The sequence below is a fragment of the Chryseobacterium indologenes genome, assembly GCF_018362995.1.
GTDB classification, from domain to species: Bacteria; Bacteroidota; Bacteroidia; order Flavobacteriales; family Weeksellaceae; genus Chryseobacterium; species Chryseobacterium indologenes_G.
Window position 1 is genome coordinate 4,553,859 of the sequence record NZ_CP074372.1, and the last position, 115,343, is coordinate 4,669,201.

General features: G+C 35.6%; 101 protein-coding genes and 5 tRNA genes (2 of these 106 cut by a window edge). 74 read left to right on the forward strand and 32 right to left on the reverse strand.

Going from position 1 to position 115,343, the window contains the following annotated elements:
* Positions 1-352 carry the 3' portion of a hypothetical protein gene (locus tag DYR29_RS20725; protein ID WP_213278340.1) on the forward strand. 689 nt of this gene lie to the left of the window's left edge, so 352 of the gene's 1,041 nt are visible here — the last part of the coding sequence; its start codon lies beyond the left edge, outside the window; it ends in the stop codon at positions 350-352.
* A gap of 39 nt (positions 353-391) precedes the next feature.
* Here the strand turns inward: DYR29_RS20725 and DYR29_RS20730 are convergent, their stop codons facing one another.
* From DYR29_RS20730 to DYR29_RS20740, 3 genes are all read right to left on the reverse strand, one after another.
* On the reverse strand, positions 392-1,891 hold the full coding sequence (locus DYR29_RS20730) for a lipopolysaccharide biosynthesis protein (protein ID WP_213278341.1): 1,500 nt from the start codon (positions 1,889-1,891) through the stop codon (positions 392-394).
* 9 nt (positions 1,892-1,900) lie between these two features.
* On the reverse strand, positions 1,901-2,695 hold the full coding sequence (locus DYR29_RS20735; RefSeq protein ID WP_047420627.1) for an FkbM family methyltransferase: 795 nt from the start codon (positions 2,693-2,695) through the stop codon (positions 1,901-1,903).
* A gap of 226 nt (positions 2,696-2,921) precedes the next feature.
* The gene (locus DYR29_RS20740; RefSeq protein WP_213278342.1) at positions 2,922-3,587 is read right to left on the reverse strand and encodes a DUF2461 domain-containing protein; all 666 of its coding nucleotides are present in this window, start codon (positions 3,585-3,587) and stop codon (positions 2,922-2,924) included.
* Between the two features lie 569 nt (positions 3,588-4,156).
* Here DYR29_RS20740 and DYR29_RS20745 point away from each other — a divergent pair.
* From DYR29_RS20745 to DYR29_RS20780, 8 genes are all read left to right on the forward strand, one after another.
* The gene (locus tag DYR29_RS20745; RefSeq protein WP_047420633.1) at positions 4,157-5,863 is read left to right on the forward strand and encodes a DEAD/DEAH box helicase; all 1,707 of its coding nucleotides are present in this window, start codon (positions 4,157-4,159) and stop codon (positions 5,861-5,863) included.
* A 152-nt stretch (positions 5,864-6,015) separates the two neighbouring features.
* Positions 6,016-6,654 carry a DUF47 domain-containing protein gene (locus tag DYR29_RS20750; RefSeq protein ID WP_027374906.1) on the forward strand — a complete coding sequence of 213 codons (639 nt, stop codon included), beginning with the start codon at positions 6,016-6,018 and terminating at the stop codon, positions 6,652-6,654.
* 13 nt (positions 6,655-6,667) lie between these two features.
* Entirely contained in the window at positions 6,668-7,810 is a 1,143-nt protein-coding gene (locus DYR29_RS20755; protein WP_213278343.1) for an inorganic phosphate transporter, read from the forward strand.
* A gap of 100 nt (positions 7,811-7,910) precedes the next feature.
* Positions 7,911-8,882: a polyprenyl synthetase family protein gene (locus tag DYR29_RS20760; RefSeq protein ID WP_047420635.1), complete on the forward strand. Its 972-nt coding sequence runs from the start codon at positions 7,911-7,913 to the stop codon at positions 8,880-8,882.
* 76 nt (positions 8,883-8,958) lie between these two features.
* Positions 8,959-9,909 carry a GSCFA domain-containing protein gene (locus DYR29_RS20765; RefSeq protein WP_213278344.1) on the forward strand — a complete coding sequence of 317 codons (951 nt, stop codon included), beginning with the start codon at positions 8,959-8,961 and terminating at the stop codon, positions 9,907-9,909.
* Positions 9,910-10,431 carry a DUF4269 domain-containing protein gene (locus DYR29_RS20770; RefSeq protein ID WP_213278345.1) on the forward strand — a complete coding sequence of 174 codons (522 nt, stop codon included), beginning with the start codon at positions 9,910-9,912 and terminating at the stop codon, positions 10,429-10,431. It begins immediately after the preceding gene.
* A 5-nt stretch (positions 10,432-10,436) separates the two neighbouring features.
* Complete coding sequence (locus tag DYR29_RS20775) at positions 10,437-11,204, forward strand: TatD family hydrolase (RefSeq protein ID WP_213278346.1); 768 nt, start codon at positions 10,437-10,439, stop codon at positions 11,202-11,204.
* A gap of 3 nt (positions 11,205-11,207) precedes the next feature.
* The gene (locus DYR29_RS20780; protein ID WP_213278347.1) at positions 11,208-12,353 is read left to right on the forward strand and encodes a hypothetical protein; all 1,146 of its coding nucleotides are present in this window, start codon (positions 11,208-11,210) and stop codon (positions 12,351-12,353) included.
* 47 nt (positions 12,354-12,400) lie between these two features.
* Here the strand turns inward: DYR29_RS20780 and DYR29_RS20785 are convergent, their stop codons facing one another.
* The 6 genes from DYR29_RS20785 to DYR29_RS20810 form a co-directional block, all read right to left on the reverse strand.
* Positions 12,401-13,705, reverse strand: a complete 1,305-nt coding sequence (locus tag DYR29_RS20785) for a DEAD/DEAH box helicase (RefSeq protein WP_213278348.1) — start codon at positions 13,703-13,705, stop codon at positions 12,401-12,403.
* Positions 13,706-13,883: 178 nt separating this feature from the next.
* Positions 13,884-14,522: a porin family protein gene (locus tag DYR29_RS20790; RefSeq protein ID WP_213278349.1), complete on the reverse strand. Its 639-nt coding sequence runs from the start codon at positions 14,520-14,522 to the stop codon at positions 13,884-13,886.
* 94 nt (positions 14,523-14,616) lie between these two features.
* Positions 14,617-15,105 carry a DUF6438 domain-containing protein gene (locus DYR29_RS20795; protein WP_213278350.1) on the reverse strand — a complete coding sequence of 163 codons (489 nt, stop codon included), beginning with the start codon at positions 15,103-15,105 and terminating at the stop codon, positions 14,617-14,619.
* A gap of 340 nt (positions 15,106-15,445) precedes the next feature.
* Entirely contained in the window at positions 15,446-16,429 is a 984-nt protein-coding gene (obgE, locus tag DYR29_RS20800; RefSeq protein ID WP_047374141.1) for a GTPase ObgE, read from the reverse strand.
* Between the two features lie 63 nt (positions 16,430-16,492).
* Entirely contained in the window at positions 16,493-17,071 is a 579-nt protein-coding gene (locus tag DYR29_RS20805) for an adenylate kinase (RefSeq protein ID WP_047374143.1), read from the reverse strand.
* Between the two features lie 152 nt (positions 17,072-17,223).
* Positions 17,224-17,778 carry a phosphoribosyltransferase gene (locus DYR29_RS20810; RefSeq protein ID WP_047420642.1) on the reverse strand — a complete coding sequence of 185 codons (555 nt, stop codon included), beginning with the start codon at positions 17,776-17,778 and terminating at the stop codon, positions 17,224-17,226.
* A gap of 398 nt (positions 17,779-18,176) precedes the next feature.
* Between DYR29_RS20810 and abc-f the strand changes: the two genes are divergently transcribed.
* Positions 18,177-19,766, forward strand: a complete 1,590-nt coding sequence (gene abc-f, locus DYR29_RS20815; protein WP_213278351.1) for a ribosomal protection-like ABC-F family protein — start codon at positions 18,177-18,179, stop codon at positions 19,764-19,766.
* 148 nt (positions 19,767-19,914) lie between these two features.
* Here the strand turns inward: abc-f and DYR29_RS20820 are convergent, their stop codons facing one another.
* Genes DYR29_RS20820 through DYR29_RS20830 form a run of 3 tightly spaced genes read right to left on the reverse strand, consistent with a single transcriptional unit; the run spans position 19,915 to position 22,041 of the window.
* Positions 19,915-20,469 (reverse strand): AAA family ATPase, encoded by a 555-nt coding sequence (locus DYR29_RS20820; protein ID WP_213278352.1) that lies wholly within the window; start codon positions 20,467-20,469, stop codon positions 19,915-19,917.
* A gap of 41 nt (positions 20,470-20,510) precedes the next feature.
* Complete coding sequence (locus DYR29_RS20825; RefSeq protein ID WP_213278353.1) at positions 20,511-21,437, reverse strand: alpha/beta fold hydrolase; 927 nt, start codon at positions 21,435-21,437, stop codon at positions 20,511-20,513.
* Between the two features lie 13 nt (positions 21,438-21,450).
* Positions 21,451-22,041 (reverse strand): hypothetical protein, encoded by a 591-nt coding sequence (locus tag DYR29_RS20830; RefSeq protein ID WP_213278354.1) that lies wholly within the window; start codon positions 22,039-22,041, stop codon positions 21,451-21,453.
* 176 nt (positions 22,042-22,217) lie between these two features.
* On the opposite strand from DYR29_RS20830, the gene DYR29_RS20835 reads away from it, so the two are divergent.
* From DYR29_RS20835 to DYR29_RS21010, 36 genes are all read left to right on the forward strand, one after another.
* Entirely contained in the window at positions 22,218-23,504 is a 1,287-nt protein-coding gene (locus tag DYR29_RS20835; RefSeq protein WP_213278355.1) for an adenylosuccinate synthase, read from the forward strand.
* Positions 23,505-24,258: 754 nt separating this feature from the next.
* Complete coding sequence (locus tag DYR29_RS20840) at positions 24,259-25,107, forward strand: energy transducer TonB (protein ID WP_213278356.1); 849 nt, start codon at positions 24,259-24,261, stop codon at positions 25,105-25,107.
* A 164-nt stretch (positions 25,108-25,271) separates the two neighbouring features.
* The gene (locus DYR29_RS20845; protein WP_047374161.1) at positions 25,272-26,045 is read left to right on the forward strand and encodes a ParA family protein; all 774 of its coding nucleotides are present in this window, start codon (positions 25,272-25,274) and stop codon (positions 26,043-26,045) included.
* Between the two features lie 69 nt (positions 26,046-26,114).
* Positions 26,115-27,005, forward strand: coding sequence for a ParB/RepB/Spo0J family partition protein (locus tag DYR29_RS20850; protein WP_047374163.1), 891 nt, complete (start codon positions 26,115-26,117; stop codon positions 27,003-27,005).
* Positions 27,005-27,643, forward strand: coding sequence for a DUF5683 domain-containing protein (locus tag DYR29_RS20855; protein WP_213278357.1), 639 nt, complete (start codon positions 27,005-27,007; stop codon positions 27,641-27,643). Before DYR29_RS20850 ends, DYR29_RS20855 begins: the two co-directional genes overlap by 1 nt.
* A gap of 61 nt (positions 27,644-27,704) precedes the next feature.
* Entirely contained in the window at positions 27,705-28,406 is a 702-nt protein-coding gene (gene dapB / locus DYR29_RS20860; protein ID WP_047374207.1) for a 4-hydroxy-tetrahydrodipicolinate reductase, read from the forward strand.
* A 126-nt stretch (positions 28,407-28,532) separates the two neighbouring features.
* A complete protein-coding gene (lepB, locus tag DYR29_RS20865) occupies positions 28,533-30,176 on the forward strand; it encodes a signal peptidase I (protein ID WP_213278358.1) in 1,644 nt (547 codons plus the stop codon).
* The gene (lepB, locus tag DYR29_RS20870) at positions 30,176-30,850 is read left to right on the forward strand and encodes a signal peptidase I (RefSeq protein ID WP_213278359.1); all 675 of its coding nucleotides are present in this window, start codon (positions 30,176-30,178) and stop codon (positions 30,848-30,850) included. The genes lepB (DYR29_RS20865) and lepB (DYR29_RS20870) overlap by 1 nt, the downstream gene beginning before the upstream one ends.
* A gap of 11 nt (positions 30,851-30,861) precedes the next feature.
* The gene (locus DYR29_RS20875) at positions 30,862-31,479 is read left to right on the forward strand and encodes a WbqC family protein (RefSeq protein ID WP_213278360.1); all 618 of its coding nucleotides are present in this window, start codon (positions 30,862-30,864) and stop codon (positions 31,477-31,479) included.
* A gap of 88 nt (positions 31,480-31,567) precedes the next feature.
* The gene (locus DYR29_RS20880; RefSeq protein WP_213278361.1) at positions 31,568-33,250 is read left to right on the forward strand and encodes a S8 family serine peptidase; all 1,683 of its coding nucleotides are present in this window, start codon (positions 31,568-31,570) and stop codon (positions 33,248-33,250) included.
* 124 nt (positions 33,251-33,374) lie between these two features.
* Positions 33,375-33,866 (forward strand): lipocalin family protein, encoded by a 492-nt coding sequence (locus DYR29_RS20885; RefSeq protein ID WP_213278362.1) that lies wholly within the window; start codon positions 33,375-33,377, stop codon positions 33,864-33,866.
* A 25-nt stretch (positions 33,867-33,891) separates the two neighbouring features.
* On the forward strand, positions 33,892-34,581 hold the full coding sequence (locus DYR29_RS20890) for an OmpA family protein (protein ID WP_142719029.1): 690 nt from the start codon (positions 33,892-33,894) through the stop codon (positions 34,579-34,581).
* A 107-nt stretch (positions 34,582-34,688) separates the two neighbouring features.
* Complete coding sequence (locus DYR29_RS20895) at positions 34,689-35,576, forward strand: decaprenyl-phosphate phosphoribosyltransferase (RefSeq protein WP_142719028.1); 888 nt, start codon at positions 34,689-34,691, stop codon at positions 35,574-35,576.
* Positions 35,573-36,892, forward strand: coding sequence for an FAD-binding oxidoreductase (locus tag DYR29_RS20900; RefSeq protein ID WP_213278363.1), 1,320 nt, complete (start codon positions 35,573-35,575; stop codon positions 36,890-36,892). The genes DYR29_RS20895 and DYR29_RS20900 overlap by 4 nt, the downstream gene beginning before the upstream one ends.
* Positions 36,892-37,617: an SDR family NAD(P)-dependent oxidoreductase gene (locus DYR29_RS20905; RefSeq protein ID WP_213278364.1), complete on the forward strand. Its 726-nt coding sequence runs from the start codon at positions 36,892-36,894 to the stop codon at positions 37,615-37,617. Before DYR29_RS20900 ends, DYR29_RS20905 begins: the two co-directional genes overlap by 1 nt.
* A gap of 6 nt (positions 37,618-37,623) precedes the next feature.
* A complete protein-coding gene (locus DYR29_RS20910; RefSeq protein WP_047420658.1) occupies positions 37,624-38,211 on the forward strand; it encodes an HAD family hydrolase in 588 nt (195 codons plus the stop codon).
* A gap of 24 nt (positions 38,212-38,235) precedes the next feature.
* Positions 38,236-38,703: a hypothetical protein gene (locus DYR29_RS20915; RefSeq protein ID WP_213278365.1), complete on the forward strand. Its 468-nt coding sequence runs from the start codon at positions 38,236-38,238 to the stop codon at positions 38,701-38,703.
* 2 nt (positions 38,704-38,705) lie between these two features.
* Positions 38,706-39,881 (forward strand): cysteine desulfurase family protein, encoded by a 1,176-nt coding sequence (locus DYR29_RS20920; RefSeq protein WP_213278366.1) that lies wholly within the window; start codon positions 38,706-38,708, stop codon positions 39,879-39,881.
* Positions 39,882-39,965: 84 nt separating this feature from the next.
* A complete protein-coding gene (gene trxA, locus DYR29_RS20925) occupies positions 39,966-40,283 on the forward strand; it encodes a thioredoxin (RefSeq protein WP_047380983.1) in 318 nt (105 codons plus the stop codon).
* 125 nt (positions 40,284-40,408) lie between these two features.
* Positions 40,409-40,482: transfer RNA gene (locus DYR29_RS20930), tRNA-Asp, on the forward strand.
* 32 nt (positions 40,483-40,514) lie between these two features.
* Positions 40,515-40,588: transfer RNA gene (locus tag DYR29_RS20935), tRNA-Asp, on the forward strand.
* Between the two features lie 33 nt (positions 40,589-40,621).
* Positions 40,622-40,695 (forward strand) — tRNA-Asp (locus DYR29_RS20940).
* Positions 40,696-40,728: 33 nt separating this feature from the next.
* Positions 40,729-40,802, forward strand: a tRNA-Asp gene (locus DYR29_RS20945).
* A gap of 320 nt (positions 40,803-41,122) precedes the next feature.
* The gene (locus tag DYR29_RS20950; protein WP_213278367.1) at positions 41,123-43,036 is read left to right on the forward strand and encodes a polysaccharide biosynthesis protein; all 1,914 of its coding nucleotides are present in this window, start codon (positions 41,123-41,125) and stop codon (positions 43,034-43,036) included.
* A gap of 271 nt (positions 43,037-43,307) precedes the next feature.
* Positions 43,308-44,027 (forward strand): polysaccharide biosynthesis/export family protein, encoded by a 720-nt coding sequence (locus DYR29_RS20955; protein ID WP_249413553.1) that lies wholly within the window; start codon positions 43,308-43,310, stop codon positions 44,025-44,027.
* Positions 44,028-44,030: 3 nt separating this feature from the next.
* The gene (locus tag DYR29_RS20960) at positions 44,031-46,370 is read left to right on the forward strand and encodes a GumC family protein (RefSeq protein ID WP_213278369.1); all 2,340 of its coding nucleotides are present in this window, start codon (positions 44,031-44,033) and stop codon (positions 46,368-46,370) included.
* Between the two features lie 2 nt (positions 46,371-46,372).
* Positions 46,373-47,341, forward strand: a complete 969-nt coding sequence (locus DYR29_RS20965; protein WP_213278370.1) for an SDR family oxidoreductase — start codon at positions 46,373-46,375, stop codon at positions 47,339-47,341.
* Between the two features lie 21 nt (positions 47,342-47,362).
* Positions 47,363-48,655, forward strand: a complete 1,293-nt coding sequence (locus DYR29_RS20970; RefSeq protein ID WP_274608394.1) for a nucleotide sugar dehydrogenase — start codon at positions 47,363-47,365, stop codon at positions 48,653-48,655.
* A 38-nt stretch (positions 48,656-48,693) separates the two neighbouring features.
* Positions 48,694-50,103 carry a lipopolysaccharide biosynthesis protein gene (locus DYR29_RS20975; RefSeq protein ID WP_213278371.1) on the forward strand — a complete coding sequence of 470 codons (1,410 nt, stop codon included), beginning with the start codon at positions 48,694-48,696 and terminating at the stop codon, positions 50,101-50,103.
* A gap of 2 nt (positions 50,104-50,105) precedes the next feature.
* Complete coding sequence (locus tag DYR29_RS20980; protein WP_213278372.1) at positions 50,106-51,101, forward strand: polysaccharide pyruvyl transferase family protein; 996 nt, start codon at positions 50,106-50,108, stop codon at positions 51,099-51,101.
* A complete protein-coding gene (locus DYR29_RS20985; RefSeq protein WP_213278373.1) occupies positions 51,091-52,107 on the forward strand; it encodes a glycosyltransferase family 2 protein in 1,017 nt (338 codons plus the stop codon). The genes DYR29_RS20980 and DYR29_RS20985 overlap by 11 nt, the downstream gene beginning before the upstream one ends.
* Positions 52,088-53,353: a hypothetical protein gene (locus DYR29_RS20990; RefSeq protein ID WP_213278374.1), complete on the forward strand. Its 1,266-nt coding sequence runs from the start codon at positions 52,088-52,090 to the stop codon at positions 53,351-53,353. The genes DYR29_RS20985 and DYR29_RS20990 overlap by 20 nt, the downstream gene beginning before the upstream one ends.
* Positions 53,328-54,410: a glycosyltransferase gene (locus tag DYR29_RS20995; RefSeq protein WP_213278375.1), complete on the forward strand. Its 1,083-nt coding sequence runs from the start codon at positions 53,328-53,330 to the stop codon at positions 54,408-54,410. The genes DYR29_RS20990 and DYR29_RS20995 overlap by 26 nt, the downstream gene beginning before the upstream one ends.
* A gap of 110 nt (positions 54,411-54,520) precedes the next feature.
* Positions 54,521-55,531: a right-handed parallel beta-helix repeat-containing protein gene (locus DYR29_RS21000; RefSeq protein WP_213278376.1), complete on the forward strand. Its 1,011-nt coding sequence runs from the start codon at positions 54,521-54,523 to the stop codon at positions 55,529-55,531.
* A 586-nt stretch (positions 55,532-56,117) separates the two neighbouring features.
* Entirely contained in the window at positions 56,118-57,302 is a 1,185-nt protein-coding gene (locus tag DYR29_RS21005) for a glycosyltransferase family 4 protein (protein WP_213278377.1), read from the forward strand.
* Positions 57,303-57,684: 382 nt separating this feature from the next.
* Positions 57,685-57,758 (forward strand) — tRNA-Asp (locus tag DYR29_RS21010).
* Positions 57,759-57,922: 164 nt separating this feature from the next.
* Here DYR29_RS21010 and DYR29_RS21015 read toward each other — a convergent pair.
* Entirely contained in the window at positions 57,923-63,091 is a 5,169-nt protein-coding gene (locus tag DYR29_RS21015; RefSeq protein ID WP_213278378.1) for a T9SS type A sorting domain-containing protein, read from the reverse strand.
* A 711-nt stretch (positions 63,092-63,802) separates the two neighbouring features.
* Here DYR29_RS21015 and DYR29_RS21020 point away from each other — a divergent pair.
* The gene (locus DYR29_RS21020) at positions 63,803-64,129 is read left to right on the forward strand and encodes a winged helix-turn-helix transcriptional regulator (protein WP_213278379.1); all 327 of its coding nucleotides are present in this window, start codon (positions 63,803-63,805) and stop codon (positions 64,127-64,129) included.
* 71 nt (positions 64,130-64,200) lie between these two features.
* Here the strand turns inward: DYR29_RS21020 and DYR29_RS21025 are convergent, their stop codons facing one another.
* The 3 genes from DYR29_RS21025 to DYR29_RS21035 form a co-directional block, all read right to left on the reverse strand.
* Positions 64,201-65,382 carry a phosphatidylinositol-specific phospholipase C domain-containing protein gene (locus DYR29_RS21025; RefSeq protein WP_213278380.1) on the reverse strand — a complete coding sequence of 394 codons (1,182 nt, stop codon included), beginning with the start codon at positions 65,380-65,382 and terminating at the stop codon, positions 64,201-64,203.
* Between the two features lie 17 nt (positions 65,383-65,399).
* Positions 65,400-68,246, reverse strand: a complete 2,847-nt coding sequence (locus DYR29_RS21030; RefSeq protein ID WP_213278381.1) for a TonB-dependent receptor — start codon at positions 68,244-68,246, stop codon at positions 65,400-65,402.
* A gap of 135 nt (positions 68,247-68,381) precedes the next feature.
* The gene (locus tag DYR29_RS21035; protein ID WP_213278382.1) at positions 68,382-69,431 is read right to left on the reverse strand and encodes an AraC family transcriptional regulator; all 1,050 of its coding nucleotides are present in this window, start codon (positions 69,429-69,431) and stop codon (positions 68,382-68,384) included.
* 251 nt (positions 69,432-69,682) lie between these two features.
* On the opposite strand from DYR29_RS21035, the gene DYR29_RS21040 reads away from it, so the two are divergent.
* From DYR29_RS21040 to DYR29_RS21050, 3 genes are all read left to right on the forward strand, one after another.
* The gene (locus DYR29_RS21040; RefSeq protein ID WP_213278383.1) at positions 69,683-69,970 is read left to right on the forward strand and encodes a hypothetical protein; all 288 of its coding nucleotides are present in this window, start codon (positions 69,683-69,685) and stop codon (positions 69,968-69,970) included.
* A gap of 9 nt (positions 69,971-69,979) precedes the next feature.
* On the forward strand, positions 69,980-70,816 hold the full coding sequence (locus DYR29_RS21045; RefSeq protein ID WP_213278384.1) for an XAC2610-related protein: 837 nt from the start codon (positions 69,980-69,982) through the stop codon (positions 70,814-70,816).
* A 184-nt stretch (positions 70,817-71,000) separates the two neighbouring features.
* Positions 71,001-72,044: a L,D-transpeptidase gene (locus tag DYR29_RS21050; RefSeq protein ID WP_213278385.1), complete on the forward strand. Its 1,044-nt coding sequence runs from the start codon at positions 71,001-71,003 to the stop codon at positions 72,042-72,044.
* On the opposite strand, the gene DYR29_RS21055 is transcribed toward DYR29_RS21050, so the two are convergent.
* The 3 genes from DYR29_RS21055 to DYR29_RS21065 form a co-directional block, all read right to left on the reverse strand.
* A complete protein-coding gene (locus DYR29_RS21055) occupies positions 72,037-72,564 on the reverse strand; it encodes a hypothetical protein (protein WP_047420395.1) in 528 nt (175 codons plus the stop codon). The two genes, DYR29_RS21050 and DYR29_RS21055, sit on opposite strands and share 8 nt — an antisense overlap.
* 4 nt (positions 72,565-72,568) lie before the next feature.
* Positions 72,569-73,888: a PDZ domain-containing protein gene (locus DYR29_RS21060; protein ID WP_213278386.1), complete on the reverse strand. Its 1,320-nt coding sequence runs from the start codon at positions 73,886-73,888 to the stop codon at positions 72,569-72,571.
* Positions 73,889-74,008: 120 nt separating this feature from the next.
* Entirely contained in the window at positions 74,009-74,647 is a 639-nt protein-coding gene (locus DYR29_RS21065) for an alpha/beta hydrolase (protein WP_047381019.1), read from the reverse strand.
* Between the two features lie 246 nt (positions 74,648-74,893).
* Here DYR29_RS21065 and DYR29_RS21070 point away from each other — a divergent pair, with 246 nt between their 5' ends.
* Positions 74,894-75,325, forward strand: coding sequence for a hypothetical protein (locus DYR29_RS21070; protein WP_249413554.1), 432 nt, complete (start codon positions 74,894-74,896; stop codon positions 75,323-75,325).
* A gap of 49 nt (positions 75,326-75,374) precedes the next feature.
* On the opposite strand, the gene DYR29_RS21075 is transcribed toward DYR29_RS21070, so the two are convergent.
* Together DYR29_RS21075 and DYR29_RS21080 are read right to left on the reverse strand one after the other, a co-directional pair.
* A complete protein-coding gene (locus tag DYR29_RS21075) occupies positions 75,375-76,013 on the reverse strand; it encodes a response regulator transcription factor (RefSeq protein ID WP_213278388.1) in 639 nt (212 codons plus the stop codon).
* On the reverse strand, positions 76,003-78,024 hold the full coding sequence (locus DYR29_RS21080; protein ID WP_213278389.1) for a sensor histidine kinase: 2,022 nt from the start codon (positions 78,022-78,024) through the stop codon (positions 76,003-76,005). The genes DYR29_RS21075 and DYR29_RS21080 overlap by 11 nt, the downstream gene beginning before the upstream one ends.
* A gap of 255 nt (positions 78,025-78,279) precedes the next feature.
* Here DYR29_RS21080 and DYR29_RS21085 point away from each other — a divergent pair, with 255 nt between their 5' ends.
* The gene (locus DYR29_RS21085) at positions 78,280-78,786 is read left to right on the forward strand and encodes an outer membrane protein (protein ID WP_213278390.1); all 507 of its coding nucleotides are present in this window, start codon (positions 78,280-78,282) and stop codon (positions 78,784-78,786) included.
* 190 nt (positions 78,787-78,976) lie between these two features.
* On the opposite strand, the gene tyrS is transcribed toward DYR29_RS21085, so the two are convergent.
* On the reverse strand, positions 78,977-80,272 hold the full coding sequence (tyrS, locus tag DYR29_RS21090) for a tyrosine--tRNA ligase (protein WP_213278391.1): 1,296 nt from the start codon (positions 80,270-80,272) through the stop codon (positions 78,977-78,979).
* Between the two features lie 187 nt (positions 80,273-80,459).
* Here tyrS and DYR29_RS21095 point away from each other — a divergent pair, with 187 nt between their 5' ends.
* Positions 80,460-81,020, forward strand: a complete 561-nt coding sequence (locus DYR29_RS21095) for an RNA polymerase sigma factor (protein ID WP_213278392.1) — start codon at positions 80,460-80,462, stop codon at positions 81,018-81,020.
* A gap of 108 nt (positions 81,021-81,128) precedes the next feature.
* On the opposite strand, the gene DYR29_RS21100 is transcribed toward DYR29_RS21095, so the two are convergent.
* Positions 81,129-81,761 (reverse strand): hypothetical protein, encoded by a 633-nt coding sequence (locus DYR29_RS21100; protein WP_213278393.1) that lies wholly within the window; start codon positions 81,759-81,761, stop codon positions 81,129-81,131.
* Between the two features lie 114 nt (positions 81,762-81,875).
* Between DYR29_RS21100 and lipA the strand changes: the two genes are divergently transcribed.
* Positions 81,876-82,742 (forward strand): lipoyl synthase, encoded by an 867-nt coding sequence (lipA, locus tag DYR29_RS21105; RefSeq protein WP_076596790.1) that lies wholly within the window; start codon positions 81,876-81,878, stop codon positions 82,740-82,742.
* A gap of 224 nt (positions 82,743-82,966) precedes the next feature.
* Here the strand turns inward: lipA and DYR29_RS21110 are convergent, their stop codons facing one another.
* The gene (locus DYR29_RS21110) at positions 82,967-83,866 is read right to left on the reverse strand and encodes an AraC family transcriptional regulator (RefSeq protein WP_213278394.1); all 900 of its coding nucleotides are present in this window, start codon (positions 83,864-83,866) and stop codon (positions 82,967-82,969) included.
* A gap of 182 nt (positions 83,867-84,048) precedes the next feature.
* Between DYR29_RS21110 and DYR29_RS21115 the strand changes: the two genes are divergently transcribed.
* On the forward strand, positions 84,049-85,245 hold the full coding sequence (locus DYR29_RS21115) for an MFS transporter (RefSeq protein ID WP_213278395.1): 1,197 nt from the start codon (positions 84,049-84,051) through the stop codon (positions 85,243-85,245).
* A gap of 69 nt (positions 85,246-85,314) precedes the next feature.
* Here DYR29_RS21115 and DYR29_RS21120 read toward each other — a convergent pair whose 3' ends face one another.
* Positions 85,315-85,695 (reverse strand): STAS/SEC14 domain-containing protein, encoded by a 381-nt coding sequence (locus DYR29_RS21120; protein ID WP_047377160.1) that lies wholly within the window; start codon positions 85,693-85,695, stop codon positions 85,315-85,317.
* A 115-nt stretch (positions 85,696-85,810) separates the two neighbouring features.
* On the opposite strand from DYR29_RS21120, the gene DYR29_RS21125 reads away from it, so the two are divergent.
* Positions 85,811-87,016, forward strand: coding sequence for an NAD(P)/FAD-dependent oxidoreductase (locus tag DYR29_RS21125; protein ID WP_213278396.1), 1,206 nt, complete (start codon positions 85,811-85,813; stop codon positions 87,014-87,016).
* 285 nt (positions 87,017-87,301) lie between these two features.
* Here DYR29_RS21125 and DYR29_RS21130 read toward each other — a convergent pair whose 3' ends face one another.
* The 3 genes from DYR29_RS21130 to DYR29_RS21140 all read right to left on the reverse strand — a co-directional run bounded on the left by DYR29_RS21130 (position 87,302) and on the right by DYR29_RS21140 (position 90,565).
* Positions 87,302-88,492, reverse strand: a complete 1,191-nt coding sequence (locus DYR29_RS21130; protein WP_213278397.1) for a VWA domain-containing protein — start codon at positions 88,490-88,492, stop codon at positions 87,302-87,304.
* A 362-nt stretch (positions 88,493-88,854) separates the two neighbouring features.
* Entirely contained in the window at positions 88,855-89,535 is a 681-nt protein-coding gene (locus DYR29_RS21135) for an SIMPL domain-containing protein (protein ID WP_213278398.1), read from the reverse strand.
* A 112-nt stretch (positions 89,536-89,647) separates the two neighbouring features.
* Complete coding sequence (locus DYR29_RS21140; RefSeq protein WP_213278399.1) at positions 89,648-90,565, reverse strand: SIMPL domain-containing protein; 918 nt, start codon at positions 90,563-90,565, stop codon at positions 89,648-89,650.
* Between the two features lie 134 nt (positions 90,566-90,699).
* Between DYR29_RS21140 and DYR29_RS21145 the strand changes: the two genes are divergently transcribed.
* The 3 genes from DYR29_RS21145 to DYR29_RS21155 all read left to right on the forward strand — a co-directional run bounded on the left by DYR29_RS21145 (position 90,700) and on the right by DYR29_RS21155 (position 93,991).
* On the forward strand, positions 90,700-92,493 hold the full coding sequence (locus DYR29_RS21145; RefSeq protein WP_213278400.1) for a tetratricopeptide repeat-containing sensor histidine kinase: 1,794 nt from the start codon (positions 90,700-90,702) through the stop codon (positions 92,491-92,493).
* Between the two features lie 148 nt (positions 92,494-92,641).
* A complete protein-coding gene (locus tag DYR29_RS21150) occupies positions 92,642-93,376 on the forward strand; it encodes a LytR/AlgR family response regulator transcription factor (protein ID WP_213278401.1) in 735 nt (244 codons plus the stop codon).
* Between the two features lie 72 nt (positions 93,377-93,448).
* The gene (locus tag DYR29_RS21155; protein WP_213278402.1) at positions 93,449-93,991 is read left to right on the forward strand and encodes a lipocalin family protein; all 543 of its coding nucleotides are present in this window, start codon (positions 93,449-93,451) and stop codon (positions 93,989-93,991) included.
* A gap of 70 nt (positions 93,992-94,061) precedes the next feature.
* Here the strand turns inward: DYR29_RS21155 and DYR29_RS21160 are convergent, their stop codons facing one another.
* On the reverse strand, positions 94,062-94,535 hold the full coding sequence (locus DYR29_RS21160; RefSeq protein WP_213278403.1) for a hypothetical protein: 474 nt from the start codon (positions 94,533-94,535) through the stop codon (positions 94,062-94,064).
* Between the two features lie 115 nt (positions 94,536-94,650).
* Here DYR29_RS21160 and DYR29_RS21165 point away from each other — a divergent pair, with 115 nt between their 5' ends.
* The 4 genes from DYR29_RS21165 to DYR29_RS21180 all read left to right on the forward strand — a co-directional run bounded on the left by DYR29_RS21165 (position 94,651) and on the right by DYR29_RS21180 (position 104,064).
* Complete coding sequence (locus DYR29_RS21165; protein ID WP_213278404.1) at positions 94,651-95,901, forward strand: CinA family nicotinamide mononucleotide deamidase-related protein; 1,251 nt, start codon at positions 94,651-94,653, stop codon at positions 95,899-95,901.
* An 88-nt stretch (positions 95,902-95,989) separates the two neighbouring features.
* Positions 95,990-99,388 carry a polysaccharide deacetylase family protein gene (locus tag DYR29_RS21170; RefSeq protein ID WP_213278405.1) on the forward strand — a complete coding sequence of 1,133 codons (3,399 nt, stop codon included), beginning with the start codon at positions 95,990-95,992 and terminating at the stop codon, positions 99,386-99,388.
* A 186-nt stretch (positions 99,389-99,574) separates the two neighbouring features.
* Positions 99,575-101,632: a M13 family metallopeptidase gene (locus DYR29_RS21175; protein ID WP_213278406.1), complete on the forward strand. Its 2,058-nt coding sequence runs from the start codon at positions 99,575-99,577 to the stop codon at positions 101,630-101,632.
* A 335-nt stretch (positions 101,633-101,967) separates the two neighbouring features.
* Positions 101,968-104,064 (forward strand): M13 family metallopeptidase, encoded by a 2,097-nt coding sequence (locus DYR29_RS21180; RefSeq protein ID WP_213278407.1) that lies wholly within the window; start codon positions 101,968-101,970, stop codon positions 104,062-104,064.
* Positions 104,065-104,126: 62 nt separating this feature from the next.
* On the opposite strand, the gene DYR29_RS21185 is transcribed toward DYR29_RS21180, so the two are convergent.
* Positions 104,127-105,173 (reverse strand): hypothetical protein, encoded by a 1,047-nt coding sequence (locus DYR29_RS21185; RefSeq protein WP_047420436.1) that lies wholly within the window; start codon positions 105,171-105,173, stop codon positions 104,127-104,129.
* Positions 105,174-105,526: 353 nt separating this feature from the next.
* Here DYR29_RS21185 and DYR29_RS21190 point away from each other — a divergent pair, with 353 nt between their 5' ends.
* The 11 genes from DYR29_RS21190 to DYR29_RS21240 all read left to right on the forward strand — a co-directional run bounded on the left by DYR29_RS21190 (position 105,527) and on the right by DYR29_RS21240 (position 114,515).
* Positions 105,527-105,973, forward strand: coding sequence for a type VI secretion system contractile sheath small subunit (locus tag DYR29_RS21190; RefSeq protein ID WP_047420541.1), 447 nt, complete (start codon positions 105,527-105,529; stop codon positions 105,971-105,973).
* Between the two features lie 20 nt (positions 105,974-105,993).
* Positions 105,994-107,355 carry a DUF5458 family protein gene (locus tag DYR29_RS21195; RefSeq protein ID WP_047420438.1) on the forward strand — a complete coding sequence of 454 codons (1,362 nt, stop codon included), beginning with the start codon at positions 105,994-105,996 and terminating at the stop codon, positions 107,353-107,355.
* A 78-nt stretch (positions 107,356-107,433) separates the two neighbouring features.
* A complete protein-coding gene (locus tag DYR29_RS21200) occupies positions 107,434-107,895 on the forward strand; it encodes a hypothetical protein (protein ID WP_249413555.1) in 462 nt (153 codons plus the stop codon).
* 141 nt (positions 107,896-108,036) lie between these two features.
* Positions 108,037-109,071 carry an A/G-specific adenine glycosylase gene (mutY, locus tag DYR29_RS21205; protein ID WP_213278409.1) on the forward strand — a complete coding sequence of 345 codons (1,035 nt, stop codon included), beginning with the start codon at positions 108,037-108,039 and terminating at the stop codon, positions 109,069-109,071.
* Between the two features lie 44 nt (positions 109,072-109,115).
* Complete coding sequence (gene gldD / locus DYR29_RS21210) at positions 109,116-109,673, forward strand: gliding motility lipoprotein GldD (protein WP_213278410.1); 558 nt, start codon at positions 109,116-109,118, stop codon at positions 109,671-109,673.
* Between the two features lie 27 nt (positions 109,674-109,700).
* Complete coding sequence (locus DYR29_RS21215; protein WP_142718965.1) at positions 109,701-110,624, forward strand: PfkB family carbohydrate kinase; 924 nt, start codon at positions 109,701-109,703, stop codon at positions 110,622-110,624.
* An 86-nt stretch (positions 110,625-110,710) separates the two neighbouring features.
* Positions 110,711-112,078, forward strand: coding sequence for a peptidylprolyl isomerase (locus DYR29_RS21220; RefSeq protein ID WP_213278411.1), 1,368 nt, complete (start codon positions 110,711-110,713; stop codon positions 112,076-112,078).
* A 120-nt stretch (positions 112,079-112,198) separates the two neighbouring features.
* On the forward strand, positions 112,199-112,405 hold the full coding sequence (locus tag DYR29_RS21225) for a hypothetical protein (protein ID WP_213278412.1): 207 nt from the start codon (positions 112,199-112,201) through the stop codon (positions 112,403-112,405).
* A gap of 58 nt (positions 112,406-112,463) precedes the next feature.
* Positions 112,464-112,697 (forward strand): hypothetical protein, encoded by a 234-nt coding sequence (locus DYR29_RS21230; protein ID WP_213278413.1) that lies wholly within the window; start codon positions 112,464-112,466, stop codon positions 112,695-112,697.
* Between the two features lie 43 nt (positions 112,698-112,740).
* Positions 112,741-113,730 (forward strand): NAD(P)H-dependent flavin oxidoreductase, encoded by a 990-nt coding sequence (locus tag DYR29_RS21235; protein ID WP_249413556.1) that lies wholly within the window; start codon positions 112,741-112,743, stop codon positions 113,728-113,730.
* A gap of 14 nt (positions 113,731-113,744) precedes the next feature.
* Positions 113,745-114,515: an alpha/beta fold hydrolase gene (locus DYR29_RS21240; RefSeq protein ID WP_213278414.1), complete on the forward strand. Its 771-nt coding sequence runs from the start codon at positions 113,745-113,747 to the stop codon at positions 114,513-114,515.
* Between the two features lie 92 nt (positions 114,516-114,607).
* Here DYR29_RS21240 and DYR29_RS21245 read toward each other — a convergent pair whose 3' ends face one another.
* Positions 114,608-115,225 (reverse strand): HD domain-containing protein, encoded by a 618-nt coding sequence (locus DYR29_RS21245; RefSeq protein WP_213278415.1) that lies wholly within the window; start codon positions 115,223-115,225, stop codon positions 114,608-114,610.
* A 28-nt stretch (positions 115,226-115,253) separates the two neighbouring features.
* On the reverse strand, positions 115,254-115,343 hold the 3' end of the coding sequence (locus tag DYR29_RS21250; RefSeq protein ID WP_213278416.1) for a rhodanese-like domain-containing protein. It continues 210 nt past the right edge of the window; only the last 90 of its 300 coding nucleotides appear in the window; the start codon falls outside the window, past its right edge; its stop codon occupies positions 115,254-115,256.

The window sequence follows — 115,343 nt, forward strand, 5'->3', positions numbered from 1 at the left end:
TATCTATATTACTTATTTCTCCGAAAGAGTTTCCTCTGAAAATTTTGAAAAATGGATGCAGAAAGCAGATGTTTTATGGTGTCCGATTCAGCAGGATACAGAATTTTTCAGCATGAAAGAAACGTATGGAGTGACTAAAATGACGGGAAATCTTGGTGATGCTGTTGCTTACGGAAAATGGGCTGTTTTTCCGGGAAATTATCCTTCAAAACTAGATTTTATCATTCCTGAGAAAGGAAATGTTCTTGACCAGTTGAAGACCTTATCAGAAACTCCATTTGATTTTTATAAAACTTACAGCAAAGAAGTAGTGCAGAAAAAACTGGAACAATTCTTAATCAGTCTGATATAAGCCTTTAAAGTAAATGTCTTCGTTTTCTTGGTTAAAAACCTATTTAATCTTAAATACACTCTTAATAAACTTCATATTCAGATAGTCTTCAATCGGAAAAATCTTGGTGAAGTAATTTCCGATGTAGATCAGGATCAGAACAACTGCCGGTTTATAAACCAGATTAATCAGATTGCTGTTGAAGTTGGGAAGAACAATAGCCACGGTAATAGCCAAAGTACAGATGATGGAAACAAAAATCATTTCAATACTCAACGGTGAAACTTTAAATACAAAATAGTTGAAAATAATCTTCACTACATTGTAAATGGAAAGAGAAATAGCCGTAGATAAAGCAATTCCGATCAGTTTAAGGTCTGTATTTTTAATGAAATAATAGTTAAGCCCAATAGTCAGTCCGGCCAGTAAAAGCATCACCAGAATATTGAATCTGTAATATTTTGAAAGTGAAATAATATTTCCGTTGAAACCTGTTGCCAGATCTATCAGCACAGCAGAACCCCAGATCCAGACTACAGGCTCATATTCTCTGAGCATCGTTCCGTTCTTGGGCATGAATTGTGTCAGATACGGGAATCCAACCATGATGCATGAGAATAGAACAGCACCAAGGAAATATAACGTTAAAGATGTTTTCTTGTGAAACCTGTCCAGCTCTACCATATCTCCGTCTGCCAGAGTTTTGTTGATGATAGGAGCGGAAATATTAAATAATCCAAGCTGTGGAATAGAGATTAATGAGATCAGCGCATACAAAACAGAATAGATTCCTACCTCTTCCATCCCCATAAATTCCCCGATCATAAAGCTGTTGATGGCCAGATAATTTCCAAAAGTTCCCAGAAATCCGAAGAAACTGTAATTGAAGAACTCTTTCCAGAAATTATTTTTCTTAAAATAATCCGTATTAAAATCAAGCTTGATTTTCTCCAGTTTGTTGGTGTAATAAATGTACCCCAAAAGCATTAAAAAGAATATTCCAAAAAAGAATGCAAAAGCAATTTTCTGTGACGTTGCAGCAGTGATATTCTGTGATAAGGCAAAGAAAAACAGGCAGAAAGCTCCCAGATTTGCAATTTTTGGAAACAGATTGTCGAAAATATTAGAAACTACAATTCTTTTATAATTGGAGGTGTATTTATTGAAAATAGCACAAAACGAAAGGATTAAAATCAGAGGAAGAATCATTTCTTTGATCTTCCAAGCTTCCGAGTGCCTGAATTTTGGATAAAAATAGGGAAGTATAAAAAATACAACCGTGAAAATAAGAAAGTTGATAAAAACAGTGAGCAAAGACAATGACAGCATATTCTGTTTTTTGCCGTCTCTTTCCACCGTATGAAAAAACTTCACGTTGGAATAGGAAATTCCCAGGACCACAAAAGGAACCAGCATCTCTGCGGTAGGAAGAATGTAGCGAAGCTTTCCGTAAAATTCAAAATCATTCGGAAATATGAATATTGCGGAAACTGTGCCCAGCAAAAAACCAATATAACCGATAATGGAATATTTGAAGCCTTGTCTCGCTACTACACTCATAAAGTCGTTTTAAATGTTTTTAGGTATAAAAATAATATTGTTGATGTACTGGGTTTTATTTTTTTCGTCGTTTGTATTTTGTGTTATGATATCCTCTGTAAGATTTTCCAGGGTAAAGCTGTTTCTGTTCAGATATTTTGCTTCATATCCCCAGCTCATCACTTCAGATATTTCATTCCATATCGGAGTCTGGTGGTGTCTCTGTTCCATTTCAACCATCAAAGTTGGTTTGAACTGACGGATGGTTTCTCTCGCTCCGGAAAGGGTTTTTATTTCGTTTCCTTCAACGTCTATTTTGATGAAATCAAGCCTTTTGAAATGTTCCAGTGCAGCCCATTCATCCAGTTTGATTACTTTTACTTTTTCCGTATAGCTTTTTTCTTCTCCTTTTTCTTTGTAAGAAGTGTTTAAAGTACCGCGGGAAGCAACTGTTTTTCCGTTAATAATGGGTACCTTGAACTCGGCAATACTGTTTTCATCAGAAAGAGCCAGAGGAAAGACGTGCATGGCTGGAAACAGCCTTTTCAGTCGTCTGCAAAGCTTTTTATTAGGTTCAAAACCATAAATATTATCATGGTTTAAGGAGTTTTCCAGTTGGTACAGGAAAGTTCCTACATTCGCACCAATGTCCAATATAACAGCATTTTTAGGAAGGTATTCTTTGATCCATACCAGCTCCGGTTCTACATTGCGTTCCGAAAAATTATTTTTATTAAGATTATTTAACGTTTTAAAATATCTTTTTTTGTAGAAATTCGGACTTATATATTGTAGTTTCTCTGCGATTTTTTGGTATAAAGACATCGTATGCGTTTTGACGAACAGCAAAGATAAGCAAAAATGTAAAACTTTTCTTAAAAAATGTTAAATATAATAAGTTGATTTTCAATAATTATCTTTGGTTTCTGTTTTTTTAATCCGTTGCTTTTAATGGATTTTAAATTTGTCACAGAGGCATTTTTATCCCCCGAACTTTTGTAAAATATTCAGAAACAGAAGGCTTAATTGTCTTTGAAATATGTGTTGCATATTAAAGAAAAGGAGTGTTCAGGAAATCATTGAATGGCTTCATCAGCTTGAAAACTTTAGTCATATTTTTCACTGCATTTTTATCCAGTACCTCCTCGTCTTTTAAAGAATATACTACAATAAAGTTTTTAAGTTTCAGGTATTCTCCCATAGGATCTTCTTTTTCGAAACCTTGCGGGATTTTTTTCAGTTTGTCGTCCTGGTCAAGTTCCGGGAAGTGCTTTTTAAAATCCTTATTATTGAGAATTTTAAGGAAATCACCACCATATAACGATATTTCTTTACGTACTTCTTTCAGAACTGAAGATTCAGGCATGTAAATACCTCCGGCTAAAAAGGATTTTCCCGGTTCCATATGAAGATAGTAACCTCCTTTCTGATTGCCTTTTCCCATTCCCAGAGAGGCTCCGAAATTGGTTTTATAAGGTGATTTATCTTTTGAAAACCTCGTGTCTCTGTAAATTCTGAACAGGGCCTTTTTACTGTCAATTTTAGCAAGTTCTTCATCAAAACCAGACATCTCTTTAATCAGTTCATCAAGAAATGAAACAACATTTTGCTGAGATTCAGTGTACAGTTTTTTATTTTCGTTAAACCATTCGCGGTTATTGTTTTTATTTAATTTGTTTAAAAAATCAAATGTTTTGGAAGAAATGCTTGCAGACATATTGTGTGAGGTGTTTTTAGTATTGTTGCTAAGTCAGATTGGGCAGGCTTTTCAATCCCGGAATTTAGAATTGAAAATTCGTACCACAATTCAAATGTACAAAATCTATTCAGGTTTTAAAACTTTCAGTATGGGTAATATCTGGATATTAGTTGATAAAGGAATCGGCAGTGGCGGATTGATAATTAAAATAGGTTGATAAGTAAGTCGCTGTCAAGTGTCGAATGCCTGAAGTTCTCCTTATTCGTTTGACGATATTTTTTATGTTATTTTAAAGTGGTCTTTTATAATAGATGCAATGTTTCGCATAAGAATATAAAAAGAGAAAAATTTACGTTCTATGGTTTTATTTTTGAAAATTCATAAATATCACAGAAAAAATCAATCCAATTTAATAAAAAAAAATAATGTTTAACAAGTCCTTAGTTTAAGGCTGTTTTTTTTACATTTAATTTTCAAAAAATCAAAGAAATATTAAAAGATTCTGAATTTAAGATTGTATATTTAAAACTTTATTCAAAAACAAGTCAAATATTTGTTGTATCTTTGCAAAAATTTTAAAATAGTTAATGAATTTATTTACGGAAACCAATTTAAGTCCTGATATCCTTAAGGCAATTGGCGAACTGGGCTACGAAAGCCCAACAGAAATCCAAAAACAGACTATCCCTTTTATTCTTTCAGATATTCGCGACTTGATCGCACTTGCGCAAACAGGGACAGGCAAGACAGCAGCGTTTTCGCTTCCGATTTTGGATATGATTGACGATACGAGTCGCAAAATCCAATTATTGGTGCTTTGTCCGACACGGGAATTATGTCTTCAGATTTCGAAGGACATAAAGAATTACTCTAAGTACATGAAAGACATCAAAACTACTGCAGTTTATGGTGGAAGTAGTATTGTAGATCAGATGAGATCTTTGAAGGATAAACCACAGATTATCGTGGGAACTCCGGGAAGAGTAATTGATCTTATCAACAGAAAAGCACTTGACTTTTCTGCGATTCATTGGTTGGTATTAGACGAAGCCGATGAAATGCTTTCTATGGGATTCAAAGACGAATTGGAAACCATTCTAAGCGAAACTCCGGAAACTAAGCAAACTTTCTTATTCTCTGCAACGATGAATAAAGAGGTGGAAAGAATTTCCAAAAATTACCTTACAAAACCACACCGTATTTCAGTAGGTTCTATCAACGAAGTGAAGAAGAACATTACGCATGAATACTATGTAGTAGGGTACCGTCAGAAAAAAGAAGCATTGAAGAGATTAATTGATGCTAACCCTAATCAGTACTCCATTATCTTCTGTAGAACGAGAATGGAAACTCAGGAGGTAGCAGATTTCCTGATGCAGAACGGGTATGCAGCTGATGCTCTTCATGGTGATCTTTCTCAGGCGCAGAGAGATACGGTAATGAAGAAATTCAGATTGAAAAACATTGATATTCTTGTAGCAACAGACGTTGCAGCAAGAGGATTGGATGTAAACTCTCTTACACACGTTATTCACTTCTCTTTACCGGATGATCCTGAAGTATTCGTTCACAGAAGCGGAAGAACAGGTAGAGCTGGAAAAGACGGTATTTCTATGGCCTTAATAAAGCCTGAAGAAAGCAGAAAACTGAAGCAGATCAAATCTGCAACAAAAATTGAAATTAACGAAAAATTCATTCCAACGGGTGATGATATTATCAAAGCTCAGGTAGGAGGTGTATTCGAAAAATTATTGACGGAGCACGAGGATCTTTTCGAATTTGATGATAGCTTAATCCCGGATCTAAGCAAATTTACAAAAGAAGAATTGGTGCACCAGCTGTTACAGTTCCAATTGAAGGATCTTGCTTTATATTACAAAGATAAACACGATCTTGTTGAGCAGAAATTAAGCAGCAGAGATGATGATTACTCAAGAAGAGACCGTGGACGTGATAGAGACAGAGACCGCGGACGTGACAGAGACAGCAGAGACAGAGATCGCGGAAGAGACAGAGATCGTGGTGGAAAGCCAAGAAGAAGAGATGAGAGTATGGTAAGATTCTTCTTTAATCTTGGAAAAAAAGACCACTTGAAGAAGCTTGATGTTTTAGATATTATCAATAAGGCTACTGGTGATGGAAAATCCAAAAAAAGAGCTGAAATCGGAGATATCGAAATCTTAGAGAAATTCTCTTTCTTCGAAGTTGAAAAATCGTTTAAAGACAACGTCTTGAGCAATATTCAATCTATGAAGTTCAAAGGAAAAGATATGAGAGCTGAAGTAGCAAACTAAATCTTACAAATTACTATATAAAACCGGCATTAATGCCGGTTTTTTTATTTGATAATCAAGGGGTAAGCTAATGTTAACAAAACTTAATGTCATATAGTTTCACGTACAATCCTTTTTTAAGAAATTTGCACTCGAATTATAAATACTAAAAAATGGGAATTGGTAATATTTTCCACGCTTTTCAACCAAAAGATAAAATCTTCTTTGTACTTTTCGAAAAAGTAACTGAAAATCTAGTTGCAATGTCAGAAGAATTCAACACAGGAATCAAGGATTTCGATCTTAACGACGATTCAATGTTGAAAAAAATGAGTGATTTCGAACACAAGAATGATGAACTTACTCACGAAATTTTCGTAGAACTAGGGAAAAACTTCATTACACCTTTTGACCGTGAGGATATCCATACACTGGCAACAGGACTGGATGATATCGCTGATTATATCTACGCTTCCACAAAATATATTTTCCTTTACAAATCACCTGAGATGAAGGCTTATTCAGACTTCTCTTTACTGATCCATAAAGCATGTCTTGAAATTCAGAATGCAATGAAAAACCTTAAAGGGTTCAAAAACATGGAGCAGGTGAAAGAAGCTTGTATTAAAGTGAACTCTATTGAGAATATTGCTGACGATTTGCTTTCCAATTCAATGGTAGAATTATTTGAAACCAATGATGCAATCAACATTATTAAAGTTTCATCTGTATTAAATTACCTTGAAATTGTAACGGATAAAGCAGAAGATGTTGCCAATACAATTGAGAACATCATGATTAAATACGCCTAATACATAGCAAAAAATGGAATTTCCGATTTTACTTGTAGTTATTATTGCGTTGGCCCTGATCTTCGATTATATCAATGGTTTTCATGATGCAGCCAACTCAATTGCGACTATTGTTTCTACAAAAGTTTTAACTCCATTCCAGGCTGTACTTTGGGCAGCGCTTTGGAACTTTGCAGCGTTCTTTTTAGCTGCTTATGTTATTGGAGAATTTAAAATTGGTAATACAATTGCCAAAACAGTTAATGAGAATTTTATCAATCTAGAAGTTATATTTTCAGGTTTGGTTGCGGCCATTGCCTGGAATCTTTTGACATGGTGGTTTGGAATTCCTTCTTCGTCTTCACATACGTTGATTGGAGGGTTTTTAGGAGCGGCTTTAATGCATGCTTTTATGATGGATTATCATGATGTAGCAGCAGTACAGCCAAATCTAGGGTTTTGGGAGACTATAAAAGAAGCTTTCATACAGGTTACCCATCAAAGTGTTGTAAAGTTTGATAAAGTAATCCCTATTTTCTTGTTTATTTTCTTAGCTCCTTTTATCGGGATGTTGATTTCAATAATCATTACACTTATTATTGTCCACCTTTATAAGAGATCAAACCCTCACAAAGCAGATCAATCATTCAAAAGATTACAGCTGGCATCTTCAGCATTATTTAGTTTGACTCACGGGTTGAATGATGCTCAAAAAGTTATGGGTATTATTGGAGCTGCAATCATTTTCTATCATGTAGATATGATTCATGATCCTTTATATTTGAACATCGCTTCCGGTGAACGTTTTAATTATTTTGCTCAGCATTACTTATGGGTTCCGTTAGTATCCTTTTTAGCAATTGCTTTAGGTACTATGAGCGGAGGATGGAAGATCATCAAGACTATGGGTACAAAAATTACGAAAGTAACACCATTAGAAGGGGTAAGTGCAGAAACTGCAGGAGCTATTACATTATTTATTACAGAACACCTTTCTATTCCTGTGTCTACAACACATACGATTACAGGATCCATCATTGGGGTAGGATTAACAAAAAGAATATCAGCTGTAAGATGGGGAATAACGGTAAGCTTACTTTGGGCTTGGATTTTAACCATTCCAATCTCTGCAATTGTAGCTGGAGTTACTTATCTTCTAGTCTCTTTGTTTTCTTAAGAAAAATTAAAATATTTATATAAACTTTGTCCGTTTGGGCAAAGTTTTTTGTTTTATAAAGCCTCGAAAAATCGTATTTTTGTTCAAATTAAAAGATTTTATGGAATTTTTAGACAGATACCAGCAGATTGTTGCGGACGCCATCACTAAATATACTTTTAAAGATAAACCTTCGGAGCTTTATGAGCCGATGAACTATATTATTTCCCATGGTGGAAAGCGTCTTCGTCCTATTATGGTGCTGATGGCTTGCGAGATGTTCGGAGGAGATCTTAAGCAGGCAATTAAGCCGGCATTGGCTATCGAGTTTTTCCATAACTTCACGCTGATCCATGATGATATTATGGATGAAGCTCCTTTAAGAAGAAATAAGCCTACCATTCATACTTTACACGGTCTTAATGTGGGAATTCTTTCCGGAGACGGACTGATGCTTAAAGCCTACAAGTTTTTTGAGGATCTGGAGCCGGAAATCTTTAAGGCATGTATCAGAATATTTACCCACACCGGACTTCTGCTTTGTGAAGGACAGCAGTATGATATCAATTTTGAAACTCAGGAAGATGTTACTTTTGATGACTATATCAGAATGATTACCTATAAAACAGGAGTTTTGAGCGCTTCATCATTTGAGATCGGAGCTTTGATTGCAAAAGCTGATTTTAAAGATGCCAAAGCTATTTTTAATTTCGGAAAACATATCGGAATTGCGTTCCAGATTATGGATGATTATCTTGATGTATTTGGTGATCAGGCACAGTTTGGAAAAAAACATGCCGGAGATATTTACGAAAACAAGAAAACCGTTCTTTATTTGTTAGCAAGAGAGCACGCTACCGATGAAGAAAGAAAAGAACTGGATTACTGGTATTCTAAAAAGACTGAAAACGTTGATAAAGTATACGGAGTAGAAAAGATATTCAGAAGAACAAAAGTAGACGAAAAAGCATTACGTCTGATTGAAAAGCATAATGAAATCGGACAAAGCTATCTTCAGAAAATAGATGTTCCTGAGGAAAAGAAAAAACCTTTTATCGAACTGGCAAATTATTTGTTGAGAAGAGAAAGTTAATAGAGGTTGTAGAGGGTAGGTAGCAGGTAACAGCAATTTACCAGCTACCTATTTCCTGCTGACTAATACCTATACGATGAAATTCAGAACAGAAGTTGATATTCCTGCATCAGATAAGAAGATTGAGATTGAAGATAAAATATTTTCAATTGGCTCATGTTTTGCCACTGAAATGACAGATTTACTGCAAAATGGTCAACTTCAGACACTCAATAACCCTTTCGGGACGATATTTAATCCTTTTTCAATCAATCATGCAATCAATAGATTACATGATTCTGCATTTTATGAAGAAGAAGAACTGATTACCTATAATGAAGAATATATTTCTCTGGATCACCACACTAGTTTTGATACCCGGTATATTCATCAGACCCTAGACAAAATAAACGGAGCTATTGAAGCCGGAAATGCCTTTCTCCAGGAAGCTGACTGGATCATTATCACCTACGGCTCCTCATTTATTTACGAGTTTCTTCCCAAGAAAAAGCTTGTGGCCAACTGTCATAAAATCCCGCAAAAGTTTTTTGAAAAAAGACTGCTTTCCCATCAGGAGCTTACAAGTTCTATTTACCAGACGATTCTGGATCTTAAAGATATTTGCAAAGAAGGAGTACAGATCCTGTTTACCGTTTCACCTGTAAGACACACTAAAGACGGAATGGTAGAAAATCAGCTAAGTAAATCCAAATTAATCACCGCTATTCACGAGTCCATTTCTCTTTTTGAAGACTGTCATTACCTTCCGGTTTATGAGATTTTGATGGATGATCTGCGGGACTACCGTTTCTATAAAGAAGATATGATTCATCCCAGTACACAGGCGGTTAATTATATTTTTGAGAAATTTGGAAATGCCTATTTTTCAGGAGAGACGCAGAATTTTATCAAAGAAAATTTTAAGATTATCAAGGCGCTGGAGCATAAAACCAGTGACAAGAAAGACCCTAAGTTTATAGAATTCAGGGAGAAATTAGATCAGAGAATTGAAATTCAGCGTAAAAAGGTAAAACATAAAATATTTTAAATGCTTGACTTTACCAGAATTGACTATCTGAAAAACGGCAATGAAAGACAGAAAAGAGCGTATGATGTTCTTGCAAAATATCAGATTCTTGAAAAATTAAAGGCTTATTCACCCATTTTGGCAGGAACAGTTCCTATTGAAATTGATATCGAAGGAAGTGATCTGGATATTATTTTTGAGGTTGATTTAAGATTTGAAGAAGACTTTCTGGATGATTTAATGCTCACCAGATGTATTCCTCACGATGTAGCCGTCGAACATCCTATCATAAATGGTGAAAAATGCATTACATTGAATTTTATACTGGAAGGATTCCCCATTGAGATTTTCGGGCAAAATAAGCCCACAAAACAGCAAAATGCTTACCTCCATATGATTGCTGAATACAAAATATTGCAGGAAGAAGGAGAAGAATTTAAACAAAAAATAATAGAACTGAAAAAACAAGGAATAAAAACCGAGCCGGCTTTCGGAATATTGCTCGGGCTTGAAAACCCTTATGAAGATCTGTTAAAATACTAAGAAAAATGATTGATACACATACACATTTATACGCAGAAGAATTTGATGAAGACAGAAAAGAAGCCATTCAGAGAGCTTTAGGTAAAGGAATTACAGAATTCTATCTTCCTGCAATTGATTCCGAATCCCACGAGAAAATGCTGCAGCTGGAAACGGAATATCCGGGACAGATTTTTTCAATGATGGGATTACATCCTTGTTATGTAAAACCTGAATCCTGGGAAAAAGAACTCGAAATCGTAAAAAATTACCTCGACCAGCGACATTTTCCTGCAATTGGGGAAATCGGGATTGATCTGTATTGGGATAAAACAACACTGGACATTCAGGTGAAAGCTTTTGAACAGCAGATTGATTGGGCCATAGAAAAAGACCTTCCGATTGTAATTCATACAAGAGAAAGCTTTGATGAGACCTTTGAAGTGTTAGAAAGAAAAAAACATCCGAAACTAAGAGGAATTTTTCACTGTTTTTCTGGAAATCTGGAACAGGCACACCACGCTGTTGATCTTAATTTCATTTTAGGGATCGGTGGAGTAGTAACGTTCAAAAACGGGAAAATAGATCAGTTTCTGAGTGAAGTTCCATTGGATAAAATTGTTCTGGAAACAGACTCTCCTTACCTTGCTCCGGTACCTCACAGAGGAAAAAGAAATGAAAGCTCGTATCTTGACCTGGTTGCTGGAAGACTGGTAGATATCTACGGAAAAGATTTCTCTGAGATAGACCGTATTACCACAGAAAATGCTAAAAATATTTTTAAAATAGCATAATTAATGAATGCCCTTTTAAATTTTACAAGGAACAATCGGTTGAATGGTATATTGCTGTTTGCTGTTTATTTCATAATTAACCTTTTATTTCTGACAAAATATGGAATCAGGCAGTCTTTTGTTCCTCTTAATATTTTAATTATTCTTTTTTCAGGAGGCAATTTGTTATTATTTTCTTTAGGAAAATGGTCCTGGCTGAAAAAGATATGGACTGAGAAATCAGTATATCTCCTTATAGCCGCTATTGCTGTTGTTTACATTGCTATGTGCCATGTAATGAAAGATCCTTACAAAATGAATATCGATAGATGGGCAACTTTAGAATTTTCTGTGCAGCATTGGACAAAAGGAGAATACATTTATGATACTCCAAATTTCATGGGAAATTTATCATCTTATCTTCCCGGACAATTGCTTTTATCAAGTGTTTTTTATTTTTTAGGGAATGTTGGCTACCTTCAGGTTTCAGCTTTTTTATTGTTTTCCTATGTTATTTTTTTAGAATTTAAGGGCAATTTTCATAGATTTCTCGCGATAGTAATGCTTGGGATTTCCCTGGCTTATATTTATGAAGTGGTTTGTAAGAGTGATTTTATCTCTTCCTTTATTGCCGTTGCAGCCTTCATTCTTTTTTGGAACAGAAAGTTTAAAGACAATTATTTTAAAAAACCTGTTCTGTTGGGAATATGTATAGGGATTTTATGTCTTACAAGAAGTGCAGCGATCATTCCTTTGATTATTTTTTTATTAAATCCTTTTTTTAAAACCAGCTGGAAAAATAAAATACAATTTGGAATAAGCTTTTTATTGACAGCTGCAATACTAATAGCATCCGTTCTGCTGCCTGGTAAAAGTATTGAACATGTACTGCAGTACAATCCTCTTAATCTTCAGGGACAAAGCAATAAATTTGTTATGCTGTCCTTTATTATACTGTCGATCATGCTTTCCTTTTATGTAAAGAAGATAGAAACAGTATTTTACTATTCAGCGTATATTCTTTTTTTCGTGATGTTGAGTTTTATAAGTGAGCAGTATATGACCTTAGGATTTTCTTATCAGAATAATTTCTTTTCTACAACCTATCTGGCCGCCTGTTTACCTTTTTGTATTATCGGGTATTGTTATACAAAACAAAAAACAGAATAATAATAAACAATCAATAAAAAAGTCCTTTTCAAAAAAGGACTTTTATTTTATTTTTTTCTGGTGAAATTCTTGTTCTTAGGCTTTTTAAAACCTACTGAAGCTCCGGCAGAAGGCTTTTTACGGTTGTTATTCGGCCTTGAATTATTACTGTTACCTGTTTTAGGTTTCTCGCCACCTGCATGAACAGGTTTGTTGTTAGAATCTCTTTTCTGGGCAACCAGATCATCCGTGTGGAACGGATGGTCTTTGATGACAGGAATTTTCTTTCCAATCAATTTTTCAGTATTCTTTAAATTCAAAAGATCAAGCCCGTCTACAAAAGAAATGGAAGTTCCTTCAGCTCCGGCTCTCCCTGTTCTTCCGATTCGGTGTACATACGTTTCAGAAACATCAGAGAGCTCAAAATTGATCACGAATTTCAATTCATCAATATCAATTCCTCTTGCTGCAATATCAGTTGCTACAAGAACTCTTGTTTTTCCGGATTTAAAGTTATTCAGCGCATTTTGTCTCGCATTCTGAGACTTGTTACCATGTATCGCTTCTGCAGAAATACTATCTTTCTGAAGTTTTCTCGCAATCTTATCTGCTCCGTGCTTTGTTCTTGCAAATACCAATACAGAATCTGAAATGTCATTTTTCAGAATGTGAGAAAGCAAATCCAGTTTGTTATCTTTTTCTACAAAATATACAGATTGTTTAATGGTGTCTGCTGTAGAAGAAACCGGAGTTACCTCTACTTTTATTGGATTATTCAGGATAGAATTGGCTAGTTTCTGAATTTCAGTCGGCATTGTTGCAGAAAAGAATAAAGTTTGTCTTCTCTGAGGCAGAAGTTTGATGATTCTTTTTACATCGTGTACAAACCCCATATCCAGCATTCTGTCTGCTTCATCAAGAACAAAGATCTCAAGATTTTTCAAGCTGATGATGCCCTGAGCAATAAAGTCAAGAAGTCTTCCCGGGGTAGCTACCAGAATATCAACTCCTTTTCTCAAAGCAGCTTCCTGGTTTCCTTGTTTTACCCCTCCAAAAATGACAAGTTGTTTTAATGGAAGATATTTACCGTAAGCATTAATGTTTTCCTCAATCTGAATGGCCAGTTCTCTGGTTGGAGTAAGGATTAACGCTTTTATATATTTGTTGGGAATTTTATTTTTGGATAAATTCTGTAGAATAGGAATAGAAAAAGCAGCTGTTTTACCAGTTCCTGTCTGCGCGCAGCCTAAAAAGTCTCTGCCGTCTAATATATCAGGAATAGATCTTTCCTGGATAGGAGTAGGAGTCGTGTATCCCTGCTCCTGGATTGCTTTTGCAATAGGTTCTATTAAGTTTAAGTCTGTAAAATTCAAATGAATTATTTTAAAATTTAAATAAAAATTCCTTCAGTCTGAAAGAATTACATTCTGCAAAGGTAGTCTAAATATTTTTAAGTATCTTATTCCACTTTTTTAGACTTATTAGCTATTGAAAAACAAAAATGGCCACCCGAATGTGAGCCGCCATTTTTTTCTGTTAAATATCTGAAGTTTATTTAAATCTGTATCCTACACCAGCCTGCAGAAATCCGATTTTAACAGGAACTGCATTGCTTTTATTCATTTCTATAAAATTGAAATTGTATCTGGCGTCAACAAAAAACTTTTGATTAATCTTATATTCTGCCCCTACAAATGGAAATAAATTCAGGGTTTTTAAAGATTCGTAATTGTGGGTTTCAGCCTCATCAAAAACAGTACTCATTTTTACTTTGGATGATATGTTGAATCCTAAGTTCATCCCTACAGAAGCTGAAAGCTCCGGAACAATATAATATTTTACTGAAATAGGAACCTGTATCTGGTTGAACTTGTAATTAAAGTTCATATTACCCATGCTTACTACCTCATTGCCTACCAGTTCATACCAGGGATAAGCGTCTTTACCACCTAATTGAGTATACAGTAATTCAGCCTGTAAGCCAAATTTAGGAGATATGGGCTGCTCTGCTACGATACCTACATAAAAATAAGATTTTGAATCCAGTCCGGTTCCAAAAAACTTCATATTGGATAAGGAATATCCTCCCTTTATCCCAAAGCTCACAGATGCCGGATCTTTTGTAGTTTCTTGTGCATTAAATATTGCTGAGAAAGCAAATGCTGCAATGAAAAAAATGTTCTTCTTCATATTTATTTTAATGGTTAATAGTTTTACAAAAAAATAATTCCTCCAAATGAAGGAATTACTGTTACAAAGATAAATTAAATATTTTTTAGTGAAGCTATTTCACTTTATTCCATTGTTGATTCTTTCTTAAGTTTTCAAAAAATTGATAGACTTCTGAAAGTTTTTCACTTCCATGTTTTCCGTAATCTTCCACATTTTTTGAAGTGCTGTCAGCGAATTTGATTCTTAAATAAGAGGTTGGAAGATCGGTGATATTTTTCTCACCATACTTGTCGTTTAAGCTTTTTACATTGAGCCCATCCAGTAAGCTGATTAATTTATTGTAATCCTCTTCCTTGATTGTTCCTTTGAAAGTTCCTTCACGCGGCTTTGAAAACTCATCTTTTGATGGCTTATCATTAAAATTAAAATGTTCTGCTTCAAAAACTGCTGTTCTGTCCGGGCTGATCGTCATTTTAAAAACAGGACAGAATCCGAAACACGGAGTAGCCTCATATTCAATAGTAGAATATTTGGAGTTTACTTTCTGAGACGTACAGGAAAATAAAAATACAAATGCACAAAGGGTCAATAAATATTTCATAGTTTAAAATTTCAGATGGTCTCCCAATAATTGTTCCAAAAACTTCATCTTGGTGTATTTGTATGTTAAATATAAAATAATAAATCTACTTAATCTTTTATTTAAACCATTAAGATAAGATGAAGATGTTAAGGAAATTAAGATAAGCTTCGCTTTAAGCTTAAGAATCAGAATGATTGATCTTAACTCTACTTTATCTCTTAAATTCTTCTTAATGGTTTAAAATATTATATAGAGAAATAAGTGAATTGTAAACATAAAAAAACAGCCTCAGAAAATCTGAGGTTGTTTTTATGTTGAAGTTCTATTTTAAAAATAAAACTTGTGAATTATGCATTTTTTATCCGTGTAGTTGTTTCCAGATAGCATCTTTCAGTTCCATAAGACCTTCCCCGGTAACTCCTGAAAAGAATAAAGGCTGCTTGTTTTCAGGAAACTCTGCTGCAATTTCTTTTTTCAGTTCATCATCCAAAAGGTCAGATTTTGAAACGGAAATAATGAAATCCTTATCCAAAAGTTCAGGATTGTACTCCTTCAGCTCATTTTCAAGAATTTTAAACTCCTGGAAGTGATCTTCAGAATCCGAAGGAATTAAAAACAATAGGATAGAGTTTCTTTCAATATGTCTCAGGAATCTGTGTCCTAATCCTTTTCCTTCCGCGGCTCCTTCAATAATTCCGGGAATATCAGCCATTACAAAAGATTTGTAATTTCTGTAGTCCACAATTCCAAGGTTAGGAGTCAGGGTTGTAAAGGCGTAATTGGCAATTTTTGGTTTTGCTGCAGAAACAGATGCTAAAAGTGTAGATTTTCCGGCATTTGGAAACCCAACAAGTCCTACATCAGCCAAAATTTTAAGCTCGAAGACCACATAGCCTTCTTCGCCATCCATTCCAGGCTGCGCATATCTTGGGGTCTGATTGGTAGAAGATTTGAAATGCTCGTTTCCTTTTCCACCTTTTCCTCCCTGCATCAAAATGATTTCCTGCTTGTCATCAAGGATTTCTCCGATAATTTCACCTTCTTCATTTTTAGCGATTGTTCCAATGGGAACATCAATATAAATATCAGAACCGTCAGCTCCTGTAAGCTGGTTTTTCGCTCCGTTTTCACCGCGTTCTGCTTTTATGTGACGGGTGTATCGAAGTGGAAGTAAAGTCCATTCATTAGCATTTCCTCTCATGATGACGTGTCCGCCACGACCTCCGTCGCCACCGTCAGGACCACCTTTAGGAATATACTTTTCACGGCGAAGGTGGGCAGAACCAGCACCTCCGTGTCCGCTTTTACAATGGATCTTTACGTAATCTACAAAGTTAGACATATAGTTTGTGTTGCGAGTTGTGAGCTACGGGAGGAAATTTCTTATCCCGTACCCGTATCCCGATTATTTAATTTTCTCTACTTCAGCGAAAAGTTTTTGGGAAATCTCGTCAATTTCTCCAACACCGTTTACCTCTACATATTTACCCTGCTGCTTATAAAGCTCGGCAACTTCTGCTGTTTTAGTATAATATTCTTTAATTCTGTTTTCGATGATCTCTACATTGCTGTCATCTGATCTTCCGCTAGTTTCTCCTCTTTTCAGAAGTCTTTCAACCAAAATTTTGTCCTCTACTACCAATGAAAGACAGATATCAATATCGTCGTTCAGTACTTCCTTAACGATGGTTTCCAGAGCTTCTGTCTGCGCAGTTGTTCTTGGATATCCGTCAAAAATGAAACCGTTAGTATCAGTAGGTTTTTTGATCTCATCGATCAGCATATCTGTTGTTACCTGATCCGGAACCAATTCTCCCTTATCGATGTATGACTTAGCCAGTTTTCCAAGTTCAGTGTCATTTTTCATATTGTATCTGAAAAGATCACCTGTTGAAACCTGTTTTAAATTGAATTTCTCGATTAGATTCTGAGCTTGTGTTCCTTTTCCACTTCCTGGAGGGCCGAACAGAACAATGTTTATCATAATGTTGATACGCTTTCAGCAATTGGCATTCGCTTCTGGCTCCTGGCTTTTGGCAGTTTGCTTTTTGCTTTCAGCTTTTTTAAGTTATTATTAAATTTATTTCTTTATATAATGTTTTAAGCTAAAAGCTATCAGCTAATAGCCAACAGCGTTTAATGGTTGATTTGTCCGTCTTCCAATTGATATAAATTAGGTAGGTTTCTTCCCAATTCATCATAATCAAGTCCGTATCCAAGTACAAATTTGTTTGGAATTTCTCTTCCGATATAATCCAGCTTGAAATCTTTCTTGTAAATCTCAGGTTTCAGTAAGAAACTTGCCAGCTTTACAGATTTAGGACGTTGTGTTTCCTTAAAATATTTGAAAAGACTCTCAACAGTGTTTCCTGTATCTACGATATCTTCTACAAGAATGATGTGACGGTCTCTTACATCTTTGGTAAGTTCCATTTTCTGATAAACAATCCCTGTAGATTCAGTTCCTACGTAAGAACTCATTTGAATGAAGGCAATTTCACATTCCCCCGGGTAATATTTTAAAAGATCTGAGAAGAACATCACCACCCCATTTAAAACGCCAATGAATACGGGTACTTCATCTTTGTAATCTTCATAAATTCTTAACGCTGTCTCTTTTACAATTTCCTGAATTTCGGCATCCTTTAAATAAGGAACGAAAGTTTTGTCGTGAACTTTAATGCTTTCCATAAAATTTTTAGTAGGAGGCAAAGTTACGGATTTTTGATTAAAATACTTTCCTGTTTTTATGAGTTTGAAAGTTTGACGGTTTCGGCACAACAAAGTGGGGGATTATGATGAAGGCTGTTTAAATCAGAATAAGTATAAGTCATTGAACGACATAGAAAGGTATAGCCTTAGAAAAATAGATTCTTCAGAAGGGAATAAATGCCCGGTGTTTAAGAGTGGAAGAAAAAAGAGCTGATAAATATCTTGATAATTTATGGAAAAATGGATATTGTAAAAAATGACTACCTTTGTTCTTTCAAAACCCAAAATACGGACATGTAGGATATCATTTCTTTCAGATTCAATAAAACAGTAACGATGATGTTACTGGTGCTCAACTATTTTTTAAGAAAGAAATCATGATTTTACTACAACATATATCCTTTGGGTTTCCGGGAGGAGATCTTCTATTTAATAATACTAACTTAACAATACCATCTCACACTAAATCTGCTTTGGTGGGAAGCAACGGCATGGGAAAATCAACCCTGCTGAAAATTATCTCGGGGGAAATACAGCCTTTAAACGGAAATATTACTATTTCGGATTCTGTTTTTTATGTTCCTCAGATGTTTGGAAACTTTAATCATCTTACCATTGCTGAATGTCTGAAAATAGATCAGAAACTGGATGCACTCCAAAAAATCACCAATGGAGAGGTGGATGAAATCTATTTTGAAATTCTCAATGACGACTGGGACATTGAAGAGCGTTGCCAGCAGGCATTGGAACCTTGGGGACTTGATAATTTTGATTTAAATCAGACACTGGAAAGTTTAAGTGGCGGCCAGAAAACAAAAGTCTTTCTTGCAGGAATTCAGATCAGTCAGCCTGACATCATTATATTGGATGAACCCACCAATCATCTGGATCTTGAGGGAAGAAAATTACTCTATGACCTTATTGATAAAACAGATGCAACAGTAGTTATAGTAAGCCACGACCGGACTTTACTGAATCTGGTTGATACCATATTTGAATTAAGTAACCAGGGAATTGCCACATATGGAGGAAACTATGATTTCTATGCGGAACAAAAAGAAGTGGAGGAGGAAGCCTTGCATAATGATATTCATGCTAAAGAACGGGCGCTGAAAAAAGCAAAAGAGAAAGAAAGGGAAACGCTGGAACGAAAACAGAAGCTTGATGCAAAAGGAAAGCAAAAGCAGGAAAAATCGGGCGTTGCAAGAATTATGATGAACACCCTTCGGAATAACGCTGAAAAAAACAGTTCAAAGCTGAAAAGTGTGCATGCAGAGAAAATCAGTGGAATTTCAGATGGCTTGAGAGATCTTCGTTCCTCCTTAAAGAATTCTGAGCAGATGAAAGTGAATTTTAATGATTCCAATCTGCATTCGGGGAAAATTTTAATTGCGGCTGAAGATATTAACTTCAGTTATGGAAAAGGAAATCTATGGAAAGAAAATCTCAGCTTTGAGATCCGAAGCGGAGAAAGAATTTCAATCAAAGGCCCCAATGGCTCAGGAAAAACGACTCTGATACAACTTCTGCTGGGAAATCCTGAACCTTCTGAAGGAAAAATAGACAGGGCAGAGTTTAACAGCATTTATATTGATCAGGAATATTCACTGATTGATCATGACTCTACTCTTTATGATTTTGTCCAGACCTTTAATGATAATGCACTGCAGGAATCTGAGGTGAAAACATTACTTTCCAGATTTTTATTCGGTAAAGATACCTGGGACAAAAAATGTGGTGTATTGAGTGGAGGGGAGCGTTTACGGTTACTTCTCTGCGGGCTTTCCATCAGCAACAAAGCTCCGGATATGATCATCCTTGATGAACCCACGAATAACCTCGATCTTCAGAATGTAGAAATTCTCACCAATTCCATTAAAGATTATCATGGAACATTGATGGTGATTTCCCACGATGAAGTTTTTTTGAAGGAGATTGGAATTGATCGGGAATTGATGCTTGGCTAAGTGTTTTTTTTGTATAATGTGGGAAATATTCAATAGAGGCGGGCTTTAGCCCGTCTTTCAAAAACCAATAAAATTCCATTGGCTTTAGCCAAAACTTATCATAATAAAACCTGGAAATTGATTTTCAGGTTTTTATTTTCTATAAACTTTAAAAACTCTTTATTTGTTTATTTATTGTATTCAGAATAATCTCCATCTTTTTAGGCAGGTCATAATCTCCTGAAATCTCAATCAAAGGAGTATTCATCTCAGACAGCCATTCCAAATGGGCTTTTAATGTTCTGTTGGCAATACCTGTATGGTGATCATAATCTTTAGCCCAATCCATAAACTCCTGAAATTTTTTTGCTCTTTCCTGATTGGTGATAATTTCTTGGCCATATCTTTCTTGCTCTCTTTTTCGGAGCCTTTCCAGTCGTACATCTGGAGGAAGATAGAGAAAAATAATCAGGTCAAATGCAGGAAATACATTTTCACCCCAATGAATGATTGAGCCGCCAAAAATCCAGTTTCTGGCAGTATGAAGTTTGTCTGAAACAATTGAATTTCTCGTTTCAGGGTTTTGTCTTTCTGTAAAAGGAATTGGTGTTGGAAGCCAGAAAAAATCATCACTGTCGAAGTATTCAAGATTGAGTTCTTCAGACAATGCTTTTCCTAAAGTAGTAACCCCGGAACCTGAAGCTCCGAAAATATGTATTCTCATGACTTTATCCGTTTATAAATCCTCAAATCTGTGAAAGCATTTTAATTTTTTTCTATCCAACGGGTGATTTCATTCAGTACTTCTTCCCGTATTTCTTCGTTAAGAATTTCGTGGCGCATCTCCGGATAAATTTTCACATCCACATGCTGGAAACCGTCAGCTTTTAAATGGTCAACAGTATGCATAACTCCTTTTCCAAAATCCCCGATCGGGTCATTCTGTCCGCTTACAAACAGGAAAGTAAATGACTTGGAAATAGTTGCAGCCCAGTTTCTCGCTGTAGCTTTTTTATAAATGGTAAATAAAGTATAAAACGCATTATGACTAAACGGAATTCCACAAAGTTCATCCTGTTCAAAAGCTTTTCTGTTGTTGCGATTTACACTTAACCAGCTGGTATCACTGAAATCTTTGTCCTTTTTAAAATGTTTGTTATTGACACTCGTAAAAACAGAATTCAAAAAAGTACGGTGACGGGGAGCGATGGCTGTGGCTAATGACAAATAACCTCTCAATATATCGATTCCCGGTAAAGGTCCGCCGGTTCCTGTAATGATAGCCCCTGAAAATTTATTGCTAGCCTTTTGAAGAAGACAACGAGTAATAAAAGATCCCATAGAATGCCCTAAAATAAAATGCGGAACATCCGGATATTGCTCTGCAATATAATCAGCCATCATTTCTGTGTCTGCAACAAGCCTTTCATCCGGTTTTTCAAGCTGGAAGAAACCAATGTCTTTTTTCTCTTTTATAGATTTTCCATGTCCCAGATGATCATAAGTCAATACAGCAATTCCATGAGAAGCAAAATATTCTGCAATCTCAGCATATCTTCCGCTGTGTTCCTGCATGCCGTGAACAATGAGAAGGGTGGCTTTTGCTGTTTCCGGAGAAAACAGGGTGTGGAAAAGCTGAGAGTTGTTGTTTATTTTCGATGGTAAGTATGATGATGTTTGGGAAAAGGTCATAGCAATTGGAATATTATTTTATTTCAACGTCTGGAAGTTTATAATTTCCAACAGTTTCAATTAATTTTGAAGTGTTGGTTTTTAAATTATTAAAGAACGAATCCATATTTTCAGGGTATCCTCTTTCACTCATAGCAAAAAGAAGAACACCTTTATTTTTGTCATTGTTAACAGTTTTATAGCGATAAATATTTCTTTCTGCGATTAGTATCTCCTTGCCATCCTTTGAATTTTCACTGATAAGAAAATCTAAAATATACTCTCCATTATTTTCAAAAATCTGATAATTAACAACCGGGTTAGTCTTTTTCATCTCCTTAAGTTCACTTACCTTTTGATCAACAATATCCTTAAGATTGAATTCACCTTTTATGAAGTCGATCAGAATCATACTACTGTATTTATTGATATTTTCATTTGAACTTATATATTCCTGTTTGAAATAGTTCTCATTAGGGTGTGAACTCCAAACGAGATTGTATTCTTTTTGATTCAAATTAATAGGACCTGGTATATTTAAATAATCATTAATCTTATTTTTATTCTGAGCCTTAAAAAAACACAGAGGAATTATTAGAAATAGAATAAGGCTTTTAAATTTCATTTTGAATATTTATAGTAAATATAGGCTATTTTACAGAGGTATGAAAGTAAAATATTATAAATAGAGTTACATTCAACCTCATGATTTTCACCCCACCAAAAATAAAATTCGCCTCAAATTTGCTCACCCAATTTTTTAAAAGTAATTTTGCACGAATCTAAAAACAAAAGTAAAATATGTCAACTTATGTAGTTGTAGGTCTTCAGTACGGAGATGAAGGCAAAGGAAAAATCACGGATGTTTTATCAGCAAAATCGGACTATGTAGTACGTTTCCAGGGTGGGGACAACGCTGGTCACACGGTTTATGTAGGTGATGAAAAATTCGTTCTACACCTTCTTCCTTCAGGAGTTCTTCAATGCAAAGGGAAATGTATCATTGCGAATGGAGTAGTGGTAAACCCTAAGTCTTTTATTAGAGAAGTTGGTCAGATCGAGAGCAAAGGCTTGAGAACAGATCATATCTTTATCAGCAGAAGAGCGCATGTGATCATGCCTTACCACATCCTTTTGGATACTTACCGTGAAGAGGAACACGGAGGAACTCAGATCGGAACTACCAAAAAAGGAATCGGGCCTTGTTATGAAGATAAAATTGCAAGAGTCGGGATCAGAATGGTAGACCTTTTAAATCCTGAAATTTTAAGAGATAAAATTGAGAAAAACTTAAAAGTTAAAAATTCTCTTTTTGAAAAATATTACGGAAAACCAACTTTAGACGTTGAAGAAATCTACAACGAATATTTAGAGATCGGGAAACAGCTTCAAGACAGAATCGTTGATACTGAATTAGAGCTGAACGAAGCGATCAGAGATGGTAAAAATGTATTGTTCGAAGGAGCTCAGGCGCTAATGCTTGATATCGACTTCGGTACATATCCATACGTAACTTCATCTTCTCCGTCTACAGGAGGAGTTTGTACAGGAGCTGGTGTTCCGCCAACTTCACTTCAAAACCTGATCGGAGTAGCAAAAGCTTACTGTACAAGAGTAGGGAACGGTCCTTTCCCTTCTGAATTAGATAACGAACTGGGTGAAAAAATCAGACAGATTGGAGGTGAATTCGGAGCTACTACAGGAAGACCAAGAAGAACAGGCTGGTTAGACCTTGTTTCTTTAAAGCATGCTTGTATGATCAACGGAATCAATAACCTTGTGATTACGAAGCTTGACGTTCTTACAGGAATTGAAAACCTTAAAATCGTTACTCATTACAAAACAGAAGATGGAAAAATCATTGATTATTTCACTTCTTCAACAGAAAAACTATACAATTACGAACCAATCTACCAGGATTTACCAGGTTGGAACGAAGATATTACAAAAGCAAGAAGCTATGATGAACTTCCTGATAACGCTCAGAAATACATCGAGTTTATTGAGAAATATTTAGGAATCAATGTATACTTGGTTTCTGTAGGTCCTGAAAGAAGTCAGAACATTATCAGAAAAGAATTATTCTAATATTCTTAAACATCAAAATAAGAAAGAGACTATCATTGGATGGTCTCTTTTTTTGTTTAAATGACCCTTATCAAGGTTTAAAACCTTAACAAGGATTGGTGTTCAGAGATCAGGATTAATAAACTTAAACAGATTTTTAGCAGATCATTCCGGTCATGAATTTTTATATACTTTTGTCTTGGAACAAAACTATAAACAGAAAAATCAATCAGATGGAAGGAAATAAAATACCCCAGCGCTTTCTGGATAATATTGTAATAAGTTTATATTTTACAATAGCCTATGCGGCTTTGCTGATTGTTTATTTGGGGTTGCCTATAAGAGTTAGTTCAGATTTTTTGCTGTTCCTGTTTATAGTCTGCAGTTTGGTTTTTAGTATAGGTGCTATTTATTTTGCGGTTAAAAGTTATAAAAAAACGAAGATCAGTTCAATTATTCTGATAGTAATCAATTCTCTGGGATTATTGATCCCGCTTACTCTTCTTCTCCTGCTTATATAATTTTCTCTACTAAGCTATCAATCTGTTATTTGTAGTTTGTTGTTCTTATTTATTTTCATAGGAAATAGTTCTGTTTTCTTGTGTGACCTTTCCTACTTAAAAATGTTAAAATTTAAACATTATCATAAAATTTTCTAATATTATGTTGTTTTGTTAAAAAATTGGCAAATGTTTTGATATTACAACATTGCTTATCGATAAGAGCTAACAAAACTAATAATCAAAATTTTTAACAGTTTAAAAAAGTAGTAGTGATGAAACAACATAATCAAAACCAGGAATTTCGTTTTAACGAAGTTCTCTTTGAGCACCGCAATAAAGAATATGGTGCCTATGCATTAAGAAACGAATCAGATAGAATATTAACCAAAGCGCTTTTTATCGGAGCAAGTTTAATGGCAGCAGTATCTATTACGCCGTTTGTGCTTTCTGCAATGAAATCAGATGTAGTTATAGATAGAATTAAGGATGATGGTGAAAGAAGAATAATTAAAATTGTTGAACCGCCTGAAAAAGATCCTCCTGTACAGATTGTAAAAACTGTTGCACCTCCAAACACGAAAACGTTTGACAGTACAGTGCCTACGCCATCAAGTGATGCTAAAGATGATGTAAAAAAAGATCCTATACCGGATGATGCTGTAGCAGGTTTTGTAAATAACTTTAAAGGAGAGCCGGTTACACCTAATACGCCAAATGTTCCAACGGTATCAGTAGGAACAGGTCCTGTAATTACCACACCACCGCCAGTAATATCTGATCCGGTGGACAAAAATAAGATTGCAGCACCTGGAGAACTTGGTGTAGAAGCTAATTTCACAGGAGGAATAGACGCCTTCAGAAATAAAGTAATGAACAACTTTGATGGTTCAGGATTTGAATCAGAAGATGTAGTAAAAACGACAGTTACCTTTATTGTAGAAATGGACGGAACCATCTCAGGGGTAAAAGCTAATGGAACCAACGCCGACTTTAACAGTGAAGCCATGAGAACAATTAAAAACATCTCAAGCAAAGGAAAATGGATCCCAGCCAAAAACAAAAAAGGAGAATTCGTAAGAAGTTATTTCAAATTTCCTATCTCAATGAAGTTTGATAATTAATACGGAAAAGTAAATTTCAAATAGTTATCCACAAAGAATTTTTTTTGTGGATAATTTTTTTTATCGTTAAATTGCTTATTAACAATATTTTAACTCAATTTTGATTTTCCCCACTCACCGAGAGCAAAGAAAAAAGTGTATTTTTGAAACTTAAAGTTCTAATAATGGCAAAAATCATAGGTATTGCTAATCAAAAAGGAGGCGTTGGTAAAACTACCACCGCTGTAAACTTGGCGGCAGCATTAGGAGTATTGGAAAAAAGAATATTAATCATTGATGCTGATCCTCAGGCGAATGCTACATCCGGCCTGGGTGTTGAAGATGTTCAGTATTCTACATATAATCTTTTGGAGCATAGTGCAGAAACAAGGGTTTGCATCAAAAGAACTGCGACTCCGAACCTGGATATTATTCCGTCGCATATCGACCTGGTAGCTGCGGAAATTGAATTGGTAGACAAGGAGGACCGTGAGTATATGCTGAGAAAAGCACTGGCCAGTGTAAGAGACGATTATGACTATATCATTATCGACTGTGCACCGAGTTTAGGCCTTATTACAGTTAATGCTCTTACAGCAGCAGACTCTGTAATTATTCCGATCCAGTGTGAGTATTTTGCATTAGAAGGACTTGGGAAACTTTTGAATACCGTTAAAAATGTTCAGAAGATCCACAATAAAGATCTTGGAATTGAAGGTCTTCTTCTTACGATGTATGACAGCCGATTGAGGCTATCCAATCAGGTAGTGGAAGAAGTGAATCTTCACTTTCCGGAAATGGTTTTTGAAACCATTATCAGCAGAAACGTAAGGCTGAGTGAAGCACCAAGTTTTGGAGAAAGTATCCTGAATTATGATGCAGAAAGTAAAGGAGCTGTTCAGTATATTCAGTTAGCTGAAGAAGTTCTTTTGAGGAACGAAAACTTAATAAAGAATTAAATTAATAATAAATGGCCAATAGGTGGATGCTAGCCACCACTTATCAAACATCATTTATCAATTATATCTATGAAGGACAAAAAAAGAGCTATGGGACGCGGATTGGGCGCCATTTTAAGCGCAGAATCTAAAGCAACTGTCAATTCAGCTACTGATGAAGGAGCAGATAAGTTTGTTGGAAATATTGTAGAAGTTGCACTTGAAGATATCTATCCGAACCCGACGCAGCCGAGAACTTATTTTGATGAAAAAGCATTAAACGAACTTGCACAGTCAATTGAAAACCTGGGAGTAATCCAACCGATTACCCTGAGAAAAGACGGTGAAAAGTTTGAGATCATTTCCGGGGAAAGACGTTACAGAGCAACCAAAATTGCAGGATTAACGACTATTCCTGCCTATATCCGTTTAGTGAATGATCAGGAACTTCTTGAGATGGCTCTTGTTGAAAATATTCAGAGAGAAGATCTTGATGCCATCGAAATTGCACTTACTTATCATAGGCTTTTAGAGGAAATAGGTCTTACGCAGGAAAATCTGAGCCAGAGAATAGGAAAGGATAGAAGTACCATTACCAATTCTATCAGACTATTAAGATTAAACCCGGATATTCAGAATGCCATCAGAAGCGGTGAGATTTCTGCAGGACACGGAAGAGCAATCATCAGTCTTGAAAGTGAAGAAGATCAGCAGGTGTTGTTCGAGCTTATCATCAAAGAGAAATTAAACGTTCGTCAGGCAGAGCAGGCAGCTGCTGCATTGAAGAATCCAAAGTCTCCTGCTGCAAAAAAAGCAAAAGTGGAGCTTTCCAATAACTATAAAAAAGCCCAGAAGACAATCGCTGATATCTTGGAGGTAAAAGTAGAGATCAAATCTTCTGGAAATGGTAAAAAAGGTAAAATTGTCCTGGACTTCAAAAATGAAGAAGAGCTGGAATATATTTTATCCCATATTAAATAATGAAGAAAATATTTTTCACATTTTTCTTGTGTATTGCTGCATTGGCCTATTCACAAGTGAAACCTATTGATACCGTTCGGATGCAGACTCCTCCGAAAGAGGAATCCCGTGTGGTAAAACCTGGCAAAACAGAAGCAAAGATCATTGAAGATCTTGAAAAAGCCAATGGTCCCACAGTAAAAACCATAAAATTGAATCCCACCAGAGCAGGATTGTATTCTGCCGTTTTACCGGGATTGGGACAGTTTTATAACAAAAAATACTGGAAGATTCCCATTGTCTGGGGAGCGGTAGGAGCCGGAGTTGGTATTGCTGTATGGAATGATAACCAATACAAAAAATACCGTGAATACTATATCGCAAAACTTAATGGTACCCCTAATGAATTTGTGGACAGCCACCCGTTTTTAGATAAAAGAGCATTGGGGAACGCACAGGACAGAGCGAAGAGACAAAGAGATTACGCCATTGCCATTACAGGACTTATTTATATTCTGAATATTGTAGATGCCGTAGTAGATGCACACCTTTACGAAAGCCGTCATGACCCGGATTTGGTTTTTAAGCCATCGGTTATTCAGGATCAGTATGGGTACAGTGCTCCAAAAACCGGGTTCAGTTTAAGTTATAGATTTTAGAAGACAACATATCTGCAGAAAACTTCGGTTGAAAGCAGTATTTAAAAATAAAAAAGATTATATGAAAATAGCATTAGTTGGTTACGGTAAAATGGGTAAGATCATTGATGAGATCGCGCAGAAAAGAGGTCATGAAGTAGTTGCCCGTCTTAAGGAAACCCCAACTGCTGAGAATCTTAATAATCCGGATGTTGTAATTGAATTCTCATTGCCTGAAGTGGCATTTGAAAACATCAAGGCTTGTCTTGAAAATAAAATTCCGGTGATCTGTGGAACTACAGGCTGGCTGGATCAGAAAGAAGAAATAGAAAAACTGGCTGTAGAAAACGGTACTGCATTTCTATATGGTTCCAACTTTAGTTTAGGAGTCAATTTATTTTTTGCTTTAAACGAAAAGCTTGCAGATCTCATGAAAAACGTAGATGAATACTCTTGCCAGCTGGAAGAGATTCACCACATCCATAAAAAAGATGCTCCAAGCGGAACCGCTATTTCCATTGCAGAAGGAATCATTCAGAACAATCCTAAATTCGATGCCTGGAAGTTGGAAGAAACAGAAGGAAAACAATTAGGAATTTTTGCAGTACGTGAAGATGAAGTTCCGGGAACTCACAGCGTATATTACAGAAGTGAAGTAGACGAAATCGAGATCAAGCACACTGCTTTCAACAGAAACGGTTTTGCGCTGGGAGCTGTGGTAGCTGCCGAGTGGATTAAAGATAAAAAAGGAAACTTCGCAATGAAAGACGTTTTAGGACTTTAATTTGTAACAAATTCTGTAAATTGCAGACCAATAAACAGAAAATGATGAATAGTGAATTGTAAACGGCGGACTGCTTTTATCATTTATTACTCATCATTTTTATCATAAGAATAGGCACAAAAATTTATGAATTATTTTTTAACTTATACAGTATATGTCCTCATACTATCCGTATTGATGGGGATTTCATCTTGGAAACTGTTCAAGAAAATGGGCTATAGCCCTTTATTTGCTTTTATCCCTTTCTATAACTATTTCATTATTCTGAAAGAAACAAAGCATCCGAAATGGTGGGCGATCCTGTCTTATCTTCCGATTGTAGGACCAATCATGATGTCCGTTTTCCACCTTTATCTGGTGAAAAAGTTTGGAAAAACCCTTTTCAAAGATCAGATTCTTACCGTGATCCTGCCATTTATTTATTTGGCGGTAATCAACTATTCTAAAGATGTAGAGTTAGAAGATGAAAATGCAAACGACCTGTTTCTTACGGACGAAGAGAAGAATGATAAAAAGAAAGATACATTCGTAGGTTCAATTACCTTTGCGGTAGTTTTTGCAACTATTATCCACGTTTTTGTAACACAGCCTTTCGGGATTCCTACAGGATCTATGGAAAGAACATTATTAGTGGGTGACTTCCTTTTTGTAAACAAATGGAGCTACGGGTACAGACTTCCGATGCGTCCGGTAGCAATACCTTTCCTTCAGGGGACGATTATGGATACAGGAAAAAAAGGTAACCCGAAAGATGATCCAAAATCTTACGTAGATGCAGTAAAGCTTCCTTACACAAGAATTTTACAATTCAGCAAGCCACAGAAAAATGATGTGGTGGTTTTCAACTATCCTCAGGATTCTGTACATACAGCCATTGACAGAAAAGACCCTTACGTAAAACGTTGTGTTGCTACAGCAGGTGACACCTTTGAAATGAGAGCCGGAAGACTTTTCGTAAACGGAAAGCCGGAAACTGTTTTGGGAGATCAGGAAGTACAGCACAGATATATTGTAACAACCGATGCTCAATTAGATATCCCAACCTTATATAAAGCTTATGGATTTTTGCCGGTTCAGGAGTTTCAACAGGATAATGGAGGATTCATTTATGGTTTTCAGGGCCTAACAGACAAGACAGCTAAAGAAATTAAAGAACTTCCTCATGTTCTGGATATGAAAGAAGAAGTTTCGCCAAAAGGAGAAGCTGCAGTATATTACAGAGACGAAGCCAAAACTAAAATTGATACTACACAATCTATTTTCCCGATCAACAAACCTTGGAATCAGGATTGGTACGGCCCGCTTAGAATTCCTAAAAAAGGTGATGTGGTGGCAATCAATCAGGAAACACTTCCAACCTATCAGTGGATTATTTCTGAATATGAGCACAACAGCTTAGAGAAGAAGAATGGGAAGATCTTTATCAACGGAAAAGAAGCAACCCAATATACTATTCAACAGGATTATTATATGATGGTAGGAGACAACAGAGATGCTTCATTAGATGCAAGATTCTTTGGTTTTGTTCCGGAAGAAAATATTGTAGGAAAACCGATGTTTACATGGATGAGCCTTCAGGGTGCTTTTGCAGACAGCAGTTCTACTTATCAGGCACCATTCAAAATCCGTTGGGAAAGAATGTTCAAAGCAACCAATACAGGAGAAGCTAACAAAACTTCTTACTGGTGGATTGCAGCGATGATCTTGATCCTGTTCTTCGGGTGGGAGTATTTCGTGAAATTATTCAGAAAGAAAAAAACTGAAGAATAGTGTTTAAAAGTAAAATATTTAATAAAGTCCTTTTAATAGGCAGCTTTATTGTAACTCTTTTTATTATTGCAAAACTCTCCGGGGTTTTGCAATATGCTTTTGTACCAACGGCAGGCAATGAACCTACCATCAAAAAAAAGTCATTTATTGTGATGACTAACATCCTTCCTTATGCTAAGTTTGAAATGATTGCTTACAATCAGAATAATTTAGATTACCCTCAAGGTGTCTATGTGCAAAGATTAATAGGAACGGAAAATGATGAGATTTTAATTAAGAATGGAAAATTATACATTAATAACACATTGATAGATAAGTTTAATGTGAAGCATTCTTATAAAATAGACAGAGGCTATGCAAATGATCTCCTGTTTAAAGGAACTGAAGAAAATGAAATCTTTCAGATTGATGATAATTACTTCATTACCCAGTTAAGTGATAAAGAACTTAATGATAATTTCTTTCATGAAAGGTTTATAAATCCAAATACAGATCAGGATATTCGCAAAATTTATCATAAAGATTGGAATGCAGATAACTTTGGACCAATAAAAGTTCCAAGTGGAAAATTATTCTTTTTAGGAGATAATCGTAATGCAAGTTTAGATTCCCGTTATTTAGGCTTTATTGATGAGAAGGATGCTGTAGGACGAGTAATTTACCCTAGAAACTAGATTATATTATTATGCAAGATATTTTATTACCGGCATTTTATTTGCCCCCAATTTCATGGTTTTCAGTATTGTTAAATCCTGAGAATGAAATTACATTGGAACAGTTTGAAAGCTTTCCCAAGCAGACTTACAGAAACAGAGCAAACATCTATGGAGCCAACGGAAAATTGTCTTTAATAATTCCTATCCATCATAACGGGAAAAGAGAATTTAAAGATATTGAAATCTCTTACCGCGAAGATTGGAGAGCCCTTCATTGGAAATCAATAAAGACAGCATATCAGAGTTCTCCTTATTTTGAATACTATGAAGATAAGTTCAGAAAAATATTTGAGCTTCAGGAAAAATACCTTCTTGATTTTAACCTTAAAGGGATAGAAATCATCCAACAGATATTGAAAACAGAAAAGGCACACTCTTTGAATGAAGAATATATCAAAAATCCTGAAAGTATTAATTTCAGAGAAAAGTTTTCGGCAAAGCTTCCTTCAGAGTTTCAAATGGAAGAATATTACCAGACATTTTCTGATAAACTAGGCTTTTTGGAAGACCTTTCGGTTCTTGACCTTATTTGTAATAAAGGCCCGGAATCACTGATGTATATAAAAAATGTAAAACAATCATATTAGCATACCATCGCTATTAGTGAAATTTCAGTATAGAACGGAAGAAGTTGGCGATTGGTGTATCTCTTTTAAAAAAAATAAATTTCAACATATGAAAAAGGTATTATTAGCTGCAGTTTTTTTAGCAGGTTTTAGTTTCTCTTTTGCACAGGAATCTAAAGCTAAAAGTATTGATCCAAACGAAGATAAAGATCTGATGACATGGTATCATAAAGATTTTGCAACTTCAAAAGTATATGGAGTAAATACGGCAAATGCTTATAAATACTTAGAATCTAAAGGACTGAAGCCTAAAACCGTTGTGGTAGGAGTTTTGGATAGTGGAGTACAGGTAGACCATCCCGGATTGGTAAAGAACCTTTGGTCAAACCCTAATGAAATTCCCGGAAATGGTAAAGATGATGACGGAAACGGATATATTGATGATGTACACGGTTGGAACTTCATAGGAGGTAAAAACGGTGATGTTGATATCGACAATATGGAAGTGACAAGAGTCGTTGCCAAATACAAACCTGTTTTTGAAGGAACTGATTCCACTAAAAATAAAGCAAATCAGGCTCAAATGAAAGAAGAGTTTGATATGTATATGAAGGCCAAAGATATGTTCAATAAAAAAAGTATCGAGGCTCAGCAGAATTTCAAAACCTATTCTATGCTGAACGAGCTGATTCCTAATATGGTAAAATTATTAGGAGGTAAGCCTGTCACTGCTGAAACGCTTTCAACAATTAAAGCCCCTACAGACCAGAAAGATGCAATCGCATTGGAATTCCTTGGCCAGATTTCTCAAAGTCCCGAATTCAAAGGAAAATCTTCCGCTGAATTTGAAAAGAAGATGAAAGAAGAAATGAAGGAGGCAATAGACCACTTTGCTCCGGCAGCAAAACAATATGACCTTTCCTATGATACCAGAAAAGAAATTGTAGGTGATAACTATGATGACTATTCTGAAAAAAGTTATGGTAACAACCATTACGAAGGACCGGATGCAGAACATGGAACTCACGTAGCGGGAATTATTGCAGGACTGCCGCAAGGAAAAGAAATTCAGCATGGGGTGGCTTCAAAGGTTGCTAAGATCATGTCTGTAAGAACAGTTCCGAATGGTGATGAAAGAGATAAAGACGTGGCTAACGCTATCAGATATGCAGTAGATAACGGAGCAAAAGTTTTAAATATGAGCTTCGGGAAACCTGTATCTCCAGGTAAAAATGTAGTTTGGGATGCTTTTAAATATGCTGAAGATAAAGGCGTTCTTTTAGTAAAAGCTGCAGGTAACGAAAATGAAGATGTCGCAGAACATTTGGCATATCCTACCAACTTTAAAAATGTTACTGATGAAAAACCATTTGTAAGCAACGTTCTTGTAGTAGGAGCAAGTACCAATAAAAACAATGCTTTAAGAGCCGATTTCTCTAACTACAATAAAAAAATGGTGAATGTTTTCGCTCCGGGAGAAGAAATCTATTCTACTGTTCCTAAAAACGAATATAAATACCTTCAGGGAACCTCTATGGCTTCTCCTGTTGTAGCCGGAGGAGCTGCTGTTTTATTAGCATATATGCCGGATCTTAAACCTTATCAGATCATTGAAGCGCTTGTAAAAAGCAGCAATGTAAGCACAGCAAACGGATTCACAGATCAATCGCAGGCAGGAGGGGTTATCGACCTTAAAAAAGCTGCAGAATACGCCTATACTAATTTCTACAAAGGAAAGCCGGCAAGTCCTGCTAAGCCTTCGAAATCCGTAAAAAAGGCTGTTAAAAAATAATTTATCTCCCTGTCTTTAAGGAGAAACCATAAAAAGTCCGAATTTTTTCGGACTTTTTATTTTTTATTTTAAATTTTGGCACGGTTTTTTGTAACTTTATAGTAACAAAATAATAAACAACAAAATGAAAAAGTTACTACTTGCAGGGATGTTGGGAACATCACTTTTTGCAGTTTCGTGTTCCTCTGTTAACAAAGCAGCTACATCTCAAAATCAAAGAGCCGACTTCCTGAAAATGAAAGGAGACTGGCAGATTGTAAGCATAGATTATGATAAAGGTTATAAAATTAAACCTTTTGACGAAGGTGCGGACGCACAGTGTTTCGTAGGAAGCCACTGGAGACTGATTCCTAACAACTGGACAGGAGCGTATACTTTAAATGGTGGTGGAGACTGCCCGGCAATTACACAGCCTATCAAGTTTGAAGTAAAAGACGGTAACACGTTTATGTTTAAAAAAATTGCTTCAGGTACTAAAGCAAAACAAAATACTGCGGGGTATACAATGACCTTAACTAACCAGTCTACAGATCAGTTTTCACTTCAGCAAGATGTTCCTTTTGAAGGAGGCAATGTAAAAGTAGTTTACAACTTCCAGAGAACAGGAATGAAATAATTTATCAACATAAAAGATCAAAAAAATGAATTTTAATAAAACATACGTAGGAGCCCTTTTCTTGTCATCAGCATTATTATTGACAAGTTGTGAGGCGGTTCAGAATTCAAATCACCAACAAAGAGGTACAGCAGTAGGTGTTGCTTCAGGAGCAGTACTTGGAGGTATCTTGGGTAATAATGTAGGAAAAGGAGGAAACGGAGCCATTGGTGCTGTATTAGGTGGTATTATCGGTGGTGTAGCTGGTAATGTTATCGGTAACAAAATGGATAAGCAAGCCAGAGATATTAAAGAAACTTTACCAGGTGCTCAGGTAGAAAGAGTAGGAGACGGTATTAAAGTAACAATGAATGAAAGCATAGTTAACTTTGCATTTGACTCTTCAAACCTTACTTCTCTTGCACAGACTAACCTTGATAAGCTGGCTCAGGTATTAGCAAATAACCCGGATACTAATATCAATATCTACGGATATACAGACAGCGTAGGTAAAGATGCTTACAATTTGTCGCTTTCTCAAAGAAGAGCAGATGCGGTAAAAGCTTATTTAGTAGGGAAAGGAATTGCTTCAGGCAGAATGTTCACAAAAGGTGAAGGTAAAAATATGCCGGTTGCAAGCAACGATACTGATGAAGGAAGAGCTAAAAACAGAAGAGTTGAGTTTGCGATCACTGCAAATGAAAAAATGATTAATGATGCCAAGCAAGGGCAGTAATTAATTTTACATATAAATATTTTCGTAAAAGACCGCCCCGGCGGTTTTTTTTGTATTTTTATGCTAGAAATTTTGAATTTATTATTTTTGTACTTGAAATAACATAAATGAAGAAATATTTAAAGCTGCTCCGTGTAGAGCAATGGGTGAAAAACCTTTTTGTATTTGTCCCTCTTTTCTTTTCAGGTAATATTACCAACATAGATCTGCTTACCAAAAGCATTTTCGCATTTGTTATATTTTCGCTTGCGGCCAGTGTTGTGTATATCCTGAATGATTACAATGATATTGAAGCAGACAGAAAACATCCTGAAAAAAGGAGAAGACCTTTAGCCAGTGGGGCTATTTCAAAAGCAACAGCTATAGGAATCCTTATCGGTCTGGTTATTACAGATATTGTTCTTGTATTTTTCACACAGCTCTACTTCCATGAGTTGCTTTGGAAGTTTGCTATCATCATCGGTTTCTATGTGATGATGAATCTGGCATATACATTTAGACTGAAACATGTTCCGATTATCGATATCTTTATTATCGCTATAGGATTTGTACTTCGTGTATTGGCTGGAGGTTATATTACAGGTATCAGTATTTCACAATGGGCTATTCTCTTAACATTTGTACTGGCACTCGTGCTTGCAATTGGAAAAAGAAGGGGAGAGCTGATCAACGCACAGGTTTCAGGAAAAACAAGAAAGGCATTGGATGGATATAATGTTCAGTTTGCAGACATTGCATTATCCATTTCTATTACACTGGCTATTGTGTGTTACCTGATGTTTACTCTGTCACCGGAAGTTCAGGAAAGATTCCATGAAAGAGTTTTTTATACGGTAATCTTCGTGGTTTTTGCCTTATTAAGATACCTTCAGCAGACTTTGGTCTACAACAGAACAGAATCTCCCACAAAAATTGTGTACAGAGACCGCTATATACAGGTTACCCTGGTACTTTGGGTGGCTGCATTTTTAATTCAAATTTATTTTAAGAAATGAAGCCGAATTTCACACAGAAAGTTACAAACTGGGGTAATTTCCCGGTAGTGGAGAAAGAAATGAGATCAGAGGAAAGTTTCAAAAAAATAAAAGAATTTGTACTCAATCACAACGAAATTATTGCCAGAGGAAACGGAAGATGTTATGGAGATGCTTCGTTGGGAGAATCTATATTTTCAACAAAAAAATTAAATAAGTTTATCAATTTTGACCGTTTAAACGGAGTGATAGAATGTGAATCCGGAGTGCTGCTTTCAGATGTTCTGGAAATTGCTGTTCCACAGGGATATTTTCTGTATGTTACTCCGGGTACAAAATTTGTATCAGTAGGAGGCGCAATAGCTTCTGATGTTCATGGAAAAAACCATCATGCAGAAGGATGTTTCTCAGAATATGTGATTGAATTTAAACTCATGACAGAGAGCGGGGAGATCATTACCTGTTCCAGAGAAGAAAATTCAGAGAAATTCTGGGCTACCATTGGTGGAATGGGACTTACAGGGATTATTCTTACGGCAAAATTTAAGCTTAAAAATATAGAATCCGCATACATTCGTCAGGAAAGCATCAAAGCGGAAAATCTGGATGAAATATTTAAACTGTTTGATGAAAGTGAAAACTGGACTTATACCGTTGCATGGATCGATTGTCTTCAGAAAGGGAAAAACATTGGAAGAAGTATCCTGATGAGAGGTGAACATGCTTTTCAACATGAACTTCCCCAGAAATTTTCGAAAACTCCTTTGAGATTAAAGAAAAAATTATCGCCTACAGTTCCTTTTTATTTTCCGGGATTTGTGCTGAATGCCCTAACGGTAAAAGTTTTCAACTGGCTATACTATAAAAAACAGTCTAAGAAAGAAGTTAAAAACTTTATTGATTACGAAACATTTTTCTATCCTTTGGATGCTATTAATGATTGGAACAAAATCTACGGAAAATCCGGTTTTATACAATATCAGATGGTAATTCCTAAAGAAGCGGGAAAAGAAGGGATGAAAAGAATCCTTGAAACAATCGCGAAAAGTGGAAACGGATCATTCCTGGCAGTTTTAAAGCTCTTTGGAAAACACAATCCGGATGCTTACAACTCATTCCCTGTTGAAGGGTATACACTGGCACTGGATTTTAAAGTCAATTCAAAACTGAAAAAACTGGTAGACCAGCTTGATGCAATTGTTCAGGAGTTCGGAGGAAGAATTTACCTCACCAAAGACAGTATGAGCAGATCATCGCTTACCAATTATCTGAAAAATATTCAAAATCCTAAATTTGTGTCTTTACAGCACAAAAGAATCATAAACAACAACTCATAATGATAGTTCTGGGAAGTACATCTGAAGTGGCACAGGCTTTTGTGGAAAAAGCACTTCAGGAAGGAGAAAAGTTTGAAAAAATCTATCTTTTTACCTCAAATAAAGAAACTACAGAACGCTTCGCAAGACATATTGATGTGAAGTTTCTGCAGCAGGCAGAAGTTATTGAACTGGATCTGACCAAAGAAATTGATTACAACAGATTTGATAATATCAATTCAAATGTATTATTTTGTGCCGTAGGATATTTGGGGGAAGGAACGGAAGAAGGACTGTATGACAACAGGAATACGGAACGGATCATAGACATTAATTATTCAAAACTGGTTCCTGTGATGAACTATTTTGCTCATAAATTTGAAAGCAGAAGATCCGGAACGATCATTGGGCTTTCATCAGTGGCAGGAGACAGGGGAAGACAGAGTAATTTTATTTATGGAAGTGCAAAAGCAGCATTTACAGCCTATTTGAGCGGTTTGAGAAACTATCTTTTTGATAAAAAAGTACATGTTCTTACGATAAAACCTGGGTTTATGGCAACTAAAATGACAGAAGGCCTGCCTTTGAACCCGAAACTGACAGCAACACCGAAACAGGCAGCTGCCTGTATTTATAAAGCCTTCAAAAAGGAGAGAAACGTGGCATATGTTTTGCCGGTTTGGAGTATTATTATGATGATTATCAGGAATATACCTGAGTTTATATTCAAGAAATTAAAGCTTTAAGAAAAAATGAAAAAGTTGTATTGTTTTGATTTTGACGGAACTTTGACCTATAAGGATACTATGTTTATGTATCTTAAATTCTATGATTCTACAAAATACCGGATACAATTTTTAAGACATGTGCCGCTTTTTATTCTGTTGAAGTTAAAGCTTGCCGAAACAGAAAAAGTGAAAAAAAGTTTTATAGGGTCTATTTTGAAAGGACAGACCCAGGAAAAGATCGAAATGAAGTCTAAACAATTTTTTGAACTTCACTATCCTAAAATTGTAAGGGAAAATGCATTAGACTTTATAAAAAATATCGATAGGAATAATACACAAAGTTTATTGGTAACCGCGTCCTTAGATATTTGGGTAAAGCCTTTCGCTGAGGAACTTAAAATGGAGCTTGTTTCTACGCGGGCAGAGTTTAAGAACGGAATTTTCACTGGAAATTTTGTAGGAAAAAACTGCAATGGAAAAGAAAAACTGGTAAGAATTAAAGAAGAAATTAACGATTCCAGGTACGATAAAATTATTGCATTTGGAGATACTTCAGGAGATCGGCCAATGTTGAAATGGGCAAATGAGGGACATTACCAATTTTTTCATTAATTTTGGGAGATAAAATTGTAAAAAATGAAAAGCCTGTTAATTGCATGTGCGGTAATCTTCACGAGCTGTGCCAATGCACCATCTCAGAAGTCTGCTGCCGTACAGGAAAATGCGGAACTCCTTGTTTCTGAATCTCAGGGAGGAACTGATAAACCTGGCTTTAAGATCATTGAAAACGAAAAAGAGTTTCGTAACATTATCCAGGGAAGTTTTGGTATTGTAGATCTTGGAAAAGAATCTTACATCAAATATCCTCAGTTTCCGAAAAATAAGAAAGTCGTTTTATACAATTTGGGACCCTTTAGATCAGGAAGCCACAAAATTGAAGAAATCAAAGGAGTATCTGTGAAAAATCAGATTCTCTATGTAGAAGTTCCGGCCGGAGAACCTTCCGGTGGAATGGAAATTCAGGTGATCTCCAGCCCATGGTTTATTTTTACTGTTCCCACAGATTACAAGTTTACCTCCGTAGAATTAAAATATTCAAAATAATAATGGATAAAGTATATTTAGATAATGCCGCAACCACGCCGCTTGCAGAAGAAGTTATAGATGCAATGGTAGGCACTATGAAGATGAATTTCGGAAATCCGTCTTCAACGCACAGCTTTGGCCAGGAAGCAAAAATACTTATTGAAAATGTAAGAAGACAGGTTGCAGACTATCTTCATGTAACTCCTGCTGAAATCATTTTTACTTCTTGTGGAACCGAATCCAACAATATGATCATCAAATCCTCGGTAGAACACCTTGGAGTAGAAAGAATCATCAGCTCTCCTCTGGAACATAAATGTGTTTCTGAAAGTATTCTGGACATGAAAAGCAGAAAAGGAGTAGAAGTAAACTACATCCGTCCGAATGAAAAAGGAGATATTGATCTTACGAAATTAGAAGAGCTGTTAAAAGCTTCAGATAAAAAAACATTGGTAAGCTTAATGCATGCCAATAACGAAATCGGAAATATCATCAATCTTAAACAAGTTGCCCAGCTTTGCAAAGAGTATAATGCACTTTTCCACTCGGATACTGTACAGACAATGGCTCATATGAATCTTGATTTTTCTGATATTCCTGTAGACTTCGCTTCCTGTAGTGCCCATAAGTTTCACGGGCCAAAAGGAGCTGGATTTGCGTTTATCAGAAAAGCAACAGGTTTAAAAGGGATTATTACCGGAGGACCTCAGGAAAGAAGTCTTAGAGCAGGAACGGAAAATGTGAGTGGTATTGTAGGATTGGGTAAAGCACTAGAGCTTTCTCTGAATCATATGGATGAGTATACGAACCATATGCAGGATATTAAAAATTATGCAATCGAAAGACTTTCTGCTGAAATTGAAGGAATTAAATTCAATGGAAGAAGTGCTGAAAAAGAAAACAGTCTTTATACAGTTTTAAGTGCGTTATTGCCATACAAAAATCCACTGATAGGGCTTCAGCTGGATATGAAAGGAATTGCAATCTCTCAGGGAAGTGCATGCTCATCAGGAGCTTCAAAACCTTCAATGGTGATGATGATGGTACTTTCTGAAGACGAAATGGATCATTGTACGCCATTGAGAATCTCTTTCAGCCATATGACGACTAAAGCGGATATCGATAGATTGGTGAATGCTTTGAAAGAAATTTCAAGTGACTACACTATAGAAAAAACTAATGTTGAGCATAGATAGTCTTGTGCGCTAAATATCGTAATTTTGAACATCCAATAAAGGATTAAAAGAAAAATAATATTAATTAAAATAAAAGAAACAAAAATGGCTTTAGAAATTACAGACAGCTCATTTCAGGATACGGTTTTAAAATCAGACAAACCGGTATTAGTAGACTTCTGGGCAGTATGGTGTGGACCATGCAGAACTTTAGGACCAATCATCGAAGAAGTTGCTTCAGATTTTGAAGGAAAAGCAATCGTTGGGAAAGTGGATGTAGATAACAACCAGGAGATTTCTATGCAGTATGGTATCAGAAATATCCCTACAGTTCTTATTTTTAAGAACGGAGAAGTAGTAGATAAATTAGTAGGTGTAGCTCCAAAAGAGGTAATCGCTGAAAAATTAAGCGCTCACTTATAAAAAAATAAGTTTGATAATGAATGCCTTCCAGTATTGGGAGGCATTTTTTCTAAAATAATTTGCAGATAACAAAAAAAGGTGTAATTTTGCAACCACGAAAAAGAAACGACGTTCTTTAAAAAAATGATCCGGTAGTTCAGCTGGTTAGAATGCCGCCCTGTCACGGCGGAGGTCGCGGGTTCGAGTCCCGTCCGGATCGCAGAAGTTTTCTCAATTTCTTTTAAAAAAATTGATCCGGTAGTTCAGCTGGTTAGAATGCCGCCCTGTCACGGCGGAGGTCGCGGGTTCGAGTCCCGTCCGGATCGCAGAAGTTTTCTCAATTTACTTTTAAAAAAATTGATCCGGTAGTTCAGCTGGTTAGAATGCCGCCCTGTCACGGCGGAGGTCGCGGGTTCGAGTCCCGTCCGGATCGCAGAAGTTTTCTCAATTTACTTTTAAAAAAATTGATCCGGTAGTTCAGCTGGTTAGAATGCCGCCCTGTCACGGCGGAGGTCGCGGGTTCGAGTCCCGTCCGGATCGCAACTGCAATAGGAAAGTAGTATAAAATACTGTAAAATATATGTTTTACAGTATTTTTTTTGTTTTGCATGGTTCCAAAAAGAGTGGAAAATTGTTCAGATGCAAAAGTGGGATAGGAGATAATATCTGTATATGGCGGTTGGTTTACGGACCTTTTTAATAATTTTACTTTTGGAATTTTGTTTTAAAATGTTAATTTATATTTTAAATAAAATTAACTTGTAGCACTAAAAATATTAATAATAATTATTACCTTCGTCCAATAATAAAAGCCACTGAATGTTGAATTAATGAAAATGGTATTTTAGGTTTATTTCTATATGGGGGACATTTTTAAAATCAGGGATTTAAGGTATATACCCAGATGGTCGGTATTTTTTATCGACATTTCAGTTATTTTCTTTTCTGTATTAGTCACATATTTGTTATTAAAAAGTCTGGGGGTAAAACTTAATTTTATTGAATATCAAAATGAAAAAATATTTTCAGTACTTATTGTTAATATTCTGTTTATACTCCTGTTCAAAACATATGCGGGAATTATAAGGCACTCTACTTTTTTTGATTTTTGTAAAATTTTGTGGTCTTCGGGTAGTGCTCTTATTACATTGCTGGGAATGAATTTTATATCTGGACTGGCATTAGGTAAACCTCTCTTTTTATATCCGGTTCTGTTTTTATTTTTCTTGATTTCTATTTTTCTGATGTTCTTTTTCAGAATGATAACCAAGCAGTTTTTTTCTGTATTTATGAATCCTAAGGATGTTTCGTCCAAGGAAAGGGTTGCTGTTGTAGGGATAGGGGGTGCTTCTGTTTCATTAGCCAATGCTATTATTCATAATCCCGATCATCCATACCAGCTGGCAGGATTTCTTAGTGCAAGATCAGATTCTAAGAAAGCAATGCTGCTAGGTCATAAGATCTATAATAAACAACAGTTTCTTAAAAGCAATAATCTTAGAGAACAGTTTGATGCGGTTTTGATTAAAGATATGATGACAAAGCGGGAAATGGAAGAATGGACGGCTCTCGCATTGGATAATGGATTGAAAGTATTGAAAGCACCTGTAGCCAGTATAATAAAGGAAGATGATGTTGTAAGAGGTATTCGCCCGCTTAAGATTGAAGATTTACTCAATCGTCCGGCCATTAAAATAGAAGGGGAAGAGGTAAGGAGTTTCCATGTTAATAAAACTATTTTAGTAACCGGAGGTGCCGGGTCTATAGGAAGTGAAATAGTAAGACAGGTTGCACAATTGAATTCATCGCTTATTGTGGTAGTTGATCAGGCAGAATCTCCTTTATATGAATTGCAGCTTGAGTTAGTGGAGAAATTCCCGAACCAAAAATTCAAATTTGTACTGGCGGATATTTCAAATTATTCCAGAATCGAAAAACTTTTTGATAACTATCAGTTTTCAATAGTTTATCATGCTGCGGCATACAAACACGTACCTTTAATAGAAGATAATCCTCATGAAGCTATTTTTGTGAACATTGGAGGAACTAAGAATTTAGCTCTTTTATCAAAAAAATATAACGTTAAGCGTTTTGTGATGGTCTCTACCGATAAAGCTGTAAACCCAACCAACGTAATGGGAGCTTCCAAAAGAGCTGCTGAACTCTTTGTACAGTCCTTACAAAATTCTCCGGAGAACACAACAAAATTTATTACTACACGTTTTGGAAATGTACTAGGTTCAAATGGTTCTGTAATACCACATTTCAAAAAACAAATTGAAAAAGGAGGTCCGGTTACAATTACTCATCCTGATATTATTCGTTATTTTATGACTATTCCGGAAGCCTGCGAACTGGTACTTCAGGCAGGAACAATGGGACAAGGCGGTGAGATTTATGTTTTTGATATGGGCAAACCGGTTAAAATCCTGGATCTGGCAGAAAGAATGATCAAATTATCAGGGTATACACCGGGTGTTGATATTAAAATTGATTTTATAGGCTTACGACCTGGTGAAAAGTTGTATGAAGAGCTTTTAACTGATCACTCCACAACTATTCCTACTCATCATGAGAAAATTATGATATCCAGAGACCCTTTGATGGAGTTTGAAGATATAGATACTTTGTGTCAACAGATTATTATGTCAGCAATGAATAAGGATAATTTACAGATCGTGAAAATATTAAAAATCATTGTACCGGAATTTATAAGCAATAATTCGGAATTTGAAGTTTTGGATAAAATATCTGAGCATGAAGTATATAAGTAAAGTATATAAATGAAATTGATGAAAAAAATAGTGGAAAATAATATTTTTCGTTATTTTATTTTCAAACGGAATGAAAATTGCTAGAAAAAGAATTGATTTAAATATAGGTGTAGAAATACACTTAACATCAGTAAAAACTAATAATATAGAATCTTAAATAAAATTGAAGTTAACTCAAGTGGACTTAGAACAAAAACATATGAATAAAACTATTATTGCATATATATTATTGTTGTCGGTTACTTTACTATCATGTAGACCGAAGCAAAATATGGTATATATATCGAAACATAATATGGAAGAGGAAGTTGCAAAAGCAAAGTTTCAGGGCTTACATATTCAGGAAGGAGATGTACTTTTAATTCTTGTTTCTGCACTGGATGAAGTTGCAGTAAAACCATTTAATCTTAACACTACAAATAAGGTAGGAAGCACTTCAAATACAGGAATAAATCAATATGCGCAACCGAGTGAGTATTTGGTAAATGAGGAAGGAAATATATATTTTCCTGTAATAGGGAATGTATATGCTAAAGGAATGACACAGATACAGCTGAAAAATGACTTGGAGGCCCGACTTAAGAGGTATCTTACAGATCCTATGGTAAGCATTACTCTGAAAAATTTCAATGTAAGTATCTTAGGTGAAGTTAAAAATCCGGGACAGAAAGAGAGTGTTTCCCAAAAAATTAACATCTTTCAGGCATTAGGTCTTGCTGGTGATATGACAGATTTCGGAGACCGTACCAATGTAAAGCTAATCCGTACGGGAGAGGATGGTACTGATCAGATTGCTAATGTTGACCTTACCAGATCTGATATTGTAAGTTCTCCGTACTATTATATGAAACAAAATGACATATTATATGTACAGCCGGACAAAAACAAACAGGTTCAGGCTAACTCGAATCCAAACAGAGCTCTTACATTTCAGATTATTGGTGCATTATTAACGGCGGGTACGCTTATTATTGCCTTAACACGAAGATAGAATATGCAGAAGATAGAATTTCAGGAAAAAGAAGATAGTTTGAATCTAAGAAAAGTCATCTCTCAATACCTATATAAATGGCCATGGTTTGTTGCCTCTATTTTAGTTTTTGTCATTGGAGCTTACATTTATCTTAGGTATAGTATACCTCAATATCAGTCAACAACTACCCTTAAGTTTGATAAAAAAGAAAATAATCTTTCCTCGGCATTGTCTGATCTGGAGAATCTCGGGATGGGCTTAGGTAATGCTGATGAGTTGAAAAGTGAAGGAGCTGTTGTTACTTCACGGCCTATTCTCATGGAGGTTGTGAAAAATCTTAATCTTAGTGTAGAATATTTCAATACAGGAGAAATTAAAGATTCACAACTGTTTAGTAAAATCCCAGTTGTTGCAAAAGTATTATCATATAATAATAATGAGAATTTTAAATTTTCAGAATATACAATGATAGACTTAAAGGGGGATGAGTTTACGCTTCAGAATGAAAAAAAAGCGACCTTTAAAGGTAAGTTCAATATTCCTCTGAATTTAGATTTTGGAATAGTGATGTTTCAGAGAAATTCAGCTTTTCCTTTTAAATCAAAGTATAAAATAATTTTTTGGAATCCTATTGAGAAAGTAAAAAAATTAGAGAAAAAGATTGAGATAAATTTACCAGACGAAAAAGCCATGTTAATGGAGATAAACCTGATAGGATCTCTTCCTGAAAAATCGGAGGCTATTCTTAATGAGGTGACTAAGCAATATAATCTGGATGGTCAGAAAGATAAAAATTTACAAGCTCAGAATACTCAGGAATTCATCGATAAAAGACTGGAAGTGATTACCAAAGACCTTTCAGGGGTAGAAAATCAAAAAGAAGATTTTGAGAACCGTAATCGTATTGTAGACATTCAGGCACAGGCAGAACTGGCATTACAGAATACAAGTGACAATACCAAAGTTCTCCTTCAGCAGCAGGCTCAGTTGGATCTTCTGAATTCACTTTCAGGAGAGGCTTCAAAAGGTAATAACCAACTTATGCCATCCAACCTTGGGTTGAATCCTTCACTGGAACAAACAATATCTCAGTACAATTCATTGATTATCAGTAGAAATAAAACCCTTAAGCAAGCAACCAACGAAAATCCTGCTGTTATAGAAATGAACAGGGAAATTGCTTCTTTAAAGGAAGTAATACGTGATAATATCCGTGAGCAGAAGCAAACGGTGCAGACAGGTATTTCTCAGCTGCAGAACCAGATCAATACTAACAACAGTATGATTGAAAAAGTTCCGGGACAGTCTAAAGTCTATAGAGGAATTGAACGTCAGCAAAATCTTAAAGAGCAGTTATTTTTATTTCTCCTTCAGAAAAGAGAAGAAAATGCAATTAATCTATCAGTAAATGTACCGAAAGCTAAAATTGTAAATCCTGCATTTACAGAGGATATTCCTGTATCTCCTAAAAAAGATATTATCCTTTTGGGAGCGTTATTGCTTGGTGTATTATTTCCTTTTGCCGTTTTATATTTCCTTTTCATGCTGGATGATAAGATTTATACAAGAGATGATATTAAAGAACGTTCAGAATTGGGTGTATTGGTAGATATTCCTTCCCTTAAGGATAATGAAAACCATTTGATACAGAAAAACGATTTTTCTGAGTTGGCTGAAGCCTTCAGGGTACTCGTTTCGAATTTGAAATTTGTATTACCGGTAAAAGATACAGCTAAAGTGGTTATGGTAACTTCTTCGGTAAAAGGGGAGGGGAAAACCCTGGTTTCTGTAAATCTTGCGCTTACTATTGCCAATAAAAATTCAAGAGCACTTCTGATAGGTTCTGATATCCGTAACCCGCAGATCCAGCGATATGACAGTGAGCCAACCAAAAGAAAAGGTCTTACAGAATATTTATATGATAATTCTGTAAATGTTGAAGAACTTATCCATACATCTACTACCAATCCATCATGTGATGTCATTTATGCCGGAGCAATTCCTCCTAACCCTCAGGAGCTGCTTTCTAACGGAAGATATCAAAAACTTATTGAGGAAATGTCATCTCAATATGCTTATATCATTATAGACTCTGCACCGCTTATGCTGGTATCGGATACTCTTAGTATTGTTGATACGGCAGATGCAACATTGTATGTTGTAAGATCCGGAGTATCAAGAAATATTTTGATAGATTTTGCTAATGATCTGGTGAGAGACTCTAAGTTGAAGAATGTATCTTTTGTCGTTAATGATGTTTCAAAACGTGCAGGAGGTTACGGATACAACTATAGTTATGGATATGGCTACAGTCAAACAAATGATAAAAAAAGTTGGTGGAGGAGAATTTTCAAATCATAAAAATGAATAAAATTTTAATTACAGGTGGAGCAGGTTTTATCGGTTCTAACTTAACAGAGTATTTTTTAAATAAAGGTTACTATGTAGTGTGCTTGGACAATTTTGCAACTGGCCACCGTCATAATATTGAACCTTTCCTTGAAAATCCAAACTATCAGCTTATCGAAGGAGATATCCGTGATTTGGAAGTTTGTCAGAAGGCAGTGGAAAATGTAGATTATATTCTGCACCAGGCCGCACTCGGTTCAGTTCCCAGATCTATTAAGGATCCTATTACAAGTAATGATGTGAATGTTTCAGGATTTTTAAATATGCTGACTGCTGCACGCGATGCCAAAGTAAAACGCTTTGTATATGCTGCTTCCTCATCCACCTATGGTGATTCTACATCATTACCTAAAGTGGAAGATGTTATCGGAAGACCATTATCACCATACGCTATTACCAAATATGTGAATGAATTGTATGCAGATGTATTCGGAAAAACTTACGGATTGGAATGCATTGGTTTGAGATATTTTAATGTATTTGGAAGGAGACAGGACCCTAACGGAGCTTATGCTGCTGTGATTCCTTTATTCATAAAACAACTAATCAATCATGAATCACCGAAAATTAACGGTACAGGAGATTTTTCCCGTGATTTTACATACATCGACAACGTAATTCAGATGAATGAGCTGGCCATGCTTACTGAAAATCCGGATGCCGTGAATACAGTTTATAATACGGCAGTGGGTGATCGTACAACATTGAATGATCTGATTGGATATCTTAAAAAATATCTTAGTGAATTTGATGGAGAGATTGCCAACATTGATGCTGTTCATGGTCCGAACCGTGTAGGGGATATTCCACACTCACTGGCATCAGTTGAAAAAGCAGAAAAATTGTTAGGATATAAACCTAGCCATAATATAGATAAAGGTTTAAAAGAAGCTATTAACTGGTATTGGACAAATTTAAAGTAAACATTTTTTAATTGAATCTTTATGAAGAAAGAACATAAAATTGCTATTATAGGGCTAGGATACGTAGGATTGCCTTTAGCCCGCTTGTTTGCCACTCAATATCCGGTTGTAGGTTTTGATATCAATCAGAAAAGGATTGCAGAATTGAATACGGGGGTAGACAGTACCCTGGAAGTGGAAAATGAAGTATTAGAATCTGTATTAATTCAGAATAATCCTTTTAATCAGGGAGTTGAAAAAGGATTATATTGTTCAGCTGATATCAATGATATTCAGGATGCAGACATTTACGTTATTACTGTCCCAACTCCGGTGGATCAACATAACCGACCTGACCTTACTCCGCTGTATAAAGCCTCAGAAACTGTAGGAAAAGTATTATCTGCAGGTGATATAGTGATTTATGAATCAACGGTATATCCCGGAGCTACTGAAGAGGAATGTATCCCTGTTCTGGAAAAAGTTTCAGGAATGGTGTTTAACAAGGACTTCTTTGCAGGATATTCTCCTGAACGTATTAATCCCGGTGATAAGGAACATACTGTTGAAAAGATCTTAAAAGTTACCTCGGGATCAACACCTGAAATCGGGGAAATAGTAAATAATTTATACCAGTCTGTAATCGTTGCTGGGACTCATTTGGCTCCAACAATCAAAGTTGCAGAAGCTGCCAAAGTAATTGAAAATTCACAAAGGGATATTAATATTGCCTTTGTAAACGAATTGGCAAAAATATTCAATCTTTTAGATATTGATACTCATGCAGTATTGGAAGCAGCAGGAACCAAATGGAACTTTTTACCTTTCAAACCAGGATTGGTAGGAGGGCACTGTATTGGTGTAGACCCTTATTACCTGGCTCAGAAAGCGCAGGAAAAAGGATATCATCCTGAAATTATATTAGCAGGACGTCGTCTTAATGATTCCATGGGACAATATGTAGCTTCTCAGTTATTGAAAACCATGATTAAAAACAAGGTAACGATTAATGGAGCCACAGTTTTGAATTTAGGAATAACTTTTAAGGAAAATTGCCCTGATGTACGTAATACGAAAGCGGTAGATGTGATTCATGGGCTTGAAGACTATGCTTTACAGGTAACTACTTTTGACCCGTGGGCTAATCCTGATGAAGTAAAACATGAATACGGATTGGAGGTTGTGAATGAAATTCCACAGGAAAAATATGATGCTATTATCCTTACCGTTGCGCATAAACAATTCAATGATCTGGATTTGAAAAATCACTTGAAAGAAAATGGAATAATTTATGACGTAAAAGGAATCTTAGAAGAAAGTGATTCAAGATTATAAATAAATATGAACTGAAATAAATATTTATTACTATAATAATGAATAGCAATACTTTACTAAAAAGTACGTTAATATATACAGTTGGTAATTTTGGATCTAAGATTTTATCTTTTCTATTAATTCCTATTTATTCCTACTACCTTTCCAGAAAAGAATTAGGAGAATATGACTTAGTGCTTACAAGTGTCAATTTATTAGTCCCTTTTGTCTCTTTGCAGATGAATGAGGCTATTTATCGATGGTTTCTGGATAAAGAAAACGAAAAAGAAAATTATATTGATAATATTTTTAAGCAATGTAGTGTTCTATTATTAATTTCCTTTATCAGCTTTGAACTGTTGCTTTACCTGGCTGGAATTTTTTATCATATTCCTTACCAGAAAGAATTATCACTGTTGATTATAAGCTCATGTTTATTGCCTTTTTTTCAACAAATATTAAGAGGGTTAGGGTTAACGAGATTCTATTCATTTATAGGAATTATAAATAGTTTTTTTATATTTTCTTTTAGTTTACTTTTCTTACTTACGGATATATTTCATGATAAGGTACAGGGAATATTTTATGCACTTTTTATCAGTAATTTTATTGCAATTTTATTGATGTTGTTTAAGGTAAGCTTCTTATTTAAGAAATATGTTAGTATAAAAATTAATTATCCATTACAAAAGCAGATTCTATTTTACTCACTTCCATTAATATTGAACTCCATAAGCTGGTGGGTAATCAATGCTTCAGACAGATATATTATCTTAAAATTTCTGACAATAGAGGATAATGGTATTTATGCCGTTTCTGCAAGACTTCCCGCTATTCTGACGATCTTTAATACCGTCTTTATGCTGGCCTGGCAGGATATGGCAATCTCCGGAAATGATCCTAATAACCCTTTTTTCTCAAAGCTGTTTAATAAATATATCGCTGTAAATATTGGGTTATCAACTATTTTAATAGCTGCGACTCCATTAATTACGGAAGTTTTATTTGATTCAAAATTTTATGAATCCTGGAAATATGCTACTATTCTGTATATAGGATCTTGTTTTTCTTCGATTTCCGGCTTTTTAGGTGCTATTTACCTGAAAACGAAATCAACGAAGGGCATTTTTATTACAAGTATGATAGGAGCATTGGTGAATGTATTTATTTCAATGGCTTTTATTAAGTATATTGGTCTTTATGCACCTGCTTTAGGAACATTTGTCAGCTTCTTTGTTATGTTTGTTATAAGATATAGACAAACTGCTGAGATCTTAAAATTGGATATAGATATTAAGTCTTTTATCATACAGCTGTTGGTAGTTTTTGGTATAATTATTCTGTTATACGTCAACAGTAGCCATTTAATTTCAATATCATTAACGGTATTGTCGTTGTGTCTGTTCGGTTATTTTAATAAAGATATTTTTAAGAAAGTCTTTAATAAACTAAATTCTCTAAAAAAATAAATATGAATTCCAATAAAGAAAATATAAGACAATTAAAGAATATAATATCTACTCAGCTTACTCCTCTCATTGATAATGATTTTATCCTGTTGGATATACCTAATCACAGAAATATTGGAGATTCTTTAATTTGGAAAGGAGAACTAGAGTTTTTTAAAACATTAGCCCACAAGTGTATTGGACAGTACAACAGATATACTTTCAAAAAAAGTGACATAAAATCTGAAAAGACTGTTATTCTGCTGCACGGAGGTGGAAACTTTGGTGATATATATGAATCAAGCCAAAGCTTTAAAAGATATATCATTGAAAACTTTCCCAATAACAGAATTATTGTTCTGCCTCAAACGGTACATTACAATAGTGAAGCAAATCTAAAAAGAGATTTTGCTATTTTTAACAATCATCGTGATCTTTATGTATTAGTAAGAGATCAGCCTTCATATGATACTTTAAAGGCGAATTTTAATGAAGAAAAATTAAAATTAGCACCGGATATGGCTTTCTTTTTAGATTTTGATGCTGATATTACAACTAATCCTACTGAAAAGAGAAAGAACTTATATTTGAACAGAACCGATGCTGAAGCAAGTAAAGATTCTTTTCAAAATGTTATTGAAGGTGAATATGATATAAAAGACTGGCCGACGTATAACTCTTCTTCAAAGAGAATGAATACTATTACCAATTATGTAGAAGCTTTGGATGGTAAGCTTTCAAAAGTCATTAAGTATCTGCCTGCCTCTTCTTTAATAATTGATAACGCTTATGGGTTGAAAAAGAAGAATGGAATGGATTTGCATATCAACCGCGGAAAGGAGTTTATCAATCAATATGATAAAGTATATACAACCCGTTTGCATGGTTTAATCCTTAGTATCTTATTGGATAAAGAGGTGGTTATCCTGGATAATGTTTATGGGAAAAGTAAAAATTTTTACGATGCATGGCTGAAGAATTTTAATAATGTTAAACTTTATGTAAAGAATGAGTCCTAAAATTTCGGTAATTTTACCTGCATATAATGCTGAACAGTATCTTAGAACAGCTGTAGACAGTATCCTAGCACAAAGTTTTAAAGACTTTGAATTATTGATTATTAATGACGGCTCCACAGATTTTACAAAAGAAATCATATTAAGCTATAATGATGATAGGATAAGATATATTGAAAATGAAAAGAATTTAGGATTAATAGAAACTTTGAACAAAGGGATCTTATTATCAAAAGGTGAGTATATTGCAAGAATGGATGCTGATGATATATGTCACTCATCCCGTTTCCAGATGCAGATAGATTTCATGGATAAGAATCCGGAATATATCATCTGCAGTTCATCCAGAAAGGAATTTGCTCATTCTATTTCTCATTTTCATCTTAGTGTACTTCCGGTTGATGATATATCCATTAGAATACATTCAATTTTCAGTACGCCTTTTACCCATCCGGCAGTGATGTTCAGGGCTGGTGTAATTAAAGAGAATAAGCTTTTTTTTGAAAAGGATTATAAGTATGCTGAAGATTATCAATTGTGGATTAAAATTCTGCAATATGGCAAAGGATATAATTTTAGAATGCCTTTGTTGTATTATAGAGATACTCCCAATAGCCAGACCAATATTGGTTCCGGCCAGATAGAACAGAGAAAGAGAACAATATCTAATATTCAGCAGCTTGCTTTACAGCAGCAGAATATTATTTTAGACCAAAAAGAATTAGATTTTATTTATATTTTGTCTTTATCGGATAAGATTAGAAATATCAGTTTTGAAGACTTTTCAGTGGATTTTATTCTTTCCTTTTTTAAGAAGCTATCTTTAGATCTGAAATCAAATTATCCGAATAATAAATTTAATATTAATTGTGTTTTAGGTAAAAGATATCTTAAAATTTTATTATTTAACTTAAAAAGGTTGCCATTTACTCAGTTAATGAAGTTAGCATTTAGTAAATTAACTTTTTTTGGAATATATGAATTGATAAATGAAAAGATTAGAAGCTAATAATATTATTAGACATGGTATAAATGTTTTTATATACTTCCTTTTTGTATATAATGTATCGTTTGTTTTTTTGCCATCTATCCTTAGAACCAGAGTGCTTCTTGGGCTTCTTGGGCTTGCTTTTTTTATGAGTCAGACTAAAATAGCAATTCCTAAATCTTTTAGCCATATAGTCCTTTTATGTTTCGCTTCAATATTACTGATAGTAATTACAACTGTTATTAATAGTTATTTTGACCCTCGTTTTATTGGAAATACTATACAGAATATTCTCTATTTATTTGGTGCTTATTATATGGTAATTCGAGTAAATATAAATAGGCTTTACGCATTAAAATTAATTGTTATAGCAATCTTTCTGCACAATTTTTTGGCACTATTGATGTTTTTAAATCCTAGCCTGTTAGAATTTGTTACTTCTATACAATCTACCGGGGATAAGTTTGAATATGCATTAGGAAATGCTGTGAAATTTGGTACAAGATTTATCGGAATTGGTGCAGGAACATTTTTCTCAGGTGGGATTATTTCATCCATTGGAATGCTAATAGCAGCATATATAATTGATTCTTTAAAAAAAGGTAAATTATTATGGATATTATTATATATTTTTATTTGCATTACCGGAATTTATATTGCAAGAGTAGCTTTCCTAGGAATCTTTTTATCTTTAGCATACCTAGTTATTAGTTATATTCTAAAAAAGAATTATAATAATTTACCTAAAATTTTTATTTACTCAACTTTGTTTGGAATAATTGCTTTTAGCTATTTATTGACAAATTTAGATAGCTTAATGGCTTCAAATTCTTTTCGGCATTCTTTTGAAGTATTTATAAACCTTTTTTCTTCTGGAGAATTAAAAACAGATTCTACGGAAGGAGTAAAAGCGATGTTGATATTCCCTTCTGAACTTAAAAGTATATTAATTGGGGATGGTCAGTTCTATTATGAGAATGGATCTTTTTATATGCATACGGATATTGGTTATTCCAGACTTGTATACTATTATGGTATTTTTGGTATAATAATTTACTTTTCGTTGCATTTTTATATTCTAAGGTATAATTTAAAGAGATTCAAATATGATAAAAGCTTTAAACTTTTACTTTGGGCATTAACTGTTTTATTAATAATCGGAAATTTTAAGGGACTTTTAGATATCAACTGGATAATATTCATTTTTTATTGGTTGGCATTATATAAAATTAAAATAGAAAATGAAAATTTATCATATAATAAATAGTTTAAGATTTGGAGGTGCTGAAAGATTAGTAGTTGATCTTTGCACTGAATTATCTGAGGGAGGTTCAGACGAAATACACTTGTTATTATTAGACGATATTGATACTTCTCTAAAAAAAGAAGTAGAAAATAATGAAAATATAAAAATTGAAGTAATTCCTTCAAAAAGCCTATACGACATCCGAATACCTTTTTTTATAAGTAAAATAGTAGCAGATGCGGATGTTATTCATTTACATTTATTTCCTACATTATATTGGGGAGTATTATCCAAACTTTTTTTTTCTGAAAAACAAAAAGTAGTATTTACTGAACATAGTACTGAAAATAACAGAAGATCTAAATGGTATTTTAAAAGAATAGAAAAATTTATTTACTCCAAATTAAATTCTATTATCTGCATTTCGGAATCAACAGAAAAAAATCTTATTCACCATTTGGGATCTGGGTTTAAGGCGAAAATGAAGGTCATAAATAATGGAGTCAACCTTATTAAATTTTATAATTCAGAAGCTTATTCCCGGACTGCTTATAATTTATCTGACAAAGATTTCTTATTAATACAGGTCGCAAGTTTTAGAGCTGCCAAAGACCAGCCTACCTTGATCAGGGCACTTACATTGTTACCTTCTCATGTAAAAGCAATGTTCGTAGGAGATGGGCCGGAGTTAGAAAACTGCAAAGAACTTGTTAAGAATAATGGTTTGGAAAGTAGAGCCTTTTTTTTAGGTAACCAGACCAATATTGCTGAGCTCATCAAAATGAGTGATGTAGTAGTTGTATCATCACATTATGAAGGATTTGGTATTGTAGCAGTAGAAGGTATGGCTTGTAAAAAACCTGTAGTTGCCTCAAATGTACCAGGGCTTTCAGAAGTTGTTGCAGAATATGGAATATTATTTGATAAAGGTAAAGAAAAATGTTTAACAGAAGTAATTAACAAGTTAAATAAGGATGAGGCTTTTTATAAAGAAGTATCAGAAAATTGTTATACAAGGTCAAATATTTTTTCTATTAAAGAAATTGCAAATCAATACAGAAAAATATATAAATTATGATAAGAACTATGAAGTTATTTTTTTATATAATCTTTCTATTTTCAATGAATTTATCTTGTGCTCAGGACAAATTCACATATAGAGAAGTACCGGATTCCTTTGTAAAAACAATGGATATTTCTTCATCAGTAAATCTTCTTAAAAATAAAGCTTTTAAAGTTGTTGATATTCTTCCTCCAAATTACAAGAAAGATGGTTCTGAAGATTACACAATATATCTGCAGAAAGCAATAGACGAAAATACAATTGTATTATTACCAAATTTTCCTCTTTTAGTAAATGATAAAGGGATAAAACTTAACAATAATTCAGTTTTGTTGTTTGACAGTAGTTCTCAAATTAAGTTAAAGCCGACTGATAAAGGGGGGTATGCAATTATAAGTATTAATAATAAAAAAAATGTAAGCATATATGATGCAAAAATTATAGGTGATAGAAATGAACATTTAGGAACAAAAGGTGAATGGGGGATGGGTATCAGCATCAATGATGCCGTTGATGTTAAAATATATAATGCTGTCATTAAAAATTGCTGGGGCGATGGGATTTATTTAGGAGGTAAGAGTTTTTCAACTAATGTTAATATTATTGGTGGTCTCATTGATAATAATAGGAGAAATGGAATTTCAATTATAGGTGGTGATAATATATTATTACAAAATTTAGTGATTTCTAACTCGAACGGGGCAAACCCTCAAACAGGGATTGATCTTGAACCTAATACTCAACAGAATAAGACACTAAATGTTACATTAAAATCAATCCTAACATTTAATAATAAATTGAACGGATTGTCCTTTTATTTAGATAATTTGAAGGGTGATATGCAATCCAACAATGTCCAAATTTTAGTTGACAATTATAAAGATTTATATTCTACAAATGGAATGTCTTATTCCAATCGAAAATCACAAACAAAAAAATCTTTAAATGGGAATATTATGCTTAATAATATTGATTTAAAGTACAATGTGAAACCCTTTAGGTATTTATATAATAATTCATCTTTAGATAATATTAATTTAAAGGTAAATGATTTCAAATCTGACCATAAAGATAATAAAGGGATCGTAACTGATTTACAAAAGTTTTCACAGCAAAAGATAAAATATAATCAATAATTACTTTTGTTTGAAATGAAGAAATGTAAGATGCAAAATATACTTTATTTCATAAATAATAATAATTTTTCCCAAAAAAGTGATAATGGAAAGATTTTTGCTTGTGGTATATTACTTGAAATGACTTAAAAATTGAAATAGAAATTTTTTAATATTCCTTAGATGTTAAAAAATATAATGAAATTGCTTATGAAACTTGAAAAACTGAAATATTCTTTAAACAATCAAATCATCTAGCGTGAATAGATGATATCAAGGTATTCAATTACCAATAAATAGCTGGCGAAGATGTGATAATGATGCACGTTTATCTCCGCTGCAATAAAGCTATAAAATCTCAAAAAACACGTAAACAAACCGGAAAATTAATGATTTTACCGGACAGTAATGATGCAATGTTAATCCAAAACTAAGTTCTGTTTGAAACAAGTTTTGGATTAGTAGTGGTTCATAAAGTAGTATATTGTCTTTTTTAAAATCACAAATAAGTGAATTGAAAATAAATGAGTAAAAACAACAACACACAATAGATTTATGAGAAATTTATTAATTAGTTCTAGATTTTATAGAAATAATAATAATAAAAATGGAAGAGTTGAAAACTAAATTGGTACGGATTACAACAGTGCCGCTTTCTTTAAAAATTCTACTGAAAGGGCAGCATCGGTTTATGTCAGAACATTTTGATGTAATAGGCGTTTCATCACCAGGTAAGGAGCTGGATGAAGTGAAAAAAGATGAAGAAATAGATGTAATAGCGATTGATATGTCCCGTAAGATTACTCCTCTTAAAGACATCAAATCTTTGTGGAGTACTTATCGATTTTTAAGAAAGGAGAAACCACAAATTGTTCATACCCATACCCCTAAAGCTGGTATTGTAGGTATGTTGGCCGCAAAAATGGCAGGAGTTCCTCATCGGCTGCATACAGTAGCAGGTTTACCATTGATGGAGGTAACAGGGGTGAAACGTCAGGTTTTAGATTTTGTCGAAAAATTAACCTATGCTTCTGCAACCCAGGTGTACCCAAATTCAAAAGGGTTGTCTGATTATATCATTGAGCGCAAATATACAAATAAGTATAAGCTTAAAGTAATCGGAAATGGTTCATCAAACGGAATTGATACTTCATTCTTTTCACCCGAACAAGTTTCGGAAGATCAGAAAACTCTTCTAAAACAACAATTGAAAATAAAAGACACAGATTTTGTTTTTGTCTTTGTTGGACGTTTAGTGGGAGACAAAGGAATTAATGAACTGATAAAGGCGTTTTTTGCTTTAAATAGGCAAGAAAATCAGCAGCGTTCAAAATTATTGCTGGTAGGTCCTCTGGAACAGGAGCTAGACCCGTTATATCCGGAAACATTAAATGAAATAGAAAATAACCCGAATATTGTCTCTGTAGGTTTTCAGAAAGATGTTCGTCCTTATTTTGCGATTTCTGATGCCCTGGTTTTTCCAAGCTATCGCGAGGGCTTCCCTAATGTAGTAATGCAAGCCGGAGCAATGGAATTGCCAAGTATAGTTTCTGATATCAATGGATGCAATGAAATCATTGTAGAAAACGAGAATGGAGTAATTGTTCCTGTAAAAGACAGCGAAAGTCTTAGAGAGGAAATGGAGAAAATGATCTTAGACAGAGATTATTATCAGAAATTAAAAAAGAATGCGCGACCGATGATTGAAGATCGATTCGAGCAGTCTGTGATTTGGAACGCTATATTAAGCGAATACAGGAAACTGATTAAAGAAAGTGAATTTCGTGCTTAAGATTAAATAGAGTAGTGTTTTAGAATTATATTTTAAAATAACAAGAATGTTGATTTTGTGTGTGTTTTATAATCGATTTTCTTAAATGTTCTGAGTATAACGTATTAAAGGCTTAGAACTGTTATATCTGAAATTTTTATATTTGAAAACGTGTGTTTTACAAACAGCTTTAAAAGAAAAGGAATAGGTTCCTTTGGAAAAACTAAAAAAAGCTATATATTTGCACCAGTTAAAAACAAACGCTCTTAGATTGTTTATGAAAGTGATTTATTTGATCATTTACTAAATAAGAGAGTTGCTTAAAGCAGATGGATAGGGCTTTTCTGAAAATCAAAAGTTCAGTCCGGATTGTAAAAGTTTTGTCAATTTACCTTGAAAAATTGATCCGGTAGTTCAGCTGGTTAGAATGCCGCCCTGTCACGGCGGAGGTCGCGGGTTCGAGTCCCGTCCGGATCGCAAAAAGTCTTCTAGAAATAGAGGACTTTTTTTTATTTATTTATTTTGATAGAAGTTAGGATTACCCGAAAGTAAAAAAGCTTTATGCTTTATATATTTAAACATCAATAAAAATGGCCGGAAGATATTCCGGCCATCATTGTTTTAAAGTAATGTATTTATATTTACTTTTTAATAATTTTTACAATAGTTTCAGAATTGTTGATTCTTACCAGATAAGCTCCGGATAATAATGAAGTAACATCTGTTTGTTTATTGATAAATTTACCTTCTTTCACAAGCTGTCCGGACATATTATAAATCTGATAATAATAATCCTTATCGTCTTTTGCTTCAATATACAGGATATCTTTTACAGGATTAGGGTATAAAACAAGCTTATCGTCTTTTACTTTTTCCTCAATAGCTGTTTTACTAAAAGTAGTTCTGGCCTGCATACCTGTATTTGGTGTTACAGGAATACCTGGCAGCGGACCTCTCGGAGTACCGTTGTCTTCTTGTTTCACACATCTACAGTTCATGCCTACATAAGGATCTGCGTCTGTATATTTCACAAGAATTCTGTTAAACCTGTCCAGACTCATAAATGTACCTCTTCCGGTAAGGTTTTGGTGCAAGTTTGCATACCAGATTCCACTTGCTGATAATGCATCAATAGTACCATTTAGTTGACCTGCATTGAGAACAGATCTCTTACCTCTCATATAACCTTTAGGATAATAACCTACATTATATAGGCTGTTTTCAAATTTAAATCCTACGGTATTGCCGTAAGGACTGATAATCCCTGCTGGATAATGAGTAATAACGGCCCCATAATAGCCTTCTTCAGTAAGGTCAACAATCTTACCATCACGTCCTCCACTTGTAAAAAATTCAGGATTATTTTTTAAGCTCCAAGGAGATGATTTTATAGGAGTTGTACCAGTCTCGGGAATTCTCCAGCCATCCGGACAAGGGTCGAATACAGATTTTTTAGTGCCTAAGCCCCATCTTTCATCATATAATCCATGATAATTTGTGTCAAACAACCAATCTGAACCTAGAATATATGTTACATCAGAGCGGGTTGGATAAGCAACAGTTGGTTTCATGAATTTTAATGGGTTTGCTACAGAATATCCAAGTAGCTTTTCTATTCTTACATCTATTTTATCAGCTGTGTTGATACTGCTTTTGTAGGTGTTGTAATCCACTACATTAGTTGAATTATATGTAGTTTCAGTTAAAGTAGAATATGTTACAACCCCATTATTAGTAATCCCTGAAAATACATTAAATTTAGTATTATTAGGAGCTATATTAGTGAATGTAGGTAGAGGATCTTTTCTTCCCCATTGATAATGTAATCCCTGAGAATTATTTAACTGTGCTATATCAGCTGCTGACTGCGTATAAAGTGCCGGCATCACATCAATAGCTCCTAGATTTCTATCCTGAATTGTTGTTTTCATGATCGTTCCCTGCTGCGTATAATTCGTATAATTATCAGTTATGATAGGGTCATCATTGACATAGGTAAGAGAATTAACAGGTGTATTGGTTACCCAGATATGCCAGCTCCAATGCACAGGGTTGCTGATTGAACCATTATGTAAAGTAACAACAGCATTTCCGGATTGGTTAGCATTTACTTTCACGTCGATAATCGCATCTTTGGAAGAAGGATTATTTACAGTTAATCGTGTTACTAAAGCCGGATTATCTGTCCAAAGTATATTCGCTTTTAAGTCGTTGAAGCTTGTTGTATTCAAGATTTGGGTATTACCTAAATAATTACTTTGCACTGAAAAAGCCTTACTTACTGGTATTGAAACAGTCTGGTCAGCAGTTGATTTTGTAACCATATAAGTATTAGGATTGTCTAGTCCTGTTTTGTAAGTTTCAGTTTCACTAAAGAAAGTAGTTTCAAAGTTGTAGTTATTTTTTACAAATAACGGATCTTTAATACATCGGCAGGCATGTGCATTGTTTGTAGGATAGTCTTCAGCTGGTCTATAATTATAAAAACCATAAACATTAGGGTAGTTCGTAGGATCTGGCCTGTAATTATTTACAATTTGGTCAGAAGATGGAATTAATCTTAATGCGCTTGCTATTGATGAATAACCACCGAAACTGGTCATTGTGGATGTCCATAGATATGTTTCAAGCTGGTCAGTAAATTCAGGTTTTCCGTGATATCTGGTATCTGTACTAATACCGTTTCCTATCCATCCTGTTCCTGGGAATATTCCAATATTGTTTCCTCCTACATTCGACATATCAAAACCGTATTGAGGATATATCTTTATGCCTGTAAGATAAGTTTTAAGATTTGATAATCCGGGAGGAATCTGATATGTATTCAATGCAGATAAGGGACTATTTATTTTAGTTCCAAAAGGAGTAAAATCTATTCTCATACTTTTTAATGATGATGCTACCAACAATGAAGGTAATCTCCATCCATTAGGACAAGGGTCATAAGACGATTTATTTCTATAGGGCTGTGGAACTGAAATATCTGTTGTTGCCTGCACTCCCAAAGAGTTATCAGACCATAAATTAACCTTACTTAAATCACTAGTTTGCAGTCCTGGTACTTGTCCAAACCAATTGTAATAGTATGGTACATTACTAGCAGTGCCATATATAGAAGGATTAGCAGTACCGTCATCATTGACATATAGTAAGCTTAAAGGATTTTTTACGGATGTCCTAATATTGTCTGTTATGTTTGCTGTTGATTTATTGATAAAGAGCCTTAAATCATTAAAATTTTTATAATTAAAAGAGTTTGGAAAATTAAATCTTGGTACTGCTTCATTATAAATAATTTTACCTACACTTCCTGTTACCTGATAAAAACTGGCATCTCTATTTGTCAATGGAGGAAAAGGGTCTTTTCTTCCCCATTGGTACATAAGGCCTCCGTTTCTGTTCCAACCTTCCCCGTTAAGAGAACTTCCAATTGCACCGAGATTTCTGTCCATCCAACCCCACTCAGCATTAGGAATAGTTTCTACAGTTCCGTCGCTTAATTGTCTTTTTACATCATCATAGCTTTTATAGGTAGTACCATTTGTTGGGGCATCCGTTACCCAAACGTGCCATGACCAGAATACTTCTCCATTTACCTTAAAAACAACCAATGCATTTCCTTCTTTTACCTTATTAACAGGTACCTTTATTTTTGCATCTTCCCCTGAGCCTATAATATCCAAAGTATAATTTTCTTTAGATTTTATCAATCCCATATTATCTTCCCACAATACATCAGCGGTTACGGTTCCTGGAGGTATGTCAACCCCTTTCATATAATTCCCGTTTCTCCACATTTCGTAGGCTTTTTTTACAGGAATATATAATCCGTCTACATTATTGCCTTCCTTATCTTTGCCTGTGAAAATGTAGCTGTTGGGAGCCTTAGTCCAGTCTAGTGATTTTACTTCAACTGTTAATGTTGCATTTCCTGCGCACTGTCCTGGCGCCGGAGTAAAGGTGTAAGTAGTTGTTGTCTGATTGTTTGGAGCAGGTGTCCATGTACCGGTAATCCCTTCATTTGAAGCAATCGGTAAATTAAATACCCCACCTTGATTTATAGCTGCAATCTGTGTAAATGTAGGGATTACAGGATTTGGGCATGCATTGCCATTGCATAACTGTTGCACAGGGTTTAACAGCATGTATAATGCAGCATTGCTTTGGCTGGAAACTTCGGCAATGATATTTTCATTAGTATAAGCATTATAATTAACAGTTAATTTATAGCATAAGAAACCATTATAAATTTCAGTAGCAGGATTTGTAAATGTATGATTGTACAATACTCCTCCATTTGGATAGTATAATTTTACCCAGACATCCGTTCCGCTCCAGTTATTCTTAGGAATATAAATGGTATAAGTTTGCCCGTTACGGTTGATACATACTCCGCTTGCTTTATTTATACAGGCATTTTGAAGTGTAAAGTTATTCCATTCACTTTGTGGCAATACCGGTAAGGTATAAGATACTGCAGCATCTGATGGGCTGCTCACCTCAAAAACTAGGTCTTCGAAAGGATAGGCTGCAGTTTGTTTGATGTAATAATACTGTGTGCCGTTTGCGGATGTAACCTTTGGCAGACTAGCTGTATTTAAAGTAATCGGAGATAAAGCCGTTCCTCCTCCGTAACCAAAAGCCCTTACTGTTACAGTATTTCCATTCCACTGGTTTACAGGAATCAGAATTTCTGCAAAACCACCATGTTGACGATTGAAACAAACGTCTGCCTTGGGAACTCCACAAACATCTGATGTCCCAGCGGTATTCCATTGATCTTGTAGAATTGCCGGCAAGGTATAAGATACTGCAGCATCTGATGGGCTGCTCACTTCAAAAACAAGATCTTCAGTAGGATATGCAGCTGTTTGTTTGATATAATAGTACTGTGTACCGTTTGCAGAGATTACTTTAGGCAAATCCACTGTATTTAATGTAACGGGAGATAAAGCCGTCCCTCCTCCGTAACCAAAAGCTTTTACTGTTACAGTATTTCCATTCCATTGATTTACAGGAATTAAGATTTCAGCAAACCCGCCATGTAGACGACTGAAACAAACATCAGCTTTAGGAACTTCGCATACATCTGCTGTCCCAGCGGTATTCCATTGATTTGGTGGTATTGCCGGCAAGGTATAAGATACTGCAGCATCTGATTGACTGCTCACTTCAAAAACAAGATCTTCAGTAGGAGCAGCTGCCGTACGTTTAATATAATAATACTGTGTACCGTTTGCAGAGGTTACTTTAGGTAAATCCACTGTATTTAATGTAACAGGTGATAATGCCAATCCTCCTGCAATACCATAAGCTGTTAATGTCACACTATTTCCATTCCACTGGTTTACGGGAATTAATATTTCAGCAAAGCCTCCATGCAGACGGTTGAAGCATACATCAGCTTTAGGAACTCCACATACATCAGCCGTCCCAGCGGTATTCCATTGATCTTGTGGTAATGCTGGTAAGGTATAGGATATGGCGGGATCTGACTGACTGCTTACTTCGAAAACAAGATCTTCAGTAGGAGCAGCTGCCGTACGTTTAATATAATAATACTGTGTATCGCTTGCAGAGGTTACTTTAGGTAAATCCACTGTATTTAATGTAACAGGTGATAATGCCAGTCCTCCTGCGATACCATGAGCTGTTAATGTTACGTTATTTCCATTCCATTGGTTTACGGGAATCATGATTTCAGCAAAGCCCCCATGTAAACGCTTAAAGCAAACATTACTTTGAGCAAAGCCTGTAAACCATGAAATAAAGAATAGAAAGATAAAAATCTTCAGTAGTTTTTTTTTCATTATTTAATTTTTTTCATATGTTCAATAATTCTTGGGAACCAATAGGTCTGTTAGCCATATTTTAAATGTTAACCGGTGACAATTAGGTGGTGAGTTTGACGGATACAACCGAGCGTAATACAGCCCAGATTGATAAGGAAGTTTTTTTCTCATATGCATGTTTTTTAGGATTTATCTGATTTTATATTATGAATAACCCGTATTCAAGTTCCTAGGTTCCGAATCATAGATTTAGAAGAAGTATAATAAATAGCAGACTTGTAGAACAGATTATTTATAACAACCATTTTTTATTGTAAAATCACAATAAAATAATCCAAATCAGATGGGTAAATTGTTAAAATATTACAATATTCTGATTTAAATAATTATGGTAGATTTGTTGGAGTCGTGCTATCTTGTAATGGATAATAGGCTGATAATAGAATATAAGCAGCCCGGATTGGGATTAACAGTCTTTTTCTCATGTTTGTGTTTTTAGGTTTTTAGTTTTTATAAAAAATAATGGATAATCAATTATACAGTTATATCAATTTACAATCAGGAGGAACAAAAAGAAAAAATCATAAAATAAATATTATATTAATGAGAATTTTCTATTATCTTTTTTACGCTTTTTGTAATGTTTTTATATAAATAGGGATATAAAATTGTATTAATCTACTAATAACCATTATGTTTGCAAAGTTACAATATTAAAAAAAACACACAATGAGTCAAAAAAATCTGACTAATGAAACCTCAACTGAGGGCAGAGAAATATGCCCTGTTCAGAAACTTTTAAAATCCCTTTCAGGGAAATTAAAACCGGAAATATTGAGTTTGGCATTTAAGTCAACTTTACGTTTTAGCAGTTTACTGCGCGAGATTGAAGGATCGAATAAACAATCACTATCCATTGCATTAAGAGAACTGGAAGAAATGAATGTATTGGAAAGAGTGGTCGTCAGGCAGAAACCTTTACACGTAGAATATAATCTTACTGCAAAAGGAAAAGCATTGATCCCCATTTTTCAGCAATTAGAAGCTTTGGTATAAAAAGAATACTATTTTATCTTTAAAATAATTTTAAACTAAAAAGTCGGTTCTGAGCAGAACCGGCTTGCTATTTATTTGCATGAAGAATTTAAAGGATTGTTAAGATAATCTTTCCCCTTCGGAGGTTGTACAAAATAAGACGTTCCATAAGTATTTCCTGAGCGGAAAAAATCCGTAGAGATTACTTGTGCACCACTGCTGAAAGCTGCCTTAGATCGAGTGAAATCGTTGGTTTTGGCTTCATAGGTTTCAATATCTGATCTGGTTCTGACTATAAAACCCTGTTTTACCAGATCCTGTATCTCTTTCTGTCTTACAATGGCGTTATCCCGTAGTATAAACCCTGCGAAAGAATCATCAGGCTCACTGTTCAGGAACATCACTCTTTCTTTTAATGAACCGTCTATGAGGTAAGGATTGTTTTTTGAAGATAAAGTTCCAGCACTTCCGGGAAGCAGCATAAAAATAAATTTTCCTTTGCTGTCGTTCAGTTTAGGCCAGTTATTATGAGTTACAGCTTCTTTGAGTGTTTGGTATTTACCCTGAACTTCTTTTGGTGTGATGATTTTGTCTTTCCCAAGGTATTTTACAATTTCTCCATCCAGATCATCATAAGCTTTTTTATCGAAAGGAAGGACTTTTGTACTGTTTTCAAGAATCGGGAAACCGGAATCTTTGGCTTCGATCATCATGAAGACCGGAGTGTGATCAGGATGTTGATCAGACCAGGTTTTAAGAGCGGTAAGTGCATCTTTCAAAGTGGGATAGTGAGTTCTGAAATCGATATCTGCCATATGCAGTACTTTGAAGCCAGGCTGATCCAGACCTTTTGTATTGAAAGAAGCCAGATCTGTTACTCCCTTTGCTTTTAATATCTCATACGTGGCAGGATGGCTGAATCTGCTTCCTTCCGGATCATAGTATACATCTATTTCCAGGCCTCTCAGATTGGCGTTGAGCTGTTCTGTGAAATCAGGGTGATTATAATTCAGTCCTTCTTTCAGGTCCATTCCATAAGGGTGGTACTCTTTAAATTTGGCTTTTTGCTCTTCAGACATCATACTGCTGTATTTCTGCATCATTCCGTTGATGATGGGAGTTACCAGATCCAATACTTTAGGATCTGCCGGCTGGGCGTATGAATTATGAGTTCCTACAATCTGCAGTTGATTGATTCTTACATTCTGGCATTTATCCTGTGCCTGCAGCAGGGCTGTCATACAAAATGCAGCTCCATAAATATACTTTTTCATATGAATAAAACTTTTGATTAAAAATTGAAATTGAATCCCAGTTGTCCACGCATTCCTGAATAAGAAATATTTTCTACCCGGTCTTTCGTGCCCATATAAAATCGGTTGGGTTCATTAAGAATATTGTTAAGCTCTATAAACAGACGGATTTTCTTTGTAAGGCTGTAAGAAGTGGAAAGGTCTACTGTAAAGTTTTTATCAAAATACTGATAATGATCTGCACCGGCAGCCGCTCTGATTTCGCTTACATAATTTCCTTTGTAGTTTCCGGCAATACGCACCATCAGCTTGCTGGTTTCATAGAATAGGATGGTATTGAAAATATGTTTGGCCTGATTAGGGATCGTGGTAGACATTGTTCCGGTCTGTTTGCCGTTTTCGTATACCGGCATGTTCATTTTGGAAGAGATATAAGTATAGTTCCCTTCAAAACCGATATTTTTCAAAAAGCCGGGAAGGTTTTCAAAACGTTTAGAGATCCCGAATTCAAAACCGAACAGTTGGGCTCCTTCAAGGTTTTTAGGGGCTGTAAAAGTATACGCTCTTCCTGCCAGATCTACTACAGACTGGTCTTTGTAGATAAGATTGGTGATGTCTTTATAGAATACTCCGGCTGTTATCAGATCCAGTTTTCCAAAGTAATTTTCAAACATAATATCAAAATTATTTGAAAACGTAGGATCCAGTTTGGTATTTCCCTGAGTAATGGTGTTGGTAATGTCATTGACAATGGTTCCGGGATTTAAATCGTTAAAATCTGGTCTTGCAAAAGATCGGGTGTAGGCAAGTCTCAGGATTCTGTCACTGCTGATATTCCATTTCATATTTACCATAGGAAGTACAACATTGTAAGTTTTATTGTCTTTAATATCTTCCGTTTTACTGTCTTTATTAGAGGTGACTTTTTTGCCCCAGAAGGTAACGTCATTATATTCATTTCTGAAACCTCCCAATACCTGAAGCTTGTCCGAAATCTTCCAGGTTCCCATCAGGTAAGCCGCCCATACATTTTCAGTACCTCTATAGGAACTTGTAATATTTGAGTTGCTGTCTTTACCGCTCACCTGCATCAATCCTAAACTGTTTTGTGTGGCAGGATTGTACATCTGATCAATCTGCGCATTGGTAATCTGATCGATGATCACCGCATTGTAAGGATTCCCCAATGGATTCATGAAACCTCCTTTATACTGAAAAGCTTCACGCTCAAGCTGATTCAGGTAAGTTACCGGAGTTCCGGGAATTCCTAATGATGATTTGGGCATCCAGACAAGCAGAGAACTGTTGACGATTTTGTTCTTATTATTGTATTTGGTCCCGAATTTAAGCTCAAAATTATCGGCTGCTTTATATTTAATATCAATTTGCCCTCTGAGATCTGTTTCGCTATTACGGTTCTGGCTTAAAATAATCTGATTCAATTTAAGTTTATCCGCTGCAATAGCCTGCTGGTTATAAGGCAGAGTATATCTTCCGGTATCGCCAATACCGTCCGGAGCGTCCATTGCCATATATTTTCTTCCGTCAGCAGAAAGATTTCCATAAGTCATTGGCTGCATAAAGTTGACCATAGGATAACCTCTTTCATGAGGATCAAGGTTGTCAGGAGAATTGAATTTAAACTCAGAACGTGCCTTGGATACGGACCAATTGACCTCCATACGCTGTCCCACCTGATGATTACCACCCAGCTGCATAGAATACAGATCTGTAAGATAATCTGCATGACGTGCCTGAAGAAGTACATTTTTGCTGTCAAAATTAAAATAGGTTTCCCTTACGGACTGGCCGTCTTTGTACTGGCTGTATAATGCTTTGGCGTATAATTTATTCCTGCTGTCTATCTCATAATCCAACCCTAAATTGAATCCCAAAGTTCGTCGGTTCGCAAGGTAATCGCGAAGCTGAAGCTGATTGATGGAGTAGGAGGCTGTTTTATCTTTCAGCCCATAGTTATAAATATTCCTCATCTGGTCAATAGCCGTGGAACGCTCCCAGATTACTGCTGAGGTAATGAATTTCAGCTTATCGGTAATTTTATTTCCATAAACAATGGATGTATTGTAAGTAGGGGATTTGGACATATTGACATAGCCTGTAGCCATACTTATAGCCAGAGTTTCTCTATTGGGTGAAGTTTTCGTGATAAAATCCACATTTCCACCAATGGCATCTCCGTCAAGATCTGGAGTTAAGGCCTTAGACAAACGTACATTCTGAATAAGTTCCGAAGGGAAAATATCCATCTGAATTCCACGGTTGGCATTGTCACCGCTGGCGCTCGGCATTCTGTTACCATTCAGAGTGGAAGCGGTCCATTGTATAGGCGTTCCCCTTACCGCTACAAAACGTCCTTCACCCATATCTCTTTCAATGGAAACACCCTGCATACGCTGTACAGCATCTGCGGCATTACGATCCGGCAGTTTCCCGATAGCATCGGCAGACAGTACTTCTGTAATCGTGTTGGAGTTTTTCTTCATAGTAATTGCTCTCGCCTGTGATGCTTTATACACACTGGTAACCACTACTTCCTGAAGATTGTTTTCTTTAAACTTGGCTCCGAATTTAATTAATCCAAGATCTAATTCCTTTTTATCCGTAATGGTGAAAGGAATATAAACATTATCATATCCCTTATATTCTACCACAAGCTTATAACTTCCGTCATAAACATTGTTAAGAACAAAAGAACCATCAGTATCGGAAGTTACCTTCTGTGCGCTGTTCTCAATGTAAACCAAGGCATTTGGAAGGTTTCCCTGACTGTCTACTACAGTTCCGTGTACGGTGGTTTGTGCAAAGGCCAATGGCCCAAGAAGAAAAAATGCTGCTTTTGTTAAAAAAAGTCTTTCTCGTGACATCCTTATAAAGTTTGGTGCAAAGATGTCAGCTCCCCCAAAAGTTTTCGTTCATTTAAATTTTATGCAACTCCTTCTGTTGAGTTCGAGGTGAACTATATTGTAAATCAGCAAGTTGCTAATATTAAATAATTGTAACTAATGAACAAGCTGAGAAGGAAGACAGTCGAATTCCTTTTTAAAATATTTATAAAAGGTAGATTTGGATTTAAAACCACATTGAAACGCAAGGTCCGTAACACTTGCTGAAGGATCTTCCGACAAAATCTGTTTAAAATGTTGTATACGGCTTCTATTGGTATATTCGTGGAAATTGGAATTAAGATGTTTATTAAAAGTGATGCTTAAATCCGCCTTGCTTATTTTCAGATGATGCGAGAGCTGGTCTAAGGTAAATTCTTCATCCAGATATACATGACTCTCCTGATAGAAGGAAATAATGGCACTTTGTACAGAATCGAAATCTATTTTTGAAAGATCTTTATACTGATAGGTTTCTTTGGGTGCGGAAGAATGTGATATATTTTGCTGTTCCTGCAGTTTGTGCTGGTACGTTAAAATATAAACGTATAAAATCCACCCGAACTGAAAGAGAAACAGTAGGCTGTAGATCTTTTGATAGATCAGAGTATCCCAACCCAGCTGGTAGACCATCCAGAAAATTAATACTCCGAATAATACATAACCAACCAGATAGCGAAAATTACCGGCTACAGGGTGGGTGATGTTTTTGCGGTATCTTGTCAGTAAATAAATACACAAAACAAGACACACGATCCAGTAATAACTGTAATAAACGAAATAGGATTTGTAAGATGCAATCGCCAGATCCGCCCATGAAAGATCAAGCATTTTGGCAGAAGTTGCAATTGCATGGTGAATAACCACCAAAGTCAGCGGAATAACGAGATATTTAAGCTTATCTCTCCATTTTGCATGAATTAAATATGTAGTGATATAAAGAAAAATAAGCCCTTTAAAAACCCGAAGGCTTCCCGGAATTTCATACAAAACAGATTCATAGCCAAATCTTTGGATGATGAAATATTCATACCCCATATCCAGTGCGACCACTCCAATGTACAGGAGCAGCATATTCAGTACAGATTCCCTGTTTTTGATGAGGGACATCAGCAGCGTAAGGGTGATAAGTGCCTGTAGTACAACTACCATAATGATATATAACATGATAACTGATATTTTGCCAAAATTATAGATAATATGGGCATGGCATCTTTAACAAATTATTAAATATGAATTTAGTAATGTAATTAAGAGACAAATTCTGATCAGTTTTTCAGGGATTCCCACTTTTCTATATTGAGTGGTTATTCCTATTTTAGCTGATAAGAATCTGCCTTGGCTGGCTTTTTGGATGTTTTATTATTCCAGATTCAATATCCGTTTCAATATATCCAACCATTGATACAATATTATTCATGAAAAAACAATTTCAAAACTGGACGCTCTTTTTTGTTGCAGGAATCATTGCAGTAATTGCCGCGTTGATTGCTTCTGTTATTTTAATGACAGGAGTTTCTGCCGCTGATGGATTGTTCGGCATGTATTTACTATTCAGTCTGGTTCCTGTATTAGTGGTGATTATCATTGATAGAATCCTGGTATGGAAATTCGGAAATAAAAACGTCAATAAAGTTCAGTTTTCGATACTGTTGTTGATTGTCTTATTATGGATGGTAAGATTTGTGGTTAATTTGGTTATATAAATTATTCCTATGAGAAAATTGTTGCTATTCTGTATTATTATGCTCTCTGGTGTTTATTCCGCACAGCCTTTTATCCTAAAATCTACAGGAGAAGCAAAAGAGTTCAGGCTAACTCTTTATTACGGCGCTCAGGGAAAGGGAGCTTTTGTGCAATATTCCGGAAAGAAAGAAATCATTCCTTTACAGGTTAAAAGCTTTAGAGTTGATACGGATGGGAGAAGTGACGGCCAACCGGATATCGAGTATTACAACTGGAATGAAATGATAGGAGGGAAAATAAACGGAGTATACGAGTTTGAAATCATGCAGCATCAGGCTTCAAACATTACTTATACAAGAGCAAAAGACAATAGAAAGTTTACGCTGGAAATGGTAGAGGATGAAAAATACGACGGAAGTGGAAAATATTTCCTGCATGGGGCTTTACTTGCGTTTAATCATTTTTATAATAATCATTTCACTATTACTTATCCTGACGGAAAAAAGACAGCAACCGAACTTCCGGCTCCTGATAAACCTTCTTTTGTAAGACAGAGCATTATCGATGATTATAACTTCGATGGTTATGATGATATTGCATTCTCTGTTCCAGATGAAGGAATGGGTGTTTACAGGATGTTTGATATTTATTTATACAATCCGGGAAGCAAACGTTTTGAAAAACTTAAAGAACCGGATTATTCCCGCTCAAGCTGTTCATGTCTTTGTGATGTGACTGTAGAAAAAAGTAAGAAACTTTTAAAAACAGGATGCAGAGGTGGGGCAAGATGGCATCAGGACGTTTATCGATTTAGTAAAAACGGAACTTTAGAGTGGGTTGCCACGAAAGAACAGCGAGAAGAATAATCTTCTTTTAAATATGTGAAAATTCCTTTGAAATCGGCAAACTTAAGAAATTTATAAGCTATAACTCCTCGTTTACAGTGATAAAACCTCCGTTTTTTTACGGTATTTTAAATAATGTCTTTTGTGATTCAATTTTAGGTCTGATATTTGTACTGGGTAGCCAAACTAAATGGCCGATTTATTTATGAAAAACATATCTGTGAAAAAATCCTTTCTTTATGCTTGTTTATGCGCAGTTTTTCTTGTTTCCTGTAAAAAGGAAATAGATAAAATAAGCGATACGTTTAAAGATACCGTTTCTTCTTCTGAAGTACAGGAGGCAGAAAAGGATTCTATAAAGAAGGACTCTGTTCCTGTAGTAAAAAAAGAATCTATTCCACCTGCCATGCAGGAGAATGGGTTTTATAATGCTTTTGTTCTTCCAAAGGATAAAAAGATGCGTGATTCTATCTATGCTGAATACAGTAAGAAATACAGTGTAGAAGAACGTACCGCTATTTTAGCTCTGAACAGACTGGATTCTAAAAGTAAATGGAATGCTGATACACTGGTAGTTCCAGCGAAAATAGATACAACATTGATGGCATATTCACCATTCCCAATGCAGTTGGATGTATTAAGCGGAGTGAAAAAGTTTGTCATATTCTCATACCCGATACAAGCTTTTGCGGTATATTCCAATGGGAGTCTTGTGAAATGGGGACCTACAAGTATGGGTAAAAAGGCTGCTCAGACAACAAGAGGACTTACTTTTGCCAACTGGAAAAAGAAACTGGCTATTTCCACAGTGAGCACTGAATGGAAACTTCCGTATAATTTTAATATTCATAATATTGGAGGGATCGGATGGCATGAATACACGCTTCCGGGATATCCTGCCTCACACTCATGTCTTCGATTGCTGAGAAAAGATGCGCAATGGCTGTATTCTTATGCAGATACCTGGATACTGAATCCTGGTGGTGCTACAACTAAAGCCAAGGGTACAGCGGTAATGGTATTCGGGGACTATAAATGGGGTGGAAGAAAACCATGGAGAAAGCTTTTAGATGATCCTAATGCCAACAATATATCCGTTGAAGAACTCACCAAGCTTCTTGAGCCTGAGGTTCCGAAAATGTTAAAAGAACAAAGCAACAGAGAAAAAGTGGTGGATTCTATCAAAACAGCAAAAGCAATGGCTACACCTATTCAGAATGAAAAGCCTGTAGAATCTCCGTCTAATTAATTTTCTTTTCAAACTGTAAAGTAGATTCTTCAGCAAATTTTCTCAGCTTAAGCATTTCATCTTTACCTTTATGCTGCCCGAATCTTGCAGCAATATAGGTAAGAAGAATAAAAAATAACATGATAAAAGAAGCGCTTAGTGCCCAAGGGTATTCGGCGCTTTTTATTTGCTTTTCTACGTAATACATCGTGAAGAAAGTCATCCAGAGAATAGAAAAGGAGAAATACAGAAACATGAAGAATGTCCACACAGCAGAACTGGGACCAAATACTCCGCGTATCGCTGTATGCTCATCTTCCATTTCTACCCGCAGGGCAAGACATGGTTTCCAGTAGTTGTCGTAATCTGTTTTTATCCAGATGGTAGCAACTTCTTTATTGATATTGCCTGAAAACTCATCTTTATGCTCTTCCATATATTTTTTCAGATTTTCTGCGTACTCTTCTTTCGTAAGATGAGTAAACATTTTAAATCTGGGTCTGGTTCTTATCCTATCTAATGTAGTCTCTTCGGTATTCATAATTTTATTCTTGATAAGGAATGGGATCTTGCAAAGTGAAGTTTAAAGTCAGTTTTTCATTTTTTCTTTGAATGATCATAATAATTCTTTTCCCTTCATTTGATTTCATGAGTTCAACTATTTTTTCCAGGGTCATATCTGAAGTCTGGTCTCCGTTGATACTGATAATTCTGTCATCTTTTTTTAAACCTGCTTCATAGGCGGGAGAGTCTTTTCTTACTCCTGCAATGGAGAATATAGGTTTCAGACTGAATTTATATCGAAAAGCTTCTTTATAAACTTCATTTATTACTTTTGCTGATTTTTGAGTTTCAATATTTATTCTGTCCTGCTGCCATTCCAGCCCATCCTGTCTGAAATCCAATCCGCTCATATTAAAATGAAAAGGATCATCAAAGTCTCTGTTTTTCTTTAGATATAGTTTTTTATTAGGATAATCAAAAATAACAGTAAACCGGCGCATAATTTCTCCACCTATAGAACCTTTTCTGTTTTCCACTAAATTGACATGCTGGATAGAAAATTCATCCGGCATAGCCGTAAGAGGTTTTTCAAATTTAAAACTTCCAAGATAGAAATTATGAATACGGCTTCTTTTACCATAAATATCTCCATTGAAACCACGGCCCAGAAAATCATCAATATTGGGTCTGTTGTAGACAAAGTTTTTAATAAGGGTAGGGAAAAGCCATACGGCATCACTGTTTCCAAGATCGATCAGTAATTTTGAGTCTTTCTTTTCATTTGTCATTTCTACATCGGCATACAAATAAGGTTTATCTTTTTCAATACTAATTGGAAATTCTTCAAACCTTCTGATTTTCTTTTTTAAAAGATCAATATTTTCATACACAGTTATTTTCTTGGACGCATAATCTATATAGATGGGATGGTCTTTGAAGAAATGATATCCAACCACTCCATTTACAGGAATTCCTACGTGAGGCGAAATATTAAATTCTTCATCAATAATAATATAGAGAGACATGGATGTGTTAACAATTTCATTTCCTATTTTGCCCAAATTACGCTCAGATTTTAAGCCGTCAATACTTAAACTTCCCCCAAGACCTGAAAATTTAACTTTTTCAACATTACTCAGTTTCAGTTCTTTATTTTCCAGACTGAAAAGAATAGTCTCCGAAACTCCCGTATCCAGCAGGAAGGTAAGTTCTGCACCATTAATATTGATAGGAATAAAGATAAGATTGTTGATAAACTGAAAAGGAATCACCGCTTTTTCCGTATTAATCAACTCAAAAGAGTTCTGGGCATTTATAAAAATGCTTAGAAATAATCCCAGTAAAAGCAATTTGAATTTCATTTACTGAATTTACTGAAATTATCTATATGTTAATAAAAAAACATTCCAAAAGCTGGAATGTTTATATAAACTACAATGAAGTAGGCTTATTCGTTGGATTTATTTTAAATTGGGTCCTAGTTATTTTGAAAAGAATTCCATCAGGTCCATATAATTTTTCTGATTGACACCATGTCCGCTCATATATTCTCTGAAAGTGAAATAACAGCTAAGATCATACAGAAGGTCAGCCGCTTTTCTTCCCCATTCAAGTGGAATCACAGCATCATCGGAACCATGTGAAATAAAGAAACGAAGTCCTTCCAGTTTCTTTTTATCTTTTACAATACCGTCCAGAATTTTATCTTCAGGATAACTGCTTAGACAGGCAACATAATTAAACAATTCAGGATGTTTTAAAGCCAAAGCATAACATAAAATTCCTCCCTGGCTGAAACCACACAGATGAGCTTTACTTTCTGTAAGCCCATAATGGTTGATGATCTTAAGCATACTTTCCAAAACGGCATTTAAAGATTCCTTTGCCTGAGGAACATCAATGAAATTTTCAGGATCGTTGAAATTGATATCATACCATGAATATCCTTCAAATTGAGTATCACGCGGAGCTCTGAAACTTACAATGATCCAGTCATTGGGAAGTGTTTCCCTGAAGCTGAAAAGATCCTGCTCATTACTGCCATAGCCATGAAGCATAAAAAGAATAGGGGTATTGGAGGTAATATTTTCCGGCTCCCTTACTAGATAATCTAAATTCATACAGCAAAGATAATTAAATTATATGCAGAATCTTAACTTTTATTATTCATACAATGAACTTTAGCCGGATGATGCTTTATGTTTAAAGATTGTTTCTTTGAAGTATATTTTTTGACTTTAGAGACGGGTTTTTGTTTTTGTTGATTTGATATTATTTGGAAATCTTTGTTGGAAAATTTTCATAAAAGTTATTTTTATATTAATAAAAAACTTATATTTGAAACATTAAAAAATCTATTTGGAGAAATGAAGCAATTTTACAATTCAAAAAGTTTACTTAGACTTTCTTTTTTATTCGTTTTATTATTTTCTGTAATTACCGTTGTCAATTCTTGTAAAAAAGATGACGATGAAGAATTTAAGGATCATGTGGTTCAATTTGAAGTGAAGACCACGACAGGAGGGAGCATTATAAGTGTTGTAACACAGGTGGGCACAACTCAGAACACGATATACAATACTCCGCAGTCACCGGTAACTTCACCATGGACAAGTGGGGAATTCTTTGTGAACTCCAGCCAGGCACAGTTGAATCTTGATGCTAATGCGTCAATGCCGGATGATAATTCTGAGTTAACGATCAATCTTTACATAGATGGAGAAGTTGTAAGAACTGTTAAGAAAAAAGGAAAAGGAGTATTAGTTGCTTCTATCGATTACAGTTTCCTGGAACCATAAAATATTTCAATATTTATATAAAAAAAACCGCTCTAAGGGCGGTTTTTTTTTACTTTTCAATCAATTGTTGCTGTACTGCAAGATTGATCAGTTCTGTTGAGTTTTTTGCCTGGAATTTCTGAAGCAGATTTTTACGGTGGGTATCTACGGTAAGTGGGCTTAAGAACAGCTCCTCGGCAATTGCATTACTTGTTTTCCCCTGTGCTACCATCTGCAGGATCTGTTTTTCCCTTTTGGTAAGCCGCGGTATTGGGAGGTCTTGTTGGGAAGGACGGCTGATGATCTGTTTTGTCTCATTACAGAAAACAATATCACCTGCGAGCGCTCCTCTGATGCATATCACAAGCTCATCAATAGACGTATTTTTGAGAAGATAGCCACTCGCTCCGTTTTGTATAGACTGCATGATGATGCTTCGTTCAGAACGATTACTGAACATAATCACTGAAGTATTCGGAGAAATTTTCTTTATTTCTCTGCACAGTTCTGTTCCGTTGGCATCGGGCAGAGTAATATCAAGAAGGATGATATCCACCATCTGCGACCGGATAAAGCTGATCGTTTCTGCACCGGAAGTGAAACTTCCTGCTATATTGAAAAAAGGCTGGCTGTTAAGCAACATTTTAAGACCTTCGATCACAATAGGGTGATCATCAACGATGGCTATATTTATTTTTTCATTCTCCATGGATGTTAAGTTCTATATTAATTGTTGTCCCTTGATGATCAGAATTGATTTCCATTTTTCCTTTCAGATAATTGACCCTGTTTTTCAGGTTGCGAAGTCCCATACTTTTGGTGGTTTTTTCTATACTTTTATCAAACCCTTTTCCGTTATCTTCAATTGTAATCAGAAAACTTTCACCGGATTGCGAGCATTGAAGCAAGATGCTGCTTGCTTCAGCGTGTTTTATAGCATTAGCCAATAGTTCCTGTACGATTCTGTAGATATTAAGCTGGATATTTAAAGGTAGTGCCTTGTCAATATCAATGACCTGGAAATCAATTTCGAGGTTTTTTCTGTTATAAAATTCACACAGATCATGTAAAGCGGTTTCCAGACCAAAATTAAGCAATGATTCAGGCATTAAATTCCTGGCTACATGTCGGAGCTCACTTACAGAATTGTCCAGTTGTCCTAAAATCTTATAAAATTCCTGATCTTTTTCCGGATTAAGGTGACTGGAAGACCAGACTGAGAAATTAATCTTAACTCCGGCAAGCATACCGCCAAGACCATCATGAAGATCTCTGGCAATACGCTCTCTTTCTCTTTCTTCACCATCAAGAATTGCTTTGGTAAGCGATAATTCTTCTTTTTGTTTAATATCTTCTATTTTTTGCTGAAGATTGATTTCCTTTTGTTCAGATAGTTTTTTATTTTTTCTGTAAATAATATATAGAAAAATAAGAAGACCGATGAAAGATAATAAAGCTAGACTTAATAACCATAAATACGAGTTTTTTTTGCTTACTTCCATCTGTTTCTTTGCCTTCTCGGTATACAGCCACGCAATTTTTTTCTCATCTTCGGCTTTTCTGTATTTAGCTTCCAAAAGTGCAATGTTTTTGTGAATGCTGATATTATTAATGCTATCCAGAGAATTAATATATTCTGTAGCATAGAGATTGGCTTTAACAGTGTCCTTTAATGCGGTATAATTTTTAAAAAATTCTCTCATAACCTCCTGTTTTGTTCTTTTGTATGAGGTTTTTTGATAGACTTCTTTTAAAATGTTATTAGATTGTTTGAAATTTTTAAGCTCTTGATAGATTTGATGTTTAAACAGTTTTATCCTTTCCGTAATATTGGTGTTTTTATATTTTTCTGCATTTTGTAGACCCAAATCAAAAGTTTTAAGAGCTTCAGGATAGTTTTTTTGCTTCATCTGATAATATCCTAAATTGCTTAAATATAATGAGTTGAAATTAGATTCCGGATAGTTTTTAATGATAGAGTAGGTTTTATTCAATTCTATTTTTGCCTCCGGTAGTTTATCCTTTCTCATCAGACATTCTGCTTTCAGTAAAAGAACTTCTCCCCTTATGCCATTAGATTGGGGAGTTTGCTTTTTTAATTTGCCTAAAAATAATTCTGCCAGATTACAGTATTCTATTGCTTTTGAAAAGTCCTGGGAGTTATAAAACAGAAGGGCAACATTTTTATACAAACCACCTATAAGTTCATTATCTCCAATGGATATTGCAATAGGAATCGCTTTGTTAACAATAAGATTCATAGCTTCTGTTTCTTTGGTCTGCATTACTTTTAGCAGAGACAAATTTTGAAACATGATGATTCTTATTCTTTTAGCTTCAGTACTTTTATATTTTTTTAGGGCAGATTCTGCGGTGACAAAATCTTTTTCAAGAAGAGCAGCAAAATCAGGTTTTGTAAAGTGGATGAGAGCCTGATAATATAATCCAATATCTTTGTATATCTGACTTTTAGAAGAGCTCTCCAGACCTTGTTTTAAATATTTATTATAATTATCTAAATCCTGCCTTGTAAAATAAGTAGCAGCTATCTGGTAGGATTTTATGGCCTTTACGGTATCTGTAGTTTCATGGTTAGCAGCTGTAACCAGACTGTCGAAATTACTGTTCTTTTTTTCAAGATAATAAAAATATGAGCCTTGAGCATATATGTATTGTGATCCCAAAGTAAATAGAAGTAAAAGCAAATATTTATTTATCATCTCTTTTTTACAATATAGTTGTTGATAATTCAAAAATAGAAAGACCACCTAAAATTATAAAATTAAAATCATCAATTATATTATAAACCTAGGAATTACGATTTTGGGTCTGTATCTTCAAATATACAGGTTTAGCGGATGTTATGATATACCTAAAAATCAGTAGAAAAAAATACACTTTTTTAAGGGTTGTATTCTGTTACGCCCGCTGATAGTTTTGCAGAACATACAATAACAAAAAATAAACTATTAAGAATGAAAAAGAGAATCTTTATCCTGGGAATGATTTCCCTGTTTGGGAGTATGCATGCACAGAGAATACAGAAAGGAGAAGCTCAGATCAATGTGGATATAGGAGTAGCAAACGGATGGGGACTTCCTGTATCAGTAGGAGTAGACTACGCTATACATAATGATATCACAGTGGGAATAGAAGGAAGTTATGCTACTGAAAAGTATTCAGGAGACATTAAAGGAAGCTGGTTTGGAGTAGGAGCTAACGGAAACTACCACTTCAATACTTTGCTTAAAATTCCAAATAAATGGGACGTATATGCAGGAGCTACCTTAGCCTACAATTCTTTTTCCTATAAATATAACGGATCAGATTTCGATTATTTCGATGGGAAGTCTTCAGGAGTTGGTTTTGCAGGACAAATCGGAGGCAGATATTTTTTCACCAAAAATCTTGCAGCTCATATAGAATTGGGTGGAGGATCTGTAGCTTCAGGAGGGAAAGCCGGGCTTACTTATAAATTTTAAACTCTATTATTATTTTCAATACAAATCAGTTTTTTCATAGCCTATACGATGTCAGAAGTGACAGCAAGTTTTAAAAAATGGTAACTTCTCAACAGAGCCGTGAAAATATTTCACGGCTTTTGTATGGGTTTTGAAACAAAAAAAGACTGTATAAAACAGTCTTTTTTTATTATATGAAGTATTTTTCAACTTATTGAACCTTTACAATAAAGTAGCTTTTCTTACCTTTTTGCAGTAACAAGAACTTACCGTCAATAAGATCAGTTTCATTCGCTGTAAAAGTATCATTTACCTTTTGCTTGTTGACAGAGATTGCATTTCCTTTGATCTCTCTTTGAGCTTCACTCTTAGATTTCAAGAATCCTGATTTTTCAGAAAGAAGATCTATGATATTCACTCCTAAAACATCAGTTTTTGCAATTTCTTTCTGAGGAACTCCATCAAAAACTTCAAGGAATATTTCTTCATCAAGGCTTACCAGATCTTCAGCAGTAGAACGTCCGAAAAGAATTTCAGAAGCTTTCAGTGCCTTTTCATATTCTTCTCTTCCATGTACCCAAACCGTTACCTCTTCAGCTAATTTCTTTTGCAGCTTTCTTTCGTGCGCCGCTGTTTTATGCTGTTCGATCAAAGCTTCAATCTCTTCTTTTCCAAGGAAAGTGTAGAACTTGATGAATCTTTCGGCATCATCATCAGTAGCATTCAGCCAGAACTGATAAAATTTATAAGGAGATGTTTTCTTTTTATCCAGCCAATAGTTTTCTCCGCTTTCAGACTTCCCGAATTTAGAGCCATCAGCTTTCGTAATCAAAGGAACCGTTAATGCAAACGCTTCACCCTGAGCTTTTCTACGGATCAGTTCAGTTCCAGTAGTGATATTTCCCCACTGGTCAGAACCTCCCATCTGTAATTTTACATTGTTGTTTTGGTAAAGGTGAAGGAAATCATATCCCTGAATTAACTGGTAGGTAAACTCTGTAAAACTCATTCCGTCAACACCTGCGTCTCCGGATAGTCTTTTCTTTACAGAATCTTTAGCCATCATATAATTGACTGTGATATTCTTCCCGACATTCTTAGCAAAATCAAGGAAAGAAATGTTCTTCATCCAGTCATAGTTGTTCACCAGTTCAGCTTTATTGGGCTCATTTCCATCAAAATTTAAGAATTTTGAAAGCTGATTTTTTAAACAGTCAACATAGTGTAAAAGAGTTTCCTCATCCAGAAGATTTCTTTCAGCTGATTTTCCGGAAGGATCACCAATCATTCCTGTAGCACCTCCAACCAAAGCAATAGGTTTGTGGCCATGCTGCTGGAAGTGAGCTAAAATTTTTATTTGAATAAGACTTCCGATATGTAAAGAATCGGCAGTAGGATCAAAACCAATATATGCAGTAGTTACCTCTTTATTCAGTTGTTCATCGGTTCCAGGCATCATATCGGCAAACAGACCACGCCATTTCAGTTCTTCTATAAAGGAATTCATTGATTGTTAACTTTAAAATTTTAAGAAGCAAAGATAGTAAATTCAGAAGGAAGAGGAAAAGGAGAAACAGCAAATAAGCAAAATCATAAAAACCTAAAATACCTTGATAATAACTTTGCCAGCGTGAAACAGATTCGATATTTTCCTCTTTTGCATTTATGCCCCAAATACGCTATATTTGTTATTAATGAACGACGAACAGCTATTCCTGCTCATACAGAAGGCCAAAGATAAAGATCAGAAGGCCCAGACTAAACTCATCAATGTTTTTTGGGTGGATGTTTTCTCTTTTGTCATGAAAAAGGTGAGAGATGAAAATGATGCTGATGAAATTACCGTAAATGTTTTTTCAAAAGTATTGTCGAAACTGGATATGTTTGATCCTCATTTTCAGTTTAAAACCTGGATATTGACCATTGCACAGAATACCGTTATCGATTTCTGGAGAAAAAAGAACCGTGAAAACGAAGATGCTGTTGAAAATCTTGATGAAGTCAAAAACCAATATGCCAAATCTCCGGAAGAACTTCTGATTTCTGAAGAAGAACAGAAGAAAATCATCAAAACCATAGAATCTCTGGATGCCAATTATCAGGATATTATCAAGTTGAGGTTTTTTGAAGAAAAAAGCATCAAAGAAATTTCTGAAGAGCTGGGGATTTCAGTTGCCAATACCAAAGTACGGGTAATGCGTGCTAAAAAAGTCTTAGCTGAACTGTTGAAGAATAATGAGTTTGATGATAATTAAGTCTGGAACTCAATACAGGATATTCAATAGAAACGGGCTTTAGCCCGTTTGCTTAAAAAATTAAAATTCAATTGGCTTTAGCCAAAACTTAAATTTTAAAACCTTTATTTAAAAATAAACTTCCTCTTTTGTTTTCGGAAGAACTATTTTTTGCTGCTTTTCCTGATTTCTGTTCTGCAGATTCATCTTTACGCCTTTATTAATATAGGTTTCCTTCAAAGATTTACCATATTCAGCGGTATTTTCTACCTCTTTTGAATAGTTCAGCTGCCCTGTTGAAAGGTTGAAATCTATATCTTTCCAGTAATCTCCCGGTCTTCCGGAAGTAGATGAAGTTCCTATTAATTCAAAATGTCCGTTCTGAAATCTGTACTTGTCTGTAACGTCCCACTTCCAGCTGCTTCCACCCATTTGAGAAATGATGAGAATTCCTTTTTCAATTTTAGTTTCTCCGTAAGGATCACCCATCATACCTCCGGCACTGCTTTCCATAACTGCATTTCTTGATTTTTCAAGAACGGTCCATTTTCCACTGACTTTTTTCAGAATCTGAATCTCACGGATTTTCCCCAGTTCACCTTCATCTGTTGTTGTATAAATGAGTACTTTTTCAGGAATTTGATCACCATCAAGATCTCCGTCTACCGTTTCCAGAAGGGTAGAACCTGCTGGCTGAAACTGTTTTTGAGCAAGACAGAATGTCCCGGCTGCCATACATAAAAGAAATACTGTTTTTCTCATAAAAAATTTTGAAAACTTAAATGTACAATGAAATTTTGAATTATCAGTTTCATCAATATCTCCGGTTGATGGTTTCCATTAAAAAATCCTTAACTTTGAACTTCAATTTTAGAAATGGAAAATTCAGTTCAAGACACTACCGTTCAAAAACCAAAATGGATCCGCGTAAAACTTCCTACCGGAAAGAATTACAGAGAGCTGAGAACTTTGGTTGATAAATATAAATTAAATACAATCTGCCAGAGTGGAAGCTGCCCGAACATGGGAGAATGTTGGGGTGAAGGTACAGCAACTTTCATGATTTTAGGAAATATCTGTACAAGAAGTTGTGGATTCTGTGGCGTAAAAACAGGAAAACCGCTGGATGTAAATTGGGATGAACCTGAAAAAGTAGCAAGATCAATCAAATTAATGAAGATCAAACATGCCGTTCTTACTTCGGTAGACCGTGATGATCTGAAAGATATGGGATCTATTCTTTGGGGTGAAACAGTGAATGCTGTAAGAAGAATCTCTCCGGGAACCACTATGGAAACTCTGATTCCGGATTTCCAGGGGATCACAAAACATCTTGACAGACTGGTAGATGTAGCTCCGGAAGTAATCTCTCACAATATGGAAACGGTAAAACGTCTGACCAGAGAAGTGAGAATCCAGGCAAAATATGAAAGAAGCCTTGAAGTATTAAGATATCTGAAAGAAGCCGGACAAAGAAGAACCAAAACCGGGGTAATGCTTGGATTAGGTGAAACTAAAGATGAGGTTTTCCAGACAATCGAGGACATTAGAAACGCGAATGTAGATGTTATCACCCTTGGACAATATTTGCAGCCGACTAAAAAACATCTTCCTGTAAAGAAATTCATCACTCCTGAAGAATTTGATGAGTTTGGAGATTTTGCAAGAAGCTTAGGTTTCAGACACGTTGAAAGTTCTCCTCTTGTAAGAAGTTCTTACCACGCAGAAAAACATATTCATTAAAATATAAACCGTTCAGCAATGAGCGGTTTTGTTTTGGGTAGATTGCAGATGTTAGGACGCAGGTAGCAGATGTTATGCTGCAGGGATAAGAGATTTGAAAAAACTCCATTTACAATAACGGCTGCCATAATTCCCCTACTCTGGAGGGGTGGCAAAAATTCAAAGAATTTTTGACGGGGTGGTTTAGTCGTTCCATCAATAACTTACATTACGTCATGTACGTCCTACTTATTACAAGCCGTTTCCTTTGTAATCACTCCAATCCGGCCATTGATTTCAATGGGTTTAAAATGTTTCTTTTTAAATTCGGAAGGCGTTTCTCCTGTATGTTGTTTGAATAGCTTATTAAAGTAAGAAAGACTTTCAAACCCTACCTGAAAGCAAACTTCAGTTACAGAATAATCCTTCAGCAGAAATATTTTAGCCTGATTGATTCTGTAATTATTAACAAAATCTGTAAAGGTCATATTAGTCTGCTTTTTAAAATAACGGCAGAAGGCAGGAGTACTCAGACTTACAATTTGGGCAATTTCATTGACATTGGGTTTCTTGTCATAATTTTCGTGGATATAATCGTAGATGGTTCCCATTCTGATTTTATCATTCAAAAACCATTTGATTCTGGTATCTTCCTTGTTAAGTTCCTTTACTTCCGTTGAATCAGCGAGAATCTGCAGAATTTCAATTAATCCTACCAGGGATTCAAAGGAGTTTTTATCTTTAATGATCTGTAGTTTTTCAACCACTGTATTTTTGGTTTCTCCTGAAAATGAAAGCCCGAGATATGAACGTTCCAAAAGTTTTTTAATATTTTCAAATTCCGGAACAGGAAGAATAATATCCTGAAGGAAACTTTCCCGCATCTGCAGCACAAGCTGTTGACACTCTGTCTGAATACCATAATCAAAATTAAGGTGGGGAACATTAGATCCAATCAGTAAAAGATCACTGTCTGTAAAGGCAGAAATATCTTTTCCTACATGCCGGATTCCGTTCACCGCTTCTACATAGACCAGTTCAATTTCCGGATGATAATGCCAGAAAAAACAGTTTTTCAGGGAAGGGGCAAATAGTTTGAATGATTTCCCTTTTTCAAATTCAATAATTTCTTTCTGGATTTTCATCTTGTTCTCATTTGATTGTTTCTGAATATAAAATTAAATAAAAAGGTTAATATGGAGCAAATTTTTATCATTCAAAGAGGAGTGAAATTCAAACTTTCTTGCGATTTTTGCACTTTCAAAATAAAGACACTCAGTATTTTTGATTTGAAAAGAAATTAATTCAGAAAAAAGATTTAGATATAATGAAGATTGATAAAAGAATAATACCACTGGCTATCGGTGGTTTGGGAATAGGAACTACGGAGTTTACCGTAATGGGACTGTTGCCGGATATTGCAAAAACATTACAGATTACAATCCCGCAGGCCGGACATTTAATTTCTGCGTATGCGATGGGAGTAGTTATCGGAGCTCCGATTCTCATCGGGTACTCAGTGAAGTTCCCCCCTAAAAAAGTTTTGATAGCTTTTATGATCCTTTTTACCCTGTTTAATGGCCTTTCTGCAATTGCTCCCGGATATGACAGTATGCTGGTTATCCGTTTTCTGTCCGGACTTCCTCATGGCGCATTCTTCGGTGTAGGAACAGTAGTTGCCTCAAGAATGGCAGGAAAAGGGAAAGAAGCATTTTATATATCAATGATGTTTACAGGGCTCACGGTTGCCAACCTGGCCATGGTTCCTCTGGTCACCTATATTGGGCATACATTCCACTGGAGACTGTACTTTGCTATTGTGGCGGTGATTGGTCTTTTTGCCATATTATTTTTGAAACTGTGGCTTCCTGCAATGGAATCCAATCAAAATACCCACTTCATGGAAGAGTTGAAATTCCTTAAAAATAAACAGTCGTGGCTTGTCCTTGCCATTACAGCGATTGGATTTGGAGGTCTTTTTACATGGTTAAGCTATATTACCCCTTTGATGACTGTTGTTGCCGGAATCAAAAGCAGCCAAATGGCCTATGTGATGGTTCTTGCCGGAGCCGGAATGGTAGTTGGAAACCTGGTAGGTGGGATTGTCTCAGATAAATTAGGACCTGAAAAAACATGTGCCCTTCTGATCTTCCTGATGATGCTGTCTCTTGGAGGTGTTTTCTTCCTTGCAGAGCATAAGAATATTGCTTTGGTATTGACGTTTATGTGTGGTGCTTTATCTATGTCTATTGCATCACCTATCAATATTATGATGATGAAAGCTGCTCCAAAAAGTGAAATGATGGCCGCTGCTTTTATGCAGGCTGGTTTTAATATTGCCAATGCAATGGGAGCTTTCTTTGGAGGAATTCCTCTGGAATACGGGTATTCATTCAACTATCCGTCGCTGGTGGGAGTGGGAATGACTTTTATAGGATTGGTTATAAGTGTAAGGTATATGTATCTGTACGGTTCTAAGACTGAGGAAGAAGTTGCCGCAGAATGTGTATCATGTGATAAGTAATTTACTGTTGAAATAAAAAAAAGAGCCTGTTTCTCATTGAAACAGGCTCTTCTGTATAAAAATAAAGTTTTATGCCTCTACTTCATCTCCATTTTTACACCAATAGAGGGCATTGTATAAATTTTCTTTGGGGAAAGATTTAAACTCTCCCGGCATCAGAACACTGAAAATACTGGTAAAATCACGTATACCTTCTTTGTCAGTAACAATGGCTGACCGATTCCAGTTGGTAAGATTTTTCAATCCTAACAGCAGATCCTCAAGCCATGCTCCCATGGTAAAATTATCCAGATCGGTATCCAAATACAATAAGTAATTCAGCTCACCGAATTGCTCTACCTTCTCTTTTACGCGCGGAATTACCAGTCTTTCAAAATCCTCTTTCGTTACTTCTCCCGTTGCATTGAATGCTGCAACATTTTCCGGGGCTTCTGGAATAATTGTTATCATAATAAATATTTTATGGTGGTTTGAGTTTAAAAGGATAACAATAATTACACCATAATTTGATGATAAATTGTTAAAAAAGGTATAAATATTGTTACTTTCAGTGTAAAATATTAATATGGATCTCAAATCAAATGAACCTTTCTGGCTTTTAAAAAACGGACTGTTAGCTTCTTATCCTTCTTTACAATCAAATGAAAAATGTGATGTTCTCATTGTTGGAGGCGGCATTACAGGAAGCCTGATTGCCCATCAGATGATAGAAGATGGGTATGATACGATCCTTATTGATAAAAGAGAACTCTGCAATGGAAGCACTTCTGCTACCACTTCAATGCTGCAGTACGAAATAGATGTTCCTCTTTATGAACTGATAGAAAAATTAGGCAAAAAAGGAGCTGTTTTAAGTTATAAAGCCTGTAGTGATGCCATTGATACACTGGAGAAACTTTCAAAAATGATTAAATCCAATGCAGGGTTTAAAAGAAAGAAATCCTTGTACTTTGCTTCAAAAAAGAAAGATGCAGAATGGCTGAAGAAGGAATATCAGGCGAGAAAAGAAAACGGATTTGAGGTGCAGTGGCTGGGAGAGGAACAGATTCTGAAGAAATTTGAATTTGAGAACACATATGGCGGAATATTATCCAGGCAGGGAGCCAGTATTGATGCTTTTCAGTTTGCCCATGAACTTTTTATGTACAATGTAAGGAAAGGACTGAAGATCTTTGATAAGACAGAAATGGTAAAAGTGGAGGAGCATAAAGGTTTTAATCTGGTTACCGTAGACAGTGGATATCAGATCAAAGCAAAAAAGATCATTTACTGCATTGGTTATGAAAGTAAAAATTTACTGAAAGAAAACTTTGTAAATCTGAAAAGTACCTACGCTGTTGTTTCTGAAATAGATAAAGACAAATTTAAAAATATCAGCAATACATTGGTCTGGAATACCGATGATCCTTACCTCTACATGCGGACTACTGACGACGGAAGAATCCTGATCGGAGGAGGAGATGAAGACTTTTATGATGCTGAAAAACGGGATGCTCTCCTCAATAAAAAAGAAAAAGAAATCCTTAAAAATCTGAAGAAAATAAAACCTGATTATCATTTTTACCCTGATTTTGTGTGGGCAGGAACTTTTGGAGAGACTAAAGATGGTCTGCCTTACATTGGAGAATATAAAAAATTGAGAAACTCCTACTTTGTATTAGGTTTTGGAGGAAACGGAATTACTTTTTCGGTTACGGGGATGGAGATGGCCTCTCTATTTATGAAAAACAAAAAGCATCCGTTATCAAGGTATTTTAAATTTGGAAGATAAATTTATGCTCCATTTTAAGCTTCAGGTTCTGCAGATATCCAGTACACAAAAGTTTATTTAGATTCCTACGGAATGACACAATTGAAAAGCTAGTTTATCTAGGCAATTTGTCATTCCATAGAAATCCTGCTTAAATTATTTGAAAAAATGTAGTAAAAAGATACTTTGCCAAATAGTTCGATAGGAAGGGCTCAATTCCCCTCCTCCGGAGGGGTGGCAAAAATTCAAAGAATTTTGACGGGGTGGTTAAAAAAACAGGCAGTCACAAAAAGACTGCCTATTTAACTACAAACTATACCCATTCTTTTTGGCCAGTTCAACAATAGAACTCTCAATTGCTTTTCCCAGATCATCAGAATCATCAGTACCCCGCTTCTTCATTTCTCCGTCAATATAGCTCTGGCGTTTTTTGGAAAGCTCTTCAATTTCCTTCTGAATTTTATCACGGGCGGCAGACTTTGCCGTGATCGTTTTTTGAATTTCTTCCTTGCTTTTTCCTTTCAGCTCGGCAGGAAGTTCACTTTCTTTTACATTGGCAATAAATCCGGCATCCTTTTCAGCTTTATCTACCAGATCCCAGTGGTCATTTTTGTAAGCGTTCTTTTTAGATTTGGCAACAGCTCTTTCCACTAAGTTAGATGCTGACTGTGATTCAGCATTTTTATCCTGCGTGATCTGCTTTAGTCTGTATTCCGAACCATGGTTTCCATAGTAGATATAAGTATCATTCAGCTTTGAATTACATTCGGAAATTTTGCTGTCGTAAGGCGTTTCAATATAGATTACTTTTCTGTCACTGTCGATATTGAAATATTTTCCGCCTCCCAAAGACGCTCCGTTTTGCCAGAACGTCTGAATTCCTTCTTCCCGGCTTCCACAGAAAATAGTATTGGTATAAATATTTTTATCCTTTGCTTTTGAAACAACGTCCTTATAATTTATTTTTCCCTGATTGAAAGCTTCATTTCCTGCAATATAAATCAATTTCATACTTTTATCATTGCTGTCCCAGTTCAGGTTGGCAGAAGCATCACGAATAACAGCACCGCAATATTCACTGCCGCCATTGGTTCTCAAAGCGAATAATTTTTCTGAAATAAGATCAAGATCCTGAGTGAGAGGGGCAACCTGGCGGATGTAATTTTCATCACGGATTCCATCATTTCCATATTCATAGAGGGCAATTTCAATTTGCGGGGCTTTTCCGTTGTACTTTAGAGTGGTCAACGTATTCACAATATTCCACAGCCTGGATTTTGCCTGATCAATCAATCCGTCCATACTATTGGAAGTATCCAGTAAAAGAGCGACCTGAATTTTATTGTCCTTTATGGTCGAGTTCGCCGGAATCAATGTTACTTTTTGTACCGGTAAATGGCTTTCAACATTACTTTTTGTAGAGCGGTTTTCCGGAAAATTACCGGAGCTTAAAAAAGCTGTTCCCGCTGCAAGTGCTAAGATTTTTAGAGTTGTCATATTGTTATTTTTTTATAAGTTGTTTGTTGTAATTAGGTAACGTTCATCGTTTATTATTTTGAATTCTGAAGTAAAATTATCCCTATTTAAGACTTAAAATTTGGAAACTTGGTGAACTGAAGGTTTCACTTGGTAGATGATAAAACAAGGGAAAATCTGATTATATGTTCAGGGCGATAATGCTGGTCTAATGTATAATTTCACTACTGCCACGAGTGTCAGGCTGAGCGGAGTCGAAGCCTTTATCATTGAACAGATGTTAATAGATCGGCAAGTATTTTTCTTCGGTCAGAAACTTAATAACCGAATAGCATAAAACAAAAAAACAGCTCCCAAAGGAACTGTCTTTTAAATCTGTTATTTTAAAGTATTTCGTATCTTGTTTTGATGCTGTATTTCAGCTTGATGTTTTCAATATTATCGAAAGAATAATCTACCGGAGCATCAGCCATTTCCAGCTGGATATTGCTTGCTCTTCCTTTATAAGCTGCGGGCATGATCATATCGCTGGTGTAGTCTTCTATTTCTACAATTTCAAGAGCATTTCCTGTCTTTTTACCCATGCTTTCCAATAAATAATCTGCTTTTTCTTTAGCGGCTTTTAAAGCGTTGATCTTAACTGCTTTTCTAAAATCTGCAATTTTGGTATTCTTTACCTCTGCGATGTTCAGGCTGCTTACCCATTTTTGGTTCAGGTCTTCAAAAATTTTACTCAGACTTGATTTTGTGCTGGCTTTAAACTGATAGCTTTTAGTAAACTTTGCTGTTTTAGAGTAAATATTCTGATACATTGATTTGAACTTAATGTCTTCGTTCTTTACGCCTGCGTTCTTTAAAGTTTCAAATAACTTCTTCTCATTATCTGCCAGATCATTTTTGTTGTCTGCTTTTATTCCGATGCTGAAGATGATTTCATCCGGTTCTACTTCCATTTCCGCAACACCTGTTACTTCAATTGCATTTTTCTTTACTTCTTGTGTCTGTGCATTTATAAAGCTTCCAAGAGTTAAAATTCCGATTAATAAAAAATGTTTCAATTTCATAATTTCCTGTTTTTAAATTTTTAATTACTGATGTAAAATTACGCCGATCAGAAGCCCGAAACCGGGAGACTTGGTGAAACGGAGCTTTCACTTGGTGAGTTCCGAAAAATGATTAGTTTCCTTTATTCTTTTTCAGATCATATTTTACGTTGAGGTTCATGATATATTGTATACCCACTTCCGGATCAGCATTATTGATTACTTTATCAAAGCCGGTATAATCTGTCCCATCATAATAAAAGGTTTTAGATTTTCTTTCTTCCTTTCTGACATATTTGGAATCATATCCATACGTAACATTGGCACTTTCAAAAGCTGTATAATTCTGATATTGGCTTTTTGGAAAAACATAAGTAAAGCCTGAAGAAGCGGTGGGATTTCCAATAATTTCCTTTTTAAACAGTTTAAAATAATTTTCCTTTTTTTTGTCGAAAACCGAATAAGCCTCTTTGAGAAGTTCTTCCTGGATTTTATCAATATCACTATTGATATAATCTACCTTAATAACATCATAGATCTGGAAGTCTGAAGCTTCAGAGATCAGTTTTTCAATCATTGAGTGTTTGTTTACCGTAATAATGATGTTTTTCTTGGTTTCAAATCCATCCATTTTCTGGATGGCAGTCTGTGAATCTTTATTAACGTTGTAGTCATAGATTTTGGTCTGAGAGATAAAGTCTACAAAGATATCATTGTCTTTGATGCCCATTGAGGATATTCTTTTCATAAAACCGCTGATTCTCCTGTTGATATTTTCAATGGCAATTTTTGGAGTGGCTGCTTCTTCATTCAAACCCAGTGTAAGTTTATATTGGTCTGCCGTTTTGTTCATCAATACTTTTACGGTGATAATTAAGGTTGAATCGGTAGCAAAATAGGTATTGGTGTTGATGAATTCAGGTAAATTTCTGGGAGTGGAATAATCGTTGTTATTTCTGTCTCTGTAGATTTGGTTTCCTCCGACCTGTGCTTTTGAAAGACTTAAAAAAGATACCATAATGAGTAAAAAAGTAAGAGTTAGTTTTTTCATGATTTTTAAATTTGAATTATTTTGCTCCAAACTTAGCCTTACACTCACATTATCAAAGACTAAACTTGGTGAAAGGGGATTTTCGCTTGGTGAATAGTTTTTGAATACACTATATATATGTATATCTTTGTTTTATGAAAATGTTTACACTTCTTTCAATCTTTTTACTGATGTTTTGGGGAAACACAATGTCTTCCCAAACCACTAATACTACCGCTGCTGCGGTGGAAGATGTACAGGTGGAGACAAAGAAGCTGAAAAAAGCAATGGATACGAAAAATGAACCTGCCCAGGCAGATTCTTATTATAATATTGGTGAAACCTTTTTTAACAGCGGGAACTTTCCGAAGAGTGAAGAGTATTACACCAAAGCCAAAAATCTGTATGAAAAACTTAATGACAAGCCTAATATTGAAAAAGCAACCCGCAGATTAGCCCAGTCACAGGAAAAGCAGAATAAAATAACGCCTGCGATCAGTAACTATGGCAGAGCGGCACAAATGAGTTACAGTGAAAAAAGTAAGGCAGTTAATTCTAATGACGTTACAAGGCTTTCTTCGGCTACACCAGAGCTTAAGGCAGAAGCTATCCAGAGTAATATTAACTTAAGTAAAAAAGAAAACGAACAGGGTGATCTTGCAGAAAGCTACAGTCAGCTGGCTGATGTAAATCTCAAACAGAAAGATGTTTCCAGTGCCGAAGAAAACCTGAATACAGCCTATAAAATTTCTAAAAGAGAAGCTCCGCAGCAAGCTTTGGCCATCAATCAGAAGCTTGCAGATCTTTACGTTGAAAACAAAAACTTTGAAAAAGCTATTGAAGCTAAAAAGAAAGTTTTGAAGGAAGATTTTGTAAAAGAAAACTCACAGGAAAAGGTCAATCAAATACAAGAACTGGCGGATATTTATATTAAAAAGAATGATCCGAAAGAAGCGGTAGACCTGTTGAAAAATGCCTATGGAATTGCCTTGGATAAAGGTCATACGCTGGAAGCTCAAAGAAGCGTAAAAAAACTGGACAGCCTGTATGCCATTTCAGGAAATATTGATGCTTCCGTTCAATTGTACAGAGATTTTCTGGGGAAACTTCCCAATCTTGTTTCCAAGGATAGAAGTCTCGTAGACAATAAAATCCTGGAAGATACCGAACAACGAATTTCACAGCTGGAAAAAGAAAGAGAATTGAAAGATGAGCTTATCCGCAAGAAAAATGTATTCAACTATAGTTTGATCGGAGCTTTGGTTCTGCTTACCGGATTAATTGTTTTTATTTTCAGAACCCTGAAAAAGGTTCAGACAAAGAATAAAAAAATTGCTCTTCAGTCTTTGCGCAGAGAGATGAACCCGCATTTTATTTTTAACAGCCTGAATAGTGTTAATCATTTTATTGCGACCAATAATGAGCTGGAAGCCAATCAGTATCTGACAAAATTCTCCAAGCTGATGCGTGGCGTGATGGAAAATTCTACTGAAGATTTTATTCCTTTCCAGCAGGAGCTTGATCTTCTCCAAAATTATCTTGCCCTTGAAAAAACACGTTTTGCTGATAAATTTGATTACGAAATCGATGTAGATGAAAGTCTGAATATGCAAAACCTGCAGATCCCGGGAATGCTCATACAGCCGTTTCTGGAAAATGCAATATGGCACGGACTCCGCTACAGAACAGAAAAAGGATTTTTAAAACTGAACTTTGAGAAAAGTGAATCCTACCTTAAAATCCTTATTGAAGACAACGGAATAGGCATCGAAGAAAGCAAAAAGCAGAAAACCCAGCATCAGAAAACAAGAGAGGGCAGAGGAATGAAAAATACTTTGGAAAGAATTCAGCTGCTCAACGATTTGTATAAAAAAGATATTACCTGCTCTGTACAGGATAAAGAAAATAATACCGGAGTTTTGGTAACGCTCCAGATCAATTTGATCTGATCTGAATTCAGGTTAGATCTTCTTTTATAAATTGATGACGATTTAGGGTAATATAACTCTATAAGCTCTTTGGTCAGATTGTATGATTGATTAAAAATTCTTAATTTGCATCTGCAACCCACTGGCTGCTACCTAATATCTGACCTCAATGAAAATAAAAGCCGTAATTGTAGACGATGAACTCATCGCAAGAGAAGTTTTACGAAGCTATCTTACCAAATACTGTCCACAGGTGGAAATTCTTGGCGAGGCTGAAAATATTAAAGAAGCAGTGCCGTTGATTGCTGAAAAGCAACCTCAGCTGGTATTCCTGGATGTAGAAATGCCCTTCGGAAATGCCTTTGACGTATTGGAAGCTACCAAAGCGTTTTCCTATGAAACGATTTTCATTACTGCGTTTTCACAATATTCATTACAGGCGTTAAATAAATCGGCAAGTTATTATATTTTAAAACCTATTGACATTCAGGAGCTGATTCTTGCGGTGAATAAAGTAGTAGAAAGTCTTGAGAAAAAAGAAGAACTCAACCGGAATAAGATACTGCTTGAAAACCTGAAGCTAAAACCTGAAAAACAGCAGCTGATTCTTCCTACCCTGCAGGGATTTGATGTCGTAAAGACTGAAGATATTGTGAGACTTCAGGCTGATGGAAATTTTACGCAGGTTTACCTTACAGATGGTTCAAAAAAGATGGTATGCCGCTTTTTGAAACATTTCGATGATCTGCTGGAAAGCCCGTTTGTGAGAGTTCACCGTTCCCATATCATCAATACAGGATTTGTGAAATCTTACCATAAAAGCGGAACCGTAATGTTGTCTGATGATACGGAAATTGAAGTTTCAGGAAGCTTTAAAGATAATTTCCTGAAAGTCTTTTCATAGAATTTATGGGTCCTTAACAGACCAAAGGCATTATTTTTGACGTTTTATTATAACCACCAAAATATTTCTGTCATGAAAACCATTCATAAAATTATACTTCCCGTTTCATTGGGAGCTTTAGGGCTTATCGTTTTCAATTCATATTCTGTAAGAATTCCCAAGGGTGCTTCTGCGGTAAAGAATTTTGATCTTAAAAAATATCTTGGCAGATGGTATGAGATCGCCCGTTTTGATTACAGGTTCGAGAAAAATATGGATAATGTTACTGCAGAATATACAGAGAATCCGGATGGAACAGTTCAGGTCAGAAATAAAGGGTACGACTACATTAAAAAAGTATGGAATGAATCGATCGGGGAAGCAAAATTTGTAAAAGATCCGAAAGAGGCCCGTCTGAAAGTTTCATTTTTTAAACCAATATGGTCTGGTTATAACGTTATAGATATTGATGAAGACTATCAATATGCTCTGGTGGCAGGAAGCAGTTTAAAATATTTATGGATTCTTTCCCGTACCACTACTATTCCTGAAAGTATCCGCCAGCGTTTCCTTCAGAAGGCAAGAAAAGTTGGGTACAATACAGATGAACTGATTTGGATAAAACATAATCAATAGATAAGGTAAAAGGGTAAATTTTCGAAAAATTGATGACTTTCAGTGATTTGCAAATTTACCCTTTCGCTTTTTAGTCTTTAATATAGTCTTTCCATTCCTCAAAACGGTGATCAATAACCTGTTTCATCAGATCATAGTTTTCGTAGGTATCTTCAATGTGGTAGAAGGTTTCGTATTCATAGTCACTTTCTTCAGCTTTTGCATCGAAAATATTCACATAATCATCAGCAAATGAGCTGTATCTGTTTCCGAAATCGGTATCATCCGCATAATAATCCTTTGCAAAAAGATTTCCCAGCTCGTTCAGGTCATATTCAGAAAATTTTCCGTCGCAGGAATCCATAATGAATTCTGCACCAGTGATTTCTCTGCGCTTTAATTTTTCAATTTCCTCTTCACCATCTTCTTTCAGTTCATCAGAAATCAGATCATTCTGAATGCACCAGTTCAGGAACATTCCTGTATGCGTTGCTCCGTTTTTCTGAGGAAGTCCTTCAGGAAAATCACCACCATAATGCCATGAAGCATCATCATATTTAGACATAATTTGTATTGTAGTTTTAAATAAATTTCGTCAAAAATAAAAAAAATCAATTTATATTGCTGCAGCCACAGAATTTTCCGTCATTTGCATAGAATTTTTTTCAACAAAAAAGCATATGGAAAAAGCTGTTCTGATTACCATTGGTGATGAAATCCTTTCCGGAAACACGGTAGATACCAATTCTAATTTTATTGCTGCTGAACTTAAAAACATAGGAATAAAAGTTACTCAGATTCTTACAATCTCAGACGAAATTGAAACCATTAAAGAAGCATTGAATGTTGCTTTTGAGGCAGGTGACTTAGTCATTACAACGGGAGGGCTTGGGCCAACCAGGGATGACAAAACCAAAAAGGCACTTGCAGAGTATTTCAATGATGAAATTGCTTTGGATGAGGTAACATTCAACCACCTTAAAGGGTATATGGAGAGAAGAGGAAGGGCAGATATTCTCGAAAGAAACAGAGAGCAGGCTTTTGTCCCAACCAAATCCATTGTTTTTCAGAATCATTACGGAACGGCTCCATGCATGATGATGGAGCTGAATGGTAAACTGTCTTACAGCCTTCCTGGTGTTCCTTACGAGGTAAAACCGCTTATCAAAGACCAGATTATTCCTTATTTACAGGAAAGATTCAAACTTCATTATATCCATACCAGGATTGTTTCCGTAGTGGGAATTCCTGAGAGTATCCTTGCAGACAAAATTGAAGACTGGGAACTGGCACTTCCGGAAAATATTGCGCTGTCTTACCTTCCGGTAGGAACCCGTGTAAAGCTTCGTCTGACGGCTTCCGGTGATAATGAAGAACAGCTGAAACAAATCACTGAGGAAGAAATTCAGAAATTACTTCCTTTAGTAGAAGGTCATGTAATTGCTGTATCTGAGGATAAAATCGAGAATATTCTGGCAGAAATGCTTACCGAAAGAAATCTCACCATTTCCACGGCAGAAAGCTGTACCGGAGGTGAACTGGCAAAAATGATCACTTCAGTCTCCGGCAGTTCAAAATATTTCCATGGCGGAATAGTACCTTATGCCACTGAAAAGAAGATTAAAATTTTAAATGTTTCTAAAGAGACCGTAGATCAGTTTACGGTGGTAAGTGAAGAAGTAGCTCAGGAAATGGCAAAAGGCTGCCAGGAATTATTTGAAACCCATATTTCACTTTCTACAACTGGTGTGGCCGGCCCTGGAAAAGGAGAAGACGGGAAAGATATCGGAACAGTGTATTATACGATAAGGATTAATGACAAAGCAGAAACATTTAAATTATACATGCCGCATCTGGAAAGAGTAGACTTTATGAATTTCGTTTCACAAAAGGTGATTCAGGATCTTGTAAGCCTTCTTGTAAACAGTTAGATACATTTCTATTTTTTAATTTTTTTTTAATTAATTTTAATAGAGTTTTTCACACTTTTTGAGAATCATTCAATAAATTTCAAAAATCGTGGAAAATTCCAAACAGATCTTTCAGACCAACAGCAAGAAACGCTGGAAAAGTGTACAGTGGGGAAGCCGTATTTTTATCTTTGTAGGAATATTGCTTTTGCTTGCTTTGGGGCTGATGATGACCCTGGACAGAAGTCCTAAAATTCCTTTTAAAGAAGATTATAAAGCCGTAATTACTGCCAATAAACCTTATCTTCAGGAAAATAAAATTTCCAAAGAGTATAAAGGTTTCAGAAGCTTTATTTCGGAAAAAACAATCCATACCAATCTCGACAAAATTCAGAAGGCGAGGGAAGAAAGATATAAAAATCAGAACAGAAACTGGGCTCAGTTTCCTGGGGGAATCCGGTCTGCATTCTATGTAGCATGGGATCCTCAGTCTCTGATGTCCCTGAAACGAAATATCAGACACGTTAATCTGGTTTTCCCGGAATGGTTTTTCCTTGATCCCAAAACTGGTGATCTGAAAACCAATGTGGATCCGGAAGGATACAAAGTGATTAAAAGAACAGGAGTTGCCGCAATGCCGATGCTAAGTAACAACTCTAATCAGGAATTCCATTCAGAAGGATTGGTAAAAGTTCTTAATGATCCTCAGAAAAGAACCCATCTGATCCAAAAAATTACCCAACAGTGTAAAAAATACCATTTCAAAGGAATCAATATTGACTTTGAGGATATGAACCTGAATTCTGATGAAAACCTGATTGCCTTTATGAAAGAGCTTTCAGAAACTTTCAAAAAGAATCAGCTGCTGGTGACGATGGATATCATGACGGACAACGATGATTATAACATACCAAGATTAAATCCTTATGTAGATTACTTTGTATTGATGGCTTACGATGAATATTCTGCCGGAAGTGATGCCGGACCGGTTTCTTCTCAAAAATGGATCGAAGAACAGACCGGAAAAATCGTAAAACAAACTTCTCCGCAAAAAATTATTTTGGGTCTTGGTGCTTATGGCTACGACTGGAGCTCCAATAAAGATGATAATACGTCTGTAACTTATATGCAGGCGATTACCAAAGCCAGTGCCAGTAAAGCGGTCATTGATTTTAATGATAATACGTTTAATTTAAATTATTCTTATACAGATTCTAAAAACCTCACCCACACCGTATTTTTCAATGATGCGGCTTCTATTTTCAATACAATGCGTTTCTCCTCAGAATATCCATTGGCAGGAACAGCACTTTGGAGACTGGGAAGTGAAGACAGCAGAGTCTGGAATTTTTATGATAAAGACCTTACGTTTGCCGGCCTTTCCAAACTGAATCTGAAAACCCTGGAAAATGTAAAAGGGCAGACCATGGTAGATTATATCGGAGACGGAGAAGTACTGGATGTTCTGAATACTCCTCATGACGGAAAAATTGCACTGGAAATTGATCCGAAGGAAAAAATAATTACAGACGAAAACTACATCACTTATCCAAGTTCTTACGAAGTGAAAAAATATGGAGGCGCTCCCCAAAAAGAACTGGTGCTGACTTTTGATGATGGTCCGGACGAAACGTATACTCCGCAGATATTGGATGTACTTTCCAAATATCATGTTCCGGCAGCATTCTTTTTGGTAGGATTAAATGCAGAAAAGAATCTTCCGCTTGTTAAACGGATTTACCGTGAAGGACATGAGATCGGAAACCACACCTTCACCCATGAAAATGTAGCAAAAGTAAGCCCTGAAAGAGCTTTACTGGAACTGAAGCTGACGAGATTACTGATAGAATGTGTAACAGGACACAGTACAATCCTGTTCAGAGCTCCGTACAATGCCGATTCTGAGCCCACAACTTCAGAAGAGATCATTCCGGTAGCATTGGCAAGACAGCAGAACTATCTTGATATCGGGGAAAATATTGACCCTGAAGACTGGCAGCCGGGAATAAAAGCAGATGAAATTGTAAAACGTGTAATGGCCGGGCTTAAACAAGAGAGAGGAAATATCATTCTTCTTCACGATGCCGGCGGAGATACCAGAGAAGAAACGGTGAAAGCTTTAAAAATTTTGATCCCTACACTTCAGAAACAAGGCTATCATTTTACAAACCTGACCAGTATTCTGCATAAAACCAGAAGCGAACTGATGCCTGAAGTTCCGAAAACAAAGTCATACTATATCATGCAGCTCAACCTTGTACTGGCCACTGTAATTTATGGAATAAGTCATTTTCTGGTGGCATTGTTTACCATTTTTATTGTATTGGGATTGATAAGACTATTGCTGATGGCATACTGGGCTTTTAAAGAAAGAAAAAAAGAGAAAAAACTTGGTGAATTTCCAGTCTTGGAATCTTATCCTAAAGTTTCCATTATTGTACCTGCTTATAATGAAGAAGTGAATATTGTTTCTTCCCTGCAGAATCTGTTAAAGCAGACCTATCCGAATTTTGACATTATTATGGTAGATGACGGAAGTAAGGATTCCACTTATGAAAAGGTATCAGAAGCATTCCCTGATCATCCGAAACTGAAAATCTTCACCAAAACAAATGGTGGAAAAGCTACAGCCTTAAACTTCGGAATAGCACAGACGGATGCAGAATATGTAGTGTGTATTGATGCAGATACCAAACTGCAGCAGGATGCCGTAAAATATCTGGTTGCGAGATTTTTAAATTCAGATCCGGAAGAAAAAATTGCAGCCGTAGCAGGAAATGTGAAAGTTGGAAACAGAGTCAACTGGCTTACCAGATGGCAGGCTATAGAATATACAACGAGTCAGAATTTTGACAGGCTGGCATATGCAAACATCAATGCGATTACCGTAATTCCGGGTGCTATTGGTGCATTCAAAAGAGCTGTAATTATTGAGGCTGGTGGCTATTCATCAGATACCTTAGCTGAAGATTGTGATATTACCGTGAAAATTTTAAAAGCAGGATATACAGTCGCCAATGAAAACAGAGCGGTTGCCGTTACTGAAGCTCCGGAAACGGCGAACCAGTTTTTAAAACAGCGTTTCCGCTGGACCTATGGAATCATGCAGATGTTCTGGAAGCAGAGACAGACTTTCCTTAACCCCAAATATAAAGGATTGGGACTTTGGGCAATGCCGAATATTTTATTATTCCAATATATTATTCCATTTTTCTCACCGCTGGCAGATGTGATTATGTTTTTTGGAATTCTGTCCGGAAACGGAGATAAAATATTCACCTATTATCTGATCTTTCTTTTGGTGGATGCTTCATTAGCTTTAGTAGCATTCATTATGCAGCGCGAAAAATTAATCAATCTGCTGTATATTATTCCACAGAGATTCGGGTATAGATGGCTGATGTATATTGTTTTGTTTAAAAGTTTAAGAAAAGCACTGAAGGGCGAAATGCAGTCCTGGGGATTTCTGAAAAGAACCGGGAATGTAAAAGAGATAGCAGCTTCTTAAGAAGCCGGAAAGCCGGAGAATGAGGCTGGAAGTTATTGTACGATTTTTATAACTTCCAGCTTCCTCCTCCCAGCTTCCATTTTTTATAAATTTTTATAATGCTGTAATGTTATTTATTTAAATTTGTTTTCATAAAAAGTAACAAATACGAAATAAATCATACATATTCTAAAAATTGTTATCATAATGAAAAAAATAACGCTTTCTTTGTTTTTAATAGCAGGGATCTGCACTCAGACGACTATGAGCGCACAAGCTAAAGCTGCTAAAGTAGCAGTGAACAACACAGATAAAGGTTTAGACCTTAGCTTGATGGACACTTCTGTGCGTCCTCAGGATGATTTTTACAACTACGTGAGTGGAACCTGGATGAAAACTGCCAAAATTCCATCAGATAAACCAACTTGGGGAAGCTTCAACAAACTGGCTGAGGATACGGATAACAATTCCATGACCATCCTGAACTCTCTTCTGAAAGATAAATTTGCTGACGGAAGTGAAGGTAAAAAAATCCAGGATCTGTATGCTACTTACATGAACATGGAGAAGAGAAATGCAGACGGAATCAAACCTATCCAACAAAATCTGAATAAGATTGATGCTATTAAAAACATGGCTGATCTTCAGAACTACCTTACTTCTGTAACGAAAGAAGGGGAGAACGTTTTCTACGGATGGGGTGTAGATGCAGACCTTAAAGATTCTAAAATGAATGCCGTTTACTTAGGAAATCCTTCTTTAGGTTTAGGAAGAGATTACTATCAGAAAGTAAACGAAAAAAATACAGAAGCTATTGCTGAATATCAGAAATATGTAGCTTCAATGCTAAAAGAATTAGGGTACAAAAATGCTGATGAAGCAGCAAAAGGTATCGTAAATTATGAAAAAAGCATCGCACAGACTTATCTGACCAACGAGCAGAGCCGTGATAACACGCTTCAGTACAATCCTAAGACGATGACGGAGCTTTCTGCTTTGGTAAAAAATGTTGATCTTCCTGGTTACCTTAAAAAAGTAGGAGTAAATACAGATAAAGTAATTATCAGTGAATTGGGATTCTATAAAGACTTCGATAAATTAGTGAATGCTCAGAATCTTACTGTGATTAAAGATTATCTGAAATTCCACATGATCCACGGAAGTGCTTCTTATTTAAGTGAAAACTTAGGAAATATGAAGTTTGCTTTCTATGGTAAATACCTTAGAGGACAGCAGGAACAAAGAGCTCTTAACAAGAGAGGATTTGAGCTGATCAACGGTTCTTTGGGTGAAGCTTTCGGAAAATTATATGTTGAGAAATATTTCCCCGCTGAAGCTAAAGCTCAGATGGTAGAATTGATTGACTATTTAAAGAAAAGCTTTGCAGTTCATATCAATAACTTAGCTTGGATGTCTTCAACAACTAAGGAAAAAGCAATGGAGAAACTGAACAAGTTCACGGTAAAAGTTGCTTATCCTGACAAATGGAAAGACTATTCAAAATTAAATATCATTTCTGAAGCAAAAGGTGGAAACCTGTATAAAAACCTTCAGAACATCGGAGAATGGCAATACAATAAAGATTTAGCTAAAATCGGTAAGCCAGTGGATAAAACAGAATGGGGAATGACTCCACAGACTGTAAATGCATATTACAACCCGGTAAACAACGAGATTGTATTCCCTGCTGCAATCCTTCAGCCGCCATTCTTCAATCCTAAAGCTGATGCTGCTGTAAACTTCGGAGGTATTGGTGCCGTTATCGGTCACGAAATGAGCCACGGATTTGATGATTCAGGGGCGCAGTTTGATGCAGACGGTAACCTGGTAGACTGGTGGACTCCGGAAGATAAAGCTAACTTCGAAAAAGCAACAAAAGCTCTTGCTTCTCAATATGACAAATATGAGCCTGTAAAAGGAACTTTTGTAAACGGTACTTTCACAAACGGTGAAAATATCGCTGACTTAGGAGGAGTAAACATTGCTTACGACGCTCTTCAGATGTACTTAAAAGATAAAGGAAATCCAGGGAAAATCAGTGGATTCTCTCAGGATCAGAGATTCTTCCTAAGCTGGGCAACGGTTTGGAGAACATTATCCAGTGAGAAATATATGGTAAATCAGGTGAAAACTGACCCGCACTCTCCGGGATATTTCAGAAGTTTTGGTCCGCTTATCAACGTTGACGCTTTCTACAAAGCATTCGATGTGAAAAAAGGAGACAAGCTTTACAAAGCTCCGGAAGAAAGAATCAAAATCTGGTAACAATAACAACCGCTCAGCAATGGGCGGTTTTGTTTTTTTGGGAGTAGGGACTAGGTGGCAGATAGTAGGTAATAGGGATTAGGTGATAGGGATTAGGGAAAATAGGTAATAAGTAATGGGATTGCGAGACGGAATTGAAGGGATAATAGTTATAAAAACGGCTTCCATCATTCCCCTCCCTCGGAGGGGTGGCGAAAATTCAAAGAATTTTTGACGGGGTGGTCTCTACCCATTAACTTCAAATCTCAAATCTCAAATCTCAAATCTCAAACCAGAATTATATCATTAAAGTTTGTATATTTGATAAGTTTGTGTAAAATCAAAAATAATCTTTAATGAAAAAGCTAAATATTGGAATACTTGCCCTTTCAGGTATTGTATTTCTTAATTCGTGTGGTGCAGCAAAGACTGCAGGGACAGAGAATAAAACAGAAGCTACGGCAAAAGTGGCTGAACCGGTAAAAGAAGAAGCAAAAGAAGAGGGAATCAATTTATCGTATATGGATACCAGTGTCCGCCCGCAGGATGACTTTTTTAGCTATGTGAACGGAAATTGGGTGAAAACTACTCAGATTCCTTCCGACAAAGCAAACTGGGGGTCTTTCAATGCGTTGAGAGAAAATGTGGATGATGCTTCATTAGATATATTAAACAAAATACTTACAGAATCATATCCTGCCGGATCTGAAGGGCAGAAAATTCAGAATCTGTATGCTTCTTTTATGGATACCAATAAGAGAAATGCTGAAGGTCTGTCACCTATCAAGGTTGATCTTGCTAAAGTAGACGCTATTAAAAGCCTGGGTGATCTTCAGAAATATCTTTTGGAGGCTACAAGATTGGGAGACAACTCTTTCTATGGATGGAGAGTGGGTGCTGATATGAAGAATTCCAATATGAATGCAGTATATCTTGGTGGCCCGGATTTAGGTTTAGGAAGAGATTATTATCAGAAAGTAAATGATGCAAATACTAAAACATTAGCTGAATATCAGACTTACGTTGGAAAACTATTCGGAGTTTTAGGATACAAAAATTCTACTCAGGCTGCACAGAATGTAGTAGACTTTGAAAAGCAGCTTGCCAACTACTTATTGACGCTTGAACAGAACAGAGATGCCAATTTAAGATACAACCCTAAAAATGTATCAGAATTATCAGGACTTGTGAAAAATGTTGACCTTGCAAAATACCTTAAAGATGCAGGCGTAAATACAGACAGAGTGATCATCGGAGAACTGAAATATTACCAGAATATGGATCAGTTCATTACTCAGAAAAACCTTCCTTTATTGAAAGACTATCTGAAATATCACATTATCAATGGAAATGCAAGCAATCTGGATGACAATCTGGAACAGATCAGATTCGATTTCTATGCGAAATACTTACAGGGGCAGAAAGAACAGCGTCCGATGAACAAAAGAGGGCTTACCCTTGTAAATGGCGTTCTTGGAGAAGCTTTCGGGAAGCTGTATGTAGACAAATACTTTACTCCTGAAGCGAAAAAGCAGATGGAAACGTATATTGATTACCTTTTAAAATCATTCAAATCCCACATCGCAAACATAGACTGGATGTCTCCTGAAACCAAAGTAAAAGCTCAGGAAAAATTATCCAAGTTTACCGTGAAAATTGCCTATCCGGATAAATGGAAAGACTATACTCAGTTAAAAGTAGAATCTCCAAAAGAAGGTGCTACTCTATATTCTAACCTTCAGAATGTAGCAGCATGGCAATATCAGAGAAGCTTAGATAAAGTAGGAAAGCCTGTTGACAAAACAGAATGGGGAATGTCTCCACAAACGGTAAATGCATACTACAGCGGATCAAATAACGAAATTGTATTCCCTGCAGCTATTCTTCAGCCGCCTTTCTACAACCCTAAAGCTGATGCAGCAGTGAATTTCGGAGGAATCGGAGCTGTTATCGGTCACGAAATTTCTCACGGATTTGATGACAGCGGTTCCCGTTTCGATGGTGATGGTAACCTTAACAACTGGTGGACAGATGCAGACCGTAAAAACTTTGATGCAAAAGTAGGTCAGCTGGCAGCTCAGTATAGTGCTTATGAACCTGTAAAAGGAAGCTTTGTCAATGGTAAATTTACAAGTGGAGAAAATATTGGTGACTTAGGTGGAGTAGCTGTGGCTTACGATGCCCTTCAGATGTATTTAAAAGACAAAGGAAACCCGGGGAAGATCAGCGGATTTACTCAGGATCAGAGATTCTTTATGAGCTGGGCAACCGTTTGGAGAACAAAAGCTACCGATCAGTATATGATTAATCAGGTGAAAACAGACCCACACTCTCCGGGAATGTTCAGAGCTTTCGGGCCACTGGTCAACCAGGATTCATTTATCAAAGCATTTGATATCAAACAAGGGGACAAACTATATAAAGCTCCTCAGGACAGAATAAAAATCTGGTAATTTTACCTTAAAAATTGTTAGAAAAGAAAGAATCCGTCTCAATGTAGGCGGATTCTCTTTTTTTAATATTCTTTCTTATAATTCCGGAGCACAAACTTTATTCCGGTTTCTATAATGTCTCCCATGCTTTTACAGTACTTGAAATTGACATCATAAGTGAGTTTTTGTAAAGCAGTCTTTAGTTCTGTAACATTGGCTTCCGGTGCAATATTGTCTTTTTTCATAATAGAAATAAGTTCATCAAATCTGTTTTGGCTGCTCGTTACTCTTTTTACGATTTGTGAACGTACTTCTTTGCGGTATTGCTCTATAGAACTAGGTTTCAGCTTTTCCAGTACCATATTGACCATTTGGCTGTTTTCCTTGAAATACTGCGGAAGATAGACTTTCAGATTTCCCTCATAAGACTGCTGGTCAAAATCAATGGGACGGATTCTGTAAATAACCTGGTCAAAATCATGTATTGGAATCACAACATAATTATAAGATCTCATGTCACCAAGAAGCCCGATAAGACAGCGCTCATTGAATTTTACAAATTCCTTGGAAATCTGCGCCTTTTCCAGTTCTGTACAGTTGAACATATGTTTCTGAATAAAAACATCCCCGGGAATTCCCAAAATATGTTCTTCAATCAAAGTATTTTTGTAAACCAGAAAATTAATCCGGTTGGGAGAAAGCAGGTCCTCAAGTTCCAGCCCGAATATTCGGGATGCATCCGCCTGTTTAATATAAAAATAAGTATAATTATCATTAAGGATATTTCTCACCCGAACCCGGAAAGGTTTAGAATTCCCGAAAGTACAAAAGTCAATGGTGTCCACTTTCAGATAAGGTAAAGTAGCGATGTCTCCATCAGAATGAAGCAAGGTGTAAATCTTATTTAAATTAGCCTCTATTTCTTTAAACTCAAATTCAGGATATAATACCCCAAGCCACAAAGTATCTTTTCCGTCTTTATCCAGAATGCTCACACTGTCACTGAACCTTAGCAGATCTTCATACAGAAACTTGATCTTGGTAGTTCTGTTATATTTTTCCAGATACTGCTGTAATGCTTCTGAAACTGGAAATATGGGTTTTCTGAACGCTATTTTTACATCTTTCATGACACTGTTCACTTTGATTAAATATAAAGATTTTTTTTTTGTAATAATTGAGGAATCCTTATTTTAACATTCATTGGATACTTTTGTATAAAAATAAAGCGGACAAAATTTTATTTATTTTTTCTTGAATTTTTTTATTTATTTTTTCATAGCTTAGTGATATCGTAATATGGTGATTTTATGTTGAATAAATGTAGATAAATTTAGATGATCCAAGAAAAATCTTAGTAAAATTTTTTATGTTACAGTTTTTTTTTAAATTTAAACACTGGATTGGTAATTTATTTGATTCATCTGTAAATTACTCAAAGACAGATCCAAACCAGAATAAGAAATCTCAAAATAACAATAATATGGCAATGTTTAATTATGGTGTTGGCGGAAACGAAGTAAAAGTAGACGCTAATGAAGCTATTCAGGAAATACAGGAAAATAAATCACTGATAGTAAGCCAGCTTACAACAGAAGAGTCTTATACTCCTGAAATCGTAACAGGATTAAAAACAGTGGAAGACGTTTTCAAACATTTTCAGCCTTCAATATCGGTACAACACGAAACAGAAGACGGAGGAGTGGTAGAAGAAGAATTCCGTTTTCAAAACCTTGGAGACTTTACCCCTAAAAGCCTTACTCAGAAGTCAGATTATCTGCAGCAGCTGAGCATGGAGCAGGAGCAGTACAATAAAATAGTACGTCAGCTGAAAACAAACAAAATTCTACGCAATATGCTGGAGAACGATCAGACAAGAGCAGCGTTCGTAGAGGTATTGAAAGAAGTGGCACAAGAACTTGAAAAATAATTAAAGACTTACATTAAATCATGGATAGCAAATTACAGGCACAAGAAAGCCAGCAGCAGGGTCAGCAGCAGCACTCGGGACAACCGAAAGGCAACCCGCTTGCAGAGCTCAATAAAATGGGAGGATTTGGCTTTGTTGAATCCGTTGTAGACGGTATTGCCAATATGAACCCAACAAGAAAGGCAAGAAAAGAAATCTTCCTGAATGACAGCAATAAAGCAGACGAAAGAAAAGAACTTCTTCAGAAGATCAATCTTTGGGTAAACCTTTTAGAAGGTAGCGAATCTGCAGATAAGATGGCCGATACATGCAAGAGTAAAGCACAACAGGCCGACCAAAACCTAAAAACAAACTTAAAAAATACACTGGATGCCGTTCGTATGTTGGAAACCAACTACAGAACAGTAGCTCAATTCTACAAAAACACAGAATTGGATAAAGTGGATAACGTAAGTATCGTAAATGCAAGCCTTGAACAGGTTTCCGATCTGGATAACCCTTTGTTTATTGATGCAATATCAGAAGAATTCAAAAATTATTACGACCGTCTTGACCTTAGAGATAACTATTCAATCCTTGCAATCCCAGGATATTTAGGATCCAATAAGGTCATCGAGAAATGGGCAAAAATCTGTAACGAAAATAAAGTAATGATGGTTACAGACTTCGCCAACCTTGATAAGCCGGATGACGTAGTAGATTTATTCCATTCTGCGAACCTTACCGGAGGAGAACTTCACAGAAGTAACGTTATTATGACGTGTAACTGGCTGGTAGGACGTGGTAAAGCTGAAGAAGTAGGGGAAGAAGAAAACGTAGAACTTCCACCTTCCACTTCATTGGCAGGAAAGATTCATAAAACCCTTATGTCTCAGGTAGCAGCAGGTAAAAAACATGGTAACATCAACGAAGTAGACGCTGTAAAATTCGAATTGAAGAAAAGTGAAATTTCTCAGTTGGAAAAAATGGGTCTTGTACCAATGGTAAACGAGTACGGAAAAATTATGGCCTTCTCAGCGAAGACCTTATTTACAGGAGACAATATCGGTCTTCAGACGTATTCCGTAGTTCGTGTATTCGATTACGTAACCAAAGTACTTCTGGACTTCCTGAACAGAAGAGCTTTCGAAAACTGGAATGCTAAAAACGAGGACGATTTGAGAAGACAGATCGTAACTTTCCTTGATAATATCAAAGGACCGGACAAATTGATTGAAAAATTCAAAATTGTTCGTTTCGAGCAGGATAGAGTAAACAAAGACAGAGTGTGGCTGGATATCCGTATGACGCCTTATTTCCCTACAAAAAGTTTCGTTATTAAACTTGACGGACACAAGGGAGATGATGGTAACGAATGGGATGCAGAATATACTCAGGAGTAACATCAACGTACTTTAGATAACAAAAACCGATGCAATTTTACATCGGTTTTTTTTCAACCAACACCTATGAAATTTAATATGAATAAGAAACTTATCATTGGTTTGCCCGCTATATTGATGGTGCTTTTGATAAGCTGTGAGAAAAAATACCAAAGCCCCGGCCAATACGAAAATGATCTTTTTGCAGACGAGCATCAGGAAGGAAAGGCATACATCATGAACAAAGATGAATGTTTTAATGGCAGTGAACTTGTCATTGCAAGTTCAGACGTAAAGCTGACAGACAGTTCAAAAGGCCGTGGAAAATCATTCTACCTTTACAAAGTAAGATCTGGAAAAGTATTAAAAACGGTAAGAGATTCCACCGTAGAAATGCCTATGTTATTTCTATCCCAATATAAATTAAAAATAAAAAATACAGATTCCATGTATGTTTACCTGAAGAATCTGGAAGGATACCGCTTTTTAAAGAAAGACAGAAACCTTAATTATCAGTGGTTAAAAGCTGCTCCCGTATATTCTGTGAAAGCTGATAAATAAATTTTATCTTTGCAGATACAAAATGTTTTGACTCCGCAATGCATAAGACAGTAAATAACATTCGTTTATTGAAAACGGTTGGTATTAGCAATGTCATACTGAGCGAAGTCGAAGTATCTCATAAAAGCAAAACAAAAATTTTTGAAGAAGGATAGCGGAAATTCAGATTTTCTACACATTGGCAGCAAAATTCTGGGATGGTATAGCAATAATGCGAGAGATTTGCCTTTCAGACAGACAAAAGATCCCTACAAAATCTGGATCTGTGAAATTGTATTTCAGCAGACAAGGATCAATCAGGGATTGAATCATTATAATAATTTCATTAAAAGGTTTCCGGACGTAAAAACGTTGGCTGAAGCTGAAGAAAATGAAGTGCTGTTGTATTGGAAGGGATTAGGCTATTATTCCAGAGCGATCAATATCCATAAAGCTGCCCGGCAGATCATGAATGATTATCAGGGCGTCTTTCCTGAACAATACGAAGAAATTTTAAAACTTAAAGGAGTCGGGAAATATACAGCAGCAGCCGTTTCAAGCATATGTTTTGGTGGGAAAATGCCCGCTGTAGACGGGAATTTTTACCGTGTCCTAAGCCGCCTTTTTGCCGATGATTTTGATATTTCTAACTCAAGAGCTTTTACCTATTTTTCTGAGCTGGCTGCTTTGGTGATGCCGGAAAATGTGGGTGATTTCAACCAGGCGATGATGGATATAGGTTCAGAAATCTGTAAACCTAAAAATCCACTTTGCACAGATTGTCCCATCAATGAAGATTGTCTGGCATTTGCTATGCAGAAAATTTCAGATTATCCTGTAAAAACAAAGAAAGTAAAGGCAGAAGATCTTGCTTTGACCTATTATTTTGTTCACAGAAACGGTCAGTTTCTGATCCGTCAGAGAGCAGATGATTTTATATGGAAGAAGTTATTTGAGTTTCCTGCAGCTATTTCTTCGGATATGGAACCATTTATTACAGGCTCAAAAACGGTTGCTCATAAACTTACTCATAAGAATTTAAGCATTGAAATATTGAATGTTGAGGTTACTTCACAAAAGATATGGAATGATTTTATCGCTGAAAATCAATACCTGATTACAGATGTTGAAGGCTCTCACGAAAAATCGTTTCCGAAGCCTTTGGAAAATTACATTCAAAACTCTCTGAAAGACTGAAATTTGTCTTCTTAAATCTGAAATCTAATTTGTACTTTTGCAAAATGATTAAAAAAGTCATTTTTATTTTTGTATCACTGCTTTTAATTTCATGTGGAAAAGACCCTTCACCAAAACCTTATGGAGAACTGCGTCTTGAATATCCTTCACCGAAATACCAAAAGTTTGAAAACGATTGTGCCTATACCTTTGAGTACTCGGACTTTGCTTCTATTGCACCGGCTAAAAAACCTTGCTGGTTCTATGTGAATTACCCTAAAATGAAAGCAAAGCTTTTCGTTACCTATTACCCTATACAAAATGACTTTGCAGACCATATTAAAGAAGCTGAAAAAATGGTATATGAGCATACCATCAAAGCCAGTTCTATAGATACAAAATCCTTTGAATATCCTGAAAAGAAAGTATACGGGAACTTCTATGAGCTGAAAGGGCAGAGTGCTTCCAACCTTCAGTTTTACATTACAGACAGTACGAAACACTTCGTTACTGCTTACTTATACTTTAATACGAGACCGAAACCGGATTCTCTGGCGCCTGCAGTGAACTATATCAAAAATGATATGAAACACATGCTGGACACTTTTGAATGGAAAAAATAATTACTTTTAATATACATTGAAAAATATATGAAACTTTTAGTTGTAGGAAGTGTTGCATTTGATGCAATTGAAACACCATTTGGTAAAACGGACAAAATTTTGGGAGGTGCAGCCACTTATATCGGAATCACTTCATCAATTTTAGGCGTTAAATCCGGAATTGTTTCTGTAGTAGGAGGAGACTTTCCACAAGAACATCTTGATATGTTCACAGACAGAGATGTAAATATCGAAGGAATTGAAATCGTAAAAGAAGGAAAAACTTTCTTCTGGTCTGGAAAATACCACAATGATCTGAACACAAGAGATACTCTGGCTACAGAAGTAAATGTACTGGAGAATTTTGATCCGAAAATCCCGGATTCTATGCAGGATGCCGAAATTTTGTTACTTGGAAACCTACACCCTGGAGTTCAGTTATCCGTACTTGAAAAAATGAACAACCGTCCGAAACTGGTTATCCTTGATACCATGAACTTCTGGATGGATTCTGCATGGGATATCTTAATGGATATGATTGCGAAAACAGACGTAATTACGATCAATGACGAAGAAGCAAGACAGCTTTCAGGGGAATATTCTCTGGTAAAAGCAGCTAAAAAGATTCATACAATGGGACCTGAGTATGTGATCATCAAAAAAGGAGAGCACGGAGCTTTGCTTTTCCATGATAATAAAGTATTTGCTATTCCTGCACTTCCGTTAGAAGATGTTTTCGATCCAACAGGAGCTGGAGATACTTTCGCAGGAGGTTTTGCAGCTTATCTTGCTAAAAAAGAGAAAATAGATTTCGATACCATGAAATCCGCTCTTATCGTAGGATCTGCCATGGCTTCATTCACTGTAGAGAAGTTTGGAACAGAAAGAATAGAGGAGGTAAGTGAAGCTGATATGTTCAGCAGATTGAGACAATTTAAAGAATTAACCACTTTTGATGTTGAACTGCAGTAAATAAGTCTTTTTAAGAAATATTTATAATAAAAAATTGAGTGAAATTCGTTAAGAATTCTAAATTTGCAACTTGTTAAAATAGTAAAATGACAAATAAACTAAAAATCACTTTTCTTCTTGGGGTTTTCATCATGATATTCTCTTCAAATATGATGAATGCCCAGCTAAAACAAGGAGATTTGGTGGATGGTATTGCAGCTGTTATCGGGGATGAGATTGTTTTGGAATCTGATGTACTTGAGCAAATGAATTATGGGAAACAGCAGGGAGCTGCCAACACAGATAAATGTGAGTTCCTGGAAAACCTTATCAGCAACAAGCTTCTTGTATATGAAGCAAAAAAAGATACCTTAATTGAAAACCGTTCTGCAGCAATCAAAGAACAGGCTAACGCAAAATACCGTCAGTTGCTTTCTCAATTTCCGGATGAAAAAACATTGCTTGCCGCTTATAAGTTCAGAAACGCTTATGAGATGAAAAATGCTATCGAAAAGATAGATACTGACCAGTATTACGGACAGGCAAAATACCAGAGAGTTACTGATAAAGCAGACGTAACTCCAAATGAGGTAACTGACTTCTACAATATGTATAAATCACAGCTGCCACAGGTAAAAGATGAAGTTACTTTAGCTCAGATTATGATCTATCCTACCTTAACGGAAGCACACAAACAAGAGCTTATCAACAGATTGAAAAAGATCAAGCAGGATATTCTTGGAGGGGAAACTTTCGAGAGCCAGGCCAGAATTTATTCTGAAGATGAAGGATCGGCTGCTAACGGAGGATTATATAAAAATATCAATAAAGGGCAGATGGTGAAGCCATTTGAGGCTGCTGCACTGAACCTTCAGGAAAATGAAATTTCAGATCCTATTGAATCAGAATTCGGATTCCACATTATCCAACTGCTGAAAAGATCAGGTAAAGTGTATGACGCAAGACATATCCTTTTAAAAGCTGTACCTACTGATGATGAGCTTAAAACTGCAAAAGCAAAACTAGACAGTATCAGAGGTCTTATCGTGAATGGTAAAATGACATTTAAAGATGCTGCTTTTAAATTCTCGGATGATAAAAGAACAAAATTCAATGCAGGGGTAATTCCCGGAGCAGATGGTTCTGATAAAATTGAAAGAGAAAGTATTCCGGGAACAATCAGCTACGAATTGGCAGGATTGAACAAAGGAGACATTACTACAGCTTTTGAAGATGAAGAAAACAAAAGAAAGCAGATCAAGATCATTAAAATTGAAGATGTGATTCCTTCTCACCAGATTACACTGGAAACTGACTTCAGCAGAATCAAGCAGATGGCACTGAATAAAAAGAAAAGTGAAATGGTTGAAAAGTTTGTCAACTCTAAGTTACCGACAACTTTTATCTCTATTGACGGACGTTACGACAATTGTAGCTTTAAGTCTAACTGGAAGAAACAATCCATAGCAAAATAAAATGAAAACCTTCAGAACTTCTGAAGGTTTTTTTTTTGATCATTTTAAGGCTTTTAAAATGAAATTGACTATTTGCTTTTCTATATTAGAATAGAAGTATTTACTATAAAAATTATGAATATGGACTATGCTTTTTACCTTAGAAAATTTCAATCGGCCATATCCGGAATTCCTGAAGAAAAATTTAAAAATAACGGTCTGAAACTGTCTTTAGGTATAATTTTAGAATCTGTTGCCCTTAAAGTTTATAAACCGGAATGGTCCGGAGATTTTTTATCACCTTTAGATGCCGAAGGACGGATTTTCTTTTCCGTTTGGGTAAAATGATAAGACCATCCGGGAAAATAAGATTTATTATAACATTCATGCCCTTAAATTGAGAGCTTTGAAAGGTTATAAAATACCCGCCAGAGATTTTGCACAGATCTTTAGAGAAGAATTTTTAAAACACCGGAAAGACTGGCCAAATGTAAGTGTAGATTATGGCCCACTAACATTGATGCAGGGTTGGATAGAATTAAATATAGATGATATAGAAAAGAATATTCATGAACTTGCTCAGAATTTTTTCAAAATAAGTTTTATAATTGACAGCATTTTAGAGCGGTACAAAAAATAATAATGTAAGGCTCTGAAAACCGTTGTTTTTAGTATTTTTACACATGAGCAATTTTATAGATTTTAACGCTGCAAAAAAACTTCATGATATGGTGGCTACCCAAAATAGAATTTCAACCCTTTTTACTATTAAATATCCCATTATCCAGGCAGGTATGATCTGGCATTCCGGATGGAGGCTCGCTTCTGCGGTTTCCAATTGTGGTGGATTGGGCTTAATTGGAGCAGGAAGTATGTATCCTGATATCCTGAGAGAAAATATCCAGAAATGCAAAAAGGCTACAGATAAACCTTTCGGGGTAAATGTACCGATGTTATACCCTAATATTGAAGAAATCATTCAGATCATTCTTGAAGAAGGAGTGAAGATTGTATTTACATCAGCGGGTAATCCGAAAACTTATACGGAAACCCTTCAGAAAGAAGGAATAAAAGTAGCGCACGTAGTTTCCTCTACCAAATTTGCAGTAAAATGTGAAGATGCAGGAGTAGATGCTATTGTTGCAGAAGGTTTTGAAGCAGGCGGCCACAACGGAAGAGATGAAACAACAACATTCTGTCTGATTCCGAATGTGAAAAAACATATTTCTAAGCCGTTAATTGCTGCAGGAGGAATTGCTTTAGGTTCACAGATCAAAGCGGCAATGATACTTGGGGCAGATGGCGTACAGATCGGATCCCGTTTTGCTGCCACTACAGAAGCCAGTGCCCATGAAAACTGGAAAAAGAAAATCACAGAACTGCAGGAAGGAGATACCCATCTTACCTTGAAGGAGTTGGCACCTGTAAGAATGGTTAAAAATAAATTTTTCAGTGAGCTGGAAGATATCTATCAGATCGGAAGAAATAAAGATGCCTTGGTTGCCTCATTGGGAAGAGCCAGAGCAAAACGTGGAATGTTTGAAGGAGATATGGAAGATGGAGAACTGGAAATTGGCCAGGTTTCTGCACTGATTGACGAAGTTCTTCCGGTAGAAACTGTTTTCAATCATCTGTTAAAAGAATTTGAAGAAACAAAAATGCCAACTTTTTAAATATAATTTATTCAATGGAGAGAAGAATAATTGATGTAAAGGGTAAAAAATTATATATAGAACACAACAGCCAGTTTAAAGACAGACCTACCATTATTTTTCTGCATGATTCATTAGGTTCCGTGCAGCTTTGGAGAGATTTTCCGGCCAGATTATCCGAAACCACACAATGCAACACTCTGGCATATGACCGTCTGGGCTATGGAAAATCAGATCCGATGCCTACTCATGAAAGACCGGTAAATTATATGGAGCTGGAAGCAGATATACTGAACAGTTTACTTACTGAAATGAACATTGATAATGCAATTATTTTCGGGCACAGCGATGGAGGAACAATAGCCTTAATTACAGCTGCCAAATACCCTGAAAGAGTAAAAGCTGTTATCTGTGAAGCAGGACATATATTTGTGGAAGACGTCACTTTAAAAGGAGTATATGATGCCTGGGACGCTTACAAAACAACCAATCTTCCCGAACGTTTACAGAAATACCATGGGGATAAAGTAGAAATGCTTTTCAAGGCCTGGACTGAAACCTGGACACGTGAAGACTACAGAACCTGGAATATTGAATATCTGTTGAAAAATATCGTAGCTCCATTATTATTTATACAGGGAGAAGCCGATGAATACGGAACATTGGATCAGGTTGAAAAAACTGTATCTCAGGTAAATGGTTATGCTGAAAAATATATTATTCCTAATATCGGGCATACACCGCATAAAGAAGTTCCTGAACTAGTGTTGGACAAAGCTGCATCGTTTATCAGAGAAAATTTTTAATCAGAAATTTTCTGCACAATATAAAATAAGGCACCTTTCAATGGGTGTCTTATTAATTTAAAAAGGGAAAAATTAAATAATATCCTTTTCAATTACAGCAGTCGGAGTTCTCCAGTAATATTTTCTTTTGCCTGAGCTTCGTATTTCTGCTTAAAATAATCCGTTTTAAAGATGCTTTCGAGTTCCAGAAAATGCTTGAGTACTTTTTTTCGTCCAGGTTTATAAAGAAAATCAGGATAAATGGAATACTCCTTTCTTATATTCTGAGTGTACTTCAAATAGGTTTTAAAATCTTTTCCCAATACAGAAAGATCAGCATCTAAAAGATAATTGGTATCTTCATGATCAGATCGTTGATGAGATTTTGTTGCTAGGATCTGCTCTGCAATTATTGAAATCTTATTTTTATCTAAATAAAGTTCGGCAAGTCTTTTCTCAGCTTTGGCAGCACTTTTCTCTTCATTAGTTTTGGAAGTTGCATCGTAGATAATGTCATGGTAAAATACTGAAAAAGAAATAGCTGTAAAATCTGAGATATTACTTTTCACCATTTCAAGTTCATTGAACATGTTTTCAATATGAAGAAGATTGTGATAATGTCTCCCTTTTTCAGAATATTTAGTTTCAATCTCCTTCCAAAGACTGTTAATCAACTGCTCATCTTCTGTAAACAAAGAACAAAGCTGGTCAAACTGATTTTTCAGATTCATAGAAATAAAGGGATAAAAAAAGGAACTTTTAAAAAGTTCCCTGATTTGCTTCCAGAACAGCCTTCAGCTCAGCCCAGCCTCCACCGTTATAACCATCCTTTAATCCTTGAGCATTAAG

What these genes read in the sequence shown, in the direction of transcription:
- DYR29_RS20910 (WP_047420658.1), top strand. Translation starts at nt 37,624, where the DNA reads ATGAAAAAGTTGTATTGTTTTGATTTTGACGGAACTTTGACCTATAAG.
- DYR29_RS21040 (WP_213278383.1), top strand. Translation starts at nt 69,683, where the DNA reads ATGAAAAAACAATTTCAAAACTGGACGCTCTTTTTTGTTGCAGGAATC.
- DYR29_RS21030 (WP_213278381.1), bottom strand. Translation starts at nt 68,246, where the DNA reads ATGTCACGAGAAAGACTTTTTTTAACAAAAGCAGCATTTTTTCTTCTT.
- DYR29_RS20780 (WP_213278347.1), top strand. Translation starts at nt 11,208, where the DNA reads ATGAATGCCCTTTTAAATTTTACAAGGAACAATCGGTTGAATGGTATA.
- DYR29_RS21175 (WP_213278406.1), top strand. Translation starts at nt 99,575, where the DNA reads ATGAAAAAAATAACGCTTTCTTTGTTTTTAATAGCAGGGATCTGCACT.
- DYR29_RS20730 (WP_213278341.1), bottom strand. Translation starts at nt 1,891, where the DNA reads ATGAGTGTAGTAGCGAGACAAGGCTTCAAATATTCCATTATCGGTTAT.
- DYR29_RS21125 (WP_213278396.1), top strand. Translation starts at nt 85,811, where the DNA reads ATGGATCTCAAATCAAATGAACCTTTCTGGCTTTTAAAAAACGGACTG.
- abc-f (WP_213278351.1), top strand. Translation starts at nt 18,177, where the DNA reads ATGATTTTACTACAACATATATCCTTTGGGTTTCCGGGAGGAGATCTT.
- DYR29_RS21225 (WP_213278412.1), top strand. Translation starts at nt 112,199, where the DNA reads ATGGACTATGCTTTTTACCTTAGAAAATTTCAATCGGCCATATCCGGA.
- DYR29_RS20885 (WP_213278362.1), top strand. Translation starts at nt 33,375, where the DNA reads ATGAAAAAGTTACTACTTGCAGGGATGTTGGGAACATCACTTTTTGCA.
- DYR29_RS20965 (WP_213278370.1), top strand. Translation starts at nt 46,373, where the DNA reads ATGAATAAAATTTTAATTACAGGTGGAGCAGGTTTTATCGGTTCTAAC.
- DYR29_RS21110 (WP_213278394.1), bottom strand. Translation starts at nt 83,866, where the DNA reads ATGAAAATCCAGAAAGAAATTATTGAATTTGAAAAAGGGAAATCATTC.
- DYR29_RS20825 (WP_213278353.1), bottom strand. Translation starts at nt 21,437, where the DNA reads ATGACCTTTTCCCAAACATCATCATACTTACCATCGAAAATAAACAAC.
- DYR29_RS20950 (WP_213278367.1), top strand. Translation starts at nt 41,123, where the DNA reads ATGGGGGACATTTTTAAAATCAGGGATTTAAGGTATATACCCAGATGG.
- DYR29_RS20760 (WP_047420635.1), top strand. Translation starts at nt 7,911, where the DNA reads ATGGAATTTTTAGACAGATACCAGCAGATTGTTGCGGACGCCATCACT.
- DYR29_RS21005 (WP_213278377.1), top strand. Translation starts at nt 56,118, where the DNA reads ATGGAAGAGTTGAAAACTAAATTGGTACGGATTACAACAGTGCCGCTT.
- DYR29_RS20875 (WP_213278360.1), top strand. Translation starts at nt 30,862, where the DNA reads ATGCAAGATATTTTATTACCGGCATTTTATTTGCCCCCAATTTCATGG.
- DYR29_RS21075 (WP_213278388.1), bottom strand. Translation starts at nt 76,013, where the DNA reads ATGGAGAATGAAAAAATAAATATAGCCATCGTTGATGATCACCCTATT.
- DYR29_RS20900 (WP_213278363.1), top strand. Translation starts at nt 35,573, where the DNA reads ATGAAGCCGAATTTCACACAGAAAGTTACAAACTGGGGTAATTTCCCG.
- DYR29_RS20775 (WP_213278346.1), top strand. Translation starts at nt 10,437, where the DNA reads ATGATTGATACACATACACATTTATACGCAGAAGAATTTGATGAAGAC.
- DYR29_RS20820 (WP_213278352.1), bottom strand. Translation starts at nt 20,469, where the DNA reads ATGAGAATACATATTTTCGGAGCTTCAGGTTCCGGGGTTACTACTTTA.
- DYR29_RS20850 (WP_047374163.1), top strand. Translation starts at nt 26,115, where the DNA reads ATGAAGGACAAAAAAAGAGCTATGGGACGCGGATTGGGCGCCATTTTA.
- DYR29_RS20795 (WP_213278350.1), bottom strand. Translation starts at nt 15,105, where the DNA reads ATGAAATATTTATTGACCCTTTGTGCATTTGTATTTTTATTTTCCTGT.
- DYR29_RS21065 (WP_047381019.1), bottom strand. Translation starts at nt 74,647, where the DNA reads ATGAATTTAGATTATCTAGTAAGGGAGCCGGAAAATATTACCTCCAAT.
- DYR29_RS20755 (WP_213278343.1), top strand. Translation starts at nt 6,668, where the DNA reads ATGGAATTTCCGATTTTACTTGTAGTTATTATTGCGTTGGCCCTGATC.
- DYR29_RS20915 (WP_213278365.1), top strand. Translation starts at nt 38,236, where the DNA reads ATGAAAAGCCTGTTAATTGCATGTGCGGTAATCTTCACGAGCTGTGCC.
- DYR29_RS20845 (WP_047374161.1), top strand. Translation starts at nt 25,272, where the DNA reads ATGGCAAAAATCATAGGTATTGCTAATCAAAAAGGAGGCGTTGGTAAA.
- dapB (WP_047374207.1), top strand. Translation starts at nt 27,705, where the DNA reads ATGAAAATAGCATTAGTTGGTTACGGTAAAATGGGTAAGATCATTGAT.
- DYR29_RS21165 (WP_213278404.1), top strand. Translation starts at nt 94,651, where the DNA reads ATGGAAAAAGCTGTTCTGATTACCATTGGTGATGAAATCCTTTCCGGA.
- DYR29_RS20855 (WP_213278357.1), top strand. Translation starts at nt 27,005, where the DNA reads ATGAAGAAAATATTTTTCACATTTTTCTTGTGTATTGCTGCATTGGCC.
- DYR29_RS20835 (WP_213278355.1), top strand. Translation starts at nt 22,218, where the DNA reads ATGTCAACTTATGTAGTTGTAGGTCTTCAGTACGGAGATGAAGGCAAA.
- DYR29_RS21035 (WP_213278382.1), bottom strand. Translation starts at nt 69,431, where the DNA reads ATGTTATATATCATTATGGTAGTTGTACTACAGGCACTTATCACCCTT.
- DYR29_RS21080 (WP_213278389.1), bottom strand. Translation starts at nt 78,024, where the DNA reads ATGATAAATAAATATTTGCTTTTACTTCTATTTACTTTGGGATCACAA.
- DYR29_RS21020 (WP_213278379.1), top strand. Translation starts at nt 63,803, where the DNA reads ATGAGTCAAAAAAATCTGACTAATGAAACCTCAACTGAGGGCAGAGAA.
- DYR29_RS20735 (WP_047420627.1), bottom strand. Translation starts at nt 2,695, where the DNA reads ATGTCTTTATACCAAAAAATCGCAGAGAAACTACAATATATAAGTCCG.
- DYR29_RS21145 (WP_213278400.1), top strand. Translation starts at nt 90,700, where the DNA reads ATGAAAATGTTTACACTTCTTTCAATCTTTTTACTGATGTTTTGGGGA.
- DYR29_RS20980 (WP_213278372.1), top strand. Translation starts at nt 50,106, where the DNA reads ATGAATTCCAATAAAGAAAATATAAGACAATTAAAGAATATAATATCT.
- DYR29_RS20990 (WP_213278374.1), top strand. Translation starts at nt 52,088, where the DNA reads ATGAAAAGATTAGAAGCTAATAATATTATTAGACATGGTATAAATGTT.
- DYR29_RS21140 (WP_213278399.1), bottom strand. Translation starts at nt 90,565, where the DNA reads ATGAAAAAACTAACTCTTACTTTTTTACTCATTATGGTATCTTTTTTA.
- DYR29_RS21050 (WP_213278385.1), top strand. Translation starts at nt 71,001, where the DNA reads ATGAAAAACATATCTGTGAAAAAATCCTTTCTTTATGCTTGTTTATGC.
- DYR29_RS21160 (WP_213278403.1), bottom strand. Translation starts at nt 94,535, where the DNA reads ATGTCTAAATATGATGATGCTTCATGGCATTATGGTGGTGATTTTCCT.
- DYR29_RS20905 (WP_213278364.1), top strand. Translation starts at nt 36,892, where the DNA reads ATGATAGTTCTGGGAAGTACATCTGAAGTGGCACAGGCTTTTGTGGAA.
- DYR29_RS21095 (WP_213278392.1), top strand. Translation starts at nt 80,460, where the DNA reads ATGAACGACGAACAGCTATTCCTGCTCATACAGAAGGCCAAAGATAAA.
- DYR29_RS20895 (WP_142719028.1), top strand. Translation starts at nt 34,689, where the DNA reads ATGAAGAAATATTTAAAGCTGCTCCGTGTAGAGCAATGGGTGAAAAAC.
- trxA (WP_047380983.1), top strand. Translation starts at nt 39,966, where the DNA reads ATGGCTTTAGAAATTACAGACAGCTCATTTCAGGATACGGTTTTAAAA.
- DYR29_RS21195 (WP_047420438.1), top strand. Translation starts at nt 105,994, where the DNA reads ATGGATAGCAAATTACAGGCACAAGAAAGCCAGCAGCAGGGTCAGCAG.
- DYR29_RS20970 (WP_274608394.1), top strand. Translation starts at nt 47,363, where the DNA reads ATGAAGAAAGAACATAAAATTGCTATTATAGGGCTAGGATACGTAGGA.
- DYR29_RS20750 (WP_027374906.1), top strand. Translation starts at nt 6,016, where the DNA reads ATGGGAATTGGTAATATTTTCCACGCTTTTCAACCAAAAGATAAAATC.
- DYR29_RS20740 (WP_213278342.1), bottom strand. Translation starts at nt 3,587, where the DNA reads ATGTCTGCAAGCATTTCTTCCAAAACATTTGATTTTTTAAACAAATTA.
- DYR29_RS20975 (WP_213278371.1), top strand. Translation starts at nt 48,694, where the DNA reads ATGAATAGCAATACTTTACTAAAAAGTACGTTAATATATACAGTTGGT.
- DYR29_RS21220 (WP_213278411.1), top strand. Translation starts at nt 110,711, where the DNA reads ATGACAAATAAACTAAAAATCACTTTTCTTCTTGGGGTTTTCATCATG.
- DYR29_RS20790 (WP_213278349.1), bottom strand. Translation starts at nt 14,522, where the DNA reads ATGAAGAAGAACATTTTTTTCATTGCAGCATTTGCTTTCTCAGCAATA.
- DYR29_RS21190 (WP_047420541.1), top strand. Translation starts at nt 105,527, where the DNA reads ATGGCAATGTTTAATTATGGTGTTGGCGGAAACGAAGTAAAAGTAGAC.
- DYR29_RS20830 (WP_213278354.1), bottom strand. Translation starts at nt 22,041, where the DNA reads ATGAAATTTAAAAGCCTTATTCTATTTCTAATAATTCCTCTGTGTTTT.
- DYR29_RS20880 (WP_213278361.1), top strand. Translation starts at nt 31,568, where the DNA reads ATGAAAAAGGTATTATTAGCTGCAGTTTTTTTAGCAGGTTTTAGTTTC.
- DYR29_RS20810 (WP_047420642.1), bottom strand. Translation starts at nt 17,778, where the DNA reads ATGGAAAGCATTAAAGTTCACGACAAAACTTTCGTTCCTTATTTAAAG.
- DYR29_RS21070 (WP_249413554.1), top strand. Translation starts at nt 74,894, where the DNA reads ATGAAGCAATTTTACAATTCAAAAAGTTTACTTAGACTTTCTTTTTTA.
- tyrS (WP_213278391.1), bottom strand. Translation starts at nt 80,272, where the DNA reads ATGAATTCCTTTATAGAAGAACTGAAATGGCGTGGTCTGTTTGCCGAT.
- lepB (WP_213278358.1), top strand. Translation starts at nt 28,533, where the DNA reads ATGAATTATTTTTTAACTTATACAGTATATGTCCTCATACTATCCGTA.
- DYR29_RS21115 (WP_213278395.1), top strand. Translation starts at nt 84,049, where the DNA reads ATGAAGATTGATAAAAGAATAATACCACTGGCTATCGGTGGTTTGGGA.
- DYR29_RS20765 (WP_213278344.1), top strand. Translation starts at nt 8,959, where the DNA reads ATGAAATTCAGAACAGAAGTTGATATTCCTGCATCAGATAAGAAGATT.
- lipA (WP_076596790.1), top strand. Translation starts at nt 81,876, where the DNA reads ATGGAAAATTCAGTTCAAGACACTACCGTTCAAAAACCAAAATGGATC.
- DYR29_RS20960 (WP_213278369.1), top strand. Translation starts at nt 44,031, where the DNA reads ATGCAGAAGATAGAATTTCAGGAAAAAGAAGATAGTTTGAATCTAAGA.
- DYR29_RS20770 (WP_213278345.1), top strand. Translation starts at nt 9,910, where the DNA reads ATGCTTGACTTTACCAGAATTGACTATCTGAAAAACGGCAATGAAAGA.
- DYR29_RS21055 (WP_047420395.1), bottom strand. Translation starts at nt 72,564, where the DNA reads ATGAATACCGAAGAGACTACATTAGATAGGATAAGAACCAGACCCAGA.
- DYR29_RS20890 (WP_142719029.1), top strand. Translation starts at nt 33,892, where the DNA reads ATGAATTTTAATAAAACATACGTAGGAGCCCTTTTCTTGTCATCAGCA.
- DYR29_RS21180 (WP_213278407.1), top strand. Translation starts at nt 101,968, where the DNA reads ATGAAAAAGCTAAATATTGGAATACTTGCCCTTTCAGGTATTGTATTT.
- DYR29_RS21045 (WP_213278384.1), top strand. Translation starts at nt 69,980, where the DNA reads ATGAGAAAATTGTTGCTATTCTGTATTATTATGCTCTCTGGTGTTTAT.
- DYR29_RS21015 (WP_213278378.1), bottom strand. Translation starts at nt 63,091, where the DNA reads ATGAAAAAAAAACTACTGAAGATTTTTATCTTTCTATTCTTTATTTCA.
- DYR29_RS21130 (WP_213278397.1), bottom strand. Translation starts at nt 88,492, where the DNA reads ATGACAACTCTAAAAATCTTAGCACTTGCAGCGGGAACAGCTTTTTTA.
- DYR29_RS21155 (WP_213278402.1), top strand. Translation starts at nt 93,449, where the DNA reads ATGAAAACCATTCATAAAATTATACTTCCCGTTTCATTGGGAGCTTTA.
- DYR29_RS20995 (WP_213278375.1), top strand. Translation starts at nt 53,328, where the DNA reads ATGAAAATTTATCATATAATAAATAGTTTAAGATTTGGAGGTGCTGAA.
- DYR29_RS21235 (WP_249413556.1), top strand. Translation starts at nt 112,741, where the DNA reads ATGAGCAATTTTATAGATTTTAACGCTGCAAAAAAACTTCATGATATG.
- DYR29_RS21245 (WP_213278415.1), bottom strand. Translation starts at nt 115,225, where the DNA reads ATGAATCTGAAAAATCAGTTTGACCAGCTTTGTTCTTTGTTTACAGAA.
- DYR29_RS21185 (WP_047420436.1), bottom strand. Translation starts at nt 105,173, where the DNA reads ATGAAAGATGTAAAAATAGCGTTCAGAAAACCCATATTTCCAGTTTCA.
- DYR29_RS21085 (WP_213278390.1), top strand. Translation starts at nt 78,280, where the DNA reads ATGAAAAAGAGAATCTTTATCCTGGGAATGATTTCCCTGTTTGGGAGT.
- obgE (WP_047374141.1), bottom strand. Translation starts at nt 16,429, where the DNA reads ATGTCTAACTTTGTAGATTACGTAAAGATCCATTGTAAAAGCGGACAC.
- DYR29_RS20985 (WP_213278373.1), top strand. Translation starts at nt 51,091, where the DNA reads ATGAGTCCTAAAATTTCGGTAATTTTACCTGCATATAATGCTGAACAG.
- DYR29_RS21025 (WP_213278380.1), bottom strand. Translation starts at nt 65,382, where the DNA reads ATGAAAAAGTATATTTATGGAGCTGCATTTTGTATGACAGCCCTGCTG.
- gldD (WP_213278410.1), top strand. Translation starts at nt 109,116, where the DNA reads ATGATTAAAAAAGTCATTTTTATTTTTGTATCACTGCTTTTAATTTCA.
- DYR29_RS21135 (WP_213278398.1), bottom strand. Translation starts at nt 89,535, where the DNA reads ATGAAATTGAAACATTTTTTATTAATCGGAATTTTAACTCTTGGAAGC.
- DYR29_RS20840 (WP_213278356.1), top strand. Translation starts at nt 24,259, where the DNA reads ATGAAACAACATAATCAAAACCAGGAATTTCGTTTTAACGAAGTTCTC.
- DYR29_RS21060 (WP_213278386.1), bottom strand. Translation starts at nt 73,888, where the DNA reads ATGAAATTCAAATTGCTTTTACTGGGATTATTTCTAAGCATTTTTATA.
- DYR29_RS21200 (WP_249413555.1), top strand. Translation starts at nt 107,434, where the DNA reads ATGAATAAGAAACTTATCATTGGTTTGCCCGCTATATTGATGGTGCTT.
- DYR29_RS20955 (WP_249413553.1), top strand. Translation starts at nt 43,308, where the DNA reads ATGGTATATATATCGAAACATAATATGGAAGAGGAAGTTGCAAAAGCA.
- DYR29_RS21100 (WP_213278393.1), bottom strand. Translation starts at nt 81,761, where the DNA reads ATGAGAAAAACAGTATTTCTTTTATGTATGGCAGCCGGGACATTCTGT.
- DYR29_RS21215 (WP_142718965.1), top strand. Translation starts at nt 109,701, where the DNA reads ATGAAACTTTTAGTTGTAGGAAGTGTTGCATTTGATGCAATTGAAACA.
- DYR29_RS20805 (WP_047374143.1), bottom strand. Translation starts at nt 17,071, where the DNA reads ATGATAAACATTGTTCTGTTCGGCCCTCCAGGAAGTGGAAAAGGAACA.
- DYR29_RS21000 (WP_213278376.1), top strand. Translation starts at nt 54,521, where the DNA reads ATGGATATTTCTTCATCAGTAAATCTTCTTAAAAATAAAGCTTTTAAA.
- DYR29_RS21120 (WP_047377160.1), bottom strand. Translation starts at nt 85,695, where the DNA reads ATGATAACAATTATTCCAGAAGCCCCGGAAAATGTTGCAGCATTCAAT.
- DYR29_RS20920 (WP_213278366.1), top strand. Translation starts at nt 38,706, where the DNA reads ATGGATAAAGTATATTTAGATAATGCCGCAACCACGCCGCTTGCAGAA.
- DYR29_RS21150 (WP_213278401.1), top strand. Translation starts at nt 92,642, where the DNA reads ATGAAAATAAAAGCCGTAATTGTAGACGATGAACTCATCGCAAGAGAA.
- DYR29_RS20745 (WP_047420633.1), top strand. Translation starts at nt 4,157, where the DNA reads ATGAATTTATTTACGGAAACCAATTTAAGTCCTGATATCCTTAAGGCA.
- DYR29_RS21240 (WP_213278414.1), top strand. Translation starts at nt 113,745, where the DNA reads ATGGAGAGAAGAATAATTGATGTAAAGGGTAAAAAATTATATATAGAA.